This is a genomic window from Mycolicibacter sinensis (assembly GCF_001667945.1).
Classification (GTDB): domain Bacteria; phylum Actinomycetota; class Actinomycetes; order Mycobacteriales; family Mycobacteriaceae; genus Mycobacterium; species Mycobacterium sinense_B.
This window is the reverse complement of sequence record NZ_LZJK01000076.1, coordinates 1-86,234: the sequence shown is the minus strand read 5'-3', so window position 1 is coordinate 86,234 and position 86,234 is coordinate 1. Positions and strand designations below refer to the sequence as shown.

The 86,234-nt window shown below is 68.9% G+C and carries 92 protein-coding genes and 5 pseudogenes; 60 read left to right on the top strand and 37 right to left on the bottom strand.

All coding sequences use genetic code 11. The features are described 5' to 3' along the window. The 4 genes and pseudogenes from A5694_RS10730 to A5694_RS10720 form a co-directional block, all read left to right on the top strand. Positions 1 to 210 (top strand): annotated as a pseudogene (locus A5694_RS10730) (ornithine decarboxylase); the annotation flags it as partial. A 49-nt stretch (positions 211 to 259) separates the two neighbouring features. After that, complete coding sequence (locus A5694_RS10725; protein ID WP_064921814.1) at positions 260 to 823, top strand: hemerythrin domain-containing protein; 564 nt, start codon at positions 260 to 262, stop codon at positions 821 to 823. Then, entirely contained in the window at positions 820 to 975 is a 156-nt protein-coding gene (locus tag A5694_RS24060) for a hypothetical protein (RefSeq protein WP_165604335.1), read from the top strand. Before A5694_RS10725 ends, A5694_RS24060 begins: the two co-directional genes overlap by 4 nt. Positions 976 to 980: 5 nt before the next feature. After that, entirely contained in the window at positions 981 to 1,733 is a 753-nt protein-coding gene (locus A5694_RS10720) for an MBL fold metallo-hydrolase (protein ID WP_064921813.1), read from the top strand. Positions 1,734 to 1,745: 12 nt separating this feature from the next. Here the strand turns inward: A5694_RS10720 and A5694_RS10715 are convergent, their stop codons facing one another. Further along, the gene (locus tag A5694_RS10715) at positions 1,746 to 2,687 is read right to left on the bottom strand and encodes an esterase family protein (RefSeq protein ID WP_064921812.1); all 942 of its coding nucleotides are present in this window, start codon (positions 2,685 to 2,687) and stop codon (positions 1,746 to 1,748) included. A gap of 199 nt (positions 2,688 to 2,886) precedes the next feature. On the opposite strand from A5694_RS10715, the gene A5694_RS10710 reads away from it, so the two are divergent. The 3 genes from A5694_RS10710 (at position 2,887) to A5694_RS10700 (ending at position 6,147) form a co-directional block, all read left to right on the top strand. Next, a complete protein-coding gene (locus A5694_RS10710) occupies positions 2,887 to 3,594 on the top strand; it encodes a cutinase family protein (protein WP_082952616.1) in 708 nt (235 codons plus the stop codon). A gap of 4 nt (positions 3,595 to 3,598) precedes the next feature. Continuing rightward, a complete protein-coding gene (locus A5694_RS10705) occupies positions 3,599 to 4,753 on the top strand; it encodes an alpha-hydroxy-acid oxidizing protein (RefSeq protein ID WP_064921810.1) in 1,155 nt (384 codons plus the stop codon). A 71-nt stretch (positions 4,754 to 4,824) separates the two neighbouring features. Continuing rightward, entirely contained in the window at positions 4,825 to 6,147 is a 1,323-nt protein-coding gene (locus A5694_RS10700; RefSeq protein ID WP_064921809.1) for an MFS transporter, read from the top strand. On the opposite strand, the gene A5694_RS10695 is transcribed toward A5694_RS10700, so the two are convergent. Further along, positions 6,144 to 6,578 (bottom strand): STAS domain-containing protein, encoded by a 435-nt coding sequence (locus tag A5694_RS10695; RefSeq protein WP_185746539.1) that lies wholly within the window; start codon positions 6,576 to 6,578, stop codon positions 6,144 to 6,146. The genes A5694_RS10700 and A5694_RS10695 overlap by 4 nt on opposite strands. 282 nt (positions 6,579 to 6,860) lie before the next feature. Between A5694_RS10695 and A5694_RS10690 the strand changes: the two genes are divergently transcribed. The 4 genes from A5694_RS10690 (at position 6,861) to A5694_RS10675 (ending at position 10,297) form a co-directional block, all read left to right on the top strand. Beyond that, complete coding sequence (locus tag A5694_RS10690) at positions 6,861 to 7,841, top strand: glycosyltransferase (RefSeq protein ID WP_064921807.1); 981 nt, start codon at positions 6,861 to 6,863, stop codon at positions 7,839 to 7,841. A 19-nt stretch (positions 7,842 to 7,860) separates the two neighbouring features. After that, the gene (locus tag A5694_RS10685; RefSeq protein ID WP_064921806.1) at positions 7,861 to 9,087 is read left to right on the top strand and encodes a glycosyltransferase; all 1,227 of its coding nucleotides are present in this window, start codon (positions 7,861 to 7,863) and stop codon (positions 9,085 to 9,087) included. 92 nt (positions 9,088 to 9,179) lie between these two features. Beyond that, complete coding sequence (locus A5694_RS10680) at positions 9,180 to 9,881, top strand: GAF and ANTAR domain-containing protein (protein ID WP_064921805.1); 702 nt, start codon at positions 9,180 to 9,182, stop codon at positions 9,879 to 9,881. Further along, positions 9,878 to 10,297: a hypothetical protein gene (locus A5694_RS10675; RefSeq protein WP_064921804.1), complete on the top strand. Its 420-nt coding sequence runs from the start codon at positions 9,878 to 9,880 to the stop codon at positions 10,295 to 10,297. The genes A5694_RS10680 and A5694_RS10675 overlap by 4 nt, the downstream gene beginning before the upstream one ends. On the opposite strand, the pseudogene A5694_RS10670 reads toward A5694_RS10675, so the two are convergent. From A5694_RS10670 to A5694_RS10655, 4 genes and pseudogenes are all read right to left on the bottom strand, one after another. Further along, positions 10,237 to 12,089, bottom strand: a pseudogene (locus A5694_RS10670) (CheR family methyltransferase). The gene A5694_RS10675 and the pseudogene A5694_RS10670 overlap by 61 nt on opposite strands. A 72-nt stretch (positions 12,090 to 12,161) precedes the next feature. Next, on the bottom strand, positions 12,162 to 12,887 hold the full coding sequence (locus tag A5694_RS10665) for an STAS domain-containing protein (RefSeq protein WP_082952613.1): 726 nt from the start codon (positions 12,885 to 12,887) through the stop codon (positions 12,162 to 12,164). Positions 12,888 to 12,906: 19 nt separating this feature from the next. Next, positions 12,907 to 13,911 carry a chemotaxis protein CheB gene (locus A5694_RS10660; protein ID WP_064921803.1) on the bottom strand — a complete coding sequence of 335 codons (1,005 nt, stop codon included), beginning with the start codon at positions 13,909 to 13,911 and terminating at the stop codon, positions 12,907 to 12,909. A 90-nt stretch (positions 13,912 to 14,001) separates the two neighbouring features. Next, entirely contained in the window at positions 14,002 to 14,670 is a 669-nt protein-coding gene (locus A5694_RS10655) for a PAS and ANTAR domain-containing protein (RefSeq protein WP_064921802.1), read from the bottom strand. 275 nt (positions 14,671 to 14,945) lie between these two features. Here A5694_RS10655 and A5694_RS10650 point away from each other — a divergent pair, with 275 nt between their 5' ends. From A5694_RS10650 to A5694_RS10610, 10 genes and pseudogenes are all read left to right on the top strand, one after another. Beyond that, complete coding sequence (locus A5694_RS10650; protein WP_109535658.1) at positions 14,946 to 15,425, top strand: MPT63 family protein; 480 nt, start codon at positions 14,946 to 14,948, stop codon at positions 15,423 to 15,425. 47 nt (positions 15,426 to 15,472) lie between these two features. Beyond that, on the top strand, positions 15,473 to 16,453 hold the full coding sequence (locus A5694_RS10645) for an NAD-dependent epimerase/dehydratase family protein (RefSeq protein ID WP_419179692.1): 981 nt from the start codon (positions 15,473 to 15,475) through the stop codon (positions 16,451 to 16,453). 90 nt (positions 16,454 to 16,543) lie between these two features. Then, positions 16,544 to 18,193, top strand: a complete 1,650-nt coding sequence (locus A5694_RS10640) for a carbamoyltransferase family protein (protein WP_064921800.1) — start codon at positions 16,544 to 16,546, stop codon at positions 18,191 to 18,193. After that, positions 18,190 to 19,686: an HAD-IIIA family hydrolase gene (locus tag A5694_RS10635; protein ID WP_064921799.1), complete on the top strand. Its 1,497-nt coding sequence runs from the start codon at positions 18,190 to 18,192 to the stop codon at positions 19,684 to 19,686. Before A5694_RS10640 ends, A5694_RS10635 begins: the two co-directional genes overlap by 4 nt. Continuing rightward, positions 19,683 to 20,567, top strand: a pseudogene (locus A5694_RS24055) (glycosyltransferase family 9 protein); the annotation flags it as partial. The gene A5694_RS10635 and the pseudogene A5694_RS24055, both read left to right, overlap by 4 nt. A gap of 147 nt (positions 20,568 to 20,714) precedes the next feature. After that, positions 20,715 to 21,290, top strand: coding sequence for a D-sedoheptulose-7-phosphate isomerase (locus tag A5694_RS24050; RefSeq protein ID WP_165604337.1), 576 nt, complete (start codon positions 20,715 to 20,717; stop codon positions 21,288 to 21,290). After that, on the top strand, positions 21,287 to 22,672 hold the full coding sequence (locus A5694_RS10625; RefSeq protein ID WP_064921797.1) for a PfkB family carbohydrate kinase: 1,386 nt from the start codon (positions 21,287 to 21,289) through the stop codon (positions 22,670 to 22,672). The genes A5694_RS24050 and A5694_RS10625 overlap by 4 nt, the downstream gene beginning before the upstream one ends. Before the next feature lie 16 nt (positions 22,673 to 22,688). Further along, positions 22,689 to 23,378, top strand: coding sequence for an SDR family oxidoreductase (locus A5694_RS10620; protein ID WP_064921796.1), 690 nt, complete (start codon positions 22,689 to 22,691; stop codon positions 23,376 to 23,378). Beyond that, on the top strand, positions 23,369 to 24,313 hold the full coding sequence (locus A5694_RS10615) for a glycosyltransferase family 9 protein (protein WP_064921795.1): 945 nt from the start codon (positions 23,369 to 23,371) through the stop codon (positions 24,311 to 24,313). The genes A5694_RS10620 and A5694_RS10615 overlap by 10 nt, the downstream gene beginning before the upstream one ends. Then, the gene (locus tag A5694_RS10610; RefSeq protein WP_234786451.1) at positions 24,310 to 25,602 is read left to right on the top strand and encodes a UDP-glucose dehydrogenase family protein; all 1,293 of its coding nucleotides are present in this window, start codon (positions 24,310 to 24,312) and stop codon (positions 25,600 to 25,602) included. Before A5694_RS10615 ends, A5694_RS10610 begins: the two co-directional genes overlap by 4 nt. Before the next feature lie 104 nt (positions 25,603 to 25,706). Here the strand turns inward: A5694_RS10610 and A5694_RS10605 are convergent, their stop codons facing one another. The 3 genes from A5694_RS10605 to A5694_RS10600 are packed head-to-tail and all read right to left on the bottom strand — an operon-like array spanning position 25,707 to position 26,385. Then, entirely contained in the window at positions 25,707 to 25,907 is a 201-nt protein-coding gene (locus tag A5694_RS10605; protein WP_064921793.1) for a hypothetical protein, read from the bottom strand. 54 nt (positions 25,908 to 25,961) lie between these two features. Then, on the bottom strand, positions 25,962 to 26,129 hold the full coding sequence (locus A5694_RS24045) for a hypothetical protein (protein ID WP_165604336.1): 168 nt from the start codon (positions 26,127 to 26,129) through the stop codon (positions 25,962 to 25,964). A 16-nt stretch (positions 26,130 to 26,145) separates the two neighbouring features. After that, positions 26,146 to 26,385 carry a hypothetical protein gene (locus A5694_RS10600; RefSeq protein ID WP_064921792.1) on the bottom strand — a complete coding sequence of 80 codons (240 nt, stop codon included), beginning with the start codon at positions 26,383 to 26,385 and terminating at the stop codon, positions 26,146 to 26,148. A gap of 123 nt (positions 26,386 to 26,508) precedes the next feature. Here A5694_RS10600 and A5694_RS10595 point away from each other — a divergent pair, with 123 nt between their 5' ends. The 4 genes from A5694_RS10595 to A5694_RS10580 are packed head-to-tail and all read left to right on the top strand — an operon-like array spanning position 26,509 to position 33,143. Next, positions 26,509 to 27,465, top strand: a complete 957-nt coding sequence (locus tag A5694_RS10595) for a TIGR03557 family F420-dependent LLM class oxidoreductase (RefSeq protein ID WP_064921791.1) — start codon at positions 26,509 to 26,511, stop codon at positions 27,463 to 27,465. After that, positions 27,462 to 28,121, top strand: coding sequence for a UdgX family uracil-DNA binding protein (locus tag A5694_RS10590; RefSeq protein ID WP_064921790.1), 660 nt, complete (start codon positions 27,462 to 27,464; stop codon positions 28,119 to 28,121). The genes A5694_RS10595 and A5694_RS10590 overlap by 4 nt, the downstream gene beginning before the upstream one ends. A 58-nt stretch (positions 28,122 to 28,179) precedes the next feature. Further along, the gene (locus A5694_RS10585) at positions 28,180 to 30,003 is read left to right on the top strand and encodes a thiamine pyrophosphate-requiring protein (RefSeq protein ID WP_064921789.1); all 1,824 of its coding nucleotides are present in this window, start codon (positions 28,180 to 28,182) and stop codon (positions 30,001 to 30,003) included. Beyond that, positions 30,000 to 33,143, top strand: coding sequence for an FAD-binding and (Fe-S)-binding domain-containing protein (locus A5694_RS10580; protein WP_064921788.1), 3,144 nt, complete (start codon positions 30,000 to 30,002; stop codon positions 33,141 to 33,143). The genes A5694_RS10585 and A5694_RS10580 overlap by 4 nt, the downstream gene beginning before the upstream one ends. On the opposite strand, the gene A5694_RS10575 is transcribed toward A5694_RS10580, so the two are convergent. Both A5694_RS10575 and A5694_RS10570 read right to left on the bottom strand, forming a co-directional pair. After that, positions 33,121 to 34,233, bottom strand: a complete 1,113-nt coding sequence (locus A5694_RS10575) for an enolase C-terminal domain-like protein (RefSeq protein ID WP_064921787.1) — start codon at positions 34,231 to 34,233, stop codon at positions 33,121 to 33,123. The two genes, A5694_RS10580 and A5694_RS10575, sit on opposite strands and share 23 nt — an antisense overlap. Before the next feature lie 44 nt (positions 34,234 to 34,277). Next, the gene (locus tag A5694_RS10570) at positions 34,278 to 35,456 is read right to left on the bottom strand and encodes a phosphatidylserine decarboxylase (RefSeq protein WP_064921786.1); all 1,179 of its coding nucleotides are present in this window, start codon (positions 35,454 to 35,456) and stop codon (positions 34,278 to 34,280) included. A gap of 72 nt (positions 35,457 to 35,528) precedes the next feature. Between A5694_RS10570 and A5694_RS10565 the strand changes: the two genes are divergently transcribed. The 3 genes from A5694_RS10565 to A5694_RS10555 are packed head-to-tail and all read left to right on the top strand — an operon-like array spanning position 35,529 to position 37,538. Further along, positions 35,529 to 36,581 (top strand): LLM class flavin-dependent oxidoreductase, encoded by a 1,053-nt coding sequence (locus A5694_RS10565; RefSeq protein ID WP_082952612.1) that lies wholly within the window; start codon positions 35,529 to 35,531, stop codon positions 36,579 to 36,581. A gap of 43 nt (positions 36,582 to 36,624) precedes the next feature. Beyond that, positions 36,625 to 37,320, top strand: coding sequence for a HemK2/MTQ2 family protein methyltransferase (locus A5694_RS10560; RefSeq protein ID WP_267887749.1), 696 nt, complete (start codon positions 36,625 to 36,627; stop codon positions 37,318 to 37,320). Next, positions 37,317 to 37,538 carry a CDGSH iron-sulfur domain-containing protein gene (locus A5694_RS10555; protein WP_064921784.1) on the top strand — a complete coding sequence of 74 codons (222 nt, stop codon included), beginning with the start codon at positions 37,317 to 37,319 and terminating at the stop codon, positions 37,536 to 37,538. The genes A5694_RS10560 and A5694_RS10555 overlap by 4 nt, the downstream gene beginning before the upstream one ends. 11 nt (positions 37,539 to 37,549) lie before the next feature. On the opposite strand, the gene A5694_RS10550 is transcribed toward A5694_RS10555, so the two are convergent. Together A5694_RS10550 and A5694_RS10545 are read right to left on the bottom strand one after the other, a co-directional pair. Further along, a complete protein-coding gene (locus A5694_RS10550) occupies positions 37,550 to 37,762 on the bottom strand; it encodes a hypothetical protein (protein ID WP_064921783.1) in 213 nt (70 codons plus the stop codon). Then, the gene (locus tag A5694_RS10545) at positions 37,762 to 38,160 is read right to left on the bottom strand and encodes a MerR family transcriptional regulator (protein ID WP_064921821.1); all 399 of its coding nucleotides are present in this window, start codon (positions 38,158 to 38,160) and stop codon (positions 37,762 to 37,764) included. Before A5694_RS10545 ends, A5694_RS10550 begins: the two co-directional genes overlap by 1 nt. A 125-nt stretch (positions 38,161 to 38,285) precedes the next feature. Between A5694_RS10545 and A5694_RS10540 the strand changes: the two genes are divergently transcribed. The 3 genes from A5694_RS10540 (at position 38,286) to A5694_RS10530 (ending at position 39,541) form a co-directional block, all read left to right on the top strand. Continuing rightward, positions 38,286 to 38,708, top strand: coding sequence for an Hsp20/alpha crystallin family protein (locus tag A5694_RS10540; RefSeq protein WP_064921820.1), 423 nt, complete (start codon positions 38,286 to 38,288; stop codon positions 38,706 to 38,708). 43 nt (positions 38,709 to 38,751) lie between these two features. Beyond that, positions 38,752 to 39,054, top strand: a complete 303-nt coding sequence (locus A5694_RS10535; protein WP_125224332.1) for a hypothetical protein — start codon at positions 38,752 to 38,754, stop codon at positions 39,052 to 39,054. A 127-nt stretch (positions 39,055 to 39,181) separates the two neighbouring features. After that, a complete protein-coding gene (locus A5694_RS10530; protein WP_064921781.1) occupies positions 39,182 to 39,541 on the top strand; it encodes a J domain-containing protein in 360 nt (119 codons plus the stop codon). 11 nt (positions 39,542 to 39,552) lie between these two features. On the opposite strand, the gene A5694_RS10525 is transcribed toward A5694_RS10530, so the two are convergent. The 5 genes from A5694_RS10525 to A5694_RS22540 all read right to left on the bottom strand — a co-directional run bounded on the left by A5694_RS10525 (position 39,553) and on the right by A5694_RS22540 (position 42,759). Beyond that, positions 39,553 to 40,413, bottom strand: coding sequence for a cyclopropane mycolic acid synthase family methyltransferase (locus tag A5694_RS10525; RefSeq protein WP_064921780.1), 861 nt, complete (start codon positions 40,411 to 40,413; stop codon positions 39,553 to 39,555). Positions 40,414 to 40,456: 43 nt separating this feature from the next. Continuing rightward, positions 40,457 to 41,284, bottom strand: coding sequence for an MEDS domain-containing protein (locus A5694_RS10520; protein WP_064921779.1), 828 nt, complete (start codon positions 41,282 to 41,284; stop codon positions 40,457 to 40,459). Then, on the bottom strand, positions 41,284 to 42,240 hold the full coding sequence (locus A5694_RS10515; protein WP_064921778.1) for a sensor histidine kinase: 957 nt from the start codon (positions 42,238 to 42,240) through the stop codon (positions 41,284 to 41,286). Before A5694_RS10515 ends, A5694_RS10520 begins: the two co-directional genes overlap by 1 nt. Positions 42,241 to 42,354: 114 nt before the next feature. Beyond that, positions 42,355 to 42,510 (bottom strand): DUF6131 family protein, encoded by a 156-nt coding sequence (locus tag A5694_RS24040; protein ID WP_221740335.1) that lies wholly within the window; start codon positions 42,508 to 42,510, stop codon positions 42,355 to 42,357. A 15-nt stretch (positions 42,511 to 42,525) separates the two neighbouring features. Beyond that, complete coding sequence (locus A5694_RS22540) at positions 42,526 to 42,759, bottom strand: hypothetical protein (RefSeq protein ID WP_082952610.1); 234 nt, start codon at positions 42,757 to 42,759, stop codon at positions 42,526 to 42,528. A 142-nt stretch (positions 42,760 to 42,901) separates the two neighbouring features. On the opposite strand from A5694_RS22540, the gene A5694_RS10510 reads away from it, so the two are divergent. The 5 genes from A5694_RS10510 (at position 42,902) to A5694_RS10490 (ending at position 48,631) form a co-directional block, all read left to right on the top strand. Continuing rightward, positions 42,902 to 43,399 (top strand): hypothetical protein, encoded by a 498-nt coding sequence (locus A5694_RS10510; protein ID WP_064921777.1) that lies wholly within the window; start codon positions 42,902 to 42,904, stop codon positions 43,397 to 43,399. Between the two features lie 7 nt (positions 43,400 to 43,406). Continuing rightward, complete coding sequence (locus tag A5694_RS10505; RefSeq protein WP_064921819.1) at positions 43,407 to 44,153, top strand: gluconate 2-dehydrogenase subunit 3 family protein; 747 nt, start codon at positions 43,407 to 43,409, stop codon at positions 44,151 to 44,153. Beyond that, positions 44,153 to 45,826 carry a GMC family oxidoreductase gene (locus tag A5694_RS10500; RefSeq protein WP_064921776.1) on the top strand — a complete coding sequence of 558 codons (1,674 nt, stop codon included), beginning with the start codon at positions 44,153 to 44,155 and terminating at the stop codon, positions 45,824 to 45,826. Before A5694_RS10505 ends, A5694_RS10500 begins: the two co-directional genes overlap by 1 nt. After that, the gene (locus tag A5694_RS10495; RefSeq protein WP_064921775.1) at positions 45,823 to 46,821 is read left to right on the top strand and encodes an SDR family oxidoreductase; all 999 of its coding nucleotides are present in this window, start codon (positions 45,823 to 45,825) and stop codon (positions 46,819 to 46,821) included. The genes A5694_RS10500 and A5694_RS10495 overlap by 4 nt, the downstream gene beginning before the upstream one ends. 184 nt (positions 46,822 to 47,005) lie before the next feature. Next, positions 47,006 to 48,631 (top strand): HNH endonuclease signature motif containing protein, encoded by a 1,626-nt coding sequence (locus A5694_RS10490; protein ID WP_064921774.1) that lies wholly within the window; start codon positions 47,006 to 47,008, stop codon positions 48,629 to 48,631. A 9-nt stretch (positions 48,632 to 48,640) separates the two neighbouring features. Here the strand turns inward: A5694_RS10490 and A5694_RS10485 are convergent, their stop codons facing one another. Then, the gene (locus A5694_RS10485) at positions 48,641 to 49,747 is read right to left on the bottom strand and encodes a hypothetical protein (RefSeq protein ID WP_064921773.1); all 1,107 of its coding nucleotides are present in this window, start codon (positions 49,745 to 49,747) and stop codon (positions 48,641 to 48,643) included. Between the two features lie 109 nt (positions 49,748 to 49,856). Here A5694_RS10485 and A5694_RS10480 point away from each other — a divergent pair, with 109 nt between their 5' ends. Genes A5694_RS10480 through A5694_RS10445 form a run of 8 tightly spaced genes read left to right on the top strand, consistent with a single transcriptional unit; the run spans position 49,857 to position 54,388 of the window. After that, positions 49,857 to 50,270 carry a ChaB family protein gene (locus A5694_RS10480; RefSeq protein WP_064921772.1) on the top strand — a complete coding sequence of 138 codons (414 nt, stop codon included), beginning with the start codon at positions 49,857 to 49,859 and terminating at the stop codon, positions 50,268 to 50,270. Continuing rightward, positions 50,254 to 50,727, top strand: a complete 474-nt coding sequence (locus tag A5694_RS10475; RefSeq protein ID WP_064921771.1) for a Na+/H+ antiporter subunit E — start codon at positions 50,254 to 50,256, stop codon at positions 50,725 to 50,727. The genes A5694_RS10480 and A5694_RS10475 overlap by 17 nt, the downstream gene beginning before the upstream one ends. Then, on the top strand, positions 50,724 to 50,978 hold the full coding sequence (locus tag A5694_RS10470) for an MrpF/PhaF family protein (RefSeq protein ID WP_064921770.1): 255 nt from the start codon (positions 50,724 to 50,726) through the stop codon (positions 50,976 to 50,978). Before A5694_RS10475 ends, A5694_RS10470 begins: the two co-directional genes overlap by 4 nt. Beyond that, positions 50,975 to 51,268, top strand: a complete 294-nt coding sequence (locus A5694_RS10465) for a monovalent cation/H(+) antiporter subunit G (protein WP_082952609.1) — start codon at positions 50,975 to 50,977, stop codon at positions 51,266 to 51,268. The genes A5694_RS10470 and A5694_RS10465 overlap by 4 nt, the downstream gene beginning before the upstream one ends. Then, positions 51,265 to 51,516: a Na(+)/H(+) antiporter subunit B gene (locus A5694_RS10460; protein WP_064921769.1), complete on the top strand. Its 252-nt coding sequence runs from the start codon at positions 51,265 to 51,267 to the stop codon at positions 51,514 to 51,516. The genes A5694_RS10465 and A5694_RS10460 overlap by 4 nt, the downstream gene beginning before the upstream one ends. Further along, positions 51,513 to 52,256 (top strand): MnhB domain-containing protein, encoded by a 744-nt coding sequence (locus A5694_RS10455; protein WP_064921768.1) that lies wholly within the window; start codon positions 51,513 to 51,515, stop codon positions 52,254 to 52,256. Before A5694_RS10460 ends, A5694_RS10455 begins: the two co-directional genes overlap by 4 nt. Further along, the gene (locus tag A5694_RS10450) at positions 52,253 to 52,609 is read left to right on the top strand and encodes a sodium:proton antiporter (RefSeq protein WP_064921767.1); all 357 of its coding nucleotides are present in this window, start codon (positions 52,253 to 52,255) and stop codon (positions 52,607 to 52,609) included. The genes A5694_RS10455 and A5694_RS10450 overlap by 4 nt, the downstream gene beginning before the upstream one ends. A 6-nt stretch (positions 52,610 to 52,615) precedes the next feature. Further along, on the top strand, positions 52,616 to 54,388 hold the full coding sequence (locus tag A5694_RS10445) for a complex I subunit 5 family protein (RefSeq protein WP_207515979.1): 1,773 nt from the start codon (positions 52,616 to 52,618) through the stop codon (positions 54,386 to 54,388). Here the strand turns inward: A5694_RS10445 and A5694_RS10440 are convergent. Genes A5694_RS10440 through A5694_RS10430 form a run of 3 tightly spaced genes read right to left on the bottom strand, consistent with a single transcriptional unit; the run spans position 54,319 to position 56,559 of the window. Further along, on the bottom strand, positions 54,319 to 55,077 hold the full coding sequence (locus A5694_RS10440; protein WP_064921766.1) for a metallophosphoesterase family protein: 759 nt from the start codon (positions 55,075 to 55,077) through the stop codon (positions 54,319 to 54,321). The two genes, A5694_RS10445 and A5694_RS10440, sit on opposite strands and share 70 nt — an antisense overlap. After that, positions 55,074 to 55,877, bottom strand: a complete 804-nt coding sequence (locus A5694_RS10435; protein ID WP_064921765.1) for a nucleotidyltransferase — start codon at positions 55,875 to 55,877, stop codon at positions 55,074 to 55,076. Before A5694_RS10435 ends, A5694_RS10440 begins: the two co-directional genes overlap by 4 nt. Beyond that, positions 55,870 to 56,559 carry an HAD family hydrolase gene (locus A5694_RS10430; RefSeq protein WP_064921764.1) on the bottom strand — a complete coding sequence of 230 codons (690 nt, stop codon included), beginning with the start codon at positions 56,557 to 56,559 and terminating at the stop codon, positions 55,870 to 55,872. Before A5694_RS10430 ends, A5694_RS10435 begins: the two co-directional genes overlap by 8 nt. An 87-nt stretch (positions 56,560 to 56,646) precedes the next feature. On the opposite strand from A5694_RS10430, the gene A5694_RS10425 reads away from it, so the two are divergent. Further along, the gene (locus A5694_RS10425) at positions 56,647 to 58,785 is read left to right on the top strand and encodes a catalase (protein ID WP_064921763.1); all 2,139 of its coding nucleotides are present in this window, start codon (positions 56,647 to 56,649) and stop codon (positions 58,783 to 58,785) included. Here the strand turns inward: A5694_RS10425 and A5694_RS10420 are convergent. Both A5694_RS10420 and A5694_RS10415 read right to left on the bottom strand, forming a co-directional pair. Beyond that, positions 58,782 to 59,234 carry an STAS domain-containing protein gene (locus tag A5694_RS10420; RefSeq protein WP_065019128.1) on the bottom strand — a complete coding sequence of 151 codons (453 nt, stop codon included), beginning with the start codon at positions 59,232 to 59,234 and terminating at the stop codon, positions 58,782 to 58,784. The genes A5694_RS10425 and A5694_RS10420 overlap by 4 nt on opposite strands. Positions 59,235 to 59,426: 192 nt before the next feature. Continuing rightward, positions 59,427 to 60,434 carry an iron-containing redox enzyme family protein gene (locus tag A5694_RS10415; protein ID WP_064921761.1) on the bottom strand — a complete coding sequence of 336 codons (1,008 nt, stop codon included), beginning with the start codon at positions 60,432 to 60,434 and terminating at the stop codon, positions 59,427 to 59,429. A gap of 92 nt (positions 60,435 to 60,526) precedes the next feature. On the opposite strand from A5694_RS10415, the gene A5694_RS10410 reads away from it, so the two are divergent. Further along, the gene (locus A5694_RS10410) at positions 60,527 to 61,510 is read left to right on the top strand and encodes a TIGR03557 family F420-dependent LLM class oxidoreductase (RefSeq protein ID WP_064921760.1); all 984 of its coding nucleotides are present in this window, start codon (positions 60,527 to 60,529) and stop codon (positions 61,508 to 61,510) included. Positions 61,511 to 61,788: 278 nt separating this feature from the next. Here the strand turns inward: A5694_RS10410 and A5694_RS10405 are convergent, their stop codons facing one another. The 4 genes from A5694_RS10405 to A5694_RS10390 form a co-directional block, all read right to left on the bottom strand. Beyond that, on the bottom strand, positions 61,789 to 62,196 hold the full coding sequence (locus tag A5694_RS10405) for a hypothetical protein (protein ID WP_064921759.1): 408 nt from the start codon (positions 62,194 to 62,196) through the stop codon (positions 61,789 to 61,791). Positions 62,197 to 62,205: 9 nt separating this feature from the next. After that, positions 62,206 to 64,005 (bottom strand): acetyl/propionyl/methylcrotonyl-CoA carboxylase subunit alpha, encoded by a 1,800-nt coding sequence (locus A5694_RS10400; protein WP_064921758.1) that lies wholly within the window; start codon positions 64,003 to 64,005, stop codon positions 62,206 to 62,208. Between the two features lie 91 nt (positions 64,006 to 64,096). Further along, the gene (locus A5694_RS10395) at positions 64,097 to 64,513 is read right to left on the bottom strand and encodes a SufE family protein (protein WP_064921757.1); all 417 of its coding nucleotides are present in this window, start codon (positions 64,511 to 64,513) and stop codon (positions 64,097 to 64,099) included. After that, positions 64,513 to 65,427 carry a sulfurtransferase gene (locus A5694_RS10390; protein ID WP_064921756.1) on the bottom strand — a complete coding sequence of 305 codons (915 nt, stop codon included), beginning with the start codon at positions 65,425 to 65,427 and terminating at the stop codon, positions 64,513 to 64,515. Before A5694_RS10390 ends, A5694_RS10395 begins: the two co-directional genes overlap by 1 nt. Before the next feature lie 120 nt (positions 65,428 to 65,547). Here A5694_RS10390 and A5694_RS10385 point away from each other — a divergent pair, with 120 nt between their 5' ends. Genes A5694_RS10385 through A5694_RS10375 form a run of 3 tightly spaced genes read left to right on the top strand, consistent with a single transcriptional unit; the run spans position 65,548 to position 67,673 of the window. Then, positions 65,548 to 65,931 (top strand): hypothetical protein, encoded by a 384-nt coding sequence (locus A5694_RS10385; RefSeq protein ID WP_064921755.1) that lies wholly within the window; start codon positions 65,548 to 65,550, stop codon positions 65,929 to 65,931. A gap of 17 nt (positions 65,932 to 65,948) precedes the next feature. Next, positions 65,949 to 66,488 (top strand): hypothetical protein, encoded by a 540-nt coding sequence (locus A5694_RS10380; RefSeq protein WP_064921754.1) that lies wholly within the window; start codon positions 65,949 to 65,951, stop codon positions 66,486 to 66,488. Between the two features lie 18 nt (positions 66,489 to 66,506). After that, positions 66,507 to 67,673, top strand: a complete 1,167-nt coding sequence (locus tag A5694_RS10375) for a zinc-dependent alcohol dehydrogenase (RefSeq protein WP_064921753.1) — start codon at positions 66,507 to 66,509, stop codon at positions 67,671 to 67,673. On the opposite strand, the gene A5694_RS10370 is transcribed toward A5694_RS10375, so the two are convergent. From A5694_RS10370 to A5694_RS10355, 4 genes are read right to left on the bottom strand one after another with little or no spacing between them, the layout of a single operon-like run. Next, on the bottom strand, positions 67,670 to 67,924 hold the full coding sequence (locus A5694_RS10370; protein WP_064921752.1) for a hypothetical protein: 255 nt from the start codon (positions 67,922 to 67,924) through the stop codon (positions 67,670 to 67,672). The two genes, A5694_RS10375 and A5694_RS10370, sit on opposite strands and share 4 nt — an antisense overlap. A 32-nt stretch (positions 67,925 to 67,956) precedes the next feature. Continuing rightward, complete coding sequence (locus A5694_RS10365) at positions 67,957 to 68,601, bottom strand: Maf family protein (protein WP_064921816.1); 645 nt, start codon at positions 68,599 to 68,601, stop codon at positions 67,957 to 67,959. Between the two features lie 50 nt (positions 68,602 to 68,651). Then, positions 68,652 to 68,924 carry an acyl-CoA carboxylase subunit epsilon gene (locus A5694_RS10360; protein ID WP_064921751.1) on the bottom strand — a complete coding sequence of 91 codons (273 nt, stop codon included), beginning with the start codon at positions 68,922 to 68,924 and terminating at the stop codon, positions 68,652 to 68,654. Beyond that, positions 68,921 to 70,573 (bottom strand): acyl-CoA carboxylase subunit beta, encoded by a 1,653-nt coding sequence (locus tag A5694_RS10355; RefSeq protein ID WP_064921750.1) that lies wholly within the window; start codon positions 70,571 to 70,573, stop codon positions 68,921 to 68,923. Before A5694_RS10355 ends, A5694_RS10360 begins: the two co-directional genes overlap by 4 nt. Positions 70,574 to 70,846: 273 nt before the next feature. Between A5694_RS10355 and ligD the strand changes: the two genes are divergently transcribed. Continuing rightward, entirely contained in the window at positions 70,847 to 71,752 is a 906-nt protein-coding gene (gene ligD, locus A5694_RS10350; protein WP_207515977.1) for a non-homologous end-joining DNA ligase, read from the top strand. 1 nt (position 71,753) lies between these two features. On the opposite strand, the gene A5694_RS10345 is transcribed toward ligD, so the two are convergent. Next, complete coding sequence (locus A5694_RS10345; RefSeq protein ID WP_064921748.1) at positions 71,754 to 72,731, bottom strand: alpha/beta hydrolase; 978 nt, start codon at positions 72,729 to 72,731, stop codon at positions 71,754 to 71,756. Between the two features lie 85 nt (positions 72,732 to 72,816). On the opposite strand from A5694_RS10345, the gene A5694_RS10340 reads away from it, so the two are divergent. Then, complete coding sequence (locus A5694_RS10340; RefSeq protein ID WP_064921747.1) at positions 72,817 to 73,632, top strand: biotin--[acetyl-CoA-carboxylase] ligase; 816 nt, start codon at positions 72,817 to 72,819, stop codon at positions 73,630 to 73,632. A gap of 9 nt (positions 73,633 to 73,641) precedes the next feature. Beyond that, positions 73,642 to 74,154 (top strand): PH domain-containing protein, encoded by a 513-nt coding sequence (locus tag A5694_RS10335; RefSeq protein WP_064921746.1) that lies wholly within the window; start codon positions 73,642 to 73,644, stop codon positions 74,152 to 74,154. On the opposite strand, the gene A5694_RS10330 is transcribed toward A5694_RS10335, so the two are convergent. Continuing rightward, complete coding sequence (locus A5694_RS10330) at positions 74,115 to 74,777, bottom strand: GtrA family protein (protein WP_064921745.1); 663 nt, start codon at positions 74,775 to 74,777, stop codon at positions 74,115 to 74,117. The genes A5694_RS10335 and A5694_RS10330 overlap by 40 nt on opposite strands. An 84-nt stretch (positions 74,778 to 74,861) precedes the next feature. Between A5694_RS10330 and A5694_RS10325 the strand changes: the two genes are divergently transcribed. The 8 genes and pseudogenes from A5694_RS10325 to A5694_RS10290 all read left to right on the top strand — a co-directional run bounded on the left by A5694_RS10325 (position 74,862) and on the right by A5694_RS10290 (position 84,217). Next, complete coding sequence (locus A5694_RS10325) at positions 74,862 to 76,091, top strand: 5-(carboxyamino)imidazole ribonucleotide synthase (RefSeq protein ID WP_082952607.1); 1,230 nt, start codon at positions 74,862 to 74,864, stop codon at positions 76,089 to 76,091. After that, positions 76,084 to 76,590, top strand: a complete 507-nt coding sequence (gene purE, locus A5694_RS10320; protein WP_065019125.1) for a 5-(carboxyamino)imidazole ribonucleotide mutase — start codon at positions 76,084 to 76,086, stop codon at positions 76,588 to 76,590. The genes A5694_RS10325 and purE overlap by 8 nt, the downstream gene beginning before the upstream one ends. Before the next feature lie 14 nt (positions 76,591 to 76,604). Next, positions 76,605 to 77,774, top strand: a complete 1,170-nt coding sequence (locus A5694_RS10315) for an acyl-CoA dehydrogenase (RefSeq protein WP_064921742.1) — start codon at positions 76,605 to 76,607, stop codon at positions 77,772 to 77,774. Positions 77,775 to 77,831: 57 nt separating this feature from the next. Beyond that, positions 77,832 to 79,928 (top strand): phosphate acetyltransferase, encoded by a 2,097-nt coding sequence (gene pta / locus A5694_RS10310; RefSeq protein ID WP_064921741.1) that lies wholly within the window; start codon positions 77,832 to 77,834, stop codon positions 79,926 to 79,928. Continuing rightward, positions 79,925 to 81,070: an acetate kinase gene (locus A5694_RS10305; RefSeq protein ID WP_064921740.1), complete on the top strand. Its 1,146-nt coding sequence runs from the start codon at positions 79,925 to 79,927 to the stop codon at positions 81,068 to 81,070. The genes pta and A5694_RS10305 overlap by 4 nt, the downstream gene beginning before the upstream one ends. Then, a pseudogene (gene macS, locus A5694_RS10300) lies at positions 81,061 to 82,135 on the top strand (MacS family sensor histidine kinase). The gene A5694_RS10305 and the pseudogene macS overlap by 10 nt, the downstream one beginning before the upstream one ends. Further along, positions 82,111 to 82,764: a response regulator gene (locus A5694_RS10295; RefSeq protein WP_064921739.1), complete on the top strand. Its 654-nt coding sequence runs from the start codon at positions 82,111 to 82,113 to the stop codon at positions 82,762 to 82,764. Before macS ends, A5694_RS10295 begins: the two are co-directional and overlap by 25 nt. Positions 82,765 to 82,825: 61 nt before the next feature. After that, positions 82,826 to 84,217, top strand: coding sequence for an acyltransferase family protein (locus A5694_RS10290; protein ID WP_082952606.1), 1,392 nt, complete (start codon positions 82,826 to 82,828; stop codon positions 84,215 to 84,217). Here the strand turns inward: A5694_RS10290 and pstA are convergent. The 3 genes and pseudogenes from pstA to A5694_RS10275 all read right to left on the bottom strand — a co-directional run. Next, a complete protein-coding gene (gene pstA, locus A5694_RS10285) occupies positions 84,121 to 84,960 on the bottom strand; it encodes a phosphate ABC transporter permease PstA (RefSeq protein ID WP_064921738.1) in 840 nt (279 codons plus the stop codon). The two genes, A5694_RS10290 and pstA, sit on opposite strands and share 97 nt — an antisense overlap. 2 nt (positions 84,961 to 84,962) lie before the next feature. Beyond that, positions 84,963 to 85,931, bottom strand: a complete 969-nt coding sequence (gene pstC, locus A5694_RS10280) for a phosphate ABC transporter permease subunit PstC (RefSeq protein ID WP_419179695.1) — start codon at positions 85,929 to 85,931, stop codon at positions 84,963 to 84,965. A 59-nt stretch (positions 85,932 to 85,990) separates the two neighbouring features. Next, positions 85,991 to 86,234: pseudogene (locus A5694_RS10275) on the bottom strand (phosphate ABC transporter substrate-binding protein PstS); the annotation flags it as partial.

Below are 86,234 nucleotides of genomic sequence, written 5' to 3'. Positions count from 1 at the left end.
GGTGACACCGAGATGGTCGCCGCATCCCAGGCCGCCGGACGTATTGCCGCCGAGCAGATCACGCCGTACCCGCCCGGGGTGCCGGCCGTAGTGCCCGGCGAGCGCCTCAACACGGCCGTCATCGATTATCTGCGATCCGGGCGGGCGGCTGGCATGGCGTTGCCCGATGCCACCGATTCGACGCTGGAACACATCCGGGTGGTGGCCTGACAGCTCTGGCGCGGGTTTTGCCGCCGCCTGGGCGGGGTAGCCGGTAGCCATGGCACAGACCTCTTTGCACAGCCCGGTCGACGTGGTCGATTTCCTCACCGCCCAGCATGAGCGGATCCGGACGCTGTTCGACGAGACCCTGCGGGCCGCGGGCAATGAACGTGACGAGTCGTTCGTCCGGCTGCGTCGCCTGCTGGCCGTGCACGAAACCGCCGAAGAGGAGATCGTGCATCCGCGGGCCGCCCGCGAACTCGACAATGGCGCCGAGCTGGTCAAGCAGCGGCTGGCCGAGGAGAAGCAGGCCAAATCGGCGCTGAGCGAGTTGGAGAACGTCGACGTCGACTCGGAGTTCTTCACCGAGAAGCTGCGCGAACTGCGCGATGACGTACTCGAGCACGCCGGCCACGAAGAACGCGACGAATTCGCGGCGCTGCGCGCCGAACTCGGTGACACCGAACTGCAGCTGCTGCAACGGGCGGTCAAGCTCGCCGAGGCGGTCGCGCCGACCAGGCCGCACCCCGGAGTCGAGAGCGCGCTGGCCAACGCCTTCGTCGGGCCGTTCGCCTCGATGGTGGACCGGGCGCGCGACGCGATCCTGGGGTACGACTCATGATCGGGCTCGGGGTGGTTCTGCTGATCCTGGGACTGGTGTTCGACGTCTATCTGCTCTGGGCGATCGGGATCGTGCTGATGGTCGTCGGCGCGGTGTTCTGGCTGCTGGGGGCGGTCGGGCGGCCGGTTGCGGGCAGACGCTACTGGTATTGATCGATATGGCCGGTGTACTCGAACGCAATGTCGCCGACGGCGTCCACCGGCTCGGACACGCGGCGGTCAACGTCTACTTCATCGAGGACGACAGCGGCATCACCGTGGTCGACACCGGGCTGCCGGCGACCTTCCGGCACCTGGAGGCGGCGTTGGCGCAACTCGGGCGTTCGGTCGGCGACGTACGGGCGGTGGTGCTGACCCATGCGCACTTCGACCATGTCGGCTCGGCTCGACGGATCCGCAAACGCTGGCAGGTACCGGTGTGGGTGCACGCCGCCGACCAGTATCTGGCCGCGCACCCGTACCGATACGCCCATGAGAAGGCCCGGGTGCTTTATCCGCTGCGCTACCCGAGATCGATTCCCTACCAAGCGAAGATGGCCGCCGCCGGGGCTCTGGTCGTACGTGGTCTCCCCGACACGATGTGCTACTCGGCCGACACCGCCCTCGAGGTGCCCGGCCGGCCCCGGGTGGTGTTCAGTCCCGGGCACACGCTGGGCCACTGCGGTCTGCACCTGGCCGACCGCGACACCTTGATCTCCGGAGATGCGCTGGTCACCCTCGACCCCTACACCGGTGTCGCGGGTCCGCAGATCGTCTCGGGTGCCGCGACGGCCGACAGCACCGAAGCGCTGGCGTCGCTGAGCGCGCTCGCCGACACCGGCGCGAAAACCGTCCTGCCCGGCCACGGCGAGCCCTGGTACGACGGCATCGCGGCCGCCGCGCAGGCGGCGCTGCAGGCCGGGCCGTCCTGAGGTTCGCCCCGGTCAGACTCGTCCGCCCGCGCCCAGGGTGCTCGCCATGTCCGGCTTCATCGCCACCAGCTGGGCGTTCCAGTAGCCCCAGCTGTGCACCCCGTTGCTGTCGATGTTGAACGTGGCGTTGTGTCCGCCCGCGCCGGTGTAGGCGTCGCGGAAGGCGATGTTGCTCTGCGTGACGACCTGCTCGATCACCTGGCCGGGCAGGCTTCCTTCGCCGATCTCCGAGGGGGTGCCGTTGCCGCTGTAGATCCACAGTCGGGTGTTGTTGCCGGCCAGTCGCCCGGCTTGGACGGTCGGGTCGTTGCGCTGCCATCCCTCACTGCCGTCCGGGCCCCACATGTCCTGCGGGTGGAAGCCGCCCTCGTCGTTCATCGCCATGCCGATCAGCATCGGACCGTTGCCACTGGACGGAGTCAGCAGCGCCGAAAGCGACGCGGCATAAGCGAATTGCTGCGGATGGTAGGCCGCCAGGATCAGCGCTGAGGATCCGGACATCGAAACGCCCACCACCGCGTTGCGGGTCGAGCGCACGCCCTTGCCGGCGAGGAAGTTGGGCAGCTCGCTGGTCAGAAACGTCTCCCACTTGTAGGTCTGGCCGTTGGCCGACCCGTACCAGTCGGTGTAGAAGCTGGAGCGGCCGCCCACCGGTGCCACCACCGACATCCCGGAACCGGCGTACTCATTGAACGCCGGCGTTTCGATGTCCCAGCCGCTTCGGTCGTCGCGGGCGCGCAGGCCGTCGAGCAGGTAGACCGCCGCTGGTCCGCCGCCCTGGAATTCCACGGTGATGTTGTGGCCCATGCCCGGCGAGGGCACAGACAGGAATTCCGGCCCCGCGGCGCCGGCGGGCGCGGGCGAAGCGGCCAGTCCGATCACTCCGGGCAGGATCCCGGCCGAGACAATGACGTTGGCGGCCCGGCGTACCCGGCCCGCGGTGTGCTTCCGCATGGTTTCTCCCCTTTCACGCAGACCCGAAAGTCACGGCCTGTCGGCCGGGTGTGCGAGAGGGGAGACGTCGACAGACACCTAGCCTTCTTGTCTTAACAAAGTGGAGGACCGTTGTCCAGAGACCGGCGCCGAAAAATGGGGTAGGAAAAAAATTGAAATCGCGGTTTGAGCCGGGGCCGCGGCGGGCACCTAGTCCGACATGTCCGCACCACCCAACCTCTACTCCCTTGGCACTCTGGCGATAGCGGCTTCCGCTGCCGGTGCCGCAATGCTTTTCGCCCCCGGCGTTCCCGCCGCCGATGCCCAACCGTGCCCCGATACCGAGTTGGTGTTCGCTCGGGGAACCGGTGAGCCGCCCGGTGTGGGACCGACCGGGCAGGCGTTCGTCAACGCGCTCAGTGCGCGTCTTGCCCCTGAACCCTTGTCGGTCTACGCGGTCGACTACCCGGCCACCGACCAATGGGACACCGGCGTCGATGGCGTTCGGGACGCAGCTACCCACGTGCTGTCCCGGGCGACCAACTGCCCCCGAACCAAGATGGTGCTGAGCGGTTACTCGCAGGGCGCCGCGGTGATGGGCTTCGTCACCTCGGCGCAGGTGCCCGACGGGATCGACCCGGCCACCGTGCCCAAGCCGCTAGACCCTGCCGTCGCCGACCACGTCGCTGCGGTCGTGCTGTTCGCGATGCCCAACGAGCGGGCGATGAAGTTCCTCAAGGAGCCGGCTATCGCGATCGGTCCGTCGTACCAGACCAAGACGTTGCTGGTGTGCGCGCCCGAGGACGCGGTCTGCTCCGAGGGGCTGAATTTCGCCGCGCACGACAGCTACGCCGGTGACGACGCGACGATGGTCGAACAGGGGGCCAACTTCGTCGCCTGGCGCATGCAGCAGCTGCAGAACCGGTGAGCAGGTGGCATTCGCCAGCTACCAGGACGAGATCTACCGTCGTGGGCTTGCCGGGCAGAACCCGGCCCTGCCGATCACATTCGCCGATCTGGAAGCCAAAGCCGCTGCGGCGCTACCGCCATCGGTCTGGGGATACGTGGCCGGCGGCGCCGGTGACGAGCACACCCAGCGCGCCAACTGCCGGGCCTTCGAGCACTGGGGCCTGATCCCGCGGATGCTGGTGGCGCCCACCGAGCGAGACCTGTCCGTCGAGCTGTTCGGGGTGCGATTGGCGGCTCCGGTGTTCATGGCGCCGATCGGCGTCATCGGGGTCTGCGCCCAGGACGGCCACGGCGACCTGGCCTGCGCGCGGGCCGCGGCCCGCACCGGCATCCCCTTTGTGGCCGGCACCTTGTCCAGTGACCCGATGGAGGACGTGGCGCCGGCGTGCGGCGACACCCCGGGGTTCTTCCAGCTCTACACGCCGCCCGACCGGGAGATGGCCGCCAGCCTGGTGCACCGCGCCGAGGTGGTCGGATTCAAGGCGATCGTGCTCACCCTGGACACCTGGGTGACCGGCTGGCGGCCCCGGGACCTGAGCGCGGGCAACTACCCCCAAGTGCCCAGCGGCTGCCTGGCCAACTACACCACCGACCCGGTCTTCCTGGCCGGACTGGAGCCGGGTGAGGATCCGACCGACGCGGTGGTACACAAGCTGCCGATCTTCGGTGGCCCGGTGACCTGGGATGATCTGGACTGGCTGCGGTCGGTGACCGAACTGCCGTTGATCCTCAAAGGCATCTGCCATCCCGACGACGCGCGGCGTGCCAAGGATGCCGGAGCAGACGGCATCTACTGCTCGAATCATGGTGGGCGCCAAGCCAACAACGGCCTGCCGGCGCTGGACTGTCTGCCCGGTGTCCTGGAGGCGGCCGACGGGCTACCGGTGCTGTTCGACTCCGGCATCCGCGGTGGCGCCGACATCATCAAGGCGTTGGCGCTGGGCGCCACCGCGGTCGGCATCGGCCGCCCCTACGCCTACGGCCTGGCACTCGGGGGCGTCGACGGCGTGATGCACGTGCTGCGCTGCCTGCTGGCCGAAGCCGATCTGCTGATGGCGGTCGACGGCTACCCGGCGCGGCGCGATCTGGTGCCCGAAGCGCTACGACGGGTGGGGTAGCACTGGTCCGGCGCAGACACCGCCGCCGGCGCTGGCGGCGCGATCAGATCCGGGTTGCCGATCCCGCGGCGATCCGGCGCTCCATCCGCGGCACGGCCATCGGCAACTTCATGGAGTGGTACGACTTCGGCGTCTACGGATACCTCGCCACCACGATCGCGCGGGTGTTCTATCCGGGTGCCGGTGCGGCCAGCCTGATCGGTGTATTCGGCACGCTGGCCGCCGCGTTCGCGTTGCGGCCGGTCGGTGGATTGGTTTTCGGGCCACTCGGCGACCGGATCGGGCGCAAGCGGGTGCTGGTCACCACGCTGATCCTGATGACAGCCGGCACCACCGCCACCGGGCTGCTGCCCGGCTATCGGGCCATCGGGGTCGCCGCGCCGATCCTGCTCATCGTGACGCGGATGGTGCAGGGCTTCTCCGCAGGCGGCGAATACGTCGGCGCGATGGTCTATATCGGCGAACAAGCCCCGGACAACAAGCGGGGCATGATGGCCGGATTCCTGCCGCTGAGTTCCCAGGCCGGCTATGTTGTGGCCGGTGCGCTGGTGACCGGGCTGCAGAACTGGCTGCCCGATGAAGCCATGCTCAGTTGGGGATGGCGAATCCCGTTGCTGCTCAGCGCTCCGCTGGGGCTGGCTGCTTTGTATCTGCGGCTGCGGCTGGAGGAATCCTCGGCCTACCAGCACCACGGGGCAGGTCCCGGCGACGACGACTCGGCGCTGGCGCAGCTGCGCCGCACCACCCGGCGCTGGCGGCCGCTGGCGCTCTGCATCGCCCTGGTACTGACCTACAACGTCACCGATTACCTGCTCACCGGTTACCTGCCCACCTATCTGCAGACCACCGCGCGGGTTCCGCACCCCACCGGGCTGCTGCTCATCGTGCTGACCCTGCTGGTGATGATGGCCGCCGTGGTGCCGGTCGCGCGATTGTCCGACCACATCGGGGTCAAGCCGGTGCTGTGGCTGGGGTGCGCCATGTTGGTGGTCTTGTCGGTGCCCGCGTTCGCCCTCATCGGCTCCGCCGGCAGCTATCCCGGGGCGTTTCTCGGGGTGCTGCTGATCGGGACGATGCTGCTGTGCCTCGATGCCACTTTGCCGGCCACCTTGCCGGCGCTGTTTCTCACCGAGGTCCGCTACGGTGCCCTGGCCATCGGCTTCAACCTGTCGGTGTCGGCGTTCGGCGGCACTACTCCGCTGATCGCCGAGGCACTGGTCTCCAGCACCGACAACCCGCTAGCGCCTGCCTACCTGCTGATCGCAGCCGGCGCGATCGGCGCACTGGCACTGGTCTACACCCCGGAGGTGGCGGGCAGGCGCCTGCCCGGCTCGGGGCCCGCGGTGGAGAGTGAAGCGCGGGCCCGCGAGCTGGTCGAGGGGCGCGAGGCTTAGCTCACCGGCCGGAATCCTTGCACGCCGGCGAGCGCGTCGGCCACCGACGACGTCGTCGGCAAAGCGTTGGTGGGGTCGCAGATCCGCAATAGTCGGGTTACCGCGGGCCCCGGCACCGTCGTGCAGTACACCATGGCGTCGGCGCAGCGGGACGTTATCGCCTTCAGCACCGAAAAACCGGCGGTGCCAATGAATTCCAGGTCATTCAGGTCGAGAACCAGCCATTCGCAGTAGCCCGCGCAACGCTGCACGTAGCCGGCCAGCTCGTCGGCGTTGGAGGCGTCGAGTTCGCCGTCCAGACTGATCACCGCGCCGGAACGTCCCCACCGGGTGACGCACCGGGCGGTGGGGCTCTCCCAGGTATCGGATAACGGGACGGACCCTATGCGCGGCGCCGGGAACACCGACCCGGCGACTTTCAAAGCGGACATGTGATCACTCCATCAGTCGAAACTCGTACTGTGGGATCGCGTCGATGCGAGTTACACCTTCACGGATGAGAGGCAGGGAGTGGGCCTCCCTGACTTGCGTGGCTTGACGCGTCTTCCGGGTGGCTGGGAACTCAACCTGTCAATGAACCTACGCCTGCCCGCACCACTTTGCAACGGTTCGGTAACGGTGCTTATCCCGGTGTCGTTCGAATTCCGTTGCAGCAAACCGCTTCGGTGACCGCTTGGACGTTTAGCCGCAAGCGCCGCGGGTAACAAGCGGTTATGGCGTTTCCGCAGACCACCCCGCGTTCACTGCTCATCTGGCATGTGCACGGCTCGTGGATGGACTCCTTTGTTGCCGGCCGCCACCGCTACCTCATTCCGGTCAACGCCCCACGGGATCCGGACGGCCGCGGGCTCTGCGGGCGCGACTGGCCGCGGGCTTTCGAGGTCCCGACGGCGGAGTTGCGCCACCACGACGTCGACCTGGTGGTGTTGCAGCGCCCGCACGAGCTGGAGCTGGCCACCCGCCTGCTGGGCCGCCGGCCCGGCATCGATGTTCCGGCGGTCTACGTCGAGCACAATGCGCCGCGGCCGTTCGTGGTGGAGAGCCTGCACCCGATCGCCGAACGTGACGACATCCCGCTGATCCACGTCACCGACTTCAACCAACTGATGTGGGACAACGGCCGCGCCGCAACGACGGTCATCGACCACGGCATCGCCGACCCGGGGCACCTCTATACCGGCGACATCGCGGCGGCGGGCACGCTGATCAACGAACCGGTGCGGCGCTGGCGCACCGTCGGCGCCGACCTGCTGGGGGTGTTCGGGCAATCCGCGCCGGTCGACGTCTGGGGGATCGGGACCGACGAACTCAACGACCCGCCCCACCGCTGCGCCGGTGTCACCGGCCACGGCGACCTGCGGACCGGGCCGCTGATGAAGGAACTGGCCCATCGGCGGGTGTACCTGCACACCGCCCGCTGGACGTCGCTGGGCCTGTCACTGCTGGAGGCCATGTTCCTGGGCATGCCGGTGGTGGCGGTCGCCGCGACCATGGCGCCGCTGGTGGTGCCGCCGGAGGCGGGTGTTGTCAGCGCCGACCTCGACACCCTGCGGGCGGCGCTGACCGGGCTGGTCGCCGACCGTTACCTGGCTGAAGTGGTCGGGAAGGCGGCCCGCGACTACGCGACGGAACATTTCGGGCTGGAACGGTTTCTGGGCGAGTGGGACCAGATCATCGAAGCGCAGTGCGCGTGACTATCAGGAGAGGATCGCGATGAAGATCGCCATGGTTTCCGAACACGCCAGCCCGCTCGCAGCGCTCGGCGGAGCCGATGCCGGCGGCCAGAACGTCCATGTCGCCGAGTTGTCGGCGGCGCTGGCGCGCCGCGGCCACCAGGTCGAGGTCTATACCCGCCGCGATGACCCCGGCCTACCGGAGCGGGTCGACACCGAGCAGGGCTACACGGTGGTGCACGTGCCGGCGGGGCCGGCCCGCTATGTGCCCAAAGACGAACTGCTGCAGTACATGGGAACGTTCGGGCGCTACCTGGACGCCCAATGGGACGACGAGCGACCCGACATCGCGCACGCACACTTCTGGATGTCGGGAGTCGCCACCCAGCTGGCCGCCAAACGCCGCCGGGTGCCGACCGTCCAGACGTTCCACGCGCTGGGCGTGGTCAAGCAACGGCACCAGGGCCATCGCGACACCAGTCCGGCCGAACGGCTGAGGCTGGAGACGCGGGTGGCCCGCGAGGCGACGTGGGTGACGGCCGGCTGCAGCGATGAGGTGTTCGAGTTGATGCGTCTCGGCCGGGACCGGCTGCGAATCTCGGTGGTGCCGTGCGGCGTCGATGTGGACCGGTTCTCGCCGCACGGCCCGAGCGCGCCCCGGACGGGGCGGCGGCGCATCGTCGCGGTCGGCCGGTTCGTGCCACGCAAGGGGTTCGACACCGTGATCGAGGCGCTGACCACCGTCCCGACCGCCGAGCTGGTGATCGCCGGCGGTCCGCAGCGCACCGAACTCGACACTGTCCCGGAGGCCTGCCGCCTGCGGCAGCTGGCCGCCGACCTCGGTGTGGCGGAACGGGTTTCGCTCTACGGGTCGGTCGCGCGCGAGGACATGCCGGCCTTGCTGCGCTCGGCGGACGTGGTGACGTGTACCCCGTGGTACGAACCGTTCGGGATCGTGCCGCTGGAGGCGATGGCCTGCGGGGTGCCGGTGGTGGCGACGGCGGTGGGCGGCATGCTCGACACCGTGGTTCACGACGTGACCGGCCTGCTGATACCGCCGAAGGACCCGCGGGCCTGCGCGAACGCGATCAACGCCATCCTGCGGGATCGGCGCGCCGCGTCCGGCTTCGGCGCTGCCGGCCGGGAACGGGCCCGCTCGAGATACTCCTGGGACCGCGTCGCCAGCGACACGCTGCGGGTGTATGACCGACTGCTGCCCGCGGCGCCGCCGTCGCGCACCGCGGCCCGGGCCTCAGGCTCAGGTTGACGCCCGCGAAAGGGATGGTGCGGGACGTATTGCCGCCGCCCGCCGATCGGGGGAACATGGGTAGATCGGTCGGGATTGGGCGGAGCAAAAGCATGGCGGCGGCTGACCGCAGTGACATGATGCGCGAGGTGGCGGGCTTGGTTCGTTCGTTGGATCGACGCGCCCATGTCGATGTGGACGGCGCGCTCGATGACCTGATCGCGAACCTGCTCGGGCATATGACCTGCGCGCAGCACGCCGGAATCACGCTGACGACGTCGAGTGGCGGAGTGCAGACGCTGGCGTCGACAGGCAAGTATCCCGCCCTGCTCGATGACATTCAGCGGCGCCACCGGGAGGGTCCCTGCCTGGCCGCGGCATGGAAGCATCACGTCGTTCGCCTCGACGACGTCACCCGCGAGGAGCGCTGGCCGTCCTACTGCCGCGAGGTGGCCGAGACGACACCGATCCGGTCCGTCCTGGCCTTCGAATTGTTCACCGGTCAGGGCAGCACCGGAGCGCTGAACTTCTACGCCGAAGTGCCCGGCGTCTTCGACGACGAGGCGGTGGAGGTGGGGCTGACCCTGGCCACCCACGCGGCGCTGGCCTGGCACATCGTGCGCCGCGACGAGCAGTTTCGCAGCGCGCTGGCCACCCGCGACGTCATCGGCCAGGCCAAAGGGATGCTCATGGAGCGGTTCGACGTCGATGCGGTGCAGGCTTTTGAGCTGCTCAAACGGCTGTCACAGAACACCAACACCCCGCTGGCCGAGGTGGCCCAGCAGGTGGTCGGCCGGCAAGGCGCGGGCCCGTGAACCTCTCGGCGGCGGCGACCCGTGGCGAGCTGGCCCGGCTGCGAGCCGCGGAGCTGCAGGTGCGGCGCGAAGAACTGGCGGCCGGAATTGCGGTGACGGCGGAGAACGCCGACGTGGCCCGGGTGCGTGCCGACGAGTCGCGGCAGCGCGCTGAACGGGCCCATCGGGACGCCGCCCACCGACACCTGGACGCGGTCACCGCGCATCTTGAGGCCGCCGCTGCGCACGAACAGGCGGCGTTATCGGCCGGCAACGGCGACGGGGACGCTCACCTCGACGCCGCCGAAATCCACCGTGCGCACGCGCAGCTGCACGAACGGGCCGCTGCCGCGCAGGCCCGGGCGGAGCCGGCGGATCACGAGCGCACCTCCATCAGCAACAGCGCCCCGTGCACTCCGCCCTCGTTGGGCGCCTGAAAGCCCGCACACGTCACCCGGACCTTGGCCGGGCGGCCCCGCCGATTGACGGCCTCGACCAGCGCCTCGCCGGGATTGTCCGGATCGACGAACGCGTTGCCGATCAGCGGCCGGATGTCCTCCATCGGCAAGCCGATGTCGAGGCCGGTCAGCGCCGCCCCGAGGGTCTCCTCGGACCGCAATCCCCACAGGTCTTCGCAGCCCCGGTTCCACACCACCACCCGCATCTCCCGGTCGACCACGACCATGCCCAGATGCACCGAGTTGACCAGTGAATCCAAAAAGCTACGGGCATCGTCCAGCTCGATGCTGCGCTCGCGCAGGGTGTCGTTGATGGTGTGCAACTCGTCGTTGGTGGACTGCAGCTCCTCGTTCATCGTTTCGAGCTCTTCGTTGGTCGACTGAAGTTCTTCGTTCGTCGTTTCGAGTTCTTCGACCGTCGATTGCAGTTCTTCGTTCGTCGTTTCCAGTTCTTCGTTGGTGGACTGCAGCTCCTCATAAGCCGCCTCGAGCTGGCGGTTGGTGGCGACCACCTTGTCGACCAGCGCCCGGGTGGCGGTCACGTCGAAGAACACGATCGACACGCCCAGCAGACCGTTGTCGCCGTCGATCAGGGGATTGACGTGGATCTCGAACCAGATGGTCTCGGCGCCGGGGCGCTGCCAGCTGACGTCCTGGATCCGGGCGGAGCGCCGCTCCACCTTCGCCTGTTCCAGATAGGCGCGCAGTTCCACCGGGCGATAGGAGACTTCCAGGTCGCGCAGCAGCCGGCCGATGTCGCGGGCGGAGAGCCCGAACAGTGTTTCGGCCTGCTGGTTGATCATCGCCACGGTGTCCTCACCGGTCACCACGATCTGCGCCACCGGGCTCGCCCGGAATGCCATCTCCCGCACGGTCACCAGTCCGGGCAGGTCGCTGTGCTGCTCATACATCGACGCCGCGGGGTCGTAGCGTTGCAGGCCGCTGTGTGAGCCGGCGGCCTTGCGGAAGATCCGGTGCTTGAGGTTCAGCGGAGTGAATCGGTCGCTGTGGCTCAGCAGCATCTCGGCGTGGCCGAGGAACAAGGTGCCCTGGGGCGACAGCGCGAAATGCAGGCGGTTCAACACATTGCGCTGCGTCTCGGCGTTCATGTACATCAGGGTGTTGCGGCACACCAGCAAGTCGACCCGCGAGATCGGCGCGTCCTTGACCAGGTCGTTGCGGCCGAAGATCACTCCGCGGCGCAAGTCTTTGCGAAAGACGTACCGGCCGTTGGCGGCGTCAAAATACCGGTCCAGATACTGCGGCGGCACCGACTCGACGGCCCTGGCGTCGTAGGTGGCGGCGCGCGCCTCGGTGAGCGCGTCCTCGTCGACGTCGGTGGCGTAGATCTTGACCCGCTGGCGGAACGCCTCCGGGCCGAGCGTTTCGGCCAGCAGCATCGCCAGCGTGTAGGCCTCCTGGCCGGAGGCGCAGCCGGCGCTCCACACCCGGACCGGGTCGTCGGGGCCGCGCTCGGCCAGGATCCGGGGATGACGTCGGAGGCGATGTAGTCCCAGGAATCGGGATCGCGGAAAAACGCCGTGACGTTGATCAGGATGGTGTTGAACAGCGCCGAGAATTCGTCGGAACTGGCCTGCAGCACGTCCAGATACTGCTCGTAGGTCTCAACGCCGCCCTGGCTCATCCGGTGGCGCACCCGTCGCATCAGCGAAGCGCGCTTATAGCCGGTGAAATCGAATCCGCGGGAATCACGCAGGTAGCGCAACAGCGCCTCGAACGCTTCGTCTGGCCCGTCGCTCTTCCCGTCCATCTCGCCCCGTCCGTCCGCCAGAAACCGCTGCGAGGCCAAACACTACTCGCGCGCGCCGTCGGGCCTGCGACTCTAAAGCCGGTTCCCCGGGCCGATGACCGCCCACACCGTCTTGCCGTTAGGGCCCGGGCTGCTACCCCAGGCGCGGCACAGCGCGCCCACCACGGCCAGACCCGAAGTCCGGTCGGGGCCGCCGACCGCTTCGCGGCGCACCGCGGGGGCGGGGTTGGTGTCCTGGACCGCGATGGTGACGGCGGAGTCGGCGCTTTCCAGCACGAGTACCGGTGCGCTGTCGGTATGGCGAAGCACGTTCTCCACCAACGCGTCGACGATGACCTTCCCGGTCGGGATCAGCTCGTCGTGCGACCAGTTGGACAGCCACTGCGCCACATGGTCGCGGGCCCGGCGCAGGCTGCTCACAGCGCGCGGCAGCTCGATGCGGATCCGGCGGCGGGGAGGCGTGCCGTGGGCCAACGACCGTAACGCGGCCGCGACGTTGGGATGCACGGGGACATAGCGGGTCACGCCGGTGTGCGCGATACGCGCGGCCACATCACGATGCGGGCAGACCAGCATGATCGGGATGTCCGGCCAGGTGCTGACATACCAGCGGGCACTGGTGAACACCGACCAGGCCGAGGACGCCGGGACATCGAGGCCGCTCACGTCCACCAGCACGGCCGGTGGTTCGTCGAGCGCCGCTTTGATGACGCGGTCACGCAGTTCGAGGTAGGTGCTGCTGTCCAGCGTCCCGCTCGCAGTCAGCAGACAAGCGCCGGCGGCCGCGGCCGCGGTCACCGTCAGCTGACTCGGAACCCTACTCAGCGTGCTGCTCCTGCCTTTCGTAGAGGGCGGCCAGGCGCTGCCCGAGCACGGCGGTGGCGTGTTCGGCCTCGTCGGCCAGCGCCTCATAACGCTCGCTCAGCACGCCCGGTGTGACCTGAGTTGCCAGCCGGCGCGAGAGCTTGGCCTTCTCCTGCAGGCTGCGCAGCGCGATCCACAGCGCATTGCTCACTTCGTCATCGCGAGCCTGCAGCAGCGCGTCGGCGGTCCAGGCGTGCCCGACGTGGCACCGGTAGTTGCCGCTGCTGACGGTGACGAGGGCGCCGCTGCAGTCGGGGCAGACGTAACCCGACGGCGGCCCCAGGTCGTCACTGTTGAAATCGGTCGCGAACCGACCGGCCATCGCGATCCGGTTCTCCAGCTCCATGCTGGTGTCCGGCTCCATCTCGTCTTCCTCGAACTTTCGGTCCGCCAGCTTCTCCAGCAGAGCACCCACCTCGTGCGCCGGCACCTGATGGTCCACCGTGCCGGCGTCCACAGCGTTCTGCGGCATTGCCGGAAACAGGGCATCAGCCGGCGATTGGGCGATCGCCGTGCCGCCGCGCGACCGGATCGCGGCCAGCCCCAGCACGCCATCGTCCAGCACTCCCGACAGCAACACCCCGACCGCGCGGGGGCCGTGGGCCAGTGCGATCGAGCGGAACAGGGCGTTGATCGCGGGCCGGTGCCCGTTCTCGGTGGGTCCTTCGCTGAGCACCAGCCGGCCGTCCTCGACCATCAGGTGGTGATCCGGCGCGGCGACGTACACGCGACCGTGCTCCAGTCGCGTCCCCGAGGTGCCGGTGCTGGCCGGCAGCGGGCCGTGCCGATCGAGAATCCGCGCCAGCACGCTGGGGGCCCGGGCCGGGATGTGCAGCACCACCAGAACCGCGTACGGCAAGGTGGCCGGTAATCCGGCCACCATCCTCTTCAGCGCCTCGACCCCGCCGGCCGAAGCCCCCACGCCCACGACGTTGACCGGGCCCGGCGTGTCTGCCATCGCACTCACCACCTTTGGGTGGCTACCCGCCGGACGGTGCGGGCAACCTCAGGGCGCGCCGCGGTCTAGCGTAGTCTTCTCGGCGCCGGGTCAGCTCACGGTCAAGAGCGTGTGATCCACCAGCGACACCGAGTCCGGGGGAAAGGTCCCGCTCATCGCCGCCAGGAACCGGGCCGCCAGCTCGCGCACCTTGACATTGGTCTCCTGGGAACGCCACACCAGGATGTCGAACGCCCGCTCGGCGGAGATGCCGTAGGCGGCCATCAGCACCCCTTTGGCCTGCTCGATCACGGCGCGCGACTCGGCGACCTCGGAGACCACGGCGCTGACATCGGCCTGCAGCACATCGGTGACATCGACGTAGAAGCCGGCGGTACCGGTCACCACGCCGGTGTCGTCGAGCATGCGGTCACCGACCACGATCACCCAGTGCTCCTGGCCGCCGGTGTCGATGATCCGGTGCCGGCTGGAAAACGGCTCACCCTGCAGGACCCGCTCCAGCACCTCGGCGACCTGGGGGCGATCTTCTGGGTGCTTGTGCTGCAGCAGCAGCTCGGTGCTGGGCTCAACCGTGCCCGGCTCGTAGCCGTGCATGCGGGCCACCGCGTCCGACCATTCCCAGCGTTGTTCGCCGAGCCAGTACCGGAACCGCCCGACCCGCTGTGGTTCACCCTGTCCGACCACCAGATCGAGATCGCTTTGCGGCTCGGCATCGTCGCCGAACGGCGCGCCGAATTGAGCGTCGAGACCCCCGACCACCCTGCACCTGCTTTCTCGCACCACAACACAGTATGAGCTGAATCCAGACGGCTGGCGGCGAGCCGCGGTCTGGAAACGCAGGAATGCACGGGCGGTCCCGACCGGCGCTGCCTGCTGAACGCCCGAGCTTGGCGTAACTATCCACAATTTCCTCATGCCGCGCAACTGCAACGTGTTTTGCCGTCCGGGGCCCTGGGTAAGCGCTGTGACACGTGCGGCGATGTTCCAGCAAGGCGGACCGCCGCGAGGTAACGACTCGATGGAAGGAGTCACAAGTGAAGCTCTCCACGATGGCAGCCAAGACGGCCGCCGGCGCAGCCGGAATCGCCGCAGTGAGTGTCTTCTCTGCGACCACCGCCATGGCCGAGCCGGCGATCCAACCATTCGGCACGCCCGAACAGCTCGAGGACGGCGCGCTGGCGACCTCCTACACCGTCAGCAATCTGGGTCCGACCAACGTGGTCATCCCCGGATACCAGCCGCAGGGCAAGCTGTACCAGGCTGACGTGACCGCCCATGCGGACCAGGGGACGGTGACACCGCTGGTGAACGACTTCAATGCCCGGGCGGCCACCAGCACCACCTACCACGTGGTGAATAACGTGCCGGTGCCGGGCGGCATCCCGCCGACGCCGATCGCCCAGGGTGGCCAGGCCAGCGGCAAGCTCTACTTCGACGTCACCGGCCCGCCGCCGGACGGCGTGGTCTACAACGACGGCGTCCAGGATGTGCTGATCTGGACGAGCAAGGCCTGACGCCGAACCGAGATGGGCCCGATCGCAGCGGTCGGGCCCACTCGGGTGTGCGTCCCGTGCGTGCGCTCGACCGGGTTCTGGTCACCGGTGGCGCCGGCTTTCTCGGCACCCGATTGTGCGCGCTGCTGCTCGAAACAGGCGCGCAGCGGGTATGGTGTATCGACGACCTGTCTACCGCTTCGGCAGCCAATCGCTCTGCGGTGCAACAACTTTCCGGCATCGAGTTCGTCGAACACGATATCGCCGAAGGGTTCGCCGACCCCGGGCGGTTCGGGCCGCTGGACGCGGTGTTCCACCTGGCCTCGGCGGCGTCTCCGCCGGACTATCTGCGGATGCCGATAGCGACGCTGCGGGCCGGAGCGCAGGGCACCGCCGCCGCCCTCGCCATCGCCGAGGCGTCTCGGGCCCGCTTCGTGCTGGCCTCCACCAGTGAGGTCTATGGTGACCCGCTGATCCACCCGCAGCCCGAAACCTATTGGGGCAACGTGAATCCCGTCGGGTTGCGTAGTGTCTACGACGAGGCCAAGCGATTCGCCGAGGCGTTGACGTTCGCCTATCGCCGGGCGAGGGCCGCCGACGTCGGGGTGGCCCGGATTTTCAACAGCTACGGGCCGGGGATGCGCCTCGACGACGGTCGGATGGTGCCGACGTTCTGCGGTCAGGCCCTGCGCGGCGCGCCGATCACGGTCGCCGGCACCGGCCGGCAGACCCGCTCGCTGTGCTACGTCGACGACACCATCGCGGGGCTGATCGCCCTGGCCGCCCGCGATGTCGCCGGCCCGATCAACATCGGCAGCCCGGAGGAGCTGACTGTACTGGAAGTGGCCGAACTGATCCGCGCCCGGTCCGGCAGTACCTCGCCGATCCGCCATATCGCTGCCGCGCAAGACGACCCGCGGCGGCGCTGTCCGGACATCCGGCGTGCCCGCGAATTATTGGGCTGGGCGCCGAAGGTCGGTGCCGCCGACGGCCTGGATGCCACCATTGCCTGGTTCCGGCCCCAGATCGACGTCACCGCAACGGTTTAGCCAGCCTGCTCCGGTCGCCCGTTTAGCAGCGGTTCTGGTGGGTATCTCCACTGCTATCGAAGCGGTTCTCGCGGTTCGGGGGAGGTTCTCGTGCGAGTACTGGGCATCAACGCGGTCTTCCACGACCCGGCCGCTGCCCTGTTCGTCGACGGCCGGATCGTCGCGGCGGCCGAAGAAGAGCGGTTCACCCGGCGCAAGCACGGCAAGCAGGCGGTGGCGTTCTCCACCTGGGAGCTGCCGGTCCACGCCGCCCGGTGGTGTTTGAAGCAGGGCGGGATCGGCCCCGCCGATCTGGATGCGGTCGGTTACTCCTACGACCCCGCGCTGGCCGAGTCCCAAGAACCCGGCGGCGCGCCGATCGACGGGCAGGACCGCGACTGGGAGTATCTGCGCACCATGTACGCACGCCGGGCCCCGCGGTTTCTGGCCACCGCACTGCCCGGGCTGGATCCGGGCGTGGTGCGCCATGTGCGGCACCACGTGGCCCACGCGGCGTCGGCGGCGCTGGCCTCCCCGTTCGGTGACAGTGCTGTCCTGGTGGTCGACGGCCGCGGTGAGGCCACCTCGATGCTGGCCGGTGAGTATCGCGATCAGAAGCTGGATATCCTTGCGTCCCAAGCGTTGCCGCATTCGCTGGGCCTGCTCTATGAGAACCTCACCGAGCATCTCGGGTTCACCCGGTCCAGCGACGAGTACAAGGTGATGGCGATGGCCTCCTACGGCCGGCCCGTCTACGCCGAGCAGTTGCGGGAGCTGGTGTACTCCTGCCCGGACGGCACGTTTCGCACGCTGCCGGTGCAGTGGTCGGCATTCACCCGCCCCCGTGGCCGCGACGAGCAGGGACTGGACCCGGCGCACGCCGACCTGGCCTGCAGCGTGCAGCGGGTGGTCGAGGAGGTGCTGGCCGACACGGTGGCCTGGCTGGCGCAGCGCACCAAGGCCGACACGTTGTGCCTGGCGGGCGGAGTGGCGCTCAACTGCGTGGCCAACACCGCGCTGTTCAATCGGGGTGACTTCCAAGCGATCTGGGTGCAGCCGGCCGCCGGTGATTCGGGCACCGCGCTGGGGGCGGCGCTGGCTGTGGCGGCTGAGCACGACCAGGAGATCGCGCCGATGCCCTCGGCGTCACTGGGCCGCTCCTTCAACGACGACGAGATCGCCGCCGTACTGGCTGAGGCCGACATCCGTTACGAACGCCCTGCCGACATCGCCGTCGCGGTCGGCGACATCCTGGCCGGCGACGGGGTCGTCGGATGGTTCCAGGGCAGCGCGGAATTCGGCCCCCGGGCCCTGGGCAACCGGTCGCTGCTGGCCGACCCGCGCCGCGCCGGCAACCTGGACCGGCTCAACCGGGTCAAGGGCCGCGAACAGTTCCGCCCGGTCGCACCGATGGTGCTCGCCGAGCGTGCCGCCGAGATCTTCACCGGTGGCCCGCTGCCCAGCCCGTACATGCTGTTCGTGCACGATGTCGCCGAGCCGTGGCGAGATCGCATTCCCGCGGTCACCCACGTCGACGGCACCGCGCGCATCCAGACCGTCGACACCGGCCAACCGCTGCTGCATGCGATGATCAGCGCGTTCGCCGAGCGCACCGGGGTGCCGGTGGTGGTCAACACCAGCTTCAACACCGCTGGGCGGCCGATGGTGGACAGCCCGCGCGACGCACTGGAATGCTTCGGCAGCGCCCCGATCGACGCATTGGCCTTGGGCCCCTTCCTGATTCGGCGGCACGCCCAATGACCCCGAGCTATGCGGTGGTGATCCCCACGATCGGGCGCCCCTCGCTGAATCGGCTATTGGCCGCGCTGCAGCAGGAGTGTCGGCCGCCGACCGGTGAGGTGATCATCGTCGACGACCGCCCGGGGCCGGCCCGGCCGCTGTGGCCGGAGGCCGGATTTCTGCCGGTCACCGTGCTGCGCTCACGCGGTCGCGGCCCGGCCGCCGCTCGCAACGTCGGCTGGCGCGCCGTCCGCGCCGAGTGGATCTGCTTTGTCGACGACGACGTCGTGCCGGGCCAGAACTGGTGCGCCCGACTGGAGGCCGACCTTGCCGCCGCCGGTCCGGATGTCGTCGGATCGCAGGCCCGGATTGTGGTGCCGACGCCGGCGGACCGCCGCCCGTCCGACGATGAGCGGCGCACCCTGCGGCTGTCCGACGCACAGTGGATCACCGCCGACATGGCTTACCGGCGCGACGCACTGGTGGGCTGCGGCGGGTTCGACGAACGCTTCCCGCGGGCCTACCGCGAGGACGCCGACATCGCCCTGCGGCTGACCCGGGCTGGCGGCCGCATCACCGTCGGCTCCCGCGAATCGGTGCACCCGATCGCCCCGGCCTCCGGGATGTGGAGCAGCGTCAAAGCCCAGCGCGGCAACCGCGATGACGCGTTGATGCGCCGCAAGCACGGCCGCGGGTGGCGCACCGCCATCGGCGAGGGACGCGGACGGCTTCCGATGCACGTGATCGCTTGCGGCGCCGGGCTGTTGACGCTGCTGGGCATGATCACCGGCCGGCGCCCGATGCTCCGGGCCGGGGGACTGGGCTGGCTCGGGCTCACCGGGGAATTCGCGTGGCGCCGTATCGCCGCCGGACCGCGAAGCCGACGTGAGATCGCCGCGATGGTGGTCTCCAGCGTGCTGATTCCGCCCGTGGCGGTGGCTCACCGGGTCGCCGGTGCCGTGCGTTTCCGCCACGCCGTGGCCGACCCGCCGCTGGCGGTGCTGCTGGACCGCGACGACACCCTGATTCACGACAACCCGTATCTGGCGGATCCGGACGGGGTGATTCCGCTGCCGCACGCCCGCCGGGCGCTGGCGCGGCTGCGCCGGCACGGTCTGCGGCTGGCCGTGGTGAGCAACCAGTCCGGGGTGGCCAGGGGCCTGATCAGTCCGGAACAGCTGGACGCGGTCAATTCCCGGGTGGACGAACTGCTCGGGCCGTTCGACAGCTGGCAGGTCTGCCAGCACGGGGAGAACGACGGCTGCGGCTGCCGCAAACCGGCCCCGGGGCTGGTGTCGGCGGCCGCCGAGGCGCTCGAGGTACAGCCGCGGCGCTGCGTGATGATCGGCGACACCGGCGGCGACGTGGCGGCGGCGCTGGCCGCCGACGCCGACGCGATCCTGGTGCCCACCCGGCGCACCCGGACCGCCGAGATCGCCGACGCCCGTGCCAACGCCGCGGTCGCCCGCTCCCTGAATGCGGCGGTCTCCTTGGTGCTCAAAGGAATTCGATGAGCACCGCGGTCATCGCGCGGCTCGACAGTCTCGGTGACGTGCTGATCACCGGCCCGGCGGTGCGCGCCGTTGCCGCGGCGCACGACCGGGTGGTGTTTCTGGCCGGCCCGCGCGGCGCCGCCGCGGCCGCGATGCTGCCCGGGGTGGACCGGGTGGTGCGGTGGAGCGCCGGCTGGGTGGACTTCGACGCCGGTCCGGTGACCGCCGCAGCGGTGGCCGAATTGGTCGACGTGCTGGCCGGCGAACAGCCTGACGCGCTGCTGATTCTCACCTCGTTTCACCAGTCGCCGCTGCCGTTGGCGCTGATCGGCCGGATGGCGGGGGTGGCCTGGATCGGCGCGATCTGCACCGACTACCCCGGGAGCCTGCTGGACCTGCGCCACCCCGACCCCGGCGACGTCCCGGAACCGCAGCGCGCGCTGGCGCTGGCGCAAGCTGCCGGCTGGAGTCTGCCGCCCGGCGACGACGGGCGACTGCAAGTCAAGGAATTGCCGCCGCTTTCCCGGCCGCTGCGTGCCGCGCTGGGCGGCGACGACTACGTGGTGTTCCATCCAGGCGCCGCGGTACCGGCCCGGCGGCCCTCGGCCGGCAAATCCGCCGAACTGGTGCGCGCCCTGGCCCGGGCCGGGCAGCACGTCGTGGTCACCGGTGGCGCCGCCGACCGCGAGCTGACCGCGACCGTCGCCGGCCTCGACCGGCCGGTCGCAACTGACCTGGGCGGGCGTACCACGCTGGCCGAACTGGGTGCGGTGTTCGCCGGGGCCCGGGCGGTGGTGGTGCCCAACACCGGACCGGCGCACCTGGCCGCGGCGGTGGGGGCGCCGATCGTCTCGCTGTTCGCCCCGGTGGTGCCCGCCGAGCGCTGGAGCCCCTATGGCGTCCCGGTGATGCTGTGCGGTGATCAGACCGCGCCGTGTCGTGGCAGCCGGGCCCGAAACTGCCCCGTCGCGGGCCATCCCTGTCTGGACGGCATCGCCGCCGACGACGTGGTGGCGGCCGTGACCCGAATCGAAAGTCGAGGTGATCTGATGATCGCACGGCATATGGCCGAGCTGGAGCGAGCGATCGCCCGGGTGCGCCCGGCGGCCGCCCAGCTGTCGGACTGGGGTGCGCGGCTGGCCGAGGTGCTGGCCGGCGGCGGCCGGTTGCTGGCCTGCGGCAACGGCGGCAGTGCCGCCCAGGCGCAGCACCTGACCGCGGAACTGGTCGGCCGCTTTCACGATGAACGAGAACCTTTGTCGGCCATTGCATTACACGCCGACACATCGGCGTCCACGGCGATCGTCAACGACTATGGTGCCGAAGAGATGTTCGCCCGGGGGGTGCGTGCCCACGGTCGTCGCGGTGACGTGCTGGTCTCGCTGTCCACCAGTGGCACCAGCCGCAATGTGCTGGCCGCGGTGAAGGCCGCGCAGGAGATCGGCGTGGTGACCTGGTCGCTGACCGGGCCCGCGCCCAACCCGCTGCTGACCATGAGTGACGACGGCATCGCGGTGGAGGCCGACTCGACGGCCACCGTGCAAGAGATCCACCTGTTGCTGCTGCACAGCCTCTGCATGGCCGTTGATGCGGTGCTGCTCGACACGGAACGGACGCTCGCATGAAACCGCTTGTTGTGGTGGGGGATTCGATGCTCGATGTCGACGTCGACGGTACCGCCAGCCGACTGTCCCCGGAGGCGCCGGTTCCGGTCGTCGACCCGGAACGCATCTGGCAGCGGCCCGGCGGCGCCGGGCTGGCGGCGGTACTGGCCGCCCGCGAGTACGGAGAAGTCGTGCTGGTCACCGCCACCGCCGACGACGCCACCGGCCGCAGCCTGGCCAGGATCTTCGCCGAGGACCACCCGGGCATCCAGGTGGTGCGGCTGCCGCTGAGCGGCGGCACGCTCAGCAAGATCCGGATCCGGGCCGGGGGGCAATCGGTGGTGCGCGTCGACCACGGCGACGGCTACGCGGCCGAGGAGCGACTGCCCGCCGAGGTCGGCGAGCTGTTCGGCGAGGCCGCCGCGATCTGCGTCGCCGACTACGGTCACGGCGTCGCCTCCCACGACGAGCTGCGTTCGGCACTGACCGCTGCCGCGGCACGGACAACCGTGGTGTGGGACCCGCATCCGCGCGGCGCGGTGCCGATCCCGCGGTGTGCCCTGGCGACACCGAACGACGCCGAGGCGAAGATCTTCGCCCCGTCGGCCGGCGGGGGGCAGCGGGCCGACGCGCTGCGGCGGGCCTGGGGCGCCGGCGCCGTCAGCGTCACGCTGGGGGCCGGCGGCGCGCTGTTCGCCGACGCGCGGCACGCCGCGCACCACATCCGCTCGCCGGGTACCACCGGCGGCCGCAGCGACACCTGCGGTGCCGGCGACCGCTTCGCGGTGGCCGCCGCACTGGCCCTGGCCAATGGCGCCGACGCGCTGGCGGCGGCCAGCGCCGCGGTGGCCGATGCGTCTCGCTTCGTGGTGGCCGGCGGCGCGGCCGGCGTGTCCAGCGCCATGCCGATCCCGGGCGGGATCGACCTGAGCACGCCGGGCGGCGCGGTCACCGGCATGGCGGCGGTGACGGCGCTGGCCCATCGGGTCCGGCGGCGCGGCGGCACGCTGGTGGCGACCGGCGGGTGCTTCGACCTGCTGCACACCGGCCACGTCCGGTTGCTGCGGCGGGCTCGCGACCTGGGCGACGCACTGGTGGTGCTGATCAACTCCGACGATTCGGTGCGGGCGCTCAAAGGCACCGGACGCCCGGTGGTGCCCGCCGAGGACCGCGCGCGGGTGCTGGCCGCGCTGGCCTGCGTGGACGGCGTAGCGATCTTCCACGAGACCTCGCCGACTGCGGTGCTCGAGAGGCTCCGGCCCGACATCTGGGTCAAAGGCGGCGACTACGGCGGAGTGGAACTGCCCGAGGCGGAAACGGTGCGCCGCCACGGCGGTCAGGTGCTGGTGCTACCCACCATCCCGGGCTACTCGTCGTCGAAGCTGATCGCCGCTGTCCGCTAGCGAAGGAGTGTGAAAGATGAAGGAACTGGGCAACATCTTGATCGCCGGCGGTGCCTCCGGGCTGGGCGCCGCCACGGTGCGGGCGGTGCAACGCGCCGGTGGGACACCGCTGGTGATCGACATCAACCAACCGGCTGACGACGTCACCTACCGGTGCGCCGATCTCGCCGACACCGCCGCGGTCGAAGAGGCCGTCGCCGACCTGGCCGGCACCGCCGACCGGCCGTTGCAGGGGGTGTTCACCCCGGCGGGCATCGACAGCTGCGGGCGGCTGGATCGCGTCCCGGCCAAGGACTGGGAGCGGGTGCTGCATGTCAACCTGCTGGGCACCGCCGCGGTGATCCGTGCCGCCCTGCCGTACCTCGACGCCGACGACGCCCGGATCGTGACCTGCGCATCGACGCTGGGGATCAAAGCAGTCAGCGACGCCACCGCCTACTGTGCCTCGAAGTTCGGGGTGGTCGGGTTCACCCGGGCGCTGGCCGCCGAACTGGCCGGTGAAGTCGGCGTGACGCTGCTGATCCCGGGCGGAATGACCACACCGTTCTTCGACGGCCGCGCCGAGCAGTACAAGCCGCCGCCCGACGCCAAACTCAACGACCCCGACCTGGTGGCAGAGGCGGTGCTGTTCGCGCTGCGCCAGCCGGCCGGCTGCGAAATCCGGGAGATGGTGGTGTGTTCCAGCGAGGAATCGTCGTGGCCGTAACCGGCAGCGCCACGGTGCTGGTGCTGCGCGCACTGGGGGTGGGCGACCTGCTCACCGGCGTGCCGGCACTGCGCGGGCTGCGGCGGGCGTACCCGTCGGCTCGGATCGTGCTGGCCACACCGGAACCGCTGAAACCGCTGGCCTTGCTGTGCGGGGCGGTGGACGCGGTGGTGCCGACCGCCGGTCTCGGTGCGCTGCACTGGTCCGGTCCGGCGCCGCAGGCGGCGGTCAACCTGCACGGGCGGGGCCCGCAGAGCATCACCGACCTGCTGTCGACCGGGGCGAAAACGCTTATCAGCCACAGCAATTGCTCCTATCCCGCGGTCAACGGACCGCCCTGGCGCGACGACCTGCACGATGTGGATCGCTGGTGCATGCTGCTGGAACACGCCGGAATCGCGTGTCGTCCTGGGGAACTCGGCATCGCCCGGCCACCGGGATACCCGCGCCGCGACGGCGTCGTGGTGATTCACCCCGGCGCCGCGGCACCGGCGCGGCGCTGGCCGGCGGACCGGTTCGCCGCGGTCGCCGCGGCGCTGAGCCGTTCCGGGCACCGGGTGGTGATCACCGGATCGGCCGCCGAACGTTCGCTGGCCGAGATCGTCGCCGCCTACGCCGGACTGAGGTCGTCATCGGTGCTCGCCGGCGAACTGGACCTGCTCGGGATGGTCGCGTTGATCAGCGACGCGCGGCTGCTGGTGTGCGGGGACACCGGCATCGGGCATATCGCCACCGCTACCGGGACCGCTTCGGTGCTGCTGTTCGGTCCGACCCCCCCGGCGCACTGGGGCCCCCGCGGCCCCGGCCCGCACGTCGCCATCTGGGCCGGTGACCGCGGCGACCCGCACGCCGATCGGCCGGATGCGGGACTGCTGCTGATCACCCCGGCGCGGGTCATCGCCGCGGCCCGAGACGTCCTCGCGGAATGCGCATGACATCACGCGTCGGTGTCGTCGGTGCCGGATATGTCGGGTTGACCAGTGCGGTGTGTCTGGCCGCCGCCGGTGTCGACACGGTGTGCATCGACACCGACCGGCGGCGCGTCGCCGAGTTGCGGGTCGGATACGCCGCGATCGACGAACCCGGCGTCAACGACCTGTTGCGTGCCGGGCTGGCGCACGGAACCCTGCGGATCACCGACGACTACGGCCTGCTGGCCGACCGCGACGTCGTCTTCGTATGCGTGCCGACGCCGACCAGTGACGACGGCAGCGCCGACCTGCGAGCCGTCGAACGCGTTGTCGCGCAGCTTGCCGACACGATGTCGCCGGGATCGACGGTGGCGGTCAAATCCACTGTTCCGCCCGGCACCTGCCGGCGCATCGGTGCGCCGCTGGCGGCCCGCGGCATCCACGTCGTGGCCAATCCCGAGTTTCTGCGCGAAGGTTACGCAGTCGAGGATTTCTGCCACCCCGACCGGGTGGTGATCGGAGCCGACGACGGTGCGGCAGCCGAGCGGGTCGCGAAGCTGTACTCCAACGATGCCGCCCCGGTGTTGCGGATGAGCTTGGAGAGTGCGGAGCTGGCCAAGTACGCCAGCAACGCCTTCCTGGCGGTCAAACTGTCCTTCGTCAATTCGCTGGCTCAGCTGTCCAGCCGCGTCGGCGCCGATATCGCCGACATCGCCCGCTGCATGGGCGCCGACCCGCGGATCGGCCCGCACTTTCTGCGGCCGGGCCCGGGCTGGGGCGGTTCCTGCCTGCCGAAGGACAGTGCGGCACTGGTGTGCACCGGCCGGGCGCACGGTGTGGAACTGCGGGAGATCGAATCGGCCCGGCGGACCAACGCCGCCCAGGTGCACCGGATCGCCGCCATGCTGCGGCACCGGGTGGGCCGCCCGCTGGCCGAGCTGAAGGTCGCGGTGCTGGGCTTGACGTTCAAAGCCGGCACCAGCGACATCCGTGACTCCCCGGCGATCGCGGTCTGCGCCGGCTTGCAGGCCGGCGGCGCCCAGGTCACCGGTTATGACCCGCGGCTGGCGATGATCGATACCGCGCACCTGCCGATCCCGGCCGCCGACGATCCCTACGTCGCGGCCAAGGACGCCGACGCGATCGTGGTGCTCACCGAATGGCCCGACTTCGCCGAGTTGGACTGGGAGGCCATCGCCCGGTGCGCCGCTGCCGGTGCGGTGGTCGTCGACACCCGCAACGTCGTCGACCGCAGCGCGGTCGGCGGGGCCCGGCTGGTCTGCCTCGGCAACGGAACACCGGGCGGCTACTGACCTGGGCGGTCATGTTTAGGTACCCGCCTCGGGGGTAAACACCCTCACGCGCCGCGCGCCCGGCGGGGCAAACATCGGGGAGGGGCCAGCATGGTCGCGGGATATCAGATTCTGGGTAGGGCGGCACTTGTGACGTCAATGGCTGTCGGCTGCGCCGCGGTCGCGATCGTGCCGGGCGCGTTCGCCGATCCGGACACCACCTCGACCACCATGACGCCGACGTCGTCCGGCCCTCCGACGACCCGTAAGCCCGCGGACGCGACGCCGACGCCGTCCGACGCTCCGGCGACCACCACGGCGCCCACGCCTACGCCCTGAGCAGCGGGTCCAGACCCGCGGCCGGTGCCGCAGCAGCGGCGCTACGGCTCACCGCCGCCGATCAGCCGTACCGGGACTATCTCCATCACCGATTGCTCCTCCACGCTGTAGGTGGAGAGCTCCGCCGCTGCGTCCTCGCGACGCAGGAAGGCATCCACCGGCTTCCCGAGGTAAGTCAGCAAGAAGACATCGGTGACCTGCTCGGGCATCGCGGTAGGCGCATGTTCAGTCGCGCAGCCGGTGCGCCAGCAGCGACTTGCCCTCTTCGGCGCCCTTGCGGCTGGCGTTCTGGGCGCGCCGGAACAGGTCGGCCAACTCGGTGTCGCCGGTGCGTTCGGCGTCGGCGATGTAGACGTCCATCCGCAGTGCGTTGTCCAGGCAGTTCTCCACGAACCACAACAGGTCGTAGTCGCGGTCCTTGGTGCCGGTGCGCTGGCCGCTCTCCACGTTCTTTACGTCGGCCATCGAATCCCCCCTAGGTCTTGATGTTTCTGCCAATCGGCTACCCAGACGTCTGCGACGACTAACCGACGGCCAGCCGCGAACTCGCTGAGGATTAGCCGACGCCACGACGGGTATGCCTGAGCCATGACGACCCTCGGTTATGCGTTGTCCAGCGAGGAGTTTCACCCCAACGAGCTGGTTCGTCAGGCCACCCGGGCGCAGCGGGCCGGGTTCGAGGCGCTGTGGATCTCCGATCACTTCCACCCCTGGACCGACCAGCAGGGCCACAGCCCGTTCGTGTGGTCGGTGATCGGCGCACTGTCGCAGGCCTGCACGCTGCCGATCACCACTGCCGTCACCTGCCCGATCATGCGCACCCATCCGGCGGTGGTCGCGCAGGCCGCAGCGACCAGCGCCGCCCAACACGACGGCCGCTTCGTTCTGGGGGTCGGGACCGGAGAAGCGTTGAACGAACACATCACCGGTGCACGCTGGCCGTCGGCGGCCATCCGCCGCGGCATGCTCGACGAGGCCGTCGCGGTGATCCGCGAGCTGTTCACCGGCCACCAGGTCAACCACCACGGGCGCTACTACACCGTGGAGAACGCCCGGCTCTACACGCTGCCGCCGAAGCCGACACCGATCTACGTCTCCGGTTACGGCCCGCATTCGGCGCGGCTGGCGGGCCGGATCGGCGACGGGTACCAGTGCAGCATGCCCGACGCCGCGCTGGTCTCGGAGTTCCACCATGCCGGCGGGATGGGCAAGCCCACCCAGGCCGGGTTCAAGGTGTGCTACGCGCCGTCGAAGGAGCAGGGGGTGCGCACCGCGCAGGCGTTGTGGGCCAGTGAGCAGCTCCCCGGTGAACTGGGCCAGAACCTGCCCACGCCGACGCATTTCGAGCAGGCCTCGAGTCTGGTCACCGCCGACATGGTGGCACAGGCGGTGCCGGCCGGCCCGGACGCCAAACCGTATCTGGACCGGATCCGCGAATTCGCCGACGCCGGCTTCGACGAGGTCTACGTGCAGCAGATCGGCGGAGACCAGGAGGAGTTCTTCGCCTTCTGGGAATCCGAGATCGCGCCGGAGCTGGCGGCGTGAGCGCAACGACGAAAGTGCCGGGGGCGCAGCGCTATCTGCCGGAGAAGCGGACGCTGAGCGCACTGCGGGTCGCGGCCGCGGGGTGTCACGGCTGCGAGCTGTACCGCGACGCCACCCAGACGGTGTTCGGCGAGGGCCGCCGCGGGGCGCCGCTGATGCTGGTCGGGGAGCAGCCCGGCGACCAGGAGGACCGGCAGGGCCATCCCTTCGTGGGTCCGGCCGGGCGGCTGCTCGAGCGTGCGATAAGCGACGCCGGCATCGACCCGGGCTTGGTCTATGCGACCAACGCGGTCAAGCATTTCAAGTTCACCCGCCGCGAGGGCAAGCGCCGGATCCACCAGAAGCCCGGCCGCACCGAGGTGGTGGCGTGCCGACCGTGGCTGATCGCCGAGATCGACGCGGTGGGTCCGCAACTGGTGGTCTGCCTGGGTGCTACTGCCGCGCAATCGTTACTGGGCCCGGCGTTCCGGATCTCCACCGGGCGCGGAGAGCTGATCGAGGTGCCGGGCCGATCCGGGCCGCCGGTCCTGGCCACCGTGCATCCCTCGGCGGTGCTGCGCGACCGGACCGACCGGGCAGCGGCCTACCGCGCATTCGTCAGTGACCTTCGGGTGGCCGGCGGCGCTGTGACAGAACAGAACAGCACCGTGGTCTGACGGGCTGTTTGACAACCACGGTGACGGGTAACCGTGTGCCGATAGAAGGGAGCGCACCATGCCGAAGACCGCGGACTTCATCATCGACCGGTTACGCCAGTGGGGGGTGCACCGGATCTTCGGATATCCCGGTGACGGCATCCTGTCCATGCTCGGCGCACTGGACCGGGCCGGAGGCGATCCGGAGTTGATCCAGCCGCGCCACGAGGAGATGGGCGCCTTCATGGCGACCGGGCACGCCAAATTCACCGGCGAACTCGGCTGCTGCCTGGCCACGTCCGGCGGCGGGGCGATCCACCTGCTCAACGGGCTCTATGACGCCAAACTCGACCATCAGCCGGTGGTGGCCATCGTCGGCCAGCAGAAGCGGATGTCACTGGGCGCGGCGTTTCAGCAGGAGATCGACCCCAACTCACTGTTCAAAGACGTCTCGTCGGACTTCATCCAAACCTGCATGGCGCCAGTGCAGGCCCGGCACCTGGTAGACCGGGCGTGCAAGGTGGCGCTGACGAATCGCACGGTGGCCACCATCATCCTGCCCGAGGACGTCGCCGAAGAGGACGCGGTGCCGTCGCCGCCGCGGATGCACGGTGCGGTGTTCAGCAGCGTCGGCTGGTCCCGGTCCCGGATGCTCCCCGCGCAACCCGAATTGCAGAAGGCCGCCGACATTCTCAACGATGCCGAGAAGGTGGCGATTCTGATCGGCGCCGGTGCCGCCGACGCGTCAGACGAAGTGGTGCAGGTGGCCGAGCTGCTCGGCGCCGGGGTGGCCAAGACCTCCCTGGGGCGGGCTTCCCTGCCCGACGATCTGCCGTATGTCACCGGCCCGATCGGGCTGCTGGGCTCCACGGCCAGCGAGGCGATGATGTCCGGCGCCGACACGTTGTTCATGATCGGATCCAGCTTCCCCTACTCCGAATGGCTGCCCAAAGAAGGGCAGTGCCGGGGGGTGGAGATCAACCATGATGGCCGCATGATCGGCGTGCGGTACCCGATGGACGCCAACCTGATCGGGGACTCCAAAGACACGCTGCAAGAGCTGATCCCGCTACTCAAGCGCAAGGAAGACCGGTCCTGGCGCAAGAAGATCGAAGGCGAGGTGGCCGAGTGGTGGCGGGTGCTCGACAAGCGGGCCCACGACAAGGCAAACCCGCTCAACCCCGAGCTGGTGGTACACGAGCTGTCCAAGCGACTGCCCGATAATTCGGTCATCACCACCGATGCCGGCTCGGTGGCCAACTGGTGGGCGCGGCACCTGCGGCTGCGGCCCGGAATGGCCGCCTCGCTGGCCGGCAACCTCGCCACCATGGGACCCGGCACCCCGTATGCGATCGCCGCCAAACTGGCGCACCCGGGCCGCCCGGTGATCGCCCTGGTCGGTGACGGGGTGTTCCAGATGAACGGCATGGCCGAGATGATCACCGTGAAGCGCTACAAGGACCGGCTGTCCAAGGGCCCGCTGATCTTCTGCGTGTTCAACAATCAGGACCTCAACCAGGTCACCTTCGAGCAGCGGGCGATGGGAGGGGAGAAGAAATTCGAGGGCTCCCAACATATTCCAGACGTACCGTATGCCGAATTCGCCAAGCTGCTCGGGCTGACCGGTATCCGCTGCGATGACCCGAAGAACATCGGGCATGCCTGGGACCAGGCGCTGGCTGCCAGCAGCCCGGTGGTACTGGAAGTGGTCGTTGACCCGGATATCGCACCGGTTCCGCCTCAGATCAGGATGGACATTGCGAAGAAGACCGCCAAGGCGATGATCAAAGACCCGGACCGGGTCAGCGTCGCCACCAAGGGCGCCAAGCAGAAGATGCACGAGTTCACCGAGTCGGCCAAGCAGGCGGTACGCGACCTGCGTGACAAGGACGACGACGAGTGAGCCTGCTCGGCCACCGGCACACCGAGCAGATCCCCGCCCGGCCGGACACCCGGTTCGTCGCAGGAATGGCGGCGGTCGACCGGGTCAACGTCATCGGGCTGGAGAAACAGTTGCGCCGCCACGTCGAAGGGGAAGTGCGCTTCGACGCCGGCACCAAGGCGATGTACGCCAACGACGCCTCCAACTACCGACAGGTGCCGATCGGGGTGGTGGTGCCCAAGACGATCGAGGACGTGGTGCAGACCGTGCGCGCCTGTCACGGCTACCGGGCGCCGGTGCTGTGCCGCGGCGGCGGGACGAGCCTGTCCGGGGAGACCGTCAACGTGGCGGTGGTCATCGACTTCTCCAAATATCTGACCGAGATCATCGACATCGACGCGGGCCAACGGTTGTGCACCGTGCAGACCGGGGTGATCAATGAGCAACTCAACAAGGCCACCGGTGAATACGGGCTGGTGTTCGGGCCGGACCCGTCGTCGCACTCCCGGTGCACCCTGGGCGGCAACATCGGCAACAACTCCTGCGGTGTGCATTCGATCCAGGCGCACTTCTACGGGCCGGGGCCGCGCACCTCGGACAACACCCACGCATTGGAGATCATCACCTACGACGGCGCCCGGTTCTGGGTGGGCAACAACGAAGAGTCCAAGATCGACGCGATCATCGCCCAGGGCGGCCGGAAGGGCGAAATCTATGCGGCACTGCGCGATCTGCGTGACAGGTATGCCGACGACATTCGCAAGGGCTACCCGGATGTCGATGAGCTGCCGCGGCGGGTGTCGGGCTACAACCTTGACGAACTGCTGCCGGAGAAAGGCTTCAACGTCGCGCGCGCCCTGGTGGGGACCGAGAGCACCTGTGCGGTGGTGCTGAGCGCGACCATGATGCTCACCCCGGCGATGCTGCACCGCAGCGTCGTGGTCGTGGCGTTCGACTCGGTCGGAGACGCCGGCGATCTGGCGCCGGAGATCATGGAGTTCAAGCCGATCGGGTGCGAGGCAGTGGACAGCCTGCTGGTGCACGACCAGGAGTTGACCGGAACCAACGCGGCCGGTAGAGCACAGCTGCCGCAAGTGGATTCGGCCGGGGCGTGGCTGATGGTGCAGTTCGGCTCCGATGACCCGCGGGATTCGTCGGCGCAGGCGCAGCGATTCGTCGAGTGGTTGCAGCAGAAGAAGGGCTTCGGCTCCGACCGAATCGTGATGGCCCGCAGCAAGCAGGACGGCGGCAACAGCGCCCAGCTGTGGTCGATCCGGGAGTCCGGGCTGGGATCCACGGCGTTTCCGGTGGACAGCGGCAACCACTGGCCCGGCTGGGAGGACTCGGCGGTGCCGCCGGCGCGGGTCGGCGACTACGTGCGGGACCTGCAGCGGCTCTATGCCGAGCACGGGCTGCGCGGCGCCATGTACGGGCACCTGGGGGAGGGCTGCATCCACTCCCGGGTCGGGTTCGATCTGCGCCACAAGGACGGGCTGGCCACCTACCGGCATTTCCTGGAAGCGGCCGGGGATCTGGTGGCCTCCTACGGCGGCTCGATGTCGGGGGAGCACGGCGACGGCCAGCAGCGCGCCGAGCTGCTCGGCAAGCAGTACGGTCCGCGACTGATCGATGCGATGCGCGAGTTCAAGTCGATCTGGGATCCGATGTGGAAGATGAACCCCGGCAAGGTCATCGACCCCTACCGGTTCGACGAGAACCTCAAGCTGGGCACCGATTACAACCCGCCGCGGCCGAAGGTCAAGTTCAGCTACCCGGAGGATCATGGCGACTTCTCGCACGCCGCGCTGCGCTGCGTGGGGGTGGGCAAATGCCGGGTGCCCGAAGCGCAGGACACCATGTGCCCGAGCTATCAGGTCACCCGCGAGGAGAAGCACTCCACCCGGGGCCGTGCGCGGCTGCTGTTCGAGATGCTGCGGGGTGAAGTGATCACCGACGGCTGGCAGTCAACCGAAGTCGCGGACGCACTGGACCTGTGCCTGGCGTGCAAGGGCTGCACCAACGACTGCCCGGTCAACGTCGACATCCCCACCTACAAGTCGGAGTTCCTCTACCACCACTACCGGTCGCTGCGCCGGTGGCGGCCCCGCTACGCCTACGCCTTCGGCTTCATCGACCAGGCCGCCCGGCTGGCCGCCAAGGTGCCGGAACTGGCGAACTTCGCCACCCAGACGCCGGTGCTGTCCCGACTGGCCAAATTCGTCGGCGGCATCGACCGGCACCGCCCGTTGCCGACGTTCGCGCCGATGACCTTGCAGCAGTGGTTCGCCGCGCGGCCGGTGGTCAACTCCGGCGGGCCGCGGGTCATCTTGTTCCCCGACACCTTCAACAACCATTTGCACACCGATGTCGGGGTGGCCTGCGTGGAGGCCATCGAAGCGGCCGGCTGGCAGGTGCTCATGCCGCGCGGTCACATCTGCTGCGGACGCCCGCTGTATGACTACGGCTTCCTCGACGTCGCCAAACACTATCTGCTGGATGTGCTCTCCGCGCTGCGCGATGAGATCCGCGACGACACCCCGGTGGTCGGGATGGAGCCGAGCTGTCTGGCGGTGTTCAAAGACGAGCTGCCCAAACTACTTCCGCACGACGACGACGCCGAGCGGCTGGTGCGCAACAGCTACCACTTCGCGGAGTTCTTCGCCAAGTTCGACGTCGAGGTGCCCAAGACCTCTCGCGTGCGGGCCCTGCTGTGGGGCCACTGCCACCAGCGCGCCACCGGCGGTGTCAGCGCCGACCAGCAAGTGCTGCAGAAGATGGGCGTGGACGTCGAGCCGGTATCCGGGGGCTGCTGCGGGCTGGCCGGGTCGTTCGGTTTCGAAGAGGGCAAATACCAGATATCGATGGACTGCGGCGAACAGGCACTGTTCCCGGCGATCCGCCAGAACCCCGATGCGATGGTGGTGGCCGACGGGTTCTCCTGCCAGACACAGCTTTCCGACGCCGGCGCGGCTTCAGCGCTGCACCTGGGCCAGCTGATGGCCATGGCCAAGCAGTCCGAGGACATCGGATCCGTGCAACCCCCGGGGCGTCCGGCGCCCGGTGCCCGCACGCGGGCGGTGCGGACCGCCGGGCCGCTGGCGGCACTCGGTGCCGCGACGGCGGCTGCGGTGGTCGGGTTCAGGCGACGCGAAACTCACTGAGGTCGGCCTCTTTGACGGTGAGCCCGTGCCCGGGCGCCGTCCGGTCCGGGCGCAGCACTCCGCCCGGCTCCGGGGTGATCACTCCGTCGAACGCCAGGCCTTCGATCCGTACATGGTCGTGGAAGTACTCGAGATGGCGCAGGTGCCAGATCGCCGTGCCGACCTGGCCGCTGATCTGCGGTGCACAATGCAGCGACAGGTCGATGCCGCGGGCGTCGCAGAGCGCACCGACTTTGAGCACCCCGGTGATCCCGAGCGCCCGGGTGACGTCGGCCTGCAGGCAGTCCACGGCGCCCGCGGCCAGCATGTGCTCGAAATACGGTAGGTGGTAACCGTATTCGCCGGCGGCGATGTCCATTCCCGGCGGCCCGTGCTCGGTCAACTGACGCAGCCCCTCGAGATCGTCGGAGGTCACCGGTTCCTCGAACCACCGCACACCGAAATCAGCGAAGCACTGCGCCCACCACAGGGCCTGCTTGCGGTGGTAGGCCCCGTTGGCGTCGACGAACAACTCGATACCCTCGCCGATCGCCGCCCGGGCCGCGGAAACCCGGCCGGTGTCGGCCTCCGGGTCGCGGCCCACCTTCATCTTGACCCGGGGAATGCCGGCGTCGGCCCAGCCGCACAACTGTTTACACAGCGTGGCGTTGTCATAGGAGGTGAATCCGCCGCTGCCGTAGATCGGGGTGGCGTCATGGACAGCGCCGAGGGTGACGGCCAGCGGCTCGTCGAGCAGCCGGGCCCGTAAATCCCACAGCGCGATGTCGACCGCCGAGATCGCCTCGGCGACCACGCCCGGCTTGCCCAGGTTGCGCACCGCGTGCTGCATTCCCGCCCACCGGGCCGGCGGCTGCAATGCGTCCTCGCCGGTGATGACCTCGGCCAGCTTGCCGCCCACCACAGTGGCCACCGCCGTTCCGCCGTAGGTGTAGCCGGTTCCGACCAGACCCCCGGCCCGGATGCTGACCAGCACGAAGGTAGTCGAGTCCCAGGCCAGGGTGCCGTCGGACTCCGGGGCGTCGGTGGGGATCGCGTAGGCCGAGACCTCGACGGATTCGATCGGTATCGCAGTGGCTGCGCGCGAAGTCATGGCTGGTGACTACCCGCGACGCGGAACGGGTATGCCCGGGCAGATCAGTTGCGGGGGAGCGGCGTGCAGCGGGCCACCGGGGTGCCGACCAGCCGGAAGTCTTCGCTGGTATCGATCTGCGGATCGACGCCGTCCTGGAACAAGATGATGATGTCCGACCCGCCGAACTGGAAGTAGCCGAACTCTTCGCCTTTGGCCATGTGCCGGCCTTCGACCCCGGTGAGCACCACCGACGACACGTGCGCCATGCCCACCGGGATGATCGCGACCAGGCCGAGGTCGCCGGCCGCCGACCGCGACGTATCGACGGTCACCACGCCACGGGTCTGGGAGAACTCGTAACCGGTGCTGGCGCTGTCGCTGGCCTGCAACTCGTGGTCTTCGATGGACACTCGCAGGAACACTTCACCGTTGATGCGGAACGACTCCCGGACCAGACCATCGACCGGCAGGTGATAACGGTGATAGGCGTGCACCGGCAACATGTAATGCACGAAGGTGCCGCCGGCGAAGCTCTCGCGGTAGGCGCTGCCTTCCATGAGTTGCTTGATGTTGCCGAACCTTTGGTTCTTCAGCGTGATGGCCGGGATGTTCGAGTCGGCATCGATGTCGAAGGCGTGCTGGAAACGGCAGTCGGCCGGTGAGGTGATCACCAGGTTGCTGCCGGGTTCGGCGATCGGGCGCAGCCCGCCGTTGAGTTCGCGGGCGATGAACTGGTTGGCGGTCAGCCAGCCGCTGGGCGCGTTGGGGGCGCCATCGACCAGGGACTCCTCGACGCGGTATTCCGGTGCGTTGGCGATGAACGACTTCAGCGCCTCCGGGCTGAACGACTCCGGCGTGTCGAGGAAGTTGCCCCACTGCTTGGCGAACTCGGTCAGCCACTCCCGGAAGACGTCGCAGTGCTGCAGTGTCTCGTCGCCGATCTCCTGGTCGACCAGGAAGTAGAAGTGGCTCATCCGGTCGCTGACCTCTTGGGTCTGGCCCTGTTCGGTCCAGGCCTTCGCCGGCGACTCCTGCGGCACCCACCTGACGAAGCGCCGCAGGTAATCCTGGTATTCACCGATGTCACAAGGCCATTCCAACGCCTCGAACAGCGCCGGGCGCAGGTCGGCTTGCGCGCGTTGCCTGGCCTTGCGCAGCGACTGTTCGACCAGCTCTGCCAGGCCCTGCTGACGGCCCAGTGCCTCCTGCAGTTTGTCGATGATCGCGTCCGGCTCGCTCATGCGGTGGAAGTACCCACCGCGGCGGTCCCGTCAACCGTTTGCCCTGGGGCACCGGCGGGTACGCGGAGGCGCATGCATGGAGTCGTCGACGCGGTCCGGGGAGTGCTGTGGGCGCGCCGGCGCCAGCCCGACGACGTTGCGTACTTCGCCGCCTTGGGCCACGAGCGGTTCTCGCCACCGGCGTTGCTGCGGCAGGCGGTGGAGGCGGAGAACGCCGGCTTCGACGGCGTCTGCTGCTCCGATCACCTCGCGCCCTGGTGGGATCCGGCCAGCGGCCCGCCCGCCGCCTGCGGCAACGCCTGGGTGTGGTTGGGTGCGGCAGGGCACGCGACCCGCAACGTGGCTCTCGGTACCGCGGTAACCGGCCTGGTGCACCGCTACAACCCGGTCGTCGTCGCGCAGCAGGTCGCGACCCTGGAATCGCTGTATCCGGGCCGGACGTTCCTGGGGGTCGGATCCGGCGAGGCGATGAACGAGGTCCCGGCCGGGCTGGACTGGCCGAGCGTCGCCGAACAGCAGTGCCGCACCGAAGAGGCCCTGGAGATCATCGTCCGGCTGCTCAACGGCGAAACCGTCGATTTCCGGGGCCGCCATTTCCGGACCGACGGCGCCCGGATCTACCTCGACGTCGAGCGCCGCCCGCCGGTGTTCATGTCCGCGTTCGGGCCGCGTGCAGCCGCTATCGCGGGCCGGCTCGCCGACGGCGTCTGGACGCTGGGCGACCCGGCCAAGGCGCCGGCCGTGATCGGCGCCTACCGAAAGGCTTGCGAGGACGCGGCGAAGCCGCCCGGAGAGATCATCGTGCAGGGGCTGATGTCGTGGGCGGAGACCGACGATGCCGCACTCGAACATTCCCGGGTGTGGAAGGCGGCGCTGGTCGACGCGAACTACGCCGACGACATCCATGACCCCGGCGAGGTCGGGCGGTTGGGGGCGCAGGTGTCCGACACCAAATGGAAGCTGATGGGGGCGGTGTCGTCGGATCCGGCGGTGCATGTGCGTCGGATGAAGGCGATGCGTGCGCTCGGGGCCACCGTCGTCGTGATGATGAACGTCGGCGGTGCCGATCCGGGCGGCGCACTTCGCACCTACGGCACCGAAGTGCTGCCCGCGTTGCGTGAGTGATCAACGGCGTTTGTCCGCGGTGGTGGCCGGGTAAACCGGCTGGGTGAACCCGATTGCCGCTACTCCCGCGACCAGGACCGATCTGCTGACTCCGCTCGGCGTCTATGCCCCGCAGCAGGATTCGCACCTGCTCATCGAGACGATGGAATCGTCGGGCCTGGCCCGCCGCGGCCGGGTGCTCGATCTGTGCACCGGCTCAGGGGTGGTGGCGATCGCGGCGGCCGATATGGGCGCCGGCAGCGTCACCGCATTCGACATCTGTCCCGTTGCGGTGCGGTGCTCCCGGGACAACGCGCGCGCCGCCGGGGTGGACGTGGAGATCCGGCAGGGCCCGTGGACCGGCGCGTTGGCCTGCGAGCCGTTCGACCTGATCGTGTCCAACCCGCCGTATGTGCCCACCCCGCGGCATGCGGACCCGATCCCGGCCGCCGGCGGCCCGGAGTGGTCGTGGAACGGTGGCGTCGACGGCCGGATCGTCCTCGACCCGCTGTGCCGCTCGGCCGCCAGGCTGTTGCGCAGTGGTGGTTCGGTGCTGTTGGTGCAGTCGGCACTGGCCGACGCCGGCCGGTCCCTGAAAGTCCTGCGGGACAGCGGCTTGGACGCCGATATCGTGGCGTCCCGGTGGATTCCGTTTGGTCCGGTGCTCTCGGCGCGGGCCGGCTGGCTGGAACGCACCGGGCGGATGCCCCGCGGCTGCCGCGAAGAGCAGCTGGTGGTGATCCGGGCGGACAAGCCGTGACCGAACCACGGGTGGTTCGCCCGGTCCGCAATGGCCCGGTCCTGGTCCCCGGGCCGGTACGCATCGAGACCCCCGAGGGCGTCGTCGAATCGGACCGGTTCATGGTCGCCATCTGCGCCTGCGGGCGCAGCCGCAATTATCCGCTGTGCGACACCAGCCACCGGCGACGGGAACCGTCCCGCCGCCACGTCGAGGGCGAGGTGGCCGAGCCCGGGTGACGGGTCTGCCGCTACTGCTCTATGTCGTAGTCGTCGTCGGACAGCGGAACGCTGATCGCTTGGTCGATCAGGTCGGCGGGGTTGGCGTCGACCTCGTCGGCGTTTGGCAGATGGGCGGGGTTCAGCCCTGCCTCCTCGTCGGTGGTGTCGGCAGAGGTCCGCTGTTCGGCCAGATCGGCCTCCGGAACGTCGTCGGTCGGCGGCAGCCCCTCAGCGTTCGTCATCATGACCCCTTTCGTTTCCGCGCTCGCGCGTCCCGGTCTCGTCGTTCTGCCCGCTCGGCGACGAGCAGGGCATAGTCCGACTTCAGTTGAGTGTTGTCCAACCTCAGCCGGTTGTTGTCCGACTCCAGTCTGGTGTTCTCCGACTCAAGGCGGGCGTTGCGGGCTTCCAGGCTGAGGATCTCCCCGATACCGGCCACGTTGACCCCGTCACCGACCAGCTCCAGGATGCGCTGCAGCCGCGACAAGTCGTCATCGCTGTAACGGCGCGTCCCGCCCGCGGTGCGCGCCGGGGTGAGCAGCCCGCGTCGCTCGTAGAGTCGCAGCGTCTGCGGACCGATACCGGACAACTCTGCAGCCACGGAAATGCTGTATACCCCAAGCCCGGATCGGGCACTCATGTCTTCGACCAACATACGTCGCTTCCACTCGCGAGAAAATCCTCTTGCACGAACCTACCACCCGTGCTATATAAAAATCTATGTCGGCAGACACAGATAATCTGCCAACGTTCGAGGAGGTGGAGATGATGTTGATGCGTACCGACCCGTTCCGTGATCTCGACCGTTGGACCCAGCAGGTACTGGGCACCGCGGCCCGGCCGGCGGTCATGCCCATGGACGCCTGGCGCGACGGAGACCAGTTCATCGTCGAGTTCGACTTGCCCGGAGTGGCGGAAGACTCCTTGGATCTCGACGTCGAACGCAACGTGCTGACCGTGCACGCCGAACGGCCCGGCCTTGATCAGAACCGGGAGATGGTGTCGGCGGAGCGGCCGCGCGGCGTCTTCAGCCGTCAGCTGTTCCTGGGCGACAACCTCGACGCCGAGCAGATCGAGGCCAGCTACCAGGACGGGGTGCTTCGGCTGACCATTCCGGTTGCGGAGAAGGCGAAGCCGCGCCGGATCAAAGTCGCCAGTGGACACGGCGAGCGGGCCATCAACGCCTGATTGCGAGGGGCCGGGTGGCGGCCGTGTGAAGGAGGTGAGCAGAATGACCACCGACACGTTAACCGCCCACGTGCTCGACGAGGCGGAGCGCATCGTGCGCGCCGAATGGCTGCAACTGCTGACCGCCCCGGAGCACTGCTACGCGGTCCGCACCGAGATGCCCGCCACCCGGCTCCGAACCCCGAAGCTCGCCCTTTGTAGCGCCGGGCCCGCGCGGCCGGGCGCGCCACCACCGGCCCGCCGGGCGCACCGGTCGGCCACCCGGCGGCGTAACACGCAGGTGTGGCCGACGCAGCGGTCGCCTCCGGACGCCCGCCGGATGTGTCCGCCTGCACAGGGGAGGTGATGGCCCCACACGATGAACACCGGAGTTCGGCGTGGCCCCGCTGTGTGTTGCTCTCCCGACAGCGGGGCCACGCCGGCCTACACCAGGAGAGTTCTTCCTCGGTTGCCTCAGTGAGCTTGGTGGCGCGATGAGCGAAAGCCTTGATCCCTATGCCGTACTGGGAGTGACGCCTTCGGCCACTCCAGCTCAGATCAGCCACGCCTTCCGCACCAAGTTGCGCGCCCTGCACCCCGACACCGGCTATGCGCGTTCTCGGCCGCCCGGCGATGCCGAGGCGCAGCTGCAGCAGCTGCTGCGGGCATATGACGCGTTGCGGCACGGCGGCCGCCGGAACGCCGGCGCCGATCCGCCAGGTTCAAGGCGCCCCGCCGCGAATACCCAAGGGCCGGTGAAGATCCGGGTCACCCACGGTCGGGCGGCCGCTGCGGAACGCCGCAAAGACCTGTGGGCCGGGCCGGTGCGCCGGCACCGCGGACGGGATCACTGACCCCGGCGGTGTCACTTCTGCAGCGTGAACTGGTGGACGCTGGTGTAGCCGTCGCGGAACAGCTGGACGCAGCCGTTGAGGTACTTGTCGTAGCGGTCATAGACCTCTTGTGACTGCACGGCGATCGCTTGGTCCTTGTGGGCGGCCAGGGCGTCGGCCCAATCCTGCAGCGTCCGCACATAGTTGGGTCCGATCTCGTGGATGCGGCCGACGGTGAAGCCGGCTTCCGTCGCGCGGTCGGCGACCATAGACACCGTCGGCAGCTGACCGCCGGGGAAGATCTCGGTCATGATGAACTTGTTGAACCGGGCCATGCTCATGGTCAGCGGAAGGCCTAGCCGCTGGGCGTCGTCCTGGGTGATTGCGGTGATGGTGTGCAGCAGCATCACTCCGTCGGTCGGCAGAACGCGGTGGGCCATGGCGAAGAAGTCGGGGTAGCGCTTGTGGCCGAAGTGTTCGAAGGCGCCGATGGATACGATGCGATCCACCGGCTCGTCGAATTCCTCCCAGCCCTGTAGACGCACCTGCACCGTGCGGCGGGTAGCGAGGTCGGCCAGCTTGGCCAGGGCATATTCGCGTTGCCGCTCACTGAGCGTCAGCCCGATGACATTGACATCGAATTCTTCCAGGGCGCGCCTCATTCCGCCGCCCCAGCCGCAGCCGATATCCAACAGTGTCATGCCCGGCTGCAGCCCCAGCTTGCCCAAAGCCAGGTCGAACTTCGCGTTCTGTGCCTCGTCTCGGGTGGTATCCGGATGCTGGTAATACCCGCAGGTATAGCCCATCGTCGGGCCGAGAAACAGCTCGAAGAACTCATTCGAGATGTCGTAGATCGACTGCAGTTCAGCGTACTTGGGCTCCAACTCAGGCATCGATCCTTGAGGGTACACCCAGATGTGGCCGCGCGGGAGACCCTCACACCGCCGTGTCGATCCGGACGTTGTCGAAGCCGATGATGTCGAACAGCCGTTGCACGGTCGGGCGATTGCTGCGCAGCACGGCCACCCGGTCATGGGCGGCACAGCACCGGTCGAGCAGGACGAGCTGTCGGTGGCCGATGAATTCCAGCTCCCGCGCGTCGATGTCGAGTGTTCCGGGCGACAGCAGCGGCAGGATTCGCTGCAAGGTGGTGGCGAACAGAGCCTCGCTGGCGGCGTCGAGGTTGCCGGCGAGTGCGATGGCATTGCGCCGGGCGGGTTGGGTGTAGAGCTGGAACGGAACCGAAGTCGGCCCGGCCCCCGGGTGCAGGCACAACAACCCGGCAACGGCGTCGCCGAGTTCCGAGATGTCGTAGCCGCACAACGCCGCGACGGGCAGCGTGGAGATCCGCCGGTCCCCGAGGAACTCCAGGGCCGACTGGGCGTCGCGCTGGGCCGGCGTCCGAACCACCGGCGTCACGTCGATGACGACCCGCAGACCGCTGTAACCGTCTGCGACCGCTGCGATCGCGGCGGCCGCATAGCGTTCGGCCATGGACTCGGCATCGACCACGTCGCCGCGGAACCCGAAGTGCTCCGGCAGGGTCTTGAGCTCCACCTCGTCGGCGGCAGCGCCGAGGCCGGCAGCAGCCAGGCTGGCCCGGAGCCGCGCGGGTTCGTCGTCGCCGACGTAGACCACGCGCTGGTCCAGATTCAAGCCGATCGCGATGTATTCGGCGGCGCGGCAGAGGAACTCGTCGCGGTCGCGGTATTGCCAGCCGATGTGTCCGAATTCGCCCGACGGGTCGGCCCGGGCGGTTCCCATCACGCCGCCTCCCTCATCCGCAGGTGCGCTTGCACGGTGGTGCCGCTTGACGCGGTGTGGATGCGTACCAGGTCCGCGGTCGCGTTGACCACGAACAGCCCGAACCCCTGATGGTCTTGATGCGTGACCGGCCGCCGGCCGGCCATCGGATCCGCCAGGTGTCCGGAGTCGCGCACCTGGCAGATCAATTGGCCGTCGGTCTCCCAGAGCGCCACCGTGCATGGTCCGCGCCCGTGCTGCAGGCTGTTGGATGCCAGCTCGTTGACGATCAATTGCAGATCGGCGATGTCGGCGGTGGAGAAGCCGAACCAGCGGGCGTATTTGGCGGAGAACGCCCGGGCGCCGGACAGATCTCTGAGCCGATTCACGGTGTAGCTGGCCGCCGTCGGGCTGCTGGGCAGCGGTTCGTTGTAGCGTACCCAGGCCGCCTCGGGGGCGAAGCCCGCGCTCGTTCGCTCCGGACGCCCGGCACCGTCCAGGCGCGGGTGGGTGATCTCGGCGTCGACGAGAATGTCGGAGTCCAGATGCGTTGCGTCGTAAGGGCAGAACAAGGTGATGTCACGCCCGGTGAACGCCCGGTTGATCAGCGCCTCGTGCTGCACGCAAGCCGGATACTCCAGCGCGGAGCGACCATTCCAGATCGGCTCGCCGACCATCCGCATCGGCCCCGACCGATGACGGGCGGCAAACGTCCCCAACACCCCGCCCAGGATGTGCCCGGGGTTACGCCCCACCTGGCTCATGTCCACCAGCGTCACGGCCTCGGCGGCTCCCGCGGGCAGGGCACCGCGCAGCAGCGAGAGCTTGGGTTCCGGCACGCCCACAAGAACGGGGAGTCCGGCGGCAACACCGTCGAGGATGAACGGCACCAGATAATCGAGGTATTCGCGCGGTGACCGGTAGAACAGCGCGATATGCCTGAAGGAGCCGGGATCATCTTCGGCAGCGACAGTCATCGCAAGTGCCCCTGTCATCCAACGTGAGCGGGCGCGCAGAACCTCACCAGTCTAACGCTGCCCGGACAACGCGAGGAGGGCGAAACGGCCGTGGCTCAACCGGGTCGGTACCGGTCAATACCAGTACCGACGGCCGGCGACCGGACGGCCGACCGCACCCAGAATCCACAGTATGGCGCCGACAACCAGGAGAATGATTCCGATCGTCCACAACACGTTGATCTTGAAAACGAGCGCCAGAATAAGGAGGATCACTCCGAGCGCAATCATCACCAATCCCTTCTTTCAGACAACTTGGCCGACCACACCCAGGGAAGAGGGTTGCGGCAAATGACAATCCGTCACGACCGGGTTGTAACCGGCATAGTTCAAGGGGCCCGCCAGGGTAGTGACAGCGATGGTTCCGGCAGTCGCACAACTGGTTTGACCCCCATGGAAATAATCGCGCTGCCATGCGGCGAAGACGCCGATAAGCAGCCATATCAGCACAATCGCACCGGCTAACCCACCGATCCGCATCCGTCCTCCATTCACCTAATACACCGTTCAATTCCCGCTTCTGCCGCGGTTGAAACCTGGCACCCGCATGGGATGTTTGGCGCCGCCAGCAGCGGGGTACTGCGGCCGAATCGGCGAAACCTTTCACAGGAACGGAGCGCAGATGATGCTGCTGGGTACCGGCGAATCCGGTTTGCGGACGGGTAGTCACGCGGAGTGGATCGGCGAAGCCGGAGACCTCGTCGATCACATGCTGCGCAACGTGGCACACGGCCGCTTCGAGAGGTCGTTGTCGGCGATGACCGCGTTCGCCGCGGTGGTGACAACCGCCGAGATCTATCTCGAGCATTACAAAGCCGGCTTCGGCAACAAGTGGATGTGGAGCCCGGTGCTGGTGACGCCGCCGGTGGTGGCCGCCGGAATCGGCGGGGTGTTCTCCCGCCGCTGGGCCAAACGCTGGCTGCCGTTGACCGCCGCGGTCTACGCCGCCAACGGACTGCTGGGTGAGTACCTGCACGCTCGCGGGGTGGCGCGCAAGCCCGGAGGCTGGAAGATGGCGTCCTACAACGTTCCGATGGGTCCGCCGATCGCCGCGCCTGGCCTGATGGCGATGGTCGGCGGGATGGGCCTGTTGGCCGCGGTGCTGCGCCGCGAACGCTGAGGTGCCCATGGCCGACACCTCGCTTCCGGACCACCTGCCGAACCTGCGGGCCGACCGCCAACCCCCACACCCGTCCTGGCTGCCGCGACAACGCCGCGGCACCACACCGCAGATGATCGGGCGCTACCCGGATTTCGACGTACTGCAAACCCAAGACAGCTGGGACGAGGCCACGCAGAAGGTGGTGCTGGCCCGGCTGGAGCCGCCGGGGCCGCTGCGCTTCTTCTCCGCCGCTGAGGAGCCCACCCTGCGGGCATTCTGCGACATCGTGCTGGCCCAAGACCACGAGCCGCGGGTGCCGGTGGCCGAATTCGTCGACGCCAAACTGGCCGACGGCCAGCTCGACGGCTACCAGTACGCCGACATGCCGGATGACCGGGACACCTGGCGCCTGACGCTCAAAGGCTTGGACGAGTCCGCCCGGGACCGGTACGGCAGGCCCTCGTTCGCCGCCGCCGAGGTGGCCACCCAACTGGCGCTGGTCGATGCCTTCTCGCGGGGCTGGCTGCAGGGCGGCAGTTGGTCGCAGTTGAACGTGAGCCGGGCTTGGTCGGTGTGTATGCGGATGACCTTGTCGGCGTTCTATTCACACCCCTGGGCGTGGAATGAGATCGGGTTCGGCGGGCCGGCGTACCCGCGCGGCTTCATGCGACTGGGCGGGCCGAGCGGACCGGCGGCGGTCCGCGAACCTTTCGAGACGCGCGGCGCCACCGGTGAGGACCCGGTGGAGCTGGTGCGAGACGAGGGCCTGTAGTGGGCGATTTCTGGCGCGGCCTGCTCAAGGGATCGCTGGGCCCACCCGCCAATGACTCACGGTTCCTTCTGGATGTGCAGTCGCGGGAGCTGCCCGGCGAGAAGACGATGCGCCGGTATGCCACCGATGACGAAGTCGACCTCGTGGTCGTCGGCGCGGGCGCCGGGGGATCGGTGCTGGCGCAACGTCTGGCGCGGGCCGGCTGGCGCATCGTGATCATCGAGGCGGGTCCCTTCTGGCACCCCGACAGCGACTGGGTCTCCGACGAAGCCGGATCGCACCCGCTGTACTGGACGCAGAAGCGCATCATCGGCGGTGACGACCCGATCGAGTTGGGCAAGAACAACTCCGGCCGGGGAGTCGGCGGCTCGATGGTGCACTATGCCGGCTACTGCCCGCGGTTCCACCCCAGCGATCTGCGCACGCGCAGCCTCGATGGGGTCGGGGTGGACTGGCCGATCTGCTACGAGGACATTCGCCGCCACTACGAGGTGCTGGAGGCCGAACTGCCGGTGGCGGGTCAGAACTGGCCGTGGGGCTATCCGCACCGCTATCCCGCGTCGCCGCACCCGATCTCCGGTGCCGCCTCCAAGCTGTGGAAGGGCGCCTGTACGCTCGGGATCGAGATGCGGGTGGGCCCGGTCGGAATCGTCAACGGCACTTTCGGAAACCGTCCGCACTGCATCTACCGCGGCTACTGCCTGCAGGGCTGCAAGGTCAACGCCAAGGCCAGCCCGTACGTCACCCATCTTCCCGACGCACTGGCGCACGGTGTGGAAATACGGGCGGATTCCATGGCCGCCCGCATCGAACTCGATGACGCCGGGGCGGCGCGTGGCGTCGTCTATTACGACAACCACGGCAGGGAGCACCTGCAGCGCGCCAAGGTCGTCGCCGTCGCGGGATACTCCATCGAGACCCCACGGCTGCTGCTGAATTCGGCCAGTCCCCGGTTTCCGCACGGGCTGGGAAACAATGACGACCAGGTCGGCCGTTACGTCATGGTCCAAGGCGCTGCCCAGACCGCGGGCCGATGGCCGGAGGAGCTGCGGATGTACAAGGCGCCGCCGCCGCAGGTGAGCAGCGAGCAGTTCTACGAAACCGACACCGCCCGTGGATTCGCCCGCGGATTCTCCATCCAGACCGTGTCGCCGTTGCCGATCGGCTGGTCTGAGCACGTGCTGGCCGACGGCCACTGGGGGCGGGCGTTGCGCGAATACATGCGCGACTACAACCACTGGAGCACGATCGGCGTGCTCAACGAATTGCTCCCGCTGCCGGACAACAGGGTCACCCTGGCCGACGAGACCGACGTGTACGGGATCCCGGTGGCCCGAATGGATTACAGCCGCTGCGACAACGACAAGGCGAACATGGAGTACTCCACCAAGGTGATCACCGACATCCTGCACGCCGCCGGCGCACAAGATGTGCTGACCATCCAGCGCTATGCCCACCTGATCGGCGGCGCCCGGATGGGCACCGCACCGGAGAACTCCGTCGTCGACTCCGACCACCGGGTGTGGGGGGTGCCCAACCTGTTCCTCTCCGACGGCTCGGTGTGCCCGACCCAGGGGTCGGCCAACCCGGCACTGACCATCATGGCGCTGGCCTCCCGGCTCGCCGAGCGGCTTGCCGGAAAGCGCATTCTGCAGAAGGGATTCCAGCCATGACCCAGACCGTCGTCATCACCGGGGCCAGCGCCGGAATAGGCCGCGCCGTCGCGCAGCAGTTCGGCGCGCGCGGGGACAGGGTGGCCCTGCTCGCCCGTGGCGAAGCCGGATTACGCGGTGCCGCAAGCGATGTCGAGACCGCCGGTGGGGCCGCGCTGGCCATCCCGACCGATGTGGCCGACTACGCGGCCGTGGAGGCCGCCGCCGACCGCGTCGAAGCCGAGTTCGGCCCGATCGACATCTGGGTCAACGTCGCCTTCACCTCGGTGTTCGCGCCGTTCAGCGAGATCGGTCCCGAGGAGTTCAAACGGGTGACCGAGGTCTGCTACCTCGGATTCGTCTACGGCACCATGGTGGCGCTGGCGCGGATGAAGCCACGTGACCACGGCACCGTGGTGCAGGTGGGCTCAGCACTGGGGGAGCGGTCGATCCCGCTGCAATCGGCGTATTGCGGAGCCAAGCACGCCGTTAACGGCTTCACCGAATCGGTGCGCTGCGAGCTGCTGCACGAAGGCTCGAAGGTGAACATCACGATCGTTCAGATGCCGGCGGTCAACACCCCGCAGTTCTCCTGGGTGCTGTCCCGGCTGCCTCGCCACCCGCAGCCGGTGCCGCCGATCTACCAGCCGGAGTTGGTGGCGCGGGCCGTGCTGCGAGCGGCAGATCATCCCCGGCGCAAGCAGTACTGGGTCGGGGAGAGCACGGTTGCCACCTTGCTGGCGCAGAAGTTCGCCGCCCCCCTGCTGGACCGCTATCTGGCCCGCACCGGCTATGACTCGCAGCAGACGGGCGAATACGTTGACGGCACCGCCGTGCAGAACCTGTGGCAGCCGGCGGACGCCGCCACCGATCACGGCGCTCGCGGCGAGTTCGACGACTCCTCGCATGCGCACAGCCCGCAGGTCTGGGCGTCCCGGCACGCCGGGCTGGTCGCCGGGGCCGCGACTGCGCTGGGTGTAGCGGGGGCCGGCGTGCTGGCTGCGCGCCGGCGTTGATGCTGGGCGGCTGGCTCGCTGCCCGCACGCCGGTGGGTCGGCCCCCGCGCGACGGCGTTGGAGCGGAGCGGCCTGCTGGGCCGATGGGGTGATTGCCCGCCTCTGCGCGACAAGCGAATTCCTTACTGGGTTCTTAAATTCCCGGGCCGGTTTTTTGTCGGTGGTTCGAACTAGTGTTCGAATTGTGGGTAGGGATGCATTCGCGGATCGGGACACCATCATGGGATGTCTCGATGAGCAGGAGGCGATTGCTGCCCGGTTGGCGCAGTGTTCGTTTGATGCGTTGAGCCCCGAGGAGTTGGTGGAGGTGCTGGCCCGCCGGGAGGCGTTGGCGTGGCAGGCGCCGGTGATCGATCATCAGATCTTGGCCCGGTTGGTGGCCGAGGGGCATTCGGATGTGTTGGCGGGGTGCTCGCTGGCCAAGGCGCTGTCGGAGCGGTTGCGGATCAGCACGAAAGAGGCCCGGCGGCGCATCGATGACGCCGCCGTATTGGGGCCGCGCACCGCGATCACCGGTGAGCCCCTGGAACCGGTGTTGCCGGCGCTGGCCGCGGCCCAGGCCGCTGGGCAGGTCGGCCCCGAGCAGGTGGCGATCGCCCGTAAGGCGATGGCCAAGATCCCGGCCGGGGTGCCGGTGGTTGATCGTGAGCGCGCCGAGCGTGATCTGGCGCAGTTGGCCACCCTGTTCGCCCCGGAAACCTTTCAACGCCTGGCTGTGCACCTGATCGCGGTGCTCGATCAAGACGGCGACGAGCCCGACGACCGGCAACGCCAGGCCCGCCGCGGGCTGCGGCTGGGGCCGCAACGCCCCGATGGGATGAGCACCCTGTCCGGCACGATCACCCCGGAGTTGCGGGCCACCCTGGAACCGGTCCTGGCCAAACTCGCCGCACCCGGAATGTGCAATTCCGCCGATGAAAAGCCCTGTGTCAGTGGCACGCCGAGCCAGGAGCAGATCCAGGGTGATCACCGCACCCGCGACCAACGCCAGCACGATGCGCTGTTGGCCGCCTTGCGGGCGACCCTGGCTTGTGGGGATCTCGGGCAGCTCAACGGGCTGCCGGTCACGGTGATCGTCTCGACCACCCTGGCCGAGTTACAGGCCGCAGCCGAGCACCCAGCCCTGCAGTCACCGACCGAGGCGGTCGAACCCCGCATCTGCGGCAAAGCCCACACCGCCGGCGGCTCCTTGTTGCCGATGGGTGATCTGCTGCAGATGGCCTCCCACGCCTATCACTACCTGACGATCTTCGACGGCCAAGGCCGCGCGCTGTGGCTGGGCCGCACCAAGCGGATCGCCTCAGCCGATCAGCGCATCGTGTTGCACGCACGCGATCGCGGCTGCACCCGACCCGGGTGCACGGTCTCGGGATACCTGTCCCAGGCGCACCACCTGGAACACGATTGGGCGAACAACGGCCACACCGACATCGATTCCCTCGCGCTAGCGTGCGCGCCCGACAACCGGATGGCCAGCGAGCAAGGCTGGACCACCCGACTCGGCCAGACCGGCCGGGTCGAATGGATCCCGCCACCCAAACTCGACCACGGCCAACCCCGAATCAACCCCTTCCACTTCATCGAAGCCGTAATCGACTACCATCGCCGCCCGCCGCCCGAGGAGCAGCCACCGCCCGACGACGAATGGCTATGGCCCGACGACGAGTGGCCGTGGCCCGACGACCCGGTTCGCGACGACCCGGTACTCGACGACCCACTGTTCGACGAGGCCTCCTACGAAGCCGTGCCCGTCCAGGGCCACCCCCCACCACACCTTTTCAAAGACGACGACTGGGCGGCAGCCGGATGACGACCCGCTTCAGGCCGAGGCGGTCGGCGGGTAGCGCAGCACCGCCGCGACGCCGTCCGCCGGATCGACCGCCTCACCGCCGCCGACGATGGCCGCACCGATCGCAATCGCCCCCCAGGGCAGGGCCTCATCTGCTCGTAGCGTATGTGCCGGGGCGGCACCGTATTCGGAGAGCATGTCCGGGTCCGCCGCGGTGACCGTCAGGTCTGAGTCGGCGACCACGGTCGCATCACCCATGTCGCCGATGATCAGCGTCTCCACCGCGCCCTGGCTCAGCCCGGCGCACACCGCGGCAAGCCCTTCGACCGCCAAGCCGGAGAGCCGGCCCGATTCGGCGGTGAAGCGTTGCACCGTGGCCTGAATGTGGGCGAGTTGCCGCCGCAGGCATTCGGCTTCGATCGCGTTCTGTACTTCGCCGGAGTCGTGCCCACTGTGCCGGGCGCCGACGGAGAGCTCGCATGCCAGGCCGGCGATCCGTTTCGGTAGGGCTTCCAGCAGTGCCGAGCGTGACTGCACCTCGCCCACGACGAACACCGCGTCGATCTCGGCACTGCCGGCGAGTTCGGCGATCCGGGCGGCGACGGCGCGGACGTTCTTGCGGGCGGCTTCCTCGGCATGCGGCTGCGGATCGCCATAACCCGGCGTCTCGGCCCCGGCCGCCTTGTGTACCGGATACCCGCCACCGTCAACGGTTTCCGAGCGCAGTGCGCCGTTGGCGTGAACGGTGATGTCGGCGCCGGTCTGGTCGACCTCGGCCAACACGTAATTCGGGTACTCGTAGCCGTGCTCGACGACCGGGACGAGGTAGGGCAGTCGCGACAGCCGGACAGTGGTCGCGGCCGGAACCTGCAGATGTTCGTTGAGTACCACGCCGTCGGCATCGGCGATCACCGCACGGCCGCTCTTGCCGACCGGTGGCCGCAAGTCCATCACGGCGCGTTCGATGTCACCGACGAGCCGCTGGTCCGCACCCTGTCGCGTGAGCTGTTCGCTCACCTCACGCCAGGTGAGTTCGAGCTTGATTGCCGCGTCCTCGGTGTCGTGCGAGTCCTCGAAGTACACCGAGATGAACGGGGCACGGCCGGTGAGCAATTGACGGAAGCGTTCGGCGTCCACGGCTATTCGGGTTGCCCGGTCTTCGCCCCGGCAAACGTGCTCGCCGCCGGAAATGGTTGCCGAGCCGTTTCGGCGGGTATGCAGCACAGACTGGCTGATTGGAGGTCTCATGCCCAAGACGACGAAGCGCGGCGCCGCCAAGCAAAGCGAGTTGCCCAGCACGCTGCAACGCTCCAGCGCCAAGGCGCAACGCACCTTCGCCAAAGCGCACGACGCGGCCGCCAAGGAGTACGGCAGTGAGCAGCGCGCGCACCGGGTCGCCTACGCGGCGCTCAAGCACAGTTTCGAGAAGGTCGGAGACCATTGGGAGCCCAAGAAGAAGCGCGGCCCCTCCGACAAGCGTGCGGCCGGCGGGGGGCCGAACAGCTCGGGGCCGTCCGCCGAGGGCGTTGATGCCAACGCCAGCAAGCAGCACCTGCTCGACGTCGCCCGGCGGCTGGACATCCACGGGCGCTCGACGATGCGGAAATCGGAACTGGTCACGGCGATCAAGAAGCACAACCGCCGTGTCCGCGGCCGGTAGCAGAGCGGTCGGCGAAACCCTGCTGTGGTGGCTGGTCGCCGCCGCGCTATGGGTGGTGACGCTGACCGAGCGCACCGCCGCGGAGCTGGCCGCGGCGGCGCTGTGCACATTTCCGTGTGCCGTCGCCGCCCGAGCGGCCCGGCGGGCCAACTCCGGTAGCTGGCGGTTTCGCCGGGGATGGCTGCGCTGGCTGCCGACGATCGCCGGCGAGCTACTCACGCAAACCGCGCAGGTGTGGGCCTACGTGCTGGTGCCGTCGCGGCGATCCCGGTCGACGATCGGCCGGGTGACGCTGCCCGACGAGCCGGCGCCGGTGGCCGGCGCTCGCCGAGCTGCCGCAACACTGGCGCTGGCCACCACGCCGGGAACCGTTGTGCTCGACAGTGCTGCTCAGACGGTGCTGGTGCACCGGGTCGGGCAGCGTCCGGGCGCGCTGGAGACGGCGGTGCAACGGTGAACCCGGGGGAGCTGGCCGCGCTGGTGCTGCAGGGCGGGGTCTTTGTGCCCGGTGTCTGGATGGCCGCGCGCGGCGCCCCGCGGCGGCGCCTGGTCGGTCTGGAATTCGCCGGCGTCAGCGCAATCGCGATCCTGATGCTGCTGGCGGTCTCCTGGCGTCAGGACTGGAGCCTGATCGTGCCATTGGTGTTGGCGCTGGTCACCTTTCCCGGGACCCTTGTCTATGCCCGGTTGTTGGCGGGGCGACCGTGATCGCCTGGGTGCTGGTCTTCGCCGGTGTGTCGGTGATGGCCGGCTGCGCGCTGATGGCAGCCCTGCTGCACGACGTGGTCGACCAACTGCACCTGCTGACCGTCACCACATCGGTCGGTTTCCCGCTGACCGGACTTGGCCTGATCCTGCACCGCGGCGCCACCGAGGCAGCTGCGATGGTCGCGGTGATCGTCGCGTTGGTGTTGCTCACCGCGCCGGCGATGTCGGCGGCCACCGCCCGGCTGACCGCGCAGGAAGCCGGTGTGGTGAAAGGAGATTCGCCGCCATGACGGTGCTGATCCTGGTCTCGGTCACGCTGGTCGGCGTCACCGGGACCCTCGTCGCCCTGACCGCTGACCCGCACCGGCAGGCGCTGGTGCTGGCGGTGTTCGGGTTGGCGCTGACCATCTTGTTCGTGGTGCTGCAGGCGCCCGACGTGGCGTTGTCCCAGTTGCTGATCGGCGGAGTGGTGGTGCCGCTGATGGTCATGCTCACCGTCCGCGCGGTGCAGCGCCGGCACCGGGAGACCGGCTGGTGACCCGCGCCGGTCGAACGGCGCTGTTCCTCGCCGGCGCGGCCGGCCTGGGCCTACTGCTGTGGCTGGGATTCGCCGACCTTCCCGCGTTCGGGCAGCAGCACCACCTGTATCGGGATCTCGCAGTGCGGGAAGCGTTTTCCCACGCCACCGCCAACGTGGTCGCGTCGGTGAACTTCGACCAGCGCGCCCTCGACACCTTCGGTGAGGAGACGATCCTGGTCGCCTCGGTGACGGGGGTGATGGCGCTGCTGCGTCCGACCGTCGAGGAGCGCGAATACCACGATAGCGGCCGCAGTGCCGCCTTGGACGCCACCCGATTGGTCGGCTACCTGCTGCTGCCGGTGACGCTGGCGGTAGGACTCGACGTGGTGGTCCACGGTCACCTGACACCGGGCGGCGGCTTTCAGGGCGGCGTGGTGCTGGCCACCGGCCTGCACCTGCTCTACGTCACCGGAAGCTTCCGGGCGCTGGACCGGCTGCGCCCGGTCAACGTCTTCGATATCGGCGAGGCGCTGGGCGCGGCGGCGTTCGCCGGCATCGGAATCGCCGGCTTGCTCACCAGCGGAGCGTTCCTGCTCAACGTGTTGCCGACCGGCACGCGCGGTCAACTGCTTTCTTCCGGGTCGGTACCGCTGCTCAACGCAGCGGTCGGGGTGGCGGTGGCGTGCGGCATGACGGTGCTCCTGGCGCAGTTCCTGGCCCAAGAGATCACCGTCGCGCGAAAGCGGGAACGCTCGTGAGCAGCTACATCTACGGGGTGGCGGGCTGGCTGGTGCTGATCGGGTCGTTCGGAATCGTGCGCAGCCGCAACCTGATTCACGCGGTGGTGTGCTTGTCGGTGGCGCAGGCCGGTACCTACCTGCTGCTACTGACCGTCGGCTACCAGCAGGGCGCGGCGCCGCCGATCTTCGTCGACCCCACCACCGGCCCCGGCCAGCCTGCGCCGGTGGTCGATCCCGTGGTGCAGGCGATGACGTTGACCGACATCGTCATTCAGGCCACCGTCACCGCGCTGCTGCTGGCGTTGGCGATCCAGGTCCACAAGCGCCACCACACCCTGGACCCGGATCAGTTGTCGGCGCTGCGGGGCTGAGCCGCGGTGCCGGCCGCCACCGCCCTGCTGCCGCTGCTGGTCGCGGTGCCGATCCTGATGGCGTGTCTGCTGCTGGCGCTGGGCCATCGGCTGTCCCGGCCGCTCGCCAACGCGGTGGTGGTGGCCACCTCGGCGGCCTCAACCGGTGCCGCCGGTGTTGTGCTGGCCGCCGCGACCGGGCCCACCGTGGTGGCCTGGATCGGTGACTGGCGCCCGCGCGACGGCCTGGCCGTCGGCATCGCCCTGGCGGCCGACCCGCTCTCGGCGGGCCTCGCGGTCCTGATCGGCGCCCTGACCGGCTGCGCGGCGCTCTACAGTCGCCGTGGCCTCGATCAAGCCGGTGCCCGCTTCGACGCACTGCTGTTGATCTTCCTGGCGGCGATGAACGGCTTCGTCATGGCCGCCGACCTGTTCAACCTGTTCGTCTTCCTGGAACTGATGGGCGCAGTCGCCTACGCGCTGACCGGCATCAAGATCGAAGACCGGTCGGCGATCCAGGGCGCACTCAACTTCGGGATCATCCAGTCGCTCAGCGCGTGTGTGACCCTGATCGGCATCAGCATGCTGTATGCCCGCGTCGGTCAGCTCGGCATGGCTCAACTGGGCGCGGCGTTGCGCGACGGCCCGCCCGATGCGCTGGTGGTGGCGGCCTTCGTCCTGGTGTCGGCGGCGCTGGGAGTCAAAGCCGCGATCGTGCCGCTGCACTTCTGGCTGGCCGACGCGCACGCCGTCGCGCCCGCCGGGGTGTGCGTGCTGTTCTCCGGCGTCATGGTCGAGCTCGGGCTCTACGGGCTGTGGCGGGTGTACTGGATGGTGTTCGCGGGCGTGCTCCCGCCGGCGCTGATCAGTCGCGCCTTCATCGCCGCCGGGGTGCTGACCGCGGTCATCGGCTCGGTCATGTGCCTGGCGCAACGACACCTCAAGCGGCTGCTGGCCTACTCGACGATCGGCCACATGGGCTTGTTGCTGGTGGCCACCGCGACGCTGACCCCGCAGGGGGTGGGCGGTGCGGCCGTGTACCTGCTCGGGCACGCCGGAGCCAAATCGGCGCTGTTCTTGATCGTCGGGATCCTGCTGGACCGCCACCACAGCGTCGACGAATGGGAGCTGGCGGGGCGCGGTCGAGGCCAGCCGGTGCTGGCGGCCTGTTACGCGGTTGCGGCAGCGGCACTGGCCGGCCTGCCGCCGTTCGGTACCGCGCTGGGCAAATCCCTGTGCGAGGAGGCCGTGGGCAGCGGCTGGGGATCGGCACTGTTCCTTGGTGTTTCGGCATGCACCGGCGGTGCGGTGCTACGGGCCGGGATCCGCTGCTTCACCGGTGTCGGCGGCCGAACCGAGCCGTCCGACGGCGGCGGGCGCACCACCCGGGGCGACGAGCAGCCCGACACCTGGCTGCAGCGGACACCGCCGAGCATGTACACCGCGGTCGGGCTGCTGCTGGCCGGTTGTCTGGCCGCCGGGGCGCTGCCCGCGGTCGCGCGCGGCGCCGACACCGCCGCACGCCGGTTCGTCGACGCCGGCGCTGCCACCGCCGCGCCCGGCTGGTCGGTGCTCGGCGCGGGGTTGGCTGTCCTGGGCTGCGTGGTGGCGGCGGGGGTGGCGGCCGCCGGGTTGCACCGCTGGCCCGCGGTGGCCCGCCGCACCGCGGAAGCCGTCACCGCGCCGGCGCTGGGCGCGCTGCGCGCAGCGCATTCCGGTCACATCGGCGACTATCTGGCGTGGATGTTCGCCGCGCTGGCGGCGTTCGCCGCCGCGGTGGGCGTGCCATTGACGTGGTAGACGGTGTAGGGCGCCCGGATCAGCGGCTGGGCGACATTGCGCACCGGAACACCGCCGGCGGTGCGGCCCGTCTCGGTCCCGGCGTGCGCGTGGCCGTGCACGGCGAGGTCGGCGCCGGCATCATCGATCGCCTCGGCGAGCAGGCACGAGCCCAGGAACGGATAGATCTCCGGCGGCTCGCCGTGCAGGGTGTCCGCCACCGGAGAGTAGTGCAGCAGCGCGATCCGGTAGTCGGTGTGCAGGCACCGCAGGCCCTCCCGCAACGCCACCGACGCGGTCTTGGTGGCGGCGACGAACGCCTTCATCTCCGGTTCGCCGAACGCGGTGGCACATCTGCCGGCGAACCCGCCGCCGAAACCCTTGACACCGGCGACGCCGACCCGCTGGTTGGCGACCTCAACGGTGTGGGTCTCGCCTTCGAGCACGACGACCCCGGCGTCGCGCAGCACGGCGGTGATCTGGTCCTGCTGGTTCTGGTGGTAATCGTGATTGCCGAGCACGCACACCACCGGTACCGGGCATGCGGTCAATTCGTCGGCGACCACGTGGCCTTCGGTAGCGGTTCCGTGGCGGGTCAGGTCGCCGGCGAGGAGCAGCATGTCGGCCCGGTCGTCGAGATCGTGCCAACGCATCGTGCCGCGCGAGTCCTCGCCCAGGTGGATGTCGCCTACCGCGGCTACCCGGATCACCCGGTCACCTGCTCGACGGGCTCGCACAGCTGGACCACTTCGATGTCGTTGACGACGGTGCGCGGTTGCACGATGCGCCGAACCGCGGTCTCGATCGTCGCTTTGCGTTGGGCTCCGTTGACTGAGCCTGTCAAACATACTGTGTCGGAGTCGATTTCGATCCCGATGCCCAGCTCGCCGATCTCCGGGTCTTCGGCCAGCTTGCGTCGTACGACGGCGATCAGATGAGCCGGCGCCTCAGCGGGCGCGGTGCGGTCGTCGTCGATTATGGACAGCCCGCACAGCAGCTGCCAGAACGCCTGGGCGAACGGTGAGTCCCGCAGCCGCCAGCGCAGCTGGGGCCAATCCACCTGTTCGCGCAGGATCCGTGCGACGACGAGAAGTTCGGCGTAATCGCAGCGGTGGCAGTCCAGCACCGCGAGCTTCTGCGCCATCAGGTCGGTCGCGCTGATGACGTGTGCGGTCATCGAACCGACCGGCAGCACCGGCGCGCGCGAAATCGTCTCGGCGCTGACCGCGGTGTCACCGAGGCGATGGATCAAGTCGATGAGCACGTCGCCGTCGAAGACTTTGAGCAGCCAGTCCTCCGGCGGCTGGAACCGCGACATGCCGATATCGGCGAGGGCGTCGGCTGCCCGCTCGGCATCCGACGGTTCGACGAGCAGGTCGATGTCGTGGTGGGAGTGGGGCCCGCCGCGGGCATACACCGCCGCTCCGCCGGCCAGGGCGAAGGGCACCTCGGCGCGCTGCAGTGCGCCGATGGCCCGGACCAGAGTGGTCAGAAACGCAGCCTCATCCATGTCCGGCCCACCCGTCGGCCAGGTCGGCGATCGGTGTCTGATCGAGGTGTAGCGCCAGATCTTCGGCGTTGTCGAAAACGGCGGTGGCGCCGGCGGTTTCCAACTCGGCGCGGGACACTCCGCCGCTGAGCACGCCGATGCTCGGCACTCCGGCGCGCAGGCACGCCTGCACATCCCAGATCGCGTCGCCCACAAAAACCGCCCGATCGGCGGTTGCTCCGATCCGGTCCAGGGCGATCCCGATGATGTCCGGTTCCGGTTTGGCGACGTCGACGTCGGCGGACGAGGTGACCGCGTCCACCAGATCGTCGCAGTTCAGCGCTTTGCGCAACAGGGCCAGCTCCTCTTCGGGCGCCGAAGAGGCCAGCACCACCGGCAGATCGAGCGCGGCGATGCGTTCCAGCAGCCGGCGGGCGCCCGGCAGCGGCGACAGCAACGCCGCCGACTCCAGGTAGTAGCGCGTGTGCAGGTCCTTGAGCCGCTGGCGGACGTCATCGGGCGCATCGTCGGAGAGCAGGCGCACCAACTCGGATCCGTCCATTCCGATGGCGCGGTGGATGCGCCAGGACTCCACCTCGACGTGCTGCTCGGCGAACGCGCGCCGCCACGCGTGCACATGCAGGTAGTTGGAATCGACCAAAGTGCCGTCGACATCGAACAACACAGCCGATTGGGCGGTCACGATCGGCCCCTCTCGTTTGCGGATGTCCTGGCTGGGATACCCACCCAGGGAATTCCCATACCGTCCCCAGGAGAGAGGACACACACGGTGGCTACCGACGACCCCAAGCAGCGCCAGCTCGACCAGCACCGGATCGACCGGCAGTCCGGATACCTGACCACCCAGCAGGGAGTGCGGGTCGACCACACCGACGACGCGCTGACCGTCGGGGAGCGCGGGCCGACGCTGCTGGAGGACTTCCACGCGCGTGAGAAGGTCATGCACTTCGACCACGAGCGGATCCCCGAGCGGGTGGTGCATGCGCGCGGGTCGGGCGCCTACGGCTACTTCGAGCCCTACGACGATTCACTGGCCGAGTACACCGCGGCACGGTTTCTGACCACTCCGGGCACCAAGACCCCGGTGTTCGTGCGGTTCTCCACCGTGGCGGGCTTCCGCGGCTCGGCCGACACCGTGCGCGACGTGCGCGGGTTCGCCACCAAGTTCTATACCGAACAGGGCAACTACGACCTGGTGGGCAACAACTTCCCGGTCTTCTTCATCCAGGACGGGATCAAGTTCCCCGACTTCGTGCACGCGGTGAAGCCCGAACCGGACAACGAGATCCCGCAGGCCCAGTCCGCCCACGACACCCTGTGGGACTTCGTGTCGCTGCAGCCCGAGACGCTGCACGCCATCATGTGGCTGATGTCGGACCGCGCGTTGCCGCGCAGCTACCGGATGATGCAGGGCTTCGGGGTGCACACCTTCCGCTTCGTCAACGCCAAGGGACAAGGCACCTTCGTGAAGTTCCACTGGAAGCCCAAGCTCGGCGTGCATTCGCTGATCTGGGACGAATGCCAGAAGATCGCCGGCAAAGACCCCGACTTCAACCGCCGGGACCTGTGGGACTCCATCGAGGCCGGCCAGTACCCGGAGTGGGAGCTCGGGGTGCAATTGGTGCCCGAGAGCGACGAATTCAGTTTCGATTTCGATCTGTTGGATGCCACGAAAATCATTCCGGAGGAACAGGTTCCGGTACGCCCAGTGGGTAAAATGGTACTCAACCGCAACCCCGACAACTTCTTCGCCGAAACCGAGCAGGTGGCCTTCTGCACCGCCAACGTGGTGCCGGGAATCGATTTCACCAACGATCCACTGCTGCAGTTCCGCAACTTCTCCTATCTGGACACCCAGTTGATCCGGCTCGGCGGACCGAATTTCAATCATCTACCGATCAATCGGCCGGTGGCGCCGGTGCACACCAACCAGCACGACGGCTACAGCCAACACGCCATCCCGGTCGGTAAGTCGAGCTACTACAAGAATTCGCTGGGCGGCGGCTGCCCCGCACTGGCCGGGGACGACGAGGTGTTCCGGCACTACACGCAGAAGGTGGACGGCGACAAGATCCGCAAACGCGCCGCCAGCTTCGAGAACCACTACAGCCAGGCGCGGATGTTCTACCAGAGCATGTCAGCACCGGAGGCCGAGCATATCGTCGCCGCGTACGCCTTCGAACTGGGAAAATGTGAGACCATCGAGATCCGCCAGCGCGTCGTCGAGCAGCTCAACCGCATCGACCACGACCTGGCGAGTCAGGTGGCCGGCAAGCTGGGCCTGCCGGTGCCCAAAGAGCAGCCGCTTGACCAGGCCGCCGAGAAGGCACCTGTGTCACCGGCGCTCTCGCAGCTGCACAGCGCCACCCTTCCGCCGGACGCGCGGGGCAGCGCCAGCATCGAAACCCGCAAGATCGCGGTGCTGGCCGCCGACGGCGTCGACGTGGTCGGTGTGGAACGCTTCGTCGAGGAGATGCGCCGGCGCGGTGCCATCGCCGAAGTGCTGGCCCCGATCGCGGGCGGGGAGCTGGCCGGCGGCTCGGGCGGCCAGTTGAGTGTCGACCGGGCGATCACCACCATGGCCTCGGTGCTTTACGACGCGGTGGTGGTGCCGTGCGGTCCGGACGCGGTGCGCGCCCTGTCCGCCGACGGCTACGCGATGCACTTCATCACCGAGGCCTACAAGCACCTCAAACCCGTCGGGGCATTCGGGGCGGGCGTGGAGTTGCTGCCCAAAGCCGGCATCGCCGAACGGCTGGCCGAGGACACCGGCGTCACCGTCTCCACCGGAGTGGTCACCACAACCGCGGCGGCGGACGACCTCAACGACGAATTCTTCGACGCGTTCACCACTGAGCTGGCCAAGCACCGCGCCTGGGACCGCGCCGCCGATGCGGTGCCCGCCTAGATCGGGGGCACCGCGCGCAGCGGCCGGCCGGACTTCTGCACGTCGTCCAGGGCGTCGGCCAGCGACGCCACCAGGGGAAGCCGCGCCTGCGGGTCACAGATCCGCAGCACCGCCGACACCGCCGGGCTCGGTATCACCCTCAGCCGGGTCCGCGCGGCGGCACACCTGGCGCTGATCGACTGCAGGGCGGTAAACCCGACCGTGCCGATAAACGACAAATCGGCCAAGTCCAGGATCAGCCATTCGCAGCAGTCGGCGCAGCGCCTGGCGTAATCGGCGAACGGGCTTGCATTGGCTGCGTCGATTTCCCCGTCCGCGGCGACCACTGCTCCCGCCCGTCCCCAGTGCACGGTGAATTTGGCGGTGTGATTCCGCCACGCCTGGGTGGCTTCCGTTGCGGGAGTGGCGAAAGCGGTCCCTGAAGCGGGGGAAATCTTGCTGCTAGTCATCTGCGGCTCCATCAGTCGACGAATCGTGCTGTTGGATCACGTCAGCGCAAGCTCTTCGCGAGCGGCTTAAACACGGTGACGTTCAACTGCGGCTGTGAACTCAACCGGAGGAACCAGACGTTACCGAGGCGTGATCCGATTGGTAAAGGGATGAACCACAAATTCCGCAAAATCCCAGTGAAAGCTTAAGTTTCACATCGCACACAGCGAAGAACGCCCCGCCGACCATGCCGACATCATGAGATCGGCCAGTCGGTTCTCCACCGCGTCGCGGGCACGCATACCGAAAACCACATCGGCCTGCAGGTGCGGGTCCTGGCGGATCAGATCCTCGACCACATCTGTGCGCACCACCTGCTCGTGTACCGCGTCGGCCTCGACGTGTTCGGCGTAGAACGTCACGCACGGCTCGGGTGCGCCCATCCGCCGCAACGCGGCCACCAGGCGGCTGGACCCCGGCGGCGAGGTGATCTCCGTGGAGGCGAAATGCCCCACGGCTGCACCGCGCCACCTGCGGTGTAACCCGAACAACGACATCAGATTCACCACCGCGAGCGACTCGGCGGGCACCACGTCGAGGTAGGCGAGGTACTCGGCGTTCAGGCCGGCAGCGGTGAGCAGATCGGCGAAGAGCTGCTGGTGCACCCGTGGGCCGCGGCCGGCGCCGTACTCGTCGAACTCGACCGCGACAAAGGAGGCCTTGGCCTGGCCGGTCAGGCGGGGGATGGCCCAGGCATGCGGATCACCTTCTTTGAGGTGATACAGCGACCGGTGCACGAAGTACTCACGGGCCTGCTCCCAGGTGCCGTGGTCGCGCAGATACCACGAGGGGCCGCTGCCGTGCACGGGCTCGGTTGCGGCAGCAGCCATTTCGTCGCACGCGGTGGTGTCCGGCGGTATCGGTCCGACATCCTGCCGCACACTATTGAGGAACACGCGCTCCAACTCGGCGCGAAGGTCCAATAAGGTGGCGTCCCATTCCCAGTCCGGGTCCACCCCGGCGAAGCCGCGGTAATGCAGCTCGTAACAGACGTACAGGGCCAGGTGCAGGTCTCGGCCATACGGGTCCGCGCCGGCGGTGCGGGTGGCGAACCCCTCGGTGGCGCCCGCGGGCCGGCGCAGCAGCTCGCAGACCGCTGAGGACAGCGGGCCGCAGGCGACGGGCAGCGCGGGTTCGGTGCGGGTAGGTGCGATCGTCACGCTCGCGGGTACCCCGAGTGGGGCTGCGGCCAAACGGCGTCGGGGCGCCGTGGTCTTCGTTTCGGTGGTCGGCTGTTGGGTACCCGGGGTCCATGACACGGTTCGGCTACACCCTGATGACCGAGCAGAGCGGGCCCAAAGACCTTGTCCGTTATGCCGTTTCCGCTGAAGAACGAGGTTTCGACTTCGAGGTGTGCAGCGACCACTTCTCACCGTGGCTGACTTCGCAGGGCCACGCTCCGAACGCCTGGGCGGTGCTGGGGGCGGTCGCGCAGGCCACCGAACGGGTGGAGCTGTGCTCTTATGTCACCTGCCCGACGATGCGCTACCACCCGGCGGTGGTGGCGCAGCAGGCGGCCACGGTGCAGATCCTCGCCGACGGCCGATTCACGCTGGGCCTGGGCAGCGGGGAGAACCTCAACGAGCACATCGTCACCGGTGCCGGCTGGCCGAATGTCCGGCGCAGGCAGGCCATGCTCGGCGAAGCGATCAAGATCATCCGTGAGCTGCTGATGGGCGAGACCGTCAACCTGTGCGGCGACCACTTCCAGGTCGACCAGGCCCGGCTGTGGGACCTTCCGGAGATCCCGGTGGCACTGGCCGTGGCGGTGTCGGGCCGCAACGGCGTGGACCGATTCGCCACCGCCGCCGACGATCTGATCGCGGTGCAGCCGGATGCGGAACTGGTCCACGCCTGGCACACCGCGCGGCAGGCCTCCGGACTGGACGGCGGCCGGGTCATCGGACAGCTTCCGGTGTGCTGGGACCCCGACCGGGACGCCGCGGTGCAGCGCGCCCACCGGCAGTTCCGCTGGTTCGGCGGCGGATGGCTGGTCAACTCGGAGTTGCCGACGCCGGCGGCGTTCGCGGCGGCCACCCAATTCGTCACGCCGCAGGATGTCGCGGACGCGATCCCGTGCGGCCCGGATCTGGACGCCATTGTCGAGGCGGTGCGCGCCTACTCCGCAGCCGGTTTCACCGACATCGCGCTCATCCAGATCGGCGGGGAGACGCAGGAGGCTTTCCTGGCCAAGGCCGCGGAACCGCTGCTGGCAGCGCTGCGCGCCGCGGCGTAGCGGGGACTGCGAGCGCGGCGGACCCGGGGGAGGTCGCCGCCAGCAGCGCAGAGGGTTTTGCGCCCGTCCGCCGCGGGTATCAGGGACCCATGAGCGAGACCGAGCATCCGATCGATGAGGCGCGCACAACCCGGCCCCGGGCCGGGATGGTCTTCAAGGACCGCCGTGAAGCGCCGGGACTGGCCATGCTCGTGATGGCGGTGCTGGCGCTGGCGGGATTCGTCAGCGCGGTGGCACAGCATCACGCCGGCTGGTCGGTGGGGTTCGGGATCGCCGTCTTAGCGCTGGGGATCGGCGGCGCGGCCTGGATTTTCGTCGGTCGGAACCGCAGCGCACAGGCCTCCCGGGCCGGCAATCACCGTCGGGGTCAGGCCTAGCGCACCGGCGGCGAACCGGGAGACCGCGTCGGCCCCGGTGCGCGCCGCCTGCTCATGACTGGGGCGGCTGCGGGTCGCGATCGCGCCGCAGACCGGGTCCAGGGTCACCTCGGCCAGCAGCTCACCCGTGGTCGGTTCGCAGACCGCCCACAGATAACGCGTGTCATCGGCCCACCCGGTGACCGCCTGGGCTACGTAGTCCGGGTCGGTCTCACCGAGGTCGGCCAGTGCAGGACGGTCATCGACACGAGTGTCGGCCCGTGGCATCCGCAGATACCACGGGCCGGCATTGATCTCGACAGCTTCGATGAGGCCCCGCTACTTGATCTCGCAGAGCACGGTGCCCTGCGTGATGGCGGATCCGGCTTCGGCCGCCAGGCCGGTGATGACACCGTCCTTGTGCGCGGTGACGGGGTTCTCCATCTTCATCGCCTCCAGGACGACGACCAGGTCACCGGCGGCGACTTCCTGGCCCTCCTCGACGGCCACCTTGACCACGGTGCCCTGCATGGGCGCGGTCACCGCGTCACCGGACGCCGCCGCGCCGCCGTGGGCGCTGCGCTTGCGGGGCTTCGGCTTCTTCCTGATGGCCCCGGACGCACCGCCGGGAGCACCACCGCCGCCGAGCGCCAGGTCCCCGGGCAGCGAGACCTCCAGGCGGCGACCGCCGACCTCGACGACCACCTTCTGCCGCGGCTGGGCATCTTCTTCATCCAGCGGCTCGCCACCGGTGAAAGGTTCGATGTTGTTCTCGAACTCGGTCTCGATCCAGCGGGTGTGCACCGAGAAGCCGTTCTCGTCGCCGATGAACGCCGGGTCACGAACCACCACGCGGTCGAACGGGATGACCGTGGCCAGCCCTTCGACGTGGAACTCGTCCAGGGCGCGCCGGGCGCGCTCGAGCGCCTCGGTGCGGGTCGCGCCGGTGACGATCAGCTTGGCCAGCATCGAGTCGAACTGACCGCCGATCACCGAACCGGTCTCCACGCCGGAGTCCATCCGGATGCCGGGGCCGGTCGGCGGGTCGAAGCGGGTAACCGGGCCGGGGGCCGGCAGGAAGCCGCGACCGGCGTCCTCGCCGTTGATGCGGAACTCGATCGAGTGGCCGCGCGGCTCGGGGTCCTCGGTGAGGTCCAGCGTCTCGCCGTTGGCGATCCGGAACTGCTCACGCACCAGGTCGATGCCCGAGGTCTCCTCGGTGACGGGGTGTTCCACCTGCAGACGGGTGTTGACCTCCAAGAAGCTGATCAGGCCGTCCTGGCCGACCAGGTACTCCACGGTGCCGGCGCCGTAGTAACCGGCCTCCTTGCAGATCCGCTTGGCGGACTCGTGGATCTCCTTGCGCTGCGCGTCGGTCAGGAACGGCGCCGGGGCCTCCTCGACCAGCTTCTGGAAGCGGCGCTGCAGCGAGCAGTCGCGGGTGCCCGCGACGACGACGTTGCCGTGCTGGTCGGCGATGACCTGGGCCTCGACGTGGCGCGGCTTGTCCAGGTAACGCTCTACGAAGCACTCGCCGCGACCGAAGGCCGCAATCGCCTCGCGGGTGGCCGACTCGAACAGCTCGGGAATCTCTTCGAGCGTGCGCGCCACCTTCATGCCGCGGCCGCCACCGCCGAACGCGGCCTTGATGGCCACCGGCACACCGTGCTCCTTGGCGAACGCCACCACCTCGTCGGCGTCCTTGACCGGGTCCGGGGTGCCGGGCACCAGGGGAGCCTTGGCGCGGGCAGCGATGTGGCGCGCGGTGACCTTGTCGCCGAGGTCGCGGATCGACTGCGGGCTCGGCCCGATCCAGATCAGCCCGGCGTCGATCACGGCCTGGGCGAAGTCGGCGTTCTCGGAGAGGAAGCCGTACCCGGGGTGAATCGCGTTGGCGCCCGACTGGGCCGCGGCGTCGAGGATCTTCTCGAACACCAAGTAGGACTCGGCCGAGGTCTGCCCACCCAGGGCGAAAGCCTCATCGGCGAGCCGGACGTGGGGTGCGTCGGCGTCGGGTTCGGCGTACACGGCCACGCTGGCCAATCCGGCGTCGCGCGCGGCGCGGATCACCCGGACTGCGATCTCTCCGCGGTTGGCGACGAGCACCTTGGAGATCTTCGAGCTGGCATGGTTCGCCACTGGCCCTCCTGATGGCATGTATAAGAAATGTCTTTAAGAATCTAGCTTCAGGCAGTGTAAAGCGCGACCGCTGAACCTGTTCCAGTGCCCCTTACGCGGCGCGTAAATGCCGCTTGATGCGGGTCAACATGGCCGACATACCCCGTAGTCGCAGCGGGCTGATCAGTGCGGCCAGCCCGAGCTGTGACGCGAAATCCTCCGGCACGCCCAGGATGACGTCGGCCGGTTCGCCGTCGAGGCCGGCGGCCCAGATCGATGCGAAGCCGCGCGTCGTCGGCGCCTCGGGAGGCGCGCTGAAATACAGCCGCACCCGTTGCGGGTCGGCGGCATCGACATGCATAAACAACGGCGACTGGCACTCGGGTACCGGTTCCATGGCTGATTCGGTCAGCTCTTCGGGCAGTTCGGGCAGTTCGTCGGCGAATTCGATCAGCAGCTTGAGCTTGTCCTGGCCTTCGACTTCGGCGAAGTCGGACACCACCTGCGCCAATCCCTCCGGCAGGCTCATCAGCTGGCTGCGGCTCCCTGCGCTGCCGCGGGCGCAGCACCCGGCTCCGGGCCGTCGACGATCGGAACCCGCACGGTGTTGCCCCACTCGGTCCAGGAGCCGTCGTAGTTGCGGACGCCCTCCATGCCGAGCAGGTGGGTGAGCACGAACCAGGTGTGGCTGGAGCGTTCCCCGATGCGGCAGTAGGCAACTGGCTTGTCCCCGGGCTGCAGGAACCCGTAGAGCTCTTCCAATTCCTCGCGCTTGCGGAACCGGCCGGCGTCGTCGGCCGCCTTGCTCCACGGAATGGACACCGCGGTGGGGATGTGGCCGCCACGCAGCACACCCTCCTCCGGGTAGTCCGGCATGTGGGTGCGCTCGCCGGTGTACTCCTGCGGCGAGCGGACATCGATCAGCGGCTCGCGGCCGAGGATCTGCAGCACGTCGTCCTTGTAGGCCCGGATCGGGGCGTCGTTGCGCTGCACCACCGGGTAGCCGGTGGTCGTCTTCGACGGGACGTCCAGGGTGGTCTCGCGGCCCGAGGACACCCACAGGTCGCGCCCGCCGTCGAGCAGCCGGACGTCTTCATGGCCGAACAGGGTGAACACCCACAGCGCGTAGGCCGCCCACCAGTTGGACTTGTCGCCGTAGATCACCACGGTGTCGTCGCGGGAGATGCCCTTGCGGTTCATCAGGTCGGCGAACTGCTCCCCGGTGATGTAGTCCCGGACCGGCGCGTCGTTGAGGTCGGTGACCCAGTCGATCTTCACCGCGCCGGGAATGTGGCCGACGTCGTAGAGCAGCACATCCTCGTCGGACTCCACCACGACGAGACCGGATTTACCAAGATTGCCCGCGAGCCAGTCGGCGGTCACCAACCTCTCGGGGTGGGCGTAGGACTGCAGGGCGGGGCTGGGGTCGGCAGGCACTGGCACGTTGTCGAGCCTACCGTGCGAGAGCTCATCTCCGGGCCCGGTGGATCCGCTGTTCGGGCATGAGGTGTGACCGCACCGACGCGACGTTTGACCGGTCGGCCGGCGGGTATGCGCCCCGGAATGAACGGCGTTGTCGGCGCGGCCCGGCTGGCGAGGCTACACGGAGCGTTCAACGTGGTGGGCGGGCTCTGGCCGCTGTTACATCTGCGCAGCTTCGAGGCGGTGCTCGGACCGAAGGTCGACCGCTGGCTGGTGTACACGGTGGCAGGCCTGATGGTCGCTATCGGCACGGCGCAGCTGGCCTCCGCCACCGATGCCGCCGGCGTTCGCCAGGCCCGTCGGCTCGGCGTGGGCACAGCGCTCACGTTGGGCGGTGTGGACGCGGTGTACGCCCCGCGGGGCCGGATCAGCCGCGTCTATCTCGTCGATGCCGTCGCCGAGGTTGGCTGGCTGCTTGCCTGGGTAAGCACCTTGTTCAAGACACGTCCGGAGGTAACCCGGTAAGCCGCAGGGAGCGTTCCATGGCTGCACGCACCGCATTCGGAGTTGTTCCAGACATCGCCGGTGTCGCCAAGCACCAAGCGCAGGTCGTGCTCGGCAAGGCGGTCGAGGTGTTGCGGCGCCGGGAGCGACCACAATCGCTCACCATCGCGGGTGGCCTGGACGCGGCGAAGGAGTTCTTCCGCGACCCCGCCAGGCTCTCCGAGGTGCTCGGCGATATCGCCGAGGTGAAACAGACCGGTGCAGGACGCTTTCGCTGGGAATTCAGCGGCGGGCCGGCCAGCGGCGCCGGGTGGGACTCCGTCCTCGTCGAGGACGACCGGCGGATGCGCTTCGCCGATGTCGACACATCCCGCTCCCGCAGCGAGATCGTTCTCGATTTCGCCAGTGCGCCAAACGATATGGGCACCGAGGTGACTCTGCGGATCAAGGGCCCGATGCCCTCGCTGCTGTCCGGGGCGCTGGCGTTCAAGGCGCTGTATCGCGCCCGGGCGCTGCTGCAGGCCGGGGAGCTGCCGACGATCAGACACAACCCGAGCGCGCGCCGGTCCGCGCGATAGCCGCGGAGGAGAAACGTCATGCGAGCGCTGTGTTGGAACGGGGTCAACGACTTGTCGGTGGAGACGGTGCCCGACCCCGAAATCCTCAACCCGCACGACGCGATCATCAAGGTGAGCCTGTCGACCACCTGCGGATCCGATCTGCACTTCATCGACGGTTACCTGCCGGGGATGCGGGAAGGCGATGTCTTCGGCCACGAATTCATGGGTGAGGTCGTCGAGGTCGGTTCCCAGCTGAGCCAGCCCCGGGTGGGTGAGCGCGTCGTGGTCCCGTCGTTCATCGCCTGCAACCGGTGCTGGTACTGCCGGCACGACCTGTTCTCGCTGTGCGATACCACCAATCCCAATGCCGAACTCCAACAGCCGCTTTTGGGCTACCCAACCGGCGGCATCTACGGCTATACCCATCCGTTCGGCGGCTACCAGGGGTCTCATGCCCAATACATTCGCGTCCCGTTCGGCGACGCGAATTGCTTTGCGGTTCCCGACGATGTCACCGACGAGCAGGCCCTGTTCCTGTCCGATGCGGTACCCACCGGGTACATGGGTGCGGACTTCTGCGAGATCGACGCCGGTGACATCGTCGCCGTGTGGGGCGCCGGGGCGGTCGGGCTGATGGCCGCCCGTGGTGCGCTGCTGTCCGGCGCCGGTCGGGTCATCGTCGTCGACCGGATACCGGAACGACTTGCGCTCGCAGAGCGGCTCGGAGCCGAAACGGTCGACTATTCCGCCGTCGACAGCGTGCAGGAGGTGCTGCGCGAAAGCACCGGGGGACGTGGTCCCGACGCCTGCATCGACGCGGTCGGTATGGAGGGCCACGGCACCGGTCTTCAGCAGCTCTACGACCGCGCCAAACAGTTGCTGCGGCTGGAGACGGACCGGGCCACCGCCTTGCGTCAGGCCATCCTGGGCTGCCGCAAGGGCGGCATCGTCGCGGTGCTGGGGGTGTACGGCCTCACCGACAAGTTCCCCATGGGCGTGGTCACCAACAAAGGACTCACCGTGAAGTCGGCGCAGCAGTACGGCCAGCGCTACATCGCGCAGTTCTTCGACTACATCCAGCAGGGTGATCTGGACCCGGCCGCACTGATCACGCATCGGATGTCGCTTGAGGACGGGGTACGCGCCTACGACTACTTCAAGAACAAAAAGGACGGCTGCATCCGCGTGGTGCTGCAGCCCTAACCGCCGAGATTGCGGACCGCGGTGTTCAACGCCTCGGCTTGTTCCTCGAGTTCCCGCTCCGAGACCGACTGCCGTCCGTCGGTACGTTCGATCAGCTCATCGCGCGACGCGATGCGCAAGGCGCCGCGATACGCCGGTGAGTCCAGCTCGGCGGCGGTCACCGCCTCGACGCGGCCTTCGATCAATACCAGTACGGTGTCGGGCTCGCGCGCGGCGAGCAGTCGCCGTACGTCGTCTGCGCAGATGTCCATCACCCGCACTGACTTCCCCGTCGGGGCGTTGCCTACACCGGATTGGCCGCCCACAGTGCGGCGACGGACAGGCCGGCCCCGGCGAGCAGCGACCGCAGCAACGGCAGGCTGATCCCGATGACACTGGACGGGTCGCCGTCGACGCCGTCGATGAACCAGCCGCCCAGACCGTCCAGGGTGAAGCCGCCGGCCACCCGTAGCGGCTCGCCGGTGGCCAGGTAGGCCTCCAGGTCGTCGTCGGTGGGTGTTCCGAACCGCACCCCGGTGACCACTGTTTCGGCAGCCTGATGGCGTATCGCATTGTCGCGCAACCAGATCAGGCTATGGCCGGTGTAGAGCTGTCCGGCGCGCCCAGCCATGAACTGCCATCGGCGGCGGGCCTCGTCCACCGACGGGGGCTTACCGGCCAACACGCCGTCGATGTAGAGCATCGAATCGCAGCCGATCACCACGCAATCGGTCGCTACGGCTGGATCCAGACGGGCCGCGACGTCTTCGGCCTTGGCTCGCGCCAGGGCCTGCACCACGTCGGCGGGTCGGGCCTCGGGACCCAGGCCCGCTGCCACGGCGTCCTCGTCCACCCCCGAGACCACCACCAGCGGGTCGATTCCGGCGCCGCGCAGCACGGCCAACCGGCCCGAGGAGGCGGACCCGAGGACCAAGCGCGGCGTCGTCACCGGCGCGGCTTGCGGCGCCGGTTCCTCGGCCTCGCTGGCGCTCGGCGTCGTCACCGGCGCAAGTGAGTGCGCTCCAGCAGGGTCACCCGTTGCCAGCTGAACAGCGGATAGCGGAGTTTGTCCACCGGGTGCCCCCACATATTGCGATCCGGCGGGCCGGTTTCAACAGCACCGCCGCCGGCCGCGCCGAGCACCGCGACCAGCGCCGCGAGCTCTTCGTCGGTGGGGTTGCCCTTGAGGACCTGGATGTGCGGCTCGGCGGCTGCGGCAGCCTCCGGGGTGATGGCGCCGCTCTCATCGCCGGCTGCGCTCGCGCCGCTCACAGGGGGATGTTCCCGTGCTTCTTGGGCAGCGGCTGGACGATCTTGCGTTCCAACAGCCGCAGCGACGTCGCGATGTAGCCGCGGGTGTGCGAGGGCGGGATCACCGCGTCGACGTAGCCGCGCTCGGCGGCGACATACGGGTTCACCAAGGTGTCTTCGTACTCCTGCTGCAACTGCAGGCGCAACGCGTCGACGTCTTCGCCGTTCTTCGCGGCTTCCGCCAGCTGCTGGCGGTAGACGAACCCGACCGCGCCGGAAGCGCCCATGACCGCGATCTGGGCGGTCGGCCAGGCCACGTTGACGTCGGCGCCCATCTCCTTGGATCCCATCACGCAGTAGGCACCGCCGTAGGCCTTGCGGGTGATCACGGTGATCTTGGCGACGGTGGCCTCACCGTAGGCGTAGAGCAGCTTGGCGCCGCGCCGGATGATGCCGTTGTACTCCTGCTCGGTGCCGGGCAGGAAGCCGGGCACGTCGACCAGCAGCACGATCGGGATGTTGAAGCAGTCGCAGGTCCGGATGAACCGGGCGGCCTTCTCCGAGGCGTTGATGTCCAGGCAGCCGGCGAACTGCGTGGGCTGGTTGGCCACGATGCCCACCGTGCGCCCGTCGACGCGGCCGAACCCGACGATGATGTTCTGGGCATAACCGGCCTGCACCTCGAGGAACTCGTCGTCGTCGAGGATCCGGGTGATCACCTCGTGCATGTCGTACGGCTGGTTCGGCGAGTCCGGAATCAGCGTGTCCAGTTCGAGGTCCTCGTCGGTGAGGTTGTCCTCGATCGCGCCGTCGGGCGCCGGCACCGCGTAGTGCGGCGGGTCGGCGTAGTTGTTCGGCGGCAGGTAGCTGAGCAGGTCGCGCACGTACTCGAAGGCGTCCTGCTCGCCGGAGGCGACGTAGTGCGCGGTGCCGGACTTGCCCATGTGGGTGTGCGCGCCGCCCAGCTCCTCCTGGGTGACGTCCTCGCCGGTGACGGTCTTGATCACGTCGGGGCCGGTGATGAACATCTGCGAGGTCTGGTCGACCATCACGATGAAGTCGGTCAGGGCGGGGGAGTACACGTGACCGCCGGCGGCCGCCCCCATGATCAGCGAGATCTGCGGGATCACCCCGGAGGCGCGGATGTTGTTGTGGAAGATCTTGCTGTACAGCCCCAGCGAGACCACGCCCTCCTGGATGCGGGCGCCGGCGCCGTCGTTGATGCCGATCAGCGGCCGGCCGGTCTTCATGGCCAGCTCCTGAACCTTGACGATCTTCTCGCCGTACACCTCGCCGAGGCTGCCGCCGAACACGGTGGCGTCCTGGCTGAAGATGCAGACCTCGCGGCCGTCGATGGTCCCGTAGCCGGTGACCACGCCGTCGCCCAGCGGCCGCTTCTCGGCCAGGCCGAAGTTGGTGCTGCGGTGCTTGGCCAGCGCGTCGAGCTCGACGAACGACCCCTCGTCCAACAGGGCGAGGATGCGCTCGCGGGCGGTCAGCTTGCCCTTGGCGTGCACCTTCTCCACCGCGGCTTCACCCACCGGGTGCAGGGTTTCCTCGGTCCGACGCTTGAGGTCGGCAAGCTTGCCTGCGGTGGTGTGGATGTCGACGACGTGCTTGGCCTGGGCTTCTACCGTGGACTCCCCGGAGTGCTCCGTAACACTGGTCATAAGAAATGATCTTAATCGCGGAGCATCGGTTCTCCCGACCGGACCCGGTTAGCCCGACTTTGCCCTCGTCGCCGTGGTGGGGAGGACTTGATCGGTGCGCGGCTGAGGTTGCAGCAGGCGCGGCCGGCCGTGGCGGCCGATCGTTCGAACGCACGTGCCCTCGGCGCTGCGCCCAGGGCGGGGTAACCGAACCAAAACCGTTGTTACGCAAGCAATATATGTGGCTGGTGGGACGCGGTTTATCGCTTCGGTGTCAGCGGGTATGCGGCGGTGATGAAGCCCCGCATCGCGATCACCCATCCGGACCGGGTGCTCTTCCCGGCCTCGGCCACCCACGAAGCGATCACCAAGGGCGACCTGATCGACTACTACGCCGAACTGGCGCCGGTGATGGTGCCGCACCTGGACGGCCGTCCGCTTACGCTGACCCGGTTTCCCGGTGGCATCGACGAGGAAGGGTTCATCCAGCAGAACTTCGCCACGTCGTTGCCGGACTGGATGGACCGGGTCGAGGCCCCCAGAAGGTCCGGTGCGGGATCGGTCGTGCATCCGGTGGTGGGCCGCGACGAGGCGCTGGTATGGGCGGCCAACCAGGACTGCGTCACGCTGCACGCCTGGCTGTCCCGCCGGCCGCAGCTGGACACGCCGGATCGGCTGGTGTTCGACCTGGACCCCGACGACGACGATTTCGCCGTGGTCCGGGCCACCGCCCGCGCGGTGGCCGATGTGCTTCAGGAGCTGGGCATGACGCCCTACGTGCAGACGACGGGGTCGCGGGGACTGCATGTCGTCGCACCGCTGCGGGGCAGCGCCGACTTCGACACGGCTCGCGGGTTCGCCCGCGCCATTGCCGGCCGCGTCGTCGCCGACGACCCGCTGCATCGCACCAGCGAAATCCGCAAGGCCGGCCGCGGCGGCCGGGTGTATGTGGACGTGATGCGCAACGCCTACGGGCAGACAGCGGTCGCGCCGTACGCGGTCCGGGCGCGCCCGGGCGCGCCGGTGGCCACCCCCCTGGAATGGGACGAACTCGACGTGCCCGGCATGCGGCCGGATGGGTTCACCCTGCGTGAGGTGCCCAAGCGGATGTCCGAGCGCGGCGACCCGTGGGCCGACATGCATCGGCACGCCTGCGCGCTGGCCCCGCTGCGAGACCGCCTGGCCAAGCTGGGCGCGTAGCTCAGGCCACGGCCGTCCCGGGTTCGGGGCCCGGCTCGGGTGGTTCGGTGACTTCGGTGACCTCCTTGACGAAGTCGCCGATGTAGCGGATCGCGCGCCGGCCCTCAGGGAGAACGTCGGCGGCTAGCGGGAAATCGTGAATCTGGCCGTCCCACAAGTGCAGATCGCAGGGCACACCCGCGGCAGCGAGTCGCTGCGCCATGACCTCGGCGTCGGGCAGCAGCAGTTCGTCGGAGCTGGCGTGGATGGTGACCGGCGGCAGTGCTGACAGGTCGGCGTCCACCGGCGAAATCACTTGGGCCCGACGGAGATAGCGAGTAAACGCCGGAAGTGCCCCGCGGGGGAACATCGCACACCGGTAGGCGTTGCGGTGCCGCATCTTTGCCGTCGGATCAGCATCGGTGAACGGCGAGACCGTCGCTATGCCAGCAGGTTTCGCAATTCCGGCCTGCAGGGCGGCCAAGGTGGTCATGAACGCCAGATATCCACCCGCGGAGTCACCGGCGACGACGATCTGCTCCGGGTCATACCCGCGTCGGATCAGCCAGCGCAACCCGCTCAGACCGTCGTCGATCGCGTCAGATATGCGGTGCGACGGCAACATTCGGTAGTCGATGTTGACCACGCAGGCGTCCGCGGCGCGGGACAGTCGTGCCACCAGCGAACGGTGGGTGTTGAGCCCGCAGGTCAAGAACGCGCCGCCGTGCAGGTAGAGAATCGCCCGCTGCGCCGGTGTCTCCGCGGCCTGAACCCGTTCCGCGGCACAGTGTCCCAGCCGGAAGGGTTCGACGGTCACGGTCGGTCGATAGGGTACCCAGCCGGCGAACCGGTCAACCGACGCGAGCGGCCACGCGAGATCCGGCCGGATGGCCCACGCGCGCACCACGTTCTTGACGACGAATCGGCTGGCCAGCGCGACCGCCACCGATTGTGCACTGTGACGACGGTGAATTCGCCGCTTGAGCCCCCTGGTGACCATTCGATCTCCTCCTCCACCACTTCGGGTACCCTGCGCTCGGGCGTTTCAACCGGCGCGGCGACGGCACCGGCCCTAGGCTGGCGAAATGAACTTTGCGCCGCCGCTTGACGCCACCGTGTTACGTGACCAGCTCGTCGGGCCGGGTCAACCGTGGCGGGCGCTGGATGTGGTCGCCGAAACCGGGTCGACCAATGCTGATCTGTTGGCCCGCTCGGCTGCAGGCGAGGACATCGACGGTGTGGTGCTGCTGGCCGAACACCAGACGGCCGGCCGCGGGCGGCACGGCCGGCACTGGGTGGCCCCGCCGCGCAGCCAGCTCGCACTGTCGGTCGGGGTCGCCGCGGACACGGTGCCGGCGGCGGGATGGGGCTGGCTGACGCTGGCGACCGGGGTCGCGGTGGCCGATGCGCTCGCCGAAACCTCGGGCCTGCAGGTCGGCTTGAAGTGGCCCAACGACGTCATCGTGGGCGAGGGCAAGTTGGCCGGCATTCTCGCCGAGGTGGCTGCGCCCAAACAGCTCATCGTGGTCGGTCTCGGCCTGAACGTGACCATGACCCCGCAGGAGGCGCCCGATCCGGCGGCGGTCTCGTTGGCCATGCTCGGCGCCTCGGTACTCGACCGGAATCTCTGGGCCGACAAGGTGCTTCGGCACCTGGCGGGCCGGATCGCGGCCTGGCGGGCGGCCGGCGGGGCCGACGACGCGCTGGCGGCCGACTACCGGCGGCACAGCTGCACGCTGGGCGTCCGGGTGCGCGCCGACATGCCCGGAGATCAGCGGGTCGAGGGCCTCGCGGAGGCGATCGACGACACCGGCCGGCTGGTCATCAACACCGGTACCGAAACGGTCACCGTGTCGGCCGGTGACGTCACCCGGCTGCGGCCCGAGGACCCCCGGCGCTAGGACACCACCGTGGGCTATCCGGACAACGTCCTGGCCGAGGACGAACAGGTGGTGCTGCACCGGCACCCGCACGTCAAACGCCTGATCGGGCCGGTGCTGGCCCTGCTGTTGGCGACCGCCTGCGCCGGTTTCGCGTCCGGGCTCGTCAACCCGCGAGCCTGGGACCCGAACGCCAAGAACGTGGTCTTCGGGGTGATCTGGGCGATCTGGCTGGTGGTGGTCGGCTGGCTGGCGCTCTGGCCGTTCCTGACCTGGCTGACCACGCATTTCGTCGTCACCGACCGGCGCGTGATGTACCGGCACGGGCTGCTGACCCGCAGCGGAATCGACATTGCGCTGGCACGGATCAACAGTGTGGAGTTCGTCCACGGGCTGATCGACCGGATGCTGCGTACCGGGACGCTGATCATCGAGTCGGCGTCACAGGAACCGTTGGAGTTCTACGACATTCCGCGCGTGGAACAGGTCCACGCGCTGCTCTATCACGAGGTCTTCGACAACCCGTCGTCCGCTGCGGGCTGATGCCGGGCCGGGCGGCGGAACAGGGTCACCACACCGGTGTCCGGGCCGCCCTCCAGCGTGTCTTCTCGTGCATCCTCCAAGGCCTCGGCGAGCGCGCCGTCCTCGAGCGTCGCGCCCAGCGCCACGTCCGCGCTGCGGGCGAACTCGTCGGGGAAGACCCAGCGCCGGAACGCCCAGAACCGGAACGCCATCTGCAGCAGGTTGCCGATGATGTACGCCGAGATGAAGTCGGCGATGTTCTCGAGGGTCAGCGACACCATCGGCGCCCGCAGCTGCAACACGTAGCTGGAGAACCACAGCGGCGCCATCGACAGCAGCACGCCGACGCCGCTGACCCCGAAGAACAGCAGCGCCTCGTGGTGACGCTCCCGGCCACCCCGGTCCTTGAAGCTCCACTCCCGGTTGAGGATGTAGGACGCGATCACCGCGACGATGCCGGAGATGACCTTGGCGGTGACCGGCTTGGGCTCCAGAACCGTCAGCTTGAGCGTGTAGAACAGCGCCGAGTCGATGACGAAGGTGGTCGCGCCGACAATGGCGAACTTGATCAACTCGTGGTGGCGTTCGGCCAGTGGCCGGATCACCCGCGGCAGGCGAGCGATCGTGGCGTCGGTAAAAGACACAAGTTGCCAGTGTACGGACTCCGCCTGATCGGCGCTTAACGACTGGATAACGACGCAGAGGGCCGACGTGACACGATATTGCCCGTGTCTGTGCCGTCCACACCCCCGCCAGCGCCGCCGGAGAGCGGGCGGTGCCCCCTGGTCGCCATGGTCGGCGGCGGTCAGCTGGCCCGGATGACCCATCAGGCCGCGATCGCACTGGGCCAGCGGCTGCGGGTGCTGGCCGGCGCGGCCGACGAGCCGGCCGCCCAGGTCACGCCCGACGTGGTGATCGGCTCGCACACTGATCTCGATGACCTGCGCCGCGTGGCCTCCGGGGCCACCGTGCTCACCTTCGACCACGAGCACGTGCCGGGTGCGCTGCTGGACAAGCTGGTCGCCGAGGGTGTCAACGTGGCGCCGCCGCCGGCTGCGCTGCTGCACGCCCAGGACAAACTGGTGATGCGTCGCAAGCTGGCCGCGTTGGGCGCACCGGTGCCGCGGTTCGCTGAGATCGAGACGCCGCAGGCGGTCGACGAGTTCGCCGCGCTGACCGGTGGCCCGATGGTGATCAAGGCGGCCCGCGGCGGCTACGACGGGCGCGGGGTGACGATCGTCGACGACGCGGCCGCCGCCCGTGCCGCCGCGGCCGACTACCTGGCCGCCGGGGTACCGGTGCTGGCCGAAGAGCGGGTCGCGATGCGCCGGGAGCTCTCGGCGCTGGTCGCCCGGTCACCGTTCGGCCAGGGCGCGGCCTGGCCGGTGGCGGAGACGGTGCAGGACGACGGGATCTGTGTGACGGTGATCGCGCCCGCACCCGACCTGTCGGCCGAATCAGCCGCTGCCGCACAGCAATTGGCGTTGCAGCTGGCCGAGGAGCTGGGCGTGGTGGGGGTGCTGGCCGTCGAGCTGTTCGAGACCACGGGCGGTGAGTTGCTGATCAACGAGTTGGCGATGCGGCCGCACAACTCCGGGCACTGGACCATGGACGGTGCGGCCACCAGCCAGTTCGAGCAGCATCTGCGCGCGGTGTTGGACTATCCGCTCGGCGCCACCACCCCGGTGGTGCCGGTGACCGTGATGGCCAATGTGCTCGGCGCACCCGAACCGCCGGCGATGACGATGGACGAGCGGCTGCACCACCTGTTTGCCCGCTATCCCGACGCACGCGTGCACCTCTACGGCAAGGACGAGCGGCCCGGCCGCAAGATCGGGCACGTCAACCTGCTCGGTGATGACGCGACGGCGTCGGCGAAGCTGCGTGAGCGGGCCGAAAGCGCGGCACACTGGTTGGCACACGGGCAGTGGACAGATGGATGGAATGCACATGGCTAACAGCCCCCGGGTCGGCGTGATCATGGGCAGCGACAGCGACTGGTCGGTGATGGAAGACGCGGCTCTCGCGCTGGCCGAGTTCGACATCCCGTTCGAGGTCGGCGTGGTCTCGGCGCACCGCACCCCGCAGCGCATGTTCGACTACGCCCGCAACGCCGCCGACCGCGGCATCGAGGTGATCATCGCCGGGGCGGGCGGTGCCGCCCACCTGCCCGGGATGGTGGCGTCGGCCACACCGCTGCCGGTGATCGGGGTCCCGGTTCCGCTGGCCCGGCTGGACGGTTTGGATTCGTTGCTGTCGATCGTGCAGATGCCGGCCGGGGTGCCGGTGGCCACGGTTTCGATCGGCGGCGCACGCAACGCGGGTTTGCTGGCGGTGCGCATTCTGGGCTCCGCCGACGCGGCGCTGCGGGCCCGGATGACGGCGTTCCAGGATCAGTTGGCCGACCTCGTGCTTGCGAAGGACGCCGCGCTTCAAGGTAAAGTTACCGGCGAGTAGCTTAGGAGGCTGTGATGGCTGGGTGGGCCGGGAATCCGTCGTTTGATCTGTTCAAACTTCCCGAGGAGCACGACGAGTTGCGGGCGGCGATTCGGGCGTTGGCAGAGAAGGAGATTGCTCCGTATGCCAAGGAGGTCGATGAGCAGGCGCGGTTCCCCGAGGAGGCGCTGGCGGCGCTGAACGCCTCGGGGTTCAATGCCGTGCACGTGCCCGAGGAGTACGGCGGGCAGGGTGCGGACTCGGTGGCGGCCTGCATCGTGATCGAAGAGGTCGCCCGGGTATGTGCGTCGTCGTCGTTGATTCCGGCGGTGAACAAGCTGGGCACCATGGGGTTGATCCTGGCCGGTTCCGAGGAGCTCAAGGCGCAGGTGTTGCCGGGTCTGGCCGCCGGTGAGGTGATGGCTTCCTACGCTTTGAGTGAGCGGGAGGCCGGCAGTGACGCCGCGTCGATGCGCACCCGCGCCAAGGCCGACGGGGATGACTGGATCCTCAACGGGTCCAAGTGCTGGATCACCAACGGCGGCAAGTCCACCTGGTACACTGTGATGGCGGTGACCGACCCGGATCTGGATGCCAGCGGCATCTCGGCGTTCATGGTGCACATCGATGACGAGGGCTTCACCATCGGGCCCAAAGAGCACAAGCTGGGCATCAAGGGCTCACCGACGACCGAGCTGTATTTCGAGAACTGCCGCATCCCCGGTGACCGGATCATCGGCGAGCCCGGGACCGGGTTCAAGACGGCGTTGCGGACCCTGGATCACACCCGCCCGACCATCGGCGCCCAGGCCGTCGGTATCGCGCAGGGGGCGTTGGACGCGGCGATCGAATACACCAAGGACCGCAAGCAGTTCGGCAAGAACATCGCCACGTTCCAGGGGGTGCAGTTCATGCTCGCCGACATGGCGATGAAGCTGGAGGCGGCGCGGCTGATGGTGTATTCGGCCGCGGCGCGCGCCGAGCGTGGGGAGACCGAGCTGGGCTTCATCTCCGCGGCGAGCAAGTGCTTTGCCTCCGATGTGGCCATGGAGGTCACCACCGATGCGGTGCAGTTGTTCGGCGGGGCGGGTTACACCACCGATTTCCCGGTGGAGCGGATGATGCGTGACGCCAAGATCACCCAGATCTACGAGGGCACCAACCAGATCCAGCGCGTGGTGATGAGCCGGCACCTGCTGCGCTGAGCGACTCGGCGCTAACCCGAAGCCGATGGCGACCACCTCAACTAAGTTGAGGGCACCATGACAGAAGCTGAGCCGGCCCGAACGTCGAGCATCTACCTGGCCGCCGCCGAGGGCGGCACCGGCAAGTCCGCGATCGCGCTGGGCCTGCTGCACGTGTTGGCCGCCTCGTCGGCGCGGGTCGGGGTGTTCCGCCCGATCGTGCGCTCGCTCGATGAGCCCGACGCCCAACTCGAGCTACTGCTGGCGCATGCCACCGCAAAGATCGACGACCGCGGCAGCTGCTGCGGCGTGACCTACCAGCAGGTCTACGCCGACCGGGAAGCCGCGCTGGGTGAGATCGTCGCGCGCTTCCACGAGGTGGCGCGCCAGTGCGACACGGTACTGGTGGTCGGAAGCGACTACACCGATGTCGTCAATCCGAGCGAGTTGACCTTCAACGCCCGCGTCGCGGTGAACCTCGGGGCGCCGCTGGTGTTGGCCATCAACGGTCACCACCGCGATGCGCAGGCCATCGGCGAGATCACCGCACGCTGCCTCGCCGAAGCGGCTGCCGTACACGCGCACCCCGCCGCGGTGATCGCTAACCGCTGCGACCCGGACCGGCTGGCGGACGTCACCGCGGCCCTGGCCGGTATCGGCGGTGACATTCCGGCGTTCGCGGTTCCGGAGGTGGCCCTGCTGGCCGCCCCCACGATGGCCGAACTCTGCACGGCACTGGACGGCACCGTCTACAGCGGTGACCCTGAGCTGCTGCGCCGCGAGGCCCTCAGCGTCATGGTCGGCGGGATGACCGCCGAGAACATCCTGGAGCGGCTAACCGACGGCCAGGTGGTGATCGTGCCGGCCGACCGCTCCGACGTGCTGCTGGCGCTGGTGAACGCCCATGAGGCACAGGGCTTCCCGTCTCTGGCCGGGATCATTCTCAACGGCGGCCTGCTGCCGCACCCGGCGATCGACAAACTGGTCAAGGGGCTGCGGCCCACCCTGCCGCTGATCGCCACCGGCCACCGCACCTACGACACCGCCGAACTGGTGTCGCACACCGGCTCGCGGATCACCGTCGACGCGCTGCGCAAAATCGACACCGCACTGGCGGTGATGGCCGCCCACATCGACGGCGCCGAATTGGCCGAACGGATCCGGGTGCCGGCGTCGACGGTGGTGACCCCACAGATGTTCGAGTACCGGCTGCTCGAGCGCGCCCGCTCCGACCGCCGCCACATCGTGCTCCCCGAAGCGACCGATGACCGGGTCCTGTTGGCGGCCGGTCGATTACTGTCCCGCGGCATCGTCGACCTGACCTTGCTCGGCGTGGAGGACGCAGTGCGCCGGCGCGGCGCCGAACTCGGGGTGGACTTGGCGGCGGCCCAAGTCGTCGACCCGGCCAGCAGCGGCCTGCTGGAATCGTTCGGCGCCGAATACGCCCGACTGCGCGCCCACAAGGGGATGACCGAGGAACGCGCCCGCGAAATCATGCGCGACATCTCCTATTTCGGCACCATGATGGTGCACCTGGGGATCGCCGACGGCATGGTGTCGGGCGCCGCCCACACCACCGCGCACACCATCCGCCCGGCGTTCGAGATCATCCGGACCGCGCCCGGGGTGTCGACGGTCTCCAGTGTCTTTCTGATGTGCCTATCCGACCGGGTGCTGGCGTTCGGCGACTGCGCGGTGGTACCCGACCCGACCGTCGAGCAACTCGCCGACATCGCGATCTCCTCGGCGGCCACCGCGGCCGCGTTCGGCATCGGTCCCCGGGTGGCGCTGCTGTCGTATTCGACCGGTGAATCCGGGGCCGGGGCGGGCGTGGACAAGGTGCGTGCCGCAACGCAATTGGTGCATCAGCGCCGGCCCGATCTGCTCGCCGACGGGCCGATCCAATACGACGCCGCGGTCGACGAACAGGTGGCGGCGGCCAAAATGCCGGACTCGGCGGTGGCCGGGCGGGCCACCGTGCTGGTGTTCCCGGACCTCAACACCGGCAACAACACCTACAAGGCGGTGCAGCGCAGCGCCGGTGCGGTGGCGATCGGGCCGGTGCTCCAGGGATTGGCCAAACCGGTCAACGACTTGTCCCGCGGCGCACTGGTCGACGACATCGTCTACACGGTCGCGATCACCGCGATCCAGGCGCAGGAGGCGGCTCAGTGACCGTCGGCGGCACCGGGCTGGTGTTGGTGCTCAACTCCGGCTCCTCGTCGATCAAGTTCCAGGTGGTCGATCCGGTGGCCGGCACCGCGGTGGTCTCGGGACTGGTCGAACAGATCGGTGAGCCGGAGGGGGCGATACCCGATCACGCCGCCGGCCTGCGCCTGATTCACCGCCGGCTCGTCGAGTCCGGCGTTGACCTCGGCGCGGTCCGGGCAGTCGGGCATCGGGTGGTGCACGGCGGCACCAAGTTTCACACGCCGACGCTGATCACCGACGCGGTGCTGGCTGAGATCGAGCGGCTCGCCGAGCTGGCGCCACTGCACAACCCGCCCAACGCGATCGGCATCGAGGTGGCGCGCGCCGACTTCCCGGATGTGCCGCACGTGGCGGTGTTCGACACCGGTTTTTTCCATTCGCTGCCGCCGGCCGCCGCCACCTATGCGATTGACCGCGAGGTGGCACGCGACCACGGGATCCGCCGGTATGGGTTTCACGGCACCTCGCACGAGTACGTCTCCGGCCAAGTGGCGGTGCTGCTGGACGCCGACCCCGGCGCGCTCAACACGATCGTGCTGCACCTGGGCAACGGCGCATCGGCGTCGGCGGTACGCGGCGGGGTGGCGGTGGAGACCTCCATGGGGCTGACCCCGTTGGAGGGTCTGGTGATGGGGACCCGCTGCGGCGACATCGATCCGGGCGTGCTGATGCACCTGCGGCGCACCGCCGGGATGGGGGTGGAACAGCTCGACGAACTGCTCAACCGGCGCTCCGGGCTCAAGGGAATGTGCGGGATCAACGACTTCCGGGAGCTGCTCGAACGCATCGACGAGGGTTCGGCACCGGCAAAGCTGGCCTACGACGTCTACATCCACCGGCTGCGAAAATACGTCGGCGCCTACCTGGCGGTGCTCGGCCGTGTCGACGCGATCGCCTTCACCGCGGGGGTGGGGGAGAACGTCGCCGCGGTGCGCGAGGACACGCTGGCCGGCCTGGACGGACTGGGCATCGTCGTCGACCCCGAACGCAACCGCACCGGCAAGGGCGCCCGGGTCATCTCCGCCGACGGCTCGCGCACCACCGTGCTGGTGGTCCCCACCAACGAGGAGCTCGCGATCGCCCGCGCCGCATGGGAATTCGTGTAACGGCCATGCGCCAGGATCCGGATGCGACCGTGCCGCTGTGGTGGGCGGCGCAGCTGTTCCGCTTGCTCAGTTGCCTCTACGCCCTCGGCTTTCAGATCGCGATCAACGACGACCTGACCCGGCCCGGGATGGCCTGGCTGCTGTTCGCGGTGCTGATCGCCTGGAGCATCGCGTGCGCGATCGCCTACCTGCGCGGCTTCGGCCGGCGCCCGGGCTGGGTGATCGCCGAGTTGGTCGTCGTGGTGGCGCTGATGCTGACCACCGAACTGGTCGCCTCCCGGTCCTGGGCGCTGGACAACCAGACCTGGCCGACGACGCTGTGGGCCAGCAACGCGGTCATCTCGGCGGCCCTGCAGTTCGGTCCGGCCGGCGGCCTGCCCGCCGCGGTGGTGATCACTGCCGCCAGCGCGTTCGTGAAGGGCTATGTGAGCCTGAACTTCGGCCGCAACGCCACGGTGATCGTCGAATTGGCGCTCGCGCTGGCGGTGGGCATGGCCGCCCAGACGGCCCGTCGCGCGCACGACGAGCTGCAACGCGCGGCCCGGCTCACCGCGGCCACCGAGGAACGCGAACGGCTGTCTCGCCACGTCCACGACGGCGCCATTCAGGTGCTGGCGCTGGTCGCTCGCCGCGGCCGGGAGATCGGCGGCGGCGCAGCGGAATTGGCGGAACTGGCCGGCGAGCAGGAGCGCGCGCTGCGGCGGCTGGTGAGTTCGGCGGAGTTCGCCCTGGAAACCGCCGCCGACACCATCGATCTGCGGGCCCTGCTGAGCCGCCGCGGGGACGACCGGGTGTCGATCAGCCTGCCCGCCACCCCGGTGATGCTGCGCCGGCGACGGCGCCCGGGCCTTCGTGCTCTGCGAGGACCTCGGCGAGGCCGTGACCGTCAGCGTGCGCGACGACGGGGTGGGCATCGCCGCCGGCCGATTGGCAGAGGCGGTCCGCCAAGGCCGCATCGGGGTCTCGAAGTCGATCGTGGGCCGGCTGGCGGCGCTGGGCGGCAGCGCCGTGCTGCACACCGAGGTCGGGGAGGGAACCGAATGGGAACTGAACATCCCACGGTGATGGTCGTCGACGACCATCCGATCTGGCGGGACGCGGTGGCCCGCGACCTGGCCGAGGCGGGCTTCACCGTGGTCGCCACCGCTGACGGGGTGGCCACCGCGCGCCGCCGGGCCGAGGTGGTCAGACCCGATGTGGTGGTGATGGACATGCGACTGGCCGACGGCGACGGTGTGGCGGCCACGACCGCGGTGCTGCAGGCCTGCCCGTCGACGCGAGTCTTGGTGCTGTCGGCCTCCGACGAGCGCGACGACGTGCTGCAGGCCGTCAAAGCCGGCGCCACCGGATACCTGGTCAAAAGCGCCTCGCGCGACGAGCTCACCGCCGCGGTGCAGGCCACGGCCGCCGGGCGGGCGGTGTTCACCCCCGGCCTGGCCGGGCTGGTGCTGGGCGAATACCGTCGGCTGTCGCGCAGCCGGGACTGCGGGCCGGCGACTCCGGCGCTGACCGAGCGGGAGACCGAGGTGCTGCGCTATGTGGCAAAAGGGCTGTCCGCCAAGCAGATCGCGGCGAAGCTGTCGTTGAGCCACCGCACCGTGGAGAACCACGTGCAGGCGACGTTTCGCAAGCTGCAGGTCGCCAACCGGGTGGAGCTCACCCGGTATGCCATCGAGCACGGTCTGGACCAATAGCCGCCCAGATCAGGTAGTCCTACTCATCCGCGCGGCCCGGGAAACCGGCATCGTCACAGCCATGACCGAATCACGTGCCACGACCCTGCCGCTGGGTTTCCCCGGACCCGCCGAACTGGCCGCCGCGACACCGCCCGAACGCGACCGCGCCGTCGACGTCATGCGGATTACCGCGCTGATCGGCGTGGTGACCGGCCACACCGTGATGGCCACCAGCGTCATCCGCGACGGCGTACTGATCTGGGACAACCTGCTCACCACCTCGACGGCGTTGCAGGCGCTGACCTGGATCTTCCAGATCATGCCGCTGTTCTTCTTCGCCGGCGCCGCGGCGTGTGTGACCTCGTGGCGACCCGATGCCGACTGGGGCGCCTGGCTGATGAAACGTTGCCTGCGACTGTTCCGCCCGGTCTTCTACTACCTGGCGTTCTGGGCCTGCGCCCTGACCGTGCTGCACCCGGTGTTGCCCCGGCACGTCTACGAACCGGTGGCCGGGGTCAGCATCCAGCTGCTGTGGTTCCTCGGCGCCTACGTGCTGGTGTTGGCCGCGATGCCGCTGCTCTACCGGGTGACCACCCCGGCTCGCCTGGCCGCGGGGGTGGCCGGCATCTACGCCGGCATCGCCGTCGTCGATGTGCTCCGGGTACATTGGCCGGCGCTGGCGCCGCTGGGCTATCTCAACCTCGCCGTCTGGCTCATTCCCGCGATGTTCGGGGTGGCCTACCGGCGCGGGCTGTTGGCCCGGCGGGCGCCGCTGGCCGTGGCGGCGGCGCTGCTGGCGGTCAACGTGGGGCTGCTGTGGTTCGGCCCCTACCAGCCGAGCATGGTCGGCACCGGAGCCGATCGGCTCTCCAACACCAGCCCGCCCTCGCTGCTGCTGGCCGGGCACGCGATCGTCATGAGCGCCCTGGCGATCTGGGCGGCACCGGCGATCACCCGGTGGGCGCAGCGCCCACGGGTGTGGTGGCTGACCGCGATCGGCAACTCCGGGGCGATGACGCTGTACCTGTGGCACATTCCGGTGCTGCTGGGCGTGCATCTGCTCTTCGACGGCCTGGGCCTGCCGCGGTATCCGGGCCTGCCGCACTTCGTGGCGTTGAGCGTGGTGCAGCTGCTGGCGGTGGCCGCGGCGGTGGCGGTGGCGTTCGTGGTGCTGCGGCCCCTGGAGAACACCCCACTGCCGGGCTGGGACGCCCCGGTAGCGGTGGCGCCGGGCCGCAGCGCGGCCGTGGGCGCACTGATGATGGTGGCCGGGGCGGCGACGCTGGTCGGCATCAAGTGGGGGCTCAAGGACGACGGGCTGATCTGTGTCGCGGTGCTGCTGACCGCACTGGTGGGCGCCCGGGTGCTGGCTAGTCAGCCCTCGGCGTGCCGGCGAGACAGCCAGCTGATCAGCCGCCCGACCAGGATCAGCAACAGCACGAAGACGATCAGCAGAAACGCCGCGTTATAGGACAGGTCGCGGGCCGACTTCGACGGCAGGTTGTAGAACGTCCAGATCGGATAGGTCAGGTAGCCGACCGGGGAGTGGGTGAGTTCGCCCGTCGGCGCGGTGTTGGACCAGCCCGCGGTGTAGAGCATCGGTGCCGTCTCGCCGATCGCCAGCGCCAGCGCCACCAGCATTCCCGTGACGATCCCCGGGGTCGCCGATTTCAGCACGATCTTGCGCAGCGTCCAGCCGACCGGCAGGCCGAGTGCCTCGGCGCCCTCCCGGTAGGACGTCGGAACCTGACCGAGCGCAGACTCGGTGGCCTTGGTGATGTAGGGGATGGACAGCACCGACAGCGTCAGCACCCCGGCGGCCAGGGAGAACCCCCACCCGAAGAACACCACCAGCGCCAGGTAACCGACATAGCCCAGCACGATCGATGGGATGCCGGCCAGCACTTCGTAGGCGCCGCGCAGGATGGACTTCGTTCTGCCGTGGGCGAATTCGGACAGATACAAGCCGGTGAGCACGCTGACGGTGCCGCCCACCAGCAACACCCCGAGCCCCAGCACCGCGGTGCCGATGATCGCGTTGCGCAGACCGCCGCCGTTGCCGCGGGTGTTGTCGGTCAGCACATGCCAGTCGAACACCGGCAGGGCGCGCCCGACGACCTCGATCAGCATCCACAGCGTCGGCACCACCACCACCGCCAGGCAGAGCGCGCAACCCGACCAGAACGCAACGTTGACGATCTTGCGGCTGTTCATCGCTAGACTCCCCGGCCCACCGGCAGCGCGGTCCCCGACACCCGGCGCACCAGGATGCGCGCGGCGATATTGGTGAGCAGCGTGATCACCATTAGCACCAGACTCGCCTCGGCCAGTGTCTTCACCGCAAAGTCGGTGAAGTCCGTCATCGCCGAATCAAGCTGGGAGACAACGGTGGCGGCGATCGTGGTCATGGTGGAGTAGATGGTGGTCGGCATGGTGCCCAGCACGGCGCCGGAGACCATCGCCACCGCCATCGTCTCGCCGAGCGCCCGCCCGAGCCCCAGCACGATCGCCCCGACGATGCCGCTGGACACCCACGGCAGCGTGACCCGGCGGGCGCACTCGAAGTCGGTCATCCCCAACGCGAGTGCGCCCTCGCGGGGCAGCAGCGGCACCTGCCGGATCAGGTCGCGACTGGTGCTGGCGATGATCGGGATGACCATCACCGCCAGCACCAGCCCGGACACCAGCAGTCCTTCCCCGTGACCTGGGTCGCCGCGAAAGTAGCGCAGCAGCGGCACATCCGGGGCGTTATGGGCGATCACCGGCGCGACGTGATGAGCGATGAACGGCCCGAACGTCATGGCGCCCCAGAGTCCGACGATGACGCTGGGGATTCCGGCCAGCAGTTCCAGCACCATCCCGACCGCCGACGCGAGCCCTTTCGGCAGCCGCTCCGCGATCAGCAGGGCCGCCCCGATCGACACCGGAACCGCGATCACCAGAGCGATCGCCGAGGTGGCCAGGGTGCCGACGATCAACGGCAGCGCCCCGTAGTAGGCGCCGGTCGGGTGCTCGACGCCGCGGGTGACCGTCGCCGAACCGTAGGTGTTGCCCGGGTTCCAGTCGGTCGCGGTGAAAAAGTGCACCCCGTTGACGGCGATCGCGGGTAGCGCCTCGATCAGCAGCGTCGCCAGCACGAACAGCAGTGCCAGCAGCGGGATCGCGGCACCCGCCGCGCCCAGCAGGGCGACGGCACGGCCCTGCTGGGCCCCGGAAGGCGCTCCGGTGCGGCCCACAGCCGGCTTTACTCGGCGCTGATCTTGGCGATCTGGGCCTGCGACTGTTTGGCGACGGCGTCGGGCAGCGGCTGGAAGTGCACCTTGTCCAGGAAGGTGGGAGCGTTGCCGTCGGTGATCGCCCAGTGCAGGAAGGCCTGCAGGGTTTGCGCGGTGGCGGCATCCTTTTGGTGGGCGTTGACGATCGCGTACTCGTAGTTGACGATCGGGTAGGCGTCGGGGGCGGGGCCGTTGATCAGCGAGACGGCCTGG

Bases quoted from the DNA above. Each gene is read 5' to 3' on its own strand.
- A5694_RS10545 (WP_064921821.1), bottom strand. From the start codon at position 38,160: ATGAGTGCCCGATCCGGGCTTGGGGTATACAGCATTTCCGTGGCTGCA.
- A5694_RS10685 (WP_064921806.1), top strand. From the start codon at position 7,861: ATGAAGATCGCCATGGTTTCCGAACACGCCAGCCCGCTCGCAGCGCTC.
- A5694_RS10540 (WP_064921820.1), top strand. From the start codon at position 38,286: ATGATGTTGATGCGTACCGACCCGTTCCGTGATCTCGACCGTTGGACC.
- A5694_RS10595 (WP_064921791.1), top strand. From the start codon at position 26,509: ATGACGACCCTCGGTTATGCGTTGTCCAGCGAGGAGTTTCACCCCAAC.
- A5694_RS10550 (WP_064921783.1), bottom strand. From the start codon at position 37,762: ATGACGAACGCTGAGGGGCTGCCGCCGACCGACGACGTTCCGGAGGCC.
- A5694_RS10480 (WP_064921772.1), top strand. From the start codon at position 49,857: ATGCCCAAGACGACGAAGCGCGGCGCCGCCAAGCAAAGCGAGTTGCCC.
- A5694_RS10585 (WP_064921789.1), top strand. From the start codon at position 28,180: ATGCCGAAGACCGCGGACTTCATCATCGACCGGTTACGCCAGTGGGGG.
- A5694_RS10515 (WP_064921778.1), bottom strand. From the start codon at position 42,240: ATGACTGTCGCTGCCGAAGATGATCCCGGCTCCTTCAGGCATATCGCG.
- A5694_RS10290 (WP_082952606.1), top strand. From the start codon at position 82,826: ATGACCGAATCACGTGCCACGACCCTGCCGCTGGGTTTCCCCGGACCC.
- A5694_RS10380 (WP_064921754.1), top strand. From the start codon at position 65,949: ATGGCTGCACGCACCGCATTCGGAGTTGTTCCAGACATCGCCGGTGTC.
- A5694_RS10355 (WP_064921750.1), bottom strand. From the start codon at position 70,573: ATGACCAGTGTTACGGAGCACTCCGGGGAGTCCACGGTAGAAGCCCAG.
- A5694_RS10695 (WP_185746539.1), bottom strand. From the start codon at position 6,578: ATGTCCGCTTTGAAAGTCGCCGGGTCGGTGTTCCCGGCGCCGCGCATA.
- A5694_RS10375 (WP_064921753.1), top strand. From the start codon at position 66,507: ATGCGAGCGCTGTGTTGGAACGGGGTCAACGACTTGTCGGTGGAGACG.
- A5694_RS10565 (WP_082952612.1), top strand. From the start codon at position 35,529: ATGCATGGAGTCGTCGACGCGGTCCGGGGAGTGCTGTGGGCGCGCCGG.
- A5694_RS10690 (WP_064921807.1), top strand. From the start codon at position 6,861: ATGGCGTTTCCGCAGACCACCCCGCGTTCACTGCTCATCTGGCATGTG.
- A5694_RS10710 (WP_082952616.1), top strand. From the start codon at position 2,887: ATGTCCGCACCACCCAACCTCTACTCCCTTGGCACTCTGGCGATAGCG.
- A5694_RS10680 (WP_064921805.1), top strand. From the start codon at position 9,180: ATGGCGGCGGCTGACCGCAGTGACATGATGCGCGAGGTGGCGGGCTTG.
- A5694_RS10525 (WP_064921780.1), bottom strand. From the start codon at position 40,413: ATGCCTGAGTTGGAGCCCAAGTACGCTGAACTGCAGTCGATCTACGAC.
- A5694_RS10620 (WP_064921796.1), top strand. From the start codon at position 22,689: ATGAAGGAACTGGGCAACATCTTGATCGCCGGCGGTGCCTCCGGGCTG.
- A5694_RS10420 (WP_065019128.1), bottom strand. From the start codon at position 59,234: ATGACTAGCAGCAAGATTTCCCCCGCTTCAGGGACCGCTTTCGCCACT.
- A5694_RS10345 (WP_064921748.1), bottom strand. From the start codon at position 72,731: ATGGTCACCAGGGGGCTCAAGCGGCGAATTCACCGTCGTCACAGTGCA.
- A5694_RS10575 (WP_064921787.1), bottom strand. From the start codon at position 34,233: ATGACTTCGCGCGCAGCCACTGCGATACCGATCGAATCCGTCGAGGTC.
- A5694_RS10725 (WP_064921814.1), top strand. From the start codon at position 260: ATGGCACAGACCTCTTTGCACAGCCCGGTCGACGTGGTCGATTTCCTC.
- A5694_RS10435 (WP_064921765.1), bottom strand. From the start codon at position 55,877: ATGGATGAGGCTGCGTTTCTGACCACTCTGGTCCGGGCCATCGGCGCA.
- A5694_RS10715 (WP_064921812.1), bottom strand. From the start codon at position 2,687: ATGCGGAAGCACACCGCGGGCCGGGTACGCCGGGCCGCCAACGTCATT.
- A5694_RS10295 (WP_064921739.1), top strand. From the start codon at position 82,111: ATGGGAACTGAACATCCCACGGTGATGGTCGTCGACGACCATCCGATC.
- A5694_RS10340 (WP_064921747.1), top strand. From the start codon at position 72,817: ATGAACTTTGCGCCGCCGCTTGACGCCACCGTGTTACGTGACCAGCTC.
- A5694_RS10625 (WP_064921797.1), top strand. From the start codon at position 21,287: ATGAAACCGCTTGTTGTGGTGGGGGATTCGATGCTCGATGTCGACGTC.
- A5694_RS10600 (WP_064921792.1), bottom strand. From the start codon at position 26,385: ATGGCCGACGTAAAGAACGTGGAGAGCGGCCAGCGCACCGGCACCAAG.
- purE (WP_065019125.1), top strand. From the start codon at position 76,084: ATGGCTAACAGCCCCCGGGTCGGCGTGATCATGGGCAGCGACAGCGAC.
- A5694_RS10410 (WP_064921760.1), top strand. From the start codon at position 60,527: ATGACACGGTTCGGCTACACCCTGATGACCGAGCAGAGCGGGCCCAAA.
- A5694_RS10570 (WP_064921786.1), bottom strand. From the start codon at position 35,456: ATGAGCGAGCCGGACGCGATCATCGACAAACTGCAGGAGGCACTGGGC.
- A5694_RS10460 (WP_064921769.1), top strand. From the start codon at position 51,265: ATGACGGTGCTGATCCTGGTCTCGGTCACGCTGGTCGGCGTCACCGGG.
- A5694_RS24040 (WP_221740335.1), bottom strand. From the start codon at position 42,510: ATGATTGCGCTCGGAGTGATCCTCCTTATTCTGGCGCTCGTTTTCAAG.
- A5694_RS10660 (WP_064921803.1), bottom strand. From the start codon at position 13,911: ATGGCAGACACGCCGGGCCCGGTCAACGTCGTGGGCGTGGGGGCTTCG.
- A5694_RS10720 (WP_064921813.1), top strand. From the start codon at position 981: ATGGCCGGTGTACTCGAACGCAATGTCGCCGACGGCGTCCACCGGCTC.
- A5694_RS10505 (WP_064921819.1), top strand. From the start codon at position 43,407: ATGGCCGACACCTCGCTTCCGGACCACCTGCCGAACCTGCGGGCCGAC.
- A5694_RS10510 (WP_064921777.1), top strand. From the start codon at position 42,902: ATGATGCTGCTGGGTACCGGCGAATCCGGTTTGCGGACGGGTAGTCAC.
- pstA (WP_064921738.1), bottom strand. From the start codon at position 84,960: ATGAACAGCCGCAAGATCGTCAACGTTGCGTTCTGGTCGGGTTGCGCG.
- A5694_RS10370 (WP_064921752.1), bottom strand. From the start codon at position 67,924: ATGGACATCTGCGCAGACGACGTACGGCGACTGCTCGCCGCGCGCGAG.
- A5694_RS10395 (WP_064921757.1), bottom strand. From the start codon at position 64,513: ATGAGCCTGCCGGAGGGATTGGCGCAGGTGGTGTCCGACTTCGCCGAA.
- A5694_RS10520 (WP_064921779.1), bottom strand. From the start codon at position 41,284: ATGGGAACCGCCCGGGCCGACCCGTCGGGCGAATTCGGACACATCGGC.
- pta (WP_064921741.1), top strand. From the start codon at position 77,832: ATGACAGAAGCTGAGCCGGCCCGAACGTCGAGCATCTACCTGGCCGCC.
- A5694_RS10530 (WP_064921781.1), top strand. From the start codon at position 39,182: ATGAGCGAAAGCCTTGATCCCTATGCCGTACTGGGAGTGACGCCTTCG.
- A5694_RS10315 (WP_064921742.1), top strand. From the start codon at position 76,605: ATGGCTGGGTGGGCCGGGAATCCGTCGTTTGATCTGTTCAAACTTCCC.
- A5694_RS10385 (WP_064921755.1), top strand. From the start codon at position 65,548: ATGAACGGCGTTGTCGGCGCGGCCCGGCTGGCGAGGCTACACGGAGCG.
- A5694_RS22540 (WP_082952610.1), bottom strand. From the start codon at position 42,759: ATGCGGATCGGTGGGTTAGCCGGTGCGATTGTGCTGATATGGCTGCTT.
- A5694_RS10610 (WP_234786451.1), top strand. From the start codon at position 24,310: ATGACATCACGCGTCGGTGTCGTCGGTGCCGGATATGTCGGGTTGACC.
- A5694_RS10635 (WP_064921799.1), top strand. From the start codon at position 18,190: ATGACCCCGAGCTATGCGGTGGTGATCCCCACGATCGGGCGCCCCTCG.
- A5694_RS24045 (WP_165604336.1), bottom strand. From the start codon at position 26,129: ATGCCCGAGCAGGTCACCGATGTCTTCTTGCTGACTTACCTCGGGAAG.
- A5694_RS10535 (WP_125224332.1), top strand. From the start codon at position 38,752: ATGACCACCGACACGTTAACCGCCCACGTGCTCGACGAGGCGGAGCGC.
- A5694_RS24060 (WP_165604335.1), top strand. From the start codon at position 820: ATGATCGGGCTCGGGGTGGTTCTGCTGATCCTGGGACTGGTGTTCGAC.
- A5694_RS10495 (WP_064921775.1), top strand. From the start codon at position 45,823: ATGACCCAGACCGTCGTCATCACCGGGGCCAGCGCCGGAATAGGCCGC.
- ligD (WP_207515977.1), top strand. From the start codon at position 70,847: ATGAAGCCCCGCATCGCGATCACCCATCCGGACCGGGTGCTCTTCCCG.
- A5694_RS24050 (WP_165604337.1), top strand. From the start codon at position 20,715: ATGATCGCACGGCATATGGCCGAGCTGGAGCGAGCGATCGCCCGGGTG.